This is a genomic window from Klebsiella sp. BIGb0407, from assembly GCF_024807845.1.
In the GTDB taxonomy this organism is placed as follows: Bacteria; Pseudomonadota; Gammaproteobacteria; order Enterobacterales; family Enterobacteriaceae; genus JGM124.
The window spans coordinates 57,672-173,014 of sequence record NZ_JANUEQ010000010.1 but is presented as its reverse complement, the minus strand read 5'-3'; the positions used below and the strand labels follow the sequence as shown (position 1 = coordinate 173,014).

Sequence of the window (115,343 nt, the reverse complement as noted above, 5' to 3'; positions counted from 1 at the left end):
TGTTATCCGTCTGGCTTCCAGAGTTAAGTACTGCAAGTGAACAGTTACGGAAGAGTTGATACAGGTCACTGCTGGCCGTGCATTGAAGCATATCGACTTCAAGCTGCGACAGCATATCCATTGAACCAAGTGGACTAACATGTGTTATCAAGTGAACTCCTTAAGTAACGAAAAGTGTTATCCTTAAACTCCACAATATCTCTGAGTCGCCTGTTATTACAACTCATTGATCCCGGCGACTATAATATGGAAGAGATATTTCGTATTTATTGCCGAACCAAACGACCAAAAGTAGGGTGGAAATGGGTATTGGTTCGCCATGGATTAATATCCAGGCCACCACGACGAGTATAGCGCGCGTAGACACTTAACGCCTGTGGCTGACAATAGCGCTGAATATCGTTAAAAATACGCTCTACACATTGCTCATGAAATTCATTGTGATGACGGAATGAAATCAGGTATCGCAGAAGTTTTTCGCGATCAATTCTTGGGCCTTTATAGTGAATCTGAACGGATCCCCAGTCAGGCTGATGAGTAATTAAGCAGTTGGATTTTAACAGATGGCTCACCAGAGTCTCTTCAACCACTTCTTCAGTACCGGCATTGAGCAGATGATCGGCATCGAACTCATAACTATTGATAACAATATCTTGTTCATCAATACATTCACCCTTGAGCGCGACCAGTTGCTGACTTTCAAGTTCATCAAGGCGAAATAACACCACACTGACATCACCCTGGGCGCAGGCGCTTAAATCTTTCTGAAGTGTTTCCTGAACCTTTTCCCAGTCGGCAAAAGGGGTCTGATTAAAGCTGTTGAGGTAAAGTTTAAAGCTTTTAGACTCGATTAAATTAACGCTACTGGCATCAACTTGAACATGGCCGACGGCGACTTGAGGTAACCCGTTATTATTTAACCAGGAGAGTTCGTAAAGTGTCCAGATGTCTCCACCGTGGAACGGCAGAATCTCACCATCAAGCCCTGGCATATTACGATTAAGGCTACGGGGAACACCCTGGAGCAGAGCCGGCTGATACTTATCCTGATAAGCTGTTGCTTTCCCGAGCGTCAGGCTGCTCAAAGCCTGATGATTTTCATCGAACATATTTCACCGTATTGATTGTACAATTGGCCTGTATTGTATCAAAGTCGGCATGAGTGAGGAATTAATGCACGAAATTAGCCTTTCCCTACAAGAATTTACCCAGCGATTTTGCGCTAAATGGCAACAGCAGACGGGTAGCTGGCCGCTCAGCGAAGAGTTATATGGTATTCCATCGCCCTGTATTACCCATACTGCTGCGGATTCAGTATGCTGGCAACCTCAGCCTTTTATACCCGAATCTGATTTAAGCGCGGTAGAGCGCGCGTTAGAGATAACCTTGCATCCGGATATTCATGCGTTTTATACCACGCAATTTGCCGGAGATATGCCTGCTACAATTGGTACAACAACACTCACTTTATTACAGGCGTGGAGTGAAGATGATTTCCAGCGAGTACAGTCCAATCTTATCGGCCATTTAGTGACGCAAAAGCGTTTAAAACTGTCACCGACGTTATTCCTGGCGACAACAGAAGATGAAATGGAAGCGATATCACTTTGTAACTTGACAGGTGAGGTGTTGCTTGAAAAGATTGGTACCAGCAAGCGTAACGTACTTGCTTCCTCACTGAAGACCTTTCTGAATAATCTTGAACCACTGGTTGTTTAATAAGCAGATCACAATTATGTAAGATATTTCCTACATGACCTGTGCGATATTTCTGAAAATAGATCCAGATCAATATTTATACAGTAAAAATAGTATTTATATAACACTCAGTTGCAGAGTTTCTCGAGGCATAGCTTGATACTGTGCCCGTTATTTTAGATTTGACATCTTGTCATTTTAATCTAAATAAACGATGCTACTGACACGACATGATGTCGCTGAAATATAGGAAATATAAGCATTATTTCCTCTATTGATGTAGGGATAGTTCGCCAGGATGGCGTATCGGAACTCTTCATTGATGAAGCATGGAATAGCTCAGGATGAGTTAAAGGACACCTCCAGGACGGAGAATGAGAGCTGCGACATGGAGTGCAGTGGGTCAAGGTGACCTAAGGACAATGCATCAGGAGATGCAGTAGCCAACAGGATGAAGGCAGCAGGACGCATATGCAATGGACTGTAGGTCAGTGGACCGAGGGACAAAGTTGTCATGGATGAGCAGGGAGCAAAAACGTAGCAGGATTGGCTACAAAACGAATCGGGGGCACTGTTTATACAGTGCCCCCTTTTTTTTGTTCAGCAGCGCTAAAGGGTATCCAGGGTCTGAAGTGAATGTATCCCAGAAACAGGGTTAAGTTAGACGATGTTGTTACTAATGGCATAAATCAAATCAACTAACACGAAGAAATAATTAGAAACATGTTATAGAGTAATCAGGCATCTCTATGAAGATATGCCATTATTTTAATTAATGATTTTGTTTCTGAGGGGCTTTTCATGTTTTCAAAGATTGCCGGTTTCAGCGTCGCTCCGGTTATTATTGCTGTCACAGTATTACTGACCAGTACTGCCGCGACAGCTGCCGATAATAGCGCATTTTTTGACGCTGCATTATGTAAACCTGCATATACCACTAAAGCCGCTTCTGCACTCTACGATGACGCAGAAAAAGTGGCCAAATATCAGCTGGTAGGCATTATGGCGGTTTATCCACTATCTGAAGCCGTGGTGAAAGAGGGTTTTAGTGCCACTGACTTTGTGCTGGCAGGAACCACCTACGGTGTCCTGATAGAAGGCCAAAAAGCGGAGGAGCTGGCGAAAACCTTTAACCTTGCAAAAGAAGCGCCGAACCCAATGATTGCAGCCACCAAAAGCTATATTCGCGTTTTAGACGATGCGGATCAGCCTTCACCTGAAATGGGTCGTGTGGCCATCACCGCACGTGAATCACAAGTTATTCCGGGCAAAACTCTGCTGAGCTGTGAATTTACCTCACTCGGCGATCTTGAGGCAATGAAATCGATGGCGAAGTAATCGCCTGTTATTTTCTTCGGGCCGAAAGGCCCTTTTTTATCTATTTAAGCCATAACTGCGTAACAGGAAAATAATACAGCGTAAAACCGCTCTTTGCTGTTTGATGATTTTTCCGATAAGCAGAAGAAATGTTATCCTGTCTTCTCTATTTTCATAGCAGCTTAAGGTTTTCATGGACAGCCAGACTCAAGTTCGCCAGCACCTTATCATTATTGAGCAGGTTTTGCGTGACCACGCCCTGTGGCAGGAAATAATGCCGTATCCTGCGGCGTTAGACAGCACACAGCCTTTTTGCATGGATACCCTCGATCCTGTTGAATGGCTGCAGTGGGTTTTGATCCCTCGTATGCATGCTTTACTTGATAGTGAGCAGGCACTACCAGGTGAATTTGCTATTGCTCCCTATTATGAAATGGCGCTGGATAGTTCAAGACGTGAACGTGAGCCCTTACTGGCGGCATTATTGTCTTTAGACGCTTTTTTTAATCCGGTTGGTTCTTGATGTTAGAGATTATTTATCAGGACGAGTGGCTGGTCGCGGTGAACAAACCCTCCGGATGGTTAGTCCATCGCAGCTGGCTGGACAGGCATGAAACGCGGATTTTGATGCAAGCCGTGCGCGATCAGCTGGGGCAGCATGTTTTTACCGTGCATCGCCTGGATAAACCCACCTCTGGTGTGTTGTTAATGGGGCTGTCCAGTGATGTGGGACGTCTGTTATCACAGCAATTTGAACAGCATCAAATCGTTAAGCGTTACCACGCCCTGGTGCGCGGCTGGCTGGAAGATGAAGCTATCCTCGATTATCCACTGACTGAAGAGCAAGATAAAATTGCCGACAAATTCAGTACCGAGGATAAACAACCGCAATCGGCAATCACCCATTACCGCGGTATGGCTTCTGTCGAAATGCCGGTTGCTGTGGGACGTTATCCTACAGCCCGCTACAGCTTGGTCGAACTTGAGCCTCAGACAGGTCGTAAACATCAACTCCGACGCCATATGTCGCATTTGCGCCATCCGATTATCGGCGATTCCAGACACGGGGATTTACGCCAGAACAGAGGGGCGGCAGAACACTTCGGTTGTCAGCGATTAATGCTGCATGCCAGCCAACTCTCTCTGACTCATCCGATAACCGGCGAAGCGTTAACGTTGCGTGCTAACCTTGATAGCATATGGATGAATATGTTGTCAGAATTCGGCTGGCGCGGGCTGTTATCTGAGATTGAAACGGAGAACGCTGAACAGAATGATTGTCACGATGGTTTCACACCCTAGTGCTTATTAATAAGGAATAATTCGATGGCTGAAGTAGGTATCTTTGTCGGTACGTTATATGGAAATGCGCTGTTTGTTGCAGAGGAGGCGGAAGCTATTCTGACCGGACACGGCCATAGTGTGAAAGTGTTTGAAGATCCAGAATTAGTCCAGTGGCAGTACTATCGGCATCATTATGCTCTGGTGATTACCTCGACGACCGGACAGGGCGATTTACCGGATAGTATTGTGCCGTTATTCCATGCGATTAAAGACGAAGTGGGTTATCAGCCCGAATTACGTTATGGATTAATTGCCCTTGGTGATAGCAGTTACGATGTTTTCTGTGGTGGCGGAAAACAGTTTGATGCCTTACTGCAAGAGCAGGGTGCGACGCGTATCGGTAGCCTGTTATTGATTGACGGTAGTGAAGATCCAGAACCTGAATCCGTATCTAATCCATGGGTTGAGCAGTGGGCTTTATTGCTGAAATAGTCACTGATTGCCCGGTATGCTTGAACAGATAATGCCTTTAATTCAGGCGTTATCTGTTCAATTCAGCGTTTCTTCACCAGTACGACGATAAGCGCCTGGAGAGGTGTTGAATTTTTTGCCAAAGGTACGGGTAAAAGATTGTTGTGAATCAAAACCATAACGTATTGAAATATCCAATATTCTATCGCTGGTGTTTTTAAGATCCTCTGCCGCAAGCTGGAGTTTACGCTCCCGAATATAAGCGCCAAGACTTTTCCCTGCCCAACCCGTGAACATCCTTTGTAAATACCATTTTGAGTATCCGGACTGCTTTGCGACGTCTTCAATTCGTAGAGGACGCTGCATATTATCGTCTACCCATTCAAGCAGCGATTCCATAAAACCTTGAGGTACGGACATACCACCTCCTTAGAAAAAGGTGTTGTTATGACTAATTGAGTGAGTGAACACTCATTATAGATATGAAGGCTCAACCGTCAATAAAATTTACGGTATAATACTTAGCAGTACATTCAGGTAAGCAGCGATAACCTGACAGGGTATTTTTGTTCAGACTGATTCTTTGTGAGGTAGCGTGGCTCGTCCAAAAAGTGAAGATAAAAGATTAGCGTTGCTCGATGCGACAACTCGTGCCGTAGCCGAATTCGGTCTGGGAGCTGCAACTTCGCTTATCGCCAGAAAAGCTGGCGTTGCCGAGGGAACGTTATTTCGTTATTTCGCGACTAAGGATGTGTTACTTAACGAGGTCTACCATTACCACAAGCATGCTCTGGGTATTGAGCTAATGAAGACCTACGATCAGGCTCAACCGGTGAAAGAGCGTGCCCGGAAAACATGGAATAGCTATATCGAGTGGGGACTGGTTAACATTGATGCTAGAAAAACCATGAGCCAACTGTCTGTTTCAGGGAAAATAACCAAGGAAACCTTACGGAAGACATTCGATGAATTCCCTGAACTGCGCCAGCTCTCTAACGAGAGTGTCACTAACGAATATCTCACTTGTGGTGAGTCACCTTTCGGTGATGCTATCTTTTTTTCTCTGGCAGAAACCACGATGGAGTTTGCAGGCAGAGAAAAAGAACGCAAGCAAGAATATATGGCTGCCGGATTTGATGTTATGTGGCGCGGGATGACTAAAGCCTGAGCAAGGCTAGTCAAGGTACGCTTGTGCAGCGTGCGTCACATTTTCCATCTCATCCAGGAGTTCCAGAATTTCCGGTTCCAGTATTTCAGGCGCAACCCCTTTTGCTAACTCTGTTTCGAGCAGCAAACAGAGTTTCTTCAAACGTGGCACCCCGCTATAGCTACAGCTACCGTGCAGCTTATGAATGATATCTTTTATTCGCTGTGGATCCTTGCTTAATGGCTGCTGCTCCAGCACATGACGTACCTCCGGTAAAAACGCCAGCAACATTGTCAGCATCTCTCGAGCCAGCTCAGGTTTGTTTGCCGCCTGGGTGAGCGCTAGTTCCCAGTCAAAGGTTTGATTAACCACAGGTTTACTTTCAAGAGCTGGCACTAGCGTGGCACTATTGAGAGTATTGAACTGATAATGCAGTAAAATATTATGTAATTTGTTCTCTTCAATCGGCTTAGCAAGATAGTCATTCATCCCCGCCATCAGTAATTTTTCTTTCTGCCCGGCCATTGCGTGTGCCGTGACTGCAATCACTGGTGTATTTTTATGGTGCGGCAGCTGACGGATAAGTTCACAGGCACGGATACCATCTATATCAGGCATCTGAATATCCATCAGTATCAAATCCAGTTCCATCTGACGCGCTTGTTCCAGCGCTTGTAGTGCATTACAGCACAGCACCACATGCTGTACTTTGTCTTCCAGGAGTGCGCTAAGCAGTTTCAGATTAGCGGGGTTATCATCAACCGCCATTACGGTCATAGGTAGTTTGCCATTCTGGACTAACGTGGGTAGCGCTGCGGCCGTATGGTTGTAGCTTTCCAGCAACAGCGGGAATAAACGTGTGGAAGTGACTGGTTTTAACAGACAGCCAGCGACACCCCTGCGTTTGAGCTCCTCAGCATGGATCTGTGCCTGACAAGGTAAGGCGAGGATAAGGCAATCACTCATGGTGACCGCCTGTGCCAGATTAATATAAGCCAGCGGCTGATTTTCACTTAAGGTTACCGGAGCCCCAATCAGCAAAATATCAAAATGTTCATTGGGCAGGCCTGAAATAGAAGGGGTATGTACCACCGATAATGGCGTACTCTGAAGCAGATTTAAGGTACTCTGCGCGGCATTCACATTGGCTTCGACATAAGCAATCCTGCGCCCCGCAAGTTTATTCATGACTTTGTTATTCACGACGGCATGCGGATTTAAGTCGAGGTTAATATAAAACCAGAACGTTGAACCGCTATCAGGCTTACTGTGGAAGGATATTTCGCCACCCATTTCATTAACTAATTTTTGAGTGATTACCAGCCCAAGCCCGGTGCCACCATGACGACGAGAAATACTGGCGTCAGCCTGGCGAAATGCCTGGAAGAGTCGAGATTGCTCCTGTTCAGGGATGCCAATGCCTGAATCGTGGATTTGCATCTCGATCTGAACTTTATTGTTACCTTCAGCCCGCCTCTGAACCAGAACATCAATATTACCCGTTTCAGTAAATTTAATCGCATTACCCACTAAGTTGGTAATAATTTGCTGTAAACGTAGTGAGTCGCCGATGACATTATCAGGGACATTATTTTGAATATTGAGTGTGAGTTCGAGCCCTTTTTCATGGGCTGAATGTGCCAGCAGGGTGATGACTTCATCCAGAATATTGCGCAGAGGGAACGGAATATTTTCCAGCAACAGCTTACCGGCTTCCAGCTTAGAGAAGTCCAGCACATCATTGATAATAGTCAGCAGGTTGTTGGCTGAACGCTCAATAGTGAATAAATAGTCTCTTTGGGTCGGATTAAGCTCAGTTTTCAGTGCCAGTCGGGTAAAACCAATCACGCCATTCAGTGGGGTTCGTAGCTCATGAGACATATTGGCCAAAAATTCAGATTTTATCCGCACTGCTTCCTGAGCCCGTTTTTTGGCTAAATCCAGCTCTACGTTCTGAATTTCCATCTGCTCAAGGGTTTCACGCAGATCTGAAGTCGCCTGATCAACGTTATGTTGCATCTCTTCATGATAAGCGGTGAGTGACATTGCCATAGAGTTAATGCCATTCTTGAGCATGTCCAGCTCACCCAGCATAAATCCTTCAACCCGGCTATCCAGCTGCCCGCGTCGTATCCGGTCAACGGTATTTACCATATTGCGAATCGGGCCTGTGACATCGCGCATCAGACGATAAGCAAACAGCATGGCAATCGAGATACAAGCCAGCATCATCATCGTTGAAGTGAAAATCTCGCGGTATTGCTGAAGTCTTACTGACTGTAAGTCCAGCTCCATAGCCACATAGCCTTGGATATACCCGGAGTGAGACTCCTCCTGACCCTTTTCTTCATTCTGAAAATAGATCTCAGACATAATAGGAGCGCGCAAGATCATCTTGTAGCCTTCGCGGCTTACTGTCAGATGCGCAGGAATACTTTCGTCATCAGGCATTTGAAGCGAGGAGGCGTCAGGCTGAAAATTTGAGGTGACGAATAACTTGTTCTGATTGTCGTAAATCGAAATACCACGCACGATATCTGAATGCCTGCGATGAATGACACTCACCAGTTTACGTAAAGGCTCCCGGTTATCGAAGTTCATTGTATATTCGCTAGCGACGGCCAAAGGCTCAATAATGCTGACACCGGCATTCTCTAATTGATTTTGCAAATCGTTGTAACGATGTACAACGAAAAACGTACTGAGCAGTAAACCAATAAGCAGCGTGGGGGCCAGTATCAGTATCATCATACGTGCGCGAAGGCTGTAGTTAGTCATGGCATTCCGGTATGGGACAATAATGCAACGTTAAGCATCATAATATTTCGATAATATTACAGTGCATTCTACTCTGTGAAACGCTGCAAACCTACGTGTAACATCAAAGTCGTCATGTTAAGTTGCGCGATCGATAGTCTAAAAAGCCACTCCGGGGGATTATTATCACTTACGCCCCATTTTAGTGCCCCAATTTACTTCACCGCCCAATCATAGTGCATTTTTATGGGGGTAATAGGATTTCATTGTCTGTTTTAGCGGGTATCGCCGAAAGTCAGAAGCGGTATTGTTGTGACCTGACGCTCCTCAACAGGTATATGTGGCCGTTAAAATTCAAAACTGGAACACTTTTCGCAAGTACGGGTCATACATTACAGGGTGACGCAGATTTACGGCTTTAAACAGTATGATTTTATCCAGCTGATGAGCGCATTGGTTAACAGATGATCCACTAAGCAGGTACAGCCGCCATCTGACACGCCATTCGCGCTATTTTGTTGAATAGGACAAGGACTATTCCTGTTAAAAAAGGTGTCACTAAGATCGCATGTGCAGAAGGTAATGCTGCACTGATGCTAAAAGCACAATATAATGTTCAGTACAATTTGCTGAAAAATTTCATATTTCCATCGCTATTCAGATGAAAATATAACCGGCAGTCTGGTTGCCAGCGGTTTGATAACATTTGGACTTTTGGTTTTATAAAATCGTAAATGCTATCGAGTACCTTATCCGTCTGTCACTGCGAAAAATACTGCCGGTATCCTACAATCAGATAACGATTGCAGATAAAAATGTTAGCCGGGTACTGAAGTATCACTGAGAGTGGATACCCGTGATACGCAAGGTTGCCCGGGTCTTTCCTTCGTGAAACGAGTCTGCGAGTCACTCGAATGATTGGGAAGATAGCCTTTTTTAAGCATGGTTAAGAGATTGCTCAGGTCTTAATTACCTGATTTCGGTTTCACAGGAGAGAAGAATGGTTGCGGTTAGAAGTGCACATCTCAATAAAGCTGGCGAATTTGCGCCTGAAAAATGGATAGCAAGCCTCGGGATTTCAAACCAGCAGTCGTGTGAGCGTCTGGCCGAAACATGGTCATATTGTGAGAGCCAGACAAAAGGGCATCCGGATGCCGAATTATTATTGTGGCGCGGCGTTGAGATGGTTGAAATTCTCTCCATGCTCAGTATGGATAATGAGACGTTACGCGCAGCTCTGCTATTTCCCCTGGTTGATTCTGGAGTCGTCAGTGAAGAGGTGATGCAAGAAAGCGTCGGGAAATCAGTCGTTATGCTGATTCATGGTGTGCGCGATATCGATGCTATCCGTCATCTTAAAGCTACCCATAATGACTCCGTCTCTTCTGAACAGGTCGACAATGTAAGACGTATGTTACTCGCGATGGTGGATGATTTCCGTTGCGTGGTGATTAAGCTTGCAGAACGTATTGCCCATCTGCGTGAAGTAAAGGACGCCCCGGAAGACGAACGTGTTCTGGTGGCCAAGGAATGTACTAATATCTATGCGCCGCTGGCAAACCGTCTGGGAATTGGTCAGCTAAAATGGGAAATGGAGGACTACTGCTTCCGCTATTTGCACCCGGATGAATATAAGCGCATAGCAAAACTGCTGCACGAGCGGCGGATTGACAGAGAACATTATATTGATGAGTTTGTGGCGATGCTGCGCTCATCAATGAAGGAAGAAGGCGTAAAAGCTGAGGTTTATGGCCGACCTAAGCATATCTATAGTATCTGGCGCAAGATGCAGAAAAAACATCTCGCATTTGACGAACTATTCGATGTGCGGGCCGTACGTGTCGTTGCTGAACGCTTGCAAGATTGCTATGCCGCTTTAGGTATTGTTCACACCCATTTCCGTCATCTACCCGATGAATTCGACGATTATGTCGCTAATCCTAAGCCAAATGGTTATCAGTCGATTCATACCGTTGTACTGGGCCCGAATGGCAAGACGATTGAAATTCAGATCCGTACCCGGCAGATGCACGAAGAGTCTGAACTGGGTGTCGCCGCTCACTGGAAATATAAAGAAGGGAACTCGCGTAGCGGCAGTACCGGGCATGAAGATCGTATCGCATGGTTACGTAAACTGATTGCCTGGCAGGAAGAGATGTCTGACTCGGGTGAAATGCTTGACGAAGTCCGTAGCCAGGTGTTTGACGACAGGGTGTATGTCTTTACTCCGAAAGGGGATGTGGTTGACTTACCAACAGGATCAACCCCTCTCGACTTCGCCTACCATATCCACAGCGATGTCGGACATCGTTGCATTGGTGCCAAAATTGGCGGACGTATTGTTCCCTTTACCTATCAGTTACAAATGGGCGATCAGATAGAGATCATTACCCAGAAACAGCCTAATCCAAGTCGTGACTGGCTAAACCCTAACCTCGGTTACGTGACCACCAGTCGCGGACGGGCAAAAATTCATAACTGGTTCCGTAAGCAAGACCGGGACAAGAATATTCTGGCCGGTCGGCAGATTCTGGATGATGAAATTGAACGCCTGGGCGTAAGCCTGAAAGAAGCCGAAAAAACCTTACTGCCACGTTATAACTTTAACGAAATGGAAGAGTTACTGGCAGCGATTGGTGGCGGCGATATTCGTCTTAACCAGATGAGTAACTATCTGCAGGCGAAGTTTAATAAACCCAGCGCGGAAGAGCAGGATGCGGCAGCGCTGCGGCAGTTGCAGCAGAAAAGTTATTCACCGCAGCAGTCACAGCGTAAAGATGATGGTCGCGTAGTGGTTGAAGGGGTCGGTAATCTGATGCACCATATTGCCCGCTGCTGCCAGCCGATCCCTGGTGATGAAATTATTGGTTTTATCACCCAAGGCCGGGGTATTTCTATCCACCAGGCTGACTGCGATCAGCTGGCAGAGCTGAAGTCTCATGCACCGGAACGTATTGTTGATGCGGTCTGGGGGGAAAGCTACTCAAGCGGTTACTCTCTGGTGGTGCGTGTGACTGCCAATGACAGAAGCGGTTTACTGCGTGATATCACGACTATTCTCGCTAATGAAAAGGTCAATGTTCTGGGCGTTGCCAGCCGTAGTGATACCAAACAGCAACTGGCGACCATTGATATGAATATTGAGATTTATAATCTCCAGGTTTTAGGCCGGGTGCTGGGGAAACTGAATCAAGTTCCCGATATTATTGATGCCCGACGACTGCATGGCTAAACCCGTCATACTTCAAGTTGTCTGGGTGTTGCAGGCGGCAGGCCCGTCGAATCACATAGTTTATCTATGCTCATCGACGGGCCTCCCTTTGCGCCTACAGGCAACCCGAATTATTTAGGGTAGTTATCATCAGTATTATTGTGGCCTGAAGTATTTTTTAAGGATTTATCATGAGTCAGTTAAACCGTCTGCTCGGTATTATGCAGCGCCTGCGAGATCCCGAGAACGGTTGTCCGTGGGATAAAGTACAAACCAATGAAACGCTGGCTCCCTATACTCTGGAAGAGACCTACGAAGTACTGGATGCTATTCAGCGTAATGATATCAACGGATTACGCGAAGAGCTGGGTGACTTACTGTTTCAGGTGGTGTTTTACGCGCAGATAGCCCGGGAACAAGAACAGTTTAGCTTTGAGGATGTCTGTCAGGCTATTAGCGACAAACTGGAGCGGCGGCATGCCCCTATTTTCACTAATACTGAGGCGAACACCAGCGAAAAGGTGTTATCCCAGTGGGAAAATATTAAACGCGAAGAGCGGGAGCAAAAAGCCCAGTATTCTGTGCTTGATGATATCCCTGAAGCTTTTCCGGCCCTGATGCGGGCGCAAAAAATTCAAAAACGTTGCTCCACCGTTGGTTTTGACTGGAAAACCCTTGGCCCGGTACTGGACAAGGTGCACGAAGAAATTGATGAAGTGATGTTCGAAGCGAAGCAAGTGGTCGTTGATGAAGAGAAACTGGAAGAAGAAGTAGGCGACTTGCTGTTTGCAACCGTTAATCTTGCGCGACATCTGGGAACCAAAGCGGAAATAGCGCTTCATAAAGCAAACCGAAAATTTGAGTCACGTTTCCGACAGGTTGAGGCTATCATCGCAGCCCAAGGGTTGAATATGGAAGAAACCAGCCTGGACGTGATGGAGGAGGCCTGGCAGCAAGTTAAACACCAGGAAAAGATGAAACTGGCGGGTGATAAATAGCGATATATCAGTGTGATGGTAGTGACAGGCGCGAAATAGAACCAATATCAATCATTTTTCGCTAAAAATACAAATGGTTACCGAACAACGGGCTTCTGTCAGCAAATGAAAATTTGTGGCGTCTGCCCTGTTCGGGTATACTGCTTTCCCGTCCTGGTACTCCATCGTCTTTAAACCTAACTTCTCAGGTTCAGCATGACAACGAACTATATTTTTGTGACCGGCGGGGTCGTTTCCTCTCTGGGTAAAGGCATTGCCGCAGCCTCTCTCGCAGCTATTCTTGAAGCCCGTGGCCTCAACGTATCCATCATGAAACTCGATCCGTACATCAACGTCGATCCGGGTACCATGAGCCCTATTCAACATGGGGAAGTGTTCGTTACCGAAGACGGCGCTGAAACCGACCTTGATTTGGGTCACTACGAACGTTTTATTCGCACCAAAACCAGCCGTCGTAATAACTTTACGACTGGTCGCATTTACTCCGAAGTGTTGCGCAAAGAGCGCCGTGGTGATTATCTGGGAGCAACCGTACAGGTTATTCCTCATATCACTAACGCGATTAAAGAGCGTATTCTGGAAGGCGGCGAAGGCTATGACGTGGTGCTGGTCGAAATCGGCGGTACTGTAGGTGATATTGAATCCCTGCCATTCCTTGAAGCGATTCGTCAGATGGCGGTAGAAGTTGGCCGTGAACATACTCTCTACATGCATTTAACCCTGGTGCCTTACCTGGCAGCAGCGGGCGAAGTGAAAACTAAACCGACTCAGCATTCTGTTAAAGAGCTGCTGTCGATTGGTATTCAGCCTGATGTCTTGATCTGCCGCTCCGATCGTACCGTACCGGCTAATGAACGTGCCAAGATTGCATTGTTCTGTAACGTCCCGGAGAAAGCGGTAATCTCTCTGAAAGATATCGATTCTATATATAAAATTCCAGGACTGTTGAAATCACAGGGCCTTGACGATTATATTTGTAAACGATTCAGCTTAACTTGTCCGGAAGCCGACCTGACCGAATGGGAACAGGTTATTTACCAGGAATCTAATCCGACCGGTGAAATCACCATCGGTATGGTAGGTAAATATATTGAGCTGCCAGACGCGTATAAATCAGTGATTGAAGCACTGAAACATGGCGGACTTAAAAATCGCCTGACAGTGAACATCAAGCTGATTGACTCGCAGGATGTAGAAACGCGTGGCGTTGAAATCTTAAAAGGGCTGGATGCTATTCTTATCCCGGGTGGCTTTGGTTACCGTGGTGTAGAAGGCAAAATTGCTACCGCACGCTATGCGCGTGAGAATAAAATCCCTTATCTCGGCATTTGCCTGGGGATGCAGGTAGCTCTGATTGAGTTCGCACGTAACGTTGCTGGCATGGAAAATGCCAACTCTACGGAATTTGTGCCAGACTGTAAGTACCCGGTGGTTGCATTGATCACCGAATGGCGCGATGAAGACGGCAACGTGGAAGTGCGTACTGAAAGCAGCGATTTAGGTGGAACCATGCGCCTGGGTGGCCAGCAGTGTCAGCTGGTTGACGGTAGCCTGGTTCGCCAGATGTACAATGAGCCAACGATTATTGAGCGTCATCGTCATCGCTATGAAGTCAACAACATGTTGTTGAAGCCGATTGAAACCGCAGGTCTTCGTGTAGCAGGTCGTTCTGGTGATGACCAACTGGTAGAGATAATCGAAATTCCCGATCATCCATGGTTTGTTGCCTGCCAGTTCCACCCAGAATTCACGTCGACCCCACGTGACGGGCACCCACTGTTTGCAGGCTTTGTGAAAGCTGCCGGTGAGTATCAGAAGCGCCAGGTTAAGTAGGCAGAGAGTAAGTACAGCAACGCGCGACATTATCGCGCGTTGTTTGTCTGGAGTTTTAGTTTAACATTGTGACTTGAGGAAAACTGATTATGTCCAAAATTGTGAAAGTTATCGGTCGTGAAATCATTGACTCCCGCGGTAACCCGACTGTTGAGGCTGAAGTTCACCTGGAAGGTGGTTTTGTAGGTTTGGCTGCTGCACCATCAGGTGCTTCTACCGGTTCCCGTGAAGCTCTGGAACTGCGCGATGGCGACAAGTCTCGTTTCCTGGGTAAAGGTGTTCTGAAAGCAGTTGGCGCAGTAAACGGCCCAATTGCTGAAGCGCTGATTGGCAAAGATGCTAAAGATCAGGCTAACATCGATAAAATCATGATTGATCTCGACGGTACTGAGAATAAATCTAATTTTGGTGCTAACGCGATTCTGGCTGTTTCTCTGGCTGCTGCTAAAGCTGCTGCTGCCTCTAAAGGCCTGCCACTTTATGCTCATATCGCTGAACTGAACGGTACTCCGGGCAAATACTCTATGCCTCTGCCAATGATGAACATCATCAACGGTGGTGAGCATGCCGACAACAACGTCGACATCCAGGAGTTCATGATTCAGCCTGTTGGCGCTAAAACTCTGAAAGAAGCCGTACGTATGGGTTCTGAAGTGTTCCACCACCTGGCAAAAGTGCTGAAGTCTAAAGGCATGAATACTGCTGTTGGTGATGAAGGCGGCTATGCTCCAAACTTGGGTTCAAATGCTGAAGCTCTGGCTGTAATCGCTGAAGCGGTTAAAGCAGCAGGCTACGAGCTGGGTAAAGACGTTACTCTGGCTATGGACTGTGCAGCATCTGAGTTCTACAAAGATGGTAAATATGTTCTGGCTGGCGAAGGTAACAAAGCCTTCACTTCAGAAGAGTTTACTCACTTCCTGGAAGAACTGACCAAACAGTACCCAATCGTTTCTATCGAAGACGGTCTGGACGAGTCTGACTGGGCTGGCTTTGCTTACCAGACCAAAGTACTGGGCGACAAAATCCAGCTGGTTGGTGACGACCTGTTCGTAACTAACACCAAAATCCTGAAAGAAGGTATTGATAAAGGCATTGCTAACTCAATCCTGATCAAATTCAACCAGATCGGTTCTCTGACCGAAACTCTGGCTGCGATTAAAATGGCGAAAGATGCAGGCTACACCGCTGTTATCTCTCACCGTTCAGGCGAAACTGAAGATGCAACCATCGCTGACCTGGCGGTAGGTACTGCAGCTGGCCAAATCAAAACTGGTTCTATGAGCCGTTCTGACCGTGTTGCTAAGTACAACCAGCTGATTCGTATCGAAGAAGCTCTGGGCGATGCAGCACCATTCAATGGTCTGAAAGAAGTTAAAGGCCAGTAATCTGCGCCGTTAATTTTTAGCCTGATAAACCCGCCTCGGCGGGTTTTTTTTCGTCATAATAAATACCTGCTTACATGCTCGGGTGCTTTACCCATGATCTCTGCCTCAGGTTCTGCGATAATCAATTTTTACGATAAATACGGAATGATTATGCAGTATCCGATAAACGAGATGTTCCAGACTCTCCAGGGAGAGGGTTTTTATACTGGCGTGCCTGCCATTTTTATTCGTCTGCAGGGGTGCCCGGTTGGCTGTGCCTGGTGTGATACCAAGCATACCTGGGATAAACTCGCTTCTCGTGAAATCTCTTTGTTTAGCGTGCTGGCCAAAACCAAAGAAAGCGATAAATGGTCCGGGGCGAGTGCTGAAGACTTGCTGGCTATCATTAGCCGACAAGGCTATACCGCACGCCACGTTGTGATTACCGGCGGCGAACCCTGTCTTTATGACTTAATCCCCCTGACGCAATTACTGGAAGCCAATGGTTTTAGCTGCCAGATAGAAACCAGCGGTACCCATCAAGTGCTTTGTACCCCGGATACCTGGGTGACGGTTTCACCGAAGGTGAATATGCGTGGAGGCTTCGATGTGCTGGGACAGGCTCTGGAACGTGCGAATGAGATAAAACATCCGGTAGGGCGTGTACGAGATATTGAAGCGCTGGACTCACTGCTTACAGCTCTGCCAGAAGCGCCCAATCGCATTATTGCCTTACAGCCAATCAGTCAGAAAGAAGACGCTACCCGACTGTGTATTGAAACCTGTATTGCCAGAAACTGGCGTCTCTCAATGCAAACCCATAAATACCTGAATATTGCCTGATATATCCGTCATACTTCAAGCTGCCTGGACGTTGCAGGCAATCAGCCCGCCGAGTCACATTGTGTGTCTATGCTCATCGACGGGCTTCCCTTTGCACTTACAGGCAACGCGAATTATTTAGGGTATAAATTCAGATATACGCTGGTAAAGGTCTGCTACTTTTGCCAGCGCTAATTTAATCCCGGGCAGAATTATCCCCGATAGACACAACCCGCAGTACAGGTTTCCTTCACCATCACCGCACTCAGCAAAGGCAGTATGGGTTTCATTTCTTGCCAAATCCATTGAGCGAGAACTTCACTGGTGGGGTTTTCCAGGCCTGGAATATCGTTCAGGTAGAAGTGATCCAGCCTGTCATAGGTGGGTCTGAATGCGGCTTTTAACTCAGAAAAATCCATAATCCAGCCAGTATGAGGATCAACTTCCCCGGTAATTTCCAGCCGCACCATAAATGAATGACCATGTAGTCGACCGCATTTATGACCTGCAGGAACATGGGGTAAATGGTGGGCAGCTTCGAAGGTAAAATCTTTAAACAAGGTGGTGGACATAAAACCTATCTCTAAAAACTAAAAACGAGCGGATGATAACGGAAAGGAGTTTTTTTCGCATTAACTAAACCTTTCCAGTTTATCTGTCGTTTTTAAAAGCCCATAAATAGTCAAAAAAAATCATAAATATCATGTGGTTAATTAACCTGTTTTACCACTATGCGTTATCTGAAAATACGGTTAGTCATTTTGGTTATTTGTTATTGCTATCCTGTCTTTAATTGTTGTTAACTCACTCGTTAATTTAGTGCCATTACCTTTAATAAGCTCTTTTTCGTCTCAGCTACCGGAATCCTAAAACGCATGACAACTCAGGCTCCACCGACCACGATGCTGCCCTTGAATCAGGAGCAGCTGGCTCATCTTCAGGCGGCAACAACCGACCTTTCTCACACCCAGCTCGCCTGGTTGTCCGGTTATTTCTGGGGGGTTGTTAATCAACCCGCTCAGGCCTCTGGCGTTTTAGGGACTCCGGCTGCGGCAGTAGCGGTAGCTGCGATTGCCGAGACTCCGACCATTACGTTGATCTCTGCTTCACAAACCGGTAATGCGCGTCGTGTTAGCGAGCAATTACGTGATGAACTGCTGGCAGCAGACCTTAAAGTGAACCTGGTGAATGCCGGGGACTATAAGTTCAAGCAAATTGCCCAGGAAAAACTGCTGATTATTATCACCTCGACTCAAGGTGAGGGTGAGACGCCTGAAGAGGCGGTTGCGCTGCATAAATTCCTGTTCTCGAAAAAAGCCCCTCGTCTGGAAGATAGCGCTTTTGCCGTCTTCAGCCTCGGTGACTCGTCGTATGAATTTTTCTGCAAGGCGGGTAAAGACTTCGATACTCGTCTGGCCGAGCTGGGCGCAGAACGTCTGTTAGACAGGGTTGATGCGGATGTTGAGTATCAGGCTGATGCGAAAACCTGGCGCGATAACCTGGTCACCCGGCTGAAAGCCCGTGTCCCTGCAGCCGCTCCGGCAACTGCAACGGCAGCATCTGGAAATCAGACTACCGCCCACAGCGATTTATACAGCAAAGAGTCACCGCTGACGGCAACGCTCTCGGTTAATCAAAAAATAACCGGACGTGCTTCAGATAAAGATGTCCGCCATTTTGAGATTGATCTCGGTGATTCTGGTCTGCGTTATCAGCCGGGAGACGCGCTGGGCGTCTGGTATAACAACTCCCCGGAGCTGGTGCAAGAACTGGTTGAGCTGCTGTGGCTGAAAGGTGATGAAAGTGTCCAGGTTGAGGGCAAAACGTTACCTTTGAGCCAGGCTCTGAGCGAACATTTTGAACTGACCGTTAATACCGCCAATATCGTTGAGCAATACGCCCAGTTGACACGCAATACCCCATTACTTGAGCTGGTGGGGGATAAAGCGAAACTTCAGCATTACGCGCAAACCACGCCGATTGTCGATATGGTCCGTTTTGCCCCGGCAGAACTGAGTGCTGAGCAACTTATCGGGCTGTTACGTCCTCTGACGCCTCGTCTGTATTCTATTGCTTCCTCACAGGCTGAGGCCGAGAGCGAAGTGCATATTACCGTCGGGGTGGTACGCTATGACATCGAAGGTCGTGCCCGTACCGGTGGCGCTTCTGGTTTCCTCGCTGACCACCTTGAAGAAGAGGGTGAAGTTCGTGTGTTTATTGAACATAACGATAACTTCCGTCTGCCAGCCAACCCAGAAACGCCGGTCATTATGATTGGTCCGGGAACGGGGATTGCACCTTTCCGTGCCTTCATGCAACAGCGTGACAACGAAGGCGCCAGCGGTAAAAACTGGCTGTTCTTTGGTAACCCGCACTTTACCGAAGATTTTCTCTACCAGGTTGAATGGCAGCGCTATGCCAAAGACGGTTTGCTGACCAATATTGACCTCGCCTGGTCTCGTGATCAAAAACATAAAATATACGTACAAGATAAACTGCGCGAAAAAGGTGCAGAACTGTGGCGCTGGATCCAAGAGGGAGCCCACATTTACGTCTGTGGAGATGCAAGTCGCATGGCTAAAGACGTTGAGCAAGTTTTACTGGAAGTGGTTGCCGAACACGGTGGAATGGATACCGAAACGGCGGATGAATTTTTAAGTGAGCTGCGCGTTGAGCGCCGTTATCAGCGAGATGTCTACTAATGAGTGAAAAACACCCCGGGCCTTTAGTGGTCGAAGGTAAGCTGGCCGATGCCGAACGACTGAAACTCGACAGCAATTATTTACGTGGCACCATCAAAGAAGACTTGAAAGAAGGTCTCACCGGTGGTTTTCACGGCGATAACTTCCTGCTGATCCGTTTTCACGGTATGTACCAGCAGGATGACCGCGATATTCGTGCTGAACGTGCAGAGCAAAAGCTTGAGCCTCGTCATACCATGATGCTGCGTTGCCGCTTACCGGGTGGCATTATTTCGCCTCAGCAGTGGGTAGCGATAGATAAATTTGCTGAAGACAAAACCCTGTACGGCAGTATTCGTATCACTAACCGTCAGACTTTCCAGTTTCACGGTATTGTAAAAAATAACGTTAAGCCTGCGCATGAAATGTTGCATGAAGTGGGTCTGGATGCCCTGGCGACGGCTAACGACGTTAACCGTAATGTTCTGTGTACCTCTAACCCGGTTGAGTCAGAGCTGCATCAGGAAGCCTATGAGTGGGCGAAAAAGCTGTCCGAACACTTGCTGCCGCGCACTCGTGCTTACGCGGAAATCTGGTGGGATCAGGAAAAGGTCGCGACCACAGATGAAGAGCCTATTCTTGGCCAGACCTATCTGCCGCGTAAATTTAAAACCACAGTGGTTATTCCGCCACAAAATGACGTCGATCTTCATGCTAACGACATGAACTTCATTGCGATTGCGGAAAACGGCAAACTGATAGGCTTTAACCTGCTGGTGGGTGGTGGCTTATCCATTGAACACGGCAATAAAAATACCTATGCCCGTACTGCAAGTGAATTTGGTTATATTCCACTGGAGCATACGCTGGCGGTAGCAGAGGCGGTGGTCACGACTCAGCGCGACTGGGGCAACCGTACCGATCGTAAAAATGCCAAAACTAAATACACTCTGGAACGTGTCGGAGTGGACGTCTTCAAAGCGGAAGTTGAGCGTCGTGCGGGAATTAAATTTGAACCGACCCGTGACTACAAATTCACGAGTCGTGGCGATCGCATTGGCTGGGTGAAAGGCATTGATGATAAATGGCATCTGACGCTGTTTATTGAAAACGGGCGTATCCTTGATTATCCGGATAAGCCGTTAAAAACCGGGTTACTGGAAATTGCACGTATTCACCAGGGCGATTTCCGCTTAACCGCCAACCAGAACCTGATTGTTGCCGGCGTACCGAAAAGCGAAAAAGCTAAAATTGAGAAACTGGCGAAAGCACATGGCTTAATGGACTCTGTTACGCCACAACGCGAAAACTCGATGGCTTGTGTTGCTTTCCCTACTTGCCCGCTGGCAATGGCGGAGGCAGAGCGCTTCTTGCCTCAGTTCGTTACCAAGGTAGAGCAGGTACTGGTAAAGCATAACGTTCCAAATGAGCATATCGTCACCCGTGTGACCGGTTGTCCGAATGGCTGTGGCCGTGCGATGCTCGCTGAGATTGGTCTGGTCGGTAAAGCTCCGGGTCGCTATAACTTACATATCGGCGGCAATCGCATCGGCACCCGGATACCGCGCATGTACCGGGAAAATATTACTGAACCAGAAATCCTCGCTTCCATTGATGAGTTAGTGGGGCGCTGGGCTACAGAACGGAAAGCTAAAGAAGGCTTTGGTGACTTTACTATCCGTACCGGCATTATCCGTCCGGTGCTGGATCCCGCCCGTGATCTCTGGGATTAATACTGACTGATGTATCAGTCTGAGCTGTCTGTTGCGCCATAACGGGTAACAGGCAGCCACATTCACTCTTTTCGCTAAAGTCGAGTTGCCTATGTCCTTACCAAGCTTAACTACCTTAAATGAACTGTCGTCAGTTGAACGCGCAATCGCGCTGGCACAGGTCAATAATGACCTGGAAAAACTGAACGCCGAGCAGCGTGTTGCCTGGGCACTGGAACATTTACCGGGTGAGTTTGTGTTGTCTTCAAGTTTTGGTATTCAGGCTGCGGTTTGTTTGCATCTGGTGACCCGGCAGCGGCCAGATATTCCGGTTATTCTCACTGATACCGGTTATCTGTTTCCTGAAACCTATCAGTTTATTGATGAGCTAACTGAAAAGCTGAATCTGAACCTTAAGGTTTACCGTGCGCCTGAAAGTGCCGCCTGGCAGGAAGCGCGTTACGGAAAACTCTGGGAACAGGGAGTGGAAGGCATCACCCGCTACAACGACATCAACAAAGTCGAACCTATGAATCGGGGATTACAGGAGCTTAATGCTCAAACCTGGTTTGCGGGTCTGCGCCGTGAGCAGTCGGGAAGCCGGGCTCATTTACCGGTGCTCGGTGTTCAGCGCGGTGTGTTTAAAATTCTGCCAATCATTGACTGGGATAACCGCACCGTATATCAGTATCTGACTGAGCATGGGCTGAAGTATCATCCTCTGTGGGATAAAGGCTACTTATCGGTGGGAGACACCCATACAACCCGTAAATGGGAGCCTGGCATGGCGGAGGAAGAAACCCGTTTCTTTGGCTTAAAACGCGAATGTGGGTTACATGAGTAACGCTTGAGTGAACCCGCCCTGGACTCATCGACAGGGCGGATGTTAATCGGACTATTTCTCTGCTTTAGCCAAAATTTTTACCAGCGGTAGCATAATCCTTACGCTATCGCGGGTACGCTGTTTGATTCTTCCGGGTAACCATTTATCCAGATACTGCATATTATCCCGTGCGGCCTGGTGGTGTACTGTGCCTTCAGGAAAAGCCTTGCTAAGGGCACGTTGCTGCGGCTGATATTGTTTTTTTGCCACCCGTCCGGCGCTCACCGAGAGTACAGGAATACCAGTACTATCAAATAACGCTATCTCCCGATAAAAATCACCCTCTTTTGCGGACATTATATCGGACTGGATGGCGGCCGGAATAGCAAACTGATTCGCCAGAGCGATAGCTTTGTCGCGGCCCAGTTTCCGCACTGCTGCCGGGGTTGACGCGCTACTGATAAACGTGAGCTTTTCCCCGACGATCAGACTGTCCAGATTAATCACCAGAAGCGTATTTTTTTGCTCCTCCTGACTCATCCTTTGCAGCACGCTACTGGCTCCGGCAGCGCCGAGCTGCTTACCACTGGTGGCGATAAAACGGATACTATAGCGGGTTGGCGTATCGCGCAGTCGTTGTGCCAGCTCCAGCATCACCCCCAGACCTGAGGCATTGTCATCCAGACCCTGTAACGATAAGCCGCCAAGATTATTATCTCTGTCTTTATCGCTTAGCGGGATCCAAGTATCCAGATGCGCCATGATAATAATTTGTTGTGGTTCTTTTCCCGGGTGAACGGCTATCACGCTATTACCCGTGATGTTTTGCTCACTTTGCTGGCCATCAGCCTGAGTATAAGGATAGCGTGCAGTAAACTGGCGGATATCGCTTTGGTATCCCCAGGATTTAAATTGCTGCATCAGATAATCAGCGGTCAGTAACTCAGCCGGGCTTCCTGCCATACGACCAGGAAAATGGCTCGCAATATATCGAGTTTGTTGTTCAGCAATCTCACCGATTTTCACAGAATGGGAAGCAGAAAAAACGCTAACAGAATAAAACCCCAGCATCAGGCAAAGCAGCAGGCGGCGTACAGCGGAGAACATGATAGATCCTTATTCATCTTCATTCTTTACTATCCGGCCCGGAGTCATGAGAAGTGATGCCAACCCTGTCGGAGAGCGATATTTTTTAACCCCTTCTAGTATGAAACTGTGGCAGTGGATAGCCAATGATAATTGTGTTTAAACCTGAATAAATTAGGTGGTTAAGCACAATTTGTTGTGAGCTTTGCCATTTCGTTATTACTTTTTGGAACGACTCATTCCAAATAGTAATTTCATAACCGATCAAGTCGCGATTTATAGTCCTGTTAGATTAAATCTCAAACGGCTGACAACGAGCAGCCGTAATGTTTTTCGCTTAAGGGAAGGTTATGGACCAAAATCGACTTACTCACTTGCGACAATTGGAAGCTGAGAGTATCCATATTATTCGTGAAGTTGCTGCCGAGTTTTCTAATCCGGTGATGATGTACTCCATTGGTAAAGATTCCTCAGTGATGTTGCACCTGGCACGCAAAGCCTTCTATCCAGGAACATTACCATTCCCTTTACTGCATGTGGACACGGGCTGGAAATTTCGTGAAATGTATGAATTTCGCGACCGTACGGTCAAAGAGTATGGCTGTGAGCTGATTGTTCATCGAAACCCGGAAGGCGTGGCGATGGGGATTAACCCCTTTGTACATGGTAGCGCCAAGCATACGGATATCATGAAAACCGAGGGGCTAAAACAGGCCCTGAATAAATATGGTTTTGATGCTGCATTTGGCGGTGCGCGCCGTGATGAAGAAAAGTCCCGTGCGAAAGAGCGTATGTACTCTTTCCGCGATCGTTTTCACCGCTGGGATCCTAAAAACCAGCGTCCTGAGTTGTGGCATAACTATAACGGTCAAATCAACAAAGGTGAAAGTATCCGCGTATTTCCGTTGTCCAACTGGACTGAACTTGATATCTGGCAGTACATCTACTTAGAAAATATCAATATCGTTCCACTTTACCTTGCTGCACCTCGTCCGATCATCGAACGTGACGGTATGCTGATGATGGTGGATGACGATCGTATCGAGTTGCAGCCAGGCGAAGAAATACAACAGCGTATGGTGCGTTTCCGTACCTTAGGTTGCTGGCCGTTGACCGGTGCAGTTGAGTCCAGTGCTCAGACACTGCCTTCGATAATCGAAGAAATGCTGGTCTCAACCACCAGTGAACGACAGGGACGCGTTATCGACCGCGACCAGGCAGGCTCTATGGAGCTGAAAAAACGTCAAGGTTATTTCTAAGGAACCGCCAGATGAACACGACTATTGCACAACAAATTGCTGACGAAGGCGGTGTAGAGTCTTATCTGCACGCTCAACAACATAAAAGCCTGCTGCGTTTTCTGACTTGCGGCAGTGTTGATGATGGTAAAAGTACCCTGATTGGGCGTCTGCTGCACGATACCCGGCAGATTTATGAAGATCAGCTCTCTTCCCTGCATACCGACAGTAAACGTCACGGGACGCAAGGTGAGAAACTGGATCTGGCTTTGCTGGTGGATGGCTTACAGGCTGAACGCGAGCAGGGTATTACTATTGACGTTGCCTACCGCTATTTTTCCACTGAAAAGCGTAAGTTTATTATCGCGGATACGCCAGGGCATGAGCAGTATACCCGTAATATGGCGACGGGAGCCTCGACCTGCGAACTGGCAATCTTACTGATTGATGCCAGAAGAGGTGTACTGGATCAGACCCGCCGTCACAGCTTTATTACCACTTTATTGGGTATTAAGCATCTGGTTGTCGCGGTGAATAAAATGGACTTAGTTGATTTTAAAGAGTCCAGATTTGAAGAGATTAAACAGGATTATCTGAACTTTGCTCAACAGCTGCCTTCAGACCTGGATATTCGCTTTGTGCCACTTTCGGCCCTCGAAGGGGATAATGTTGCCAGCCCAAGTACCACGATGCCTTGGTATAGCGGTCCAACGTTACTAAGCGTACTGGAAACAGTAGATATAGCGCGGGATGTTGACCAACAACCTATGCGCTTCCCGGTTCAGTATGTTAACCGCCCGAACCTCGATTTTCGCGGCTATGCGGGTACTCTGGCATCCGGAACAGTGTATGTCGGTCAGCGAGTGAAGGTTTTACCTTCAGGGGTGGAGTCATCTATTGCTGAGATTGTCACCTTTGATGGCAAACTTGAGAACGCAATCGCTGGCGAAGCGATTACTCTGGTACTGAAAGATGAAATAGATATCAGCCGTGGAGATTTACTGGTTGATGCCGGACAAAAACTTGAGCCGGTGCAAAGTGCTAAAGTTGATGTCGTATGGATGGCCGAGCAGCCGCTGAAACCCGGTCAGGGCTATGATATCAAGATAGCTGGGAAGAAAACCCGTGCCCATGTTGATGCTATAGAGTATCAGGTAGAAATTAACTCTCTGACCCATCTGGAGGCGGACAGTTTACCGCTCAACGGCATTGGCCTGGTCAGTCTGACCTTTGATGAGCCTTTGGTGCTGGATACTTATCAGCAGAACCCGGTGACCGGTGGACTTATCTTTATCGACCGTTTGAGCAACGTCACAGTCGGTGCAGGTATGGTTCGCGAACCTCTGAACAGCGTTAAGCAGACACCCGCAGAATTTAGCGCCTTTGAGCTAGAACTGAATGCTTTAGTGCGTCACCACTTCCCACACTGGGGTGCGCGCGATTTGCTGGGAGGAAAGTAATGGCAAGCCATGATGATAATGTCGTCTGGCACGCCCATGCCGTGACGCGAGAGCAGCGTGAAGCCCTGCACCAGCAACGTGGTGCCGTGCTGTGGTTTACCGGACTCTCGGGTTCGGGAAAATCGACCGTTGCAGGCGCGCTGGAAACGGCATTGCATGCGCGTGGTATCAGCACTTACTTACTGGATGGCGATAATATTCGCCACGGTTTGTGTCGCGACTTAGGCTTTAGTGAGAATGACCGTAAAGAGAATATCCGTCGGGTGGGTGAAGTCGCTAAGCTAATGGTGGATGCCGGACTCGTGGTATTAACCGCCTTTATTTCACCCTACCAGGCTGAACGCCAGCTCGTTCGTGAGTTAATTGGTGACTCAGATTTTTACGAAATATTTATCGATACGCCATTGGAAATTTGTGAATCACGGGATCCAAAAGGTCTTTATAAGAAGGCAAGAGCCGGAGAATTAACCAATTTTACTGGCATTGATTCTGCTTATGAAGCTCCTGAAAATCCTGAGTTGCATCTTGCGGGTGAACAATTAGTAACAAATTTAGTGACTCAAATATTAGATCTGTTACGTGGTAAGGATATTATCAATCTCTGAATCCTATCTGGGGGTATAATGCCCCCAGACATCAGAGTTACGAATACGCTATGCGCAACAGCTCGAATTATTATATTTCTCTGGCTGATTCAAGGCCTACGCCTGAAGAGAAAGCCTGGTCAGTACCCGGAGCCTTTATTGGCTTTTTGTCGTGGTTACTGGCTCTTGGTATTCCATTTTTGTTGTATGGCCTGAATACTCTGTTTTTCTTTCTTTACACTTGGCCATTCTTCCTCGCACTGATGCCATTATCGGTGGTCATCGGTGTTGCCATGTATTCTTTGTCCGGCGCTAAACTGGTGTTCAGTGCTCTGACAACCTTAGTGCTGGTTGGGTTGATGTTTGGTGTCTTGTTATTTTGGTTATTAAACTGACCAGTTCATAAAAACCTCGTCCTCGTCTACTATTATCAGCGAAATGCGCTGCAAACGCGCATCACTTCGCGTTCTGTGATAAATTTCACCGCAATATAGTGGGTACCCTTGTTCCCCTAGTGGAGTCAACAAAAGAGTTGTGGGATGATTGTGCCGTTTTTCAGGGGGCTGGATGGGTAAATTAACGCTACTGTTGCTGTGTCTGCTGGCTTGGTTCCAGTATTCACTGTGGTTTGGGAAAAACGGTATCAACGATTACACCCGGATCAGTGAAGATGTCACGGTGCAACAGGCGACTAATGCCAAGTTAAAATCGCGTAACGATCAGCTGTTTGCTGAAATTGACGATCTTAACGGCGGGCAGGAAGCGATTGAAGAACGTGCTCGCAACGAATTAAGCATGATTAAACCCGGTGAAAATTTCTACCGTCTGGTTCCGGATGCCTCTAAGCGCGCCTTGAATAATGCAGGTGCCGGGCAAAATAATCGATAATTCTCTACAAGTGAAAGGCATGCGCAACTCCTCTCAGGATATTATTGCCGTGGTTCCGGCTGCAGGTATTGGCAGCCGTATGCAAGCGGAATGTCCTAAGCAGTATCTAAAAATTGGTAGCCAGACGATTCTTGAGCACTCTGTTGCGGGTTTGCTGGCGCATCCACGTATTGGCCAGGTCATCATCGCTATCAGCCCGGACGATCAATTCTTTTCATCGTTACCTCTTGCTGTTAATCCACGCGTTACTGTCGTAACCGGGGGCCAGACGCGCGCTGATTCGGTGCTGGCTGGTTTACAAGTGACGGGTGACGAGAAATGGGTACTGGTACATGATGCCGCACGTCCCTGCTTACATCAGGATGACCTGGAGCGTTTACTGGCTATTACTGCTACCAGTAAAGTTGGCGGTATTCTGGCAGCGCCTGTACGTGACACCATGAAACGTGGCGAGCCTGGTGCCTTGCTTATCGCTCATACCGTGGAACGAGAAGCCCTGTGGCACGCTCTGACCCCGCAGCTGTTCCCACTGGAGCTGTTGCGCAGCTGCCTGCTACGTGCGCTGAATGAAGGTGCCACTATCACTGATGAAGCTTCAGCGCTGGAATATTGCAGCTTTCATCCTCAATTAATCAGTGCCCGTGCCGACAATATTAAAGTAACTCGTCCTGAAGACCTGGCGCTGGCGGAATTTTATCTTACGCGGTTAACCCAAACGGAGAATCTGTAATGCGTATCGGACATGGTTTTGACGTTCATGCTTTTGGCGGCGAAGGTCCCATTGTGATTGGTGGGGTTCGTATCCCGTTTGAAAAAGGGCTGATTGCCCATTCAGATGGCGATGTTGCTTTGCATGCGCTTACCGACGCCTTGCTTGGGGCTGCTGCTTTAGGTGATATCGGTAAATTATTCCCTGATACCGATGCGGCTTACAAAGGAGCGGATAGCCGTGAGTTACTGCGCGAAGCCTGGCGCCGTATTCAGGCGCGTGGTTATACCCTGGGTAACGTTGATATCACCATTATTGCTCAGGCACCTAAAATGGCACCGCATATCCCACAGATGCGCGTCTTTATTGCCGAAGACCTGGGTTGTCATATGGACGATGTGAACGTGAAGGCAACGACCAGTGAAAAACTGGGCTTTACCGGCCGAGGCGAAGGCATTGCTTGTGCTGCCGTGGCGTTATTACAGAAGGCTCCCCAGTAATGGATATGCAAAATCTGACCTGGTTGCACGGCAAGCCATCCGGTAGCGGAGTGATTAAAGCCAGTCCGGAAGATTTCCTGGTGACCGAAGATTTAGGTTTTGGTCCCGATGGTGATGGCGAACATTTGCTGCTGAGAATACGTAAAAAAGGCTGCAATACGCGTTTTGTGGCTGATGCTCTGGCTAAGTTTCTTAAAGTGCATGCCCGTGAGGTGAGTTTCGCGGGTCAGAAAGACCGGCATGCGGTCACTGAGCAATGGTTCTGCGTCCGCTTACCTGGCAAAGAGATGCCAGATATGAGCACCTTTAAGCTTGAGGACTGTGAGGTTCTGGAATATGCCCGCCATCGTCGTAAATTACGGCTCGGGGCATTAAAGGGGAACGCTTTTAGTCTGGTTTTGCGCAATATCAGTGATAGCTATGATGCTGAAATACGTTTGCAAGCAATCGCGAAAGTGGGCGTGCCGAACTATTTTGGTTCTCAGCGTTTCGGTATCAATGGCAATAACTTACAGCAAGCATTGCGCTGGGCACAAAGCGATGCGCCTCTGCGTGACAGAACGAAACGTAGTTTTTGGTTATCTGCGACGAGAAGTGCTCTGTTTAACCATATTGTCAGCACCAGACTGGCAGAAAAAGAGGTTAATCAGATTATTGAAGGGGATGCGTTGCAGCTCGCTGGCCGCGGTAGCTGGTTTGTGGCGACGGCTGAAGAACAAAATGTGTTACAAGCGCGTGTTGATAACGGTGAGTTATTAATCACGGCCTCGTTACCCGGTGATGGTGAATGGGGTACTCAGGGCACAGCTCTGGCTTTTGAACAAGCTTGTGTAGCCGAAGAAGAGGTTCTGTTAGGCCTGCTAAAGCGTGAGCGCGTTGAAGCTGCACGTCGTGCCATTCTGGTTAAACCCCAGGAACTTCAGTGGCACTGGCAGGATGATACTACCGTTGAACTGAAATTCTGGTTACCTGCGGGGAGCTTTGCCACGAGTGTCGTACGCGAACTAATTAACACCGGCGGTGAAGAGATTAATATTTCTGAGTAATGACTATCCTGCCTGCCGAAAGATTAACGGTATCAGACCTTTGATGACAAATATGCGGATAAGCGCCTTTTCTCAGGGCATTATCCGCAAGCGTGATGCACTGGCTCTGGTTTTCCTCAAGATGTACATCTCATGTCCTGATCCTTCCTGCGCTGGCGGTGGTGCATCCGATGCTGTTGGTTTAGAATGTGTAACCATTAAACCGGACAATAATTAGAGCTCTCATACGGTTTTTAATTAAAAGAATAATGGGATGTTGTCTCGATGAGAATTTTGCTGAGTAACGATGATGGTGTGTATGCGCCAGGTATTCAGATTTTAGCTAGCGCATTACGTGAATTTGCTGAAGTACAGGTTGTTGCTCCAGACCGAAACCGGAGCGGGGCGTCGAACTCACTCACGCTCGAATCGCCGTTACGGGCGACGACACTGTCTAATGGTGATATATCGGTTCAGATGGGAACGCCAACAGACTGTGTCTATCTCGGGGTTAATGCTCTGATGCGCCCCGGGCCAGATATTGTTGTCTCCGGGATTAACGCAGGCCCTAATCTCGGCGATGATGTTATCTATTCCGGGACCGTTGCCGCTGCTATGGAAGGGCGCCATCTCGGATTCCCGGCTCTGGCGGTATCGCTAAACGGACATCAGCACTATGAAACTGCTGCGGCGGTAACTTGCTTCCTGTTACGCGCTCTGGTTCGTGAACCGCTGCGTACTGGTCGCATTTTGAATATCAATGTTCCGGACCTACCGCTCGATCAAATCAAAGGCATTCGCGTTACTCGCTGTGGTAGCCGTCATCCGGCAGATCAAGTTATTGCTCAGCAGGATCCTCGCGGACATACGGTTTACTGGATTGGCCCTCCCGGAAATCAACTTGATGCTGCGCCTGATACCGATTTTGCCGCGATAGATGACGGCTATGTTTCGGTGACACCGCTGCATGTCGACTTGACCGCACATCGTGCGCATGAGGTGGTCACTTCCTGGCTGGCCAAAGCCGGAGTAGAAACCCAATGGTAAGTCGTCGCGTACAAACACTCCTTGATAATCTACGTGCCCAGGGCATTAAAAGTGAGCAGGTGCTTAGCGCGTTGGCCCAGGTTCCGCGTGAGAAGTTTGTGGATGAAGCCTTTGAGCATAAAGTCTGGGAAAACACCGCGTTACCTATTGGTTCTGGACAGACTATCTCGCAACCCTATATGGTGGCACGGATGACCGAGTTACTGGCGCTGACACCACAGTCAAGAGTACTGGAGATTGGCACCGGTTCAGGTTATCAAACCGCTATTCTGGCAAATTTAGTCGAGCATGTTTGTTCTGTTGAGCGAATAAAAAGTCTACAATGGCAGGCACGACGTCGTTTAAAACAGCTTGATTTACATAATATTTCTACCCGGCATGGTGATGGCTGGCAAGGCTGGCAGGCGAAAGCCCCTTTTGATGCCATTATCGTCACCGCCGCACCATCAGAGATTCCGGTTGCCTTACTCGGGCAGCTTGCTGATGGCGGTATCATGGTGTTACCGGTTGGAGATGAGCAACAGGTATTAAAACGTATCCGTCGTCACGGAGAAGAATTTTTAGCTGACACCATCGAAGCGGTGCGTTTTGTACCCTTAATTCGTGGTGAACTGTCATAAATTTGGCATCAGCAGTTGAAACCTGTCAGGTTTAATCAAGAAAAACTGGCATGTTTTTCCTCTGCTTTTGTATAGTGCTTTTATACATATATACCCGGCATCCTTCACGTTGATTGCTGGTGTAGAGCTTAGAAGTCGTGTTTTAGTTCGCAGGTTCCATCAGGCAACTGAAACTGGTCGGGTATATGTCATTGTTTTTATTTCGGGGGATACATGAGCGCGGGAAGCCCAACTTTTTCTTTACGCCGGGTGGCGATGTTAACACTTGGAAGCCTGTGGCTAGTGGGTTGTACGAGTAATAACACGCAAGCGCCGATCAGTTCCGTTGGCGATAATAATCATCGCGCAGGTTCCTCTGGCGGGAGTTTGCTGGTCACCAAACCACCCACAATGTCCTCATCAGTGCCACAGCCTCAGATACAGAACGTACAGCAGCCTGTGATACAAAGCCAGCCAGTACAAAGCGCGGCATCAGTTCCTGTGCAAACGCAGAATGGCCGTATCGTTTATAACCGTCAGTATGGCAACATCCCGAAAGGAAGTTATACAGGTGGAAATAGCTATACCGTCAAGCGTGGCGATACCCTTTTTTATATCGCCTGGATTACTGGGAACGATTTCCGTGATCTGGCACAACGCAACAACGTCTCAGCGCCTTATAATCTTGAAGTAGGACAAACATTACAGGTTGTTAATGCATCAGGTGTTCCTATTACCGGTGGTAATGCGATTACTGCCGCGGATACACGTGATCAAGGGGCGATTAAACCTACTGCGCAAAATAGCAGCGCGGTGGTTGCGTCCGGACCAACTATTACGTATTCTGAGAATTCAGGTGAAAATAAAGTTAACACCTTGTCGCCAAGTAATGGATCTATGCTCCGTCCGGTTACTGCACCGGTTACTGCGCCAGTGGTTAACAACTCCGAACCGACCGTCAGCAGTACTTCCAATAGTGCCGCAATTTCTTCGTGGCGCTGGCCTACTGACGGTAAAACTATCGAAACTTTTGCTGCTACCGAAGGCGGTAACAAAGGGATTGATATTGCAGGTAGTAAAGGACAGGCCATTGTCGCGACCGCCCCAGGGCGCGTGGTATATGCCGGTAATGCGCTACGCGGTTACGGTAATCTAATTATCATAAAACACAATGATGATTACCTGAGTGCCTACGCCCATAATGATAAAATGCTGGTCCGGGAACAAGAGGACATCAAGGCGGGGCAGAAAATAGCTACCATGGGTAGCACCGGTACCAGTTCGACACGTTTACATTTTGAAATTCGTTACAAGGGAAAATCCGTAAACCCGCTGCGTTATTTGCCGCAGCGATGAATCGCAAAACATCCATTTTTGTTTTTGCTTAGGGATCACGGGTAGGAGCCACCTTATGAGTCAGAGTACGCTGAAAGTTCACGAGTTAAACGAAGACGCGGAATATGATGAAAATAGCATTGAGGTTTTTGATGAAAAAGCCCTTGTAGACGAGGACTCCAGTGACGGCGATATTTCGGATGACGAACTATTGTCGCAAGGGGCAACCCAGCGTGTGCTGGATGCCACTCAGCTTTATCTTGGGGAAATCGGTTACTCGCCGTTATTAACAGCAGAAGAAGAAGTTTACTTTGCTCGTCGTTCTTTGCGTGGTGATGTTGCGTCACGCCGGAGAATGATCGAAAGTAATCTGCGTTTGGTGGTAAAGATCTCTCGTCGTTACAGCAATCGTGGTCTGGCACTGCTGGATCTGATTGAAGAAGGGAATCTTGGTTTGATTCGCGCTGTTGAAAAATTTGATCCGGAAAGAGGATTCCGTTTTTCAACTTATGCGACCTGGTGGATTCGTCAGACGATTGAACGGGCAATTATGAATCAAACCCGCACAATACGTTTGCCGATTCATATAGTTAAAGAACTGAATGTCTATTTACGTACTGCACGTGAACTTTCTCACAAGCTTGATCATGAAGCGAGTGCGGAAGAGATAGCACTGCAGCTTGACAGACCAGTTGATGACGTAAGTCGAATGCTTCGCCTTAATGAACGTATCACTTCGATTGACACTCCACTGGGTGGGGATTCTGAGAAGGGTTTGCTGGATATTCTGGCAGATGAAAGAGATAACGGACCAGAAGAGGCAACACAAAGCGATGATATGAAAGAAAGCATCGTGAAGTGGTTGTTTGAGCTGAATGCCAAACAGCGTGAAGTATTGGCGCGTCGTTTCGGTTTGTTAGGTTATGAAGCAGCAACGCTTGAAGATGTGGGTCGTGAAATTGACTTAACGCGTGAACGTGTTCGCCAGATCCAAGTTGAAGGCTTACGTCGTTTACGTGAAATATTGCAATCACAGGGATTGAGTATCGAGGCATTATTCAGGGAATAAAAGATTAAAGCGAAAAAGGCGGTGATTCCAAATCACCGCCTTTTTCTTTTTCTGAAATCTAATCCCGCTTATTTTGTCAGGCTTTTCAAACGGTAAATCCACTCAAGTGCCTGACGTGGTGACAAACTATCCGGATCCAGCGTTTCCAGAGCATCCAGTGCCGGTGAGGTTTCTTCGGCAACGCTCAGCAGAGACATCTGGGTACCATCCACCTGACTGGCTGCCGCGCCGCCTGAAATACTCTCCAGTTCACGCAGTTTCTGCCGCGCGCGTTTAATCACCTCTTTTGGTACACCCGCCAGAGCCGCTACCGCCAGACCATAGCTTTTACTGGCTGCACCATCCTGCACGCTGTGCATAAAGGCAATGGTTTCCCCGTGCTCCACCGCATCCAGATGGACATTCACTACGCCTTCCATTTTTTCTGGCAGGGTGGTTAGCTCAAAGTAGTGCGTGGCGAATAAGGTCAGAGCCTTAATACGATTAGCAAGATTCTCCACACAGGCCCAGGCCAGGGATAAACCATCATAGGTCGAGGTTCCTCGTCCTATTTCATCCATCAGAACCAGGCTATGTTCGGTAGCGTTATGTAAAATATTTGCTGTTTCCGTCATCTCAACCATAAAGGTTGAACGACCAGACGCCAGGTCATCCGCAGCGCCGACACGGGTGAAGATTCTGTCAACCGGGCCAATTTCTGCTTGCTCAGCAGGTACAAAGCTTCCTATATAGCTTAGCAGCACAATCAGCGCCGTTTGTCGCATATAGGTACTTTTACCGCCCATATTAGGGCCGGTAATAATCAACATTCTGCGCTGAGGCGACAAGTTGAGTGGGTTGGCAATAAAGGGTTCGCTGAGGACCTGCTCAACCACAGGGTGACGGGCTTCGGACAGTTTAATACCCGGTTTATCGGTAAATACCGGGCAGCTGTAATTCAGCGCATCGGCACGTTCTGCCAGGTTAACCAGCACATCCAGCTCGGCCAGTGCAGCGGCACTTTTTTGCAGGGCTTCCAGATGGGGGAGCAGCAAGTCAAACAGTTGCTCATATAACTGCTTTTCCAGCGCCAGCGCTTTGCCTTTGGACGTCAGAACTTTATCTTCGTACTCTTTCAGCTCAGGAATAATATAGCGTTCAGCATTTTTCAGCGTCTGGCGACGAACATAATTAATCGGTACCTGATGACTCTGCCCGCGGCTGACCTGAATATAGTAACCATGAATCGCATTAAAGCCGACTTTTAAGGTGTCCAGCCCCAGCCTCTCGCGCTCACGAATTTCCAGACGATCAAGGTAGTCGGTGGCACCATCGGCCAGGGCCCGCCACTCATCCAGCTCTTCATGATAGCCCGGAGCGATAACCCCGCCATCGCGGATCAGTACCGGCGGAGCCTCAATAATGGCATGTTCCAGTAGTTCGCGCAGCTCGGCAAACTCGCCCATCTGCTGGCGTAATGCCTGTACTGATGCGGGTTTAATCTCTTCCAGCACGGTATTTAACAGCGGCAACTGCTGGAAAGCGTATCGCATACGCGCCAGGTCGCGTGGCCGGGCGGTACGCAATGCCAGACGGGCCAGGATACGCTCTAAATCCCCAACCTGACGCAGCGTCGGCTGAATTTCACTGCTGTAATCCTGCAAGGCGCTAATCGCCTGCTGACGCTGGGTCAGCACGCTGATATTACGCACCGGAGAATGAAGCCAGCGCTTTAACATCCGGCTGCCCATTGGCGTTACGGTGCGGTCGAGTATTGAGGCCAGGGTGTTATCCGTTCCCCCGGACAGATTCTGCGTAATTTCGAGGTTACGACGCGTCGCGGCATCCATAATAATGCTGTCTTGCTGACGCTCCATCATCACCGAACGAATATGGGGCAGGGAAGTACGTTGAGTATCTTTGACGTACTGCAGTAAACAGCCCGCAGCACAGAGCGCATGGTGGGCGTTTTCCACACCAAACCCAGTCAGGTCGCGCGTACCGAATTGCAGGATCAGCTGCTGACGCGCGGTCTCTATTTCAAACTCCCACAGCGGACGACGGCGTAACCCGCGACGTCCTTCAATCAGACTCATCTCTGCAAAGTTTTCGGCATAGAGCAATTCAGCGGGATTAGTGCGCTGCAATTCCGCTGCCATGGTCTCTCTGTCTTGCGGCTCGGTCAGCAAAAAACGGCCGGAGCTGATATCCAGCGTCGCATAACCAAACCCACTCTGAGTATGCCAGACGGCGGCTAACAGGTTATCCTGGCGCTCTTGCAGCAAAGCTTCATCGCTGATGGTACCCGGAGTCACAATACGCAGCACTTTACGCTCAACCGGCCCTTTACTGGTAGCCGGATCGCCCACCTGCTCGCAGATAGCGACTGACTCACCCTGCTGTACCAGTTTTGCCAGATAGTTATCCGCGGCATGATGCGGGATCCCCGCCATCGGAATAGGCTCACCCGCAGAAGCACCGCGCTTGGTCAGCGAAATATCGAGCAGCTGAGATGCTCGCTTTGCATCATCATAAAACAGCTCATAGAAGTCACCCATCCGGTAGAACAGCAGAATATCCGGGTGCTCGGCTTTCAGACGCAAGTACTGCTGCATCATGGGGGTGTGTGAATCCAGATTATCTATTTTACTCATTAGCTTATAATATCCATTTAATTGATTTTTAATGAGTTAGTGATGTTTTTTATTCTCATTACGTATCACGTTGTCTCATTGGAACTCATGAAATCCTACATTTAAATGTAGGTTAAAGTGTAGCTTGTATACGTACGCCCTGGTAAAATATAACTACAAACAGCGAAACCTACATTTCGTTTCATCAATACGCAGCAAGCATGATAACGGAGTATTTATGGCAGGAAAACAAGAGGCCAAGCCACTATCGTTTAAAGCGATAGAAATGATGAAGCCAGGCGACAAAGATAAGGCAGATGTCGGCGAAAATCGTGGCCTACGCATCTCATGCGGTGCTACCGGGGTTAAGTCTTTTTTCTACCGCTACACGAGTCCTCTGACAGGTAAACTTGCTCAGGTTAAAATCGGCAACTTTCCACAGATATCTCTATCGGTCGCACGTACTAAACTCAACGAGTTAAAGCTTCTCCGTCAGGATGGTCGGTGTCCTGCTTCTGAACTCAAGCAAGATAAACTCCAGCGTGCGATTGAAGCTGAACAGGCTAAGATCCCTGAATTGACCATACAGGGATTAGTTGAACTGTATCTTACTGAACGTATTGAGGATCGTAAAACGAAGGACGGAAAAATTACTCCTGGTGCCAGAAAACTGAAAGGGCAAGCGGAAGTTCGTCGCACTCTCTATAGTGATGCTGTTAAAAGCTTAGGGACACGAAATGCTGCTGAGATTACACGTCGGGATGTCATCAATTTAATTAATGGTATTGTAGCTCGAGGTTCAAAAGTACAGGCTGGTAATGTTCTGAGGGAGCTGTCACTTGCATATGAGTTTGCTATTGGCCTTGGACGTTTTGATGATAGTTTTGCTAATCCGGCATTGTTAGCAAAATCCAGTTTACGGCAAACCAGAATCAAGCTTACAAACGGTCGTGGAACAAGGGTATTAAGCAATGATGAGCTTGCTAAATTCCTTAAATGGCTTCCGGGCTCAGCTTATACGCCAACGATCAAAAACGTGTTACGTCTGACTCTCTGGACCGGGTGTCGTACCGGTGAAGTCTGCAATATGGCATGGAAGGATGTTGATCTTGAAAAAGGCACTATTCATCTGCGAGAAACCAAAACAGGGATAGGGCGCTACGTACAGTTATCTGATCAGGCAATCGACTTTCTCAAAGTACTACGACTTAACTCCGACAAATATCTGTTTCCTTCGCAAGCTACTAAGAAGCCTATACAGCAGAAGTATCTAACTGAAAACTCATGGCGTTTACGTCAAAGTGGTCAAATGCTTGATATACCTCGTTGGACTCCGCACGATCTGCGCCGTACAGTGAGAACAGAGTTATCTCGTTTACAGTGTCCAAATGAGGTGGCTGAGACCATATTAGGACATACACGTGGTGGTATTGAAGGAATTTATAATCGGTACACGTATGACACCGAGTGCAGGGAATGGTTACAGAAGTGGGCAGATCATATGGAAACCTTGGTTTGATACATCAAAACGTGATTTCTTCATTTATTGCAAAATAGTTGGTTGTTTATATAGAACGCACTGATTTGTATGCGGTGACAAGCTATATAAAAGTGTTGTTGTTAATATCGCGGATAAGTAACCGCATGATATCTCCGATTGAGCGACGAATGTATAGTTACACAGGGAGGTAAAGATACAAAAAGATACTACCCTAAATCATTTTTCTTGATCGTAAGCGCCGTTTTTAATAGTTCTTTTCTTTTATCTGCAGGTAGTGATTTGTAGATCTCAAGCAATAGGTTGAGGTCTGTACTTTCAATTGATTGCGTGTTTTGTTTGATCATTTCTTTTTCATCCGAATTCAAAATAATCTTAAATGCATCAATGTGATAGAGGTCTCCGCGTTTGTTAGGATTCTTCTTGCGAAGCTGGGGGTTGAGTGTGGTTACAGATTCTAAACGCACTCTAACTCCTTTGGCTGTCGTTGGGATATCCATATCTGCATAATCAGGATAGCAAGCTGCATTCTCGGCTTTTTCTTTGCCAATTCTTGCTAGCTCACCACTTGTAAACCATTTACTTTGTTCGTTATTAGCTTCTAATGGTAACTTTTTATTAGTCATAATAATTTTTAAATTTCATAAATATCATATATATACAATAACCACACCAGGAAAATCATAAGATAGTAAAGATACTTATTGATAATTCCCTTTCATTGGTTTCTAATATGAATGGAATTAAACAGTGGAGTTATTACTGTGTCTAACAGTGCAGCATCTCAAAAAAGACCTCGAAAAGGAAGCTCATCGGATTGGCATCGTGCTGATATTGTGGCCGCCTTGCATAAAAAAGGGGTTACGTTAGCTCAGTTATCTCGCGAGCATGGGCTTTCCTCCAGGACATTAAACAATGCGTTAGAAAGGGCATATCCTAGAGCTGAGCAGATTATTGCGGCGGTTATCGGTACTGTGCCTGAGAAAATATGGCCAAGTCGTTATGTCAATAAACTGTCATCGGGCAGTACTAATGATGAATGAGATCAGCCTGAATACTTGTGATTGTATTCCTGTGGTTTTTTAAGTCATATCAGCTAGAAATATTGCAAGGCAATATCATGAAAGAAATTTAATTCATTTAATTGAAGGGGCTATCATGTCTATAAAAAATAAATTGCAGAAAATTCGAGAAGAAAATGAGGCAAAAGGATTAAATGATCCGGCTTTATTTAAGGAGCGTTTACTCAATGGGAGCTTTGGATTAACGAAGATTTTTTGGCTATTTTGGTTTACTCCTATCTTGTTACTTAATATCTGGGAAGCGTTGAGTGGTAGTACTGGCACGATATTACGGCTCGATATTATTACCTTGGTGTGGAGCACACTTTGTTTATTCTTTGTGAATAAGACGCAGGGAAATAAAGTCTGGAAAGTTGTTGCTTTGATTGTCATTGCATTGGATATAGTACTTTCCATATTAGCTTTATCAACTCTTTTCTAAGGATGGTGTGGTATGTTAGGGAAATTAGGATTATTGGCAGGTATTGGTGCCATGTTAGGGATATTAGTAGGGTGTGATACAAAGACTCCAAATTGTAGCGGTGAGGAAACACAGGCGCTTGTCCATCAAATTGTACAAAAGGAGTTAGTTAAAGCCTACCCCAACGTGCCACAGGATAAGTTAAATTCATTGCAAATTAGTTTAAATGCGATACGAACCCAGTCTCATAATGCCGAAAGAGATAGCTACTCCTGTGCAGCTAATTTGACGTTTTCGAGATTTGGGCAGAATAATTCAACGCCTATCACTTATACCATTGAGAAAGTGGATAATGGGCAGCATTTTTATGTTCAGGTATATGGTCTTTAATTAAAATATGCACCGGGGCTGGATAAAAATTTCTTGCCCCTTCATTTTTATCCTCTCTGCGCTTTTATCTCTTCTTAATAATGAATTAATTATTAGCCTAACATATTGATTATAAAATATATGATTTCTTTTGTGTGTGTTCTTAGTGTATAATGGTGACAGTGGCATGTATTATCCATTTTAGCCATGCATCATGTAATGACACGATATTTCCGTTCATATGTTTAAAAAGGAATATTAATGACTATTATTCAGTCAGGACTTCGCTTGCCCATTAGTCCAGTATTAGAAACATTTCTGTTATCCGAAATTAAACAATCTCACCCTGCCAAATCATCAGCGAATGCCATTGTTTTTAACTTCCATGATCCTGATTATTCCCATGAAAGAGGGGGCTATCATCCTGTCGAGATACGTCTCTTTCAGTTAGATAATACATGGCATTATGACTACATCACTGATTTTTCATATATGGGAGTTATTTATCCTGAGCTTGAGAAAGAATTCGATATATGCTGGCCTCAAGGTTATATTTATCATATTGCTTTGGGAGATATTGATGAGCGAGAAGGCACTGAATTCTTCACTTTATGGCAGAAAAACTTTATTGAATATTACAAAATGGGTTGTTACTCGGTGAAAACCGAATGGCAGCAAGATTAATACTAATTTAGTGAATGATTAGTCTTATATAGTAAAAATCGAATAAGCACGGAAATTTCCTCCACCAGCGCTGGTGTGTTTATTCATTATCACAAAGAAAGCAACCTTAAAGTGACGATGATATGACGCAACCTGCTCTCTCTCCTGCCAAGCAAGGCCACCTTGATGGTTTATGTGGCATCTATAGTATTGTTAACGCCCTCAGTTGGCTCTATGGTAAGGGTTTACGTCGCCGTAGACTTTTCCGCTATTTGCTCGAACAATATAATCAGCATTGGTCTGTATTGGATTGCATGACAGACGGCATTAGCCAAATTGAGATGGATTATTTGCTCAGTATCGTAACGGGGTATAATGCTAAAACAAAAGCATTGAGTACTACCATGCCCTTCCGCTATCAGAGAAGACTAAATAGCCAGAAAATCTTACAAGCCTGCCAGCAGTTTTTAGATGATTCAGGTGGTAAATGTGCGATTATTCTGTGTGATCAGTATCACTGGTCAGTTATTACCCATATTACTGATACACAGGTATGCTATTTTGATAGTTGCGAACAACAGGTAATTGAACGCGATAAATTTATGCTTAAGGCTCATGCGCGGCGTACTCAGTTGATACCCTCCGCAATATATTTGTTGAAGATATGTGAAAATAGCTAATATATTAATTTATAATCTTATTAAACATAAAGGTCTAGGTTTTTCTATAAAATAAACCATAATGCTGAGATCCAGCATCCTTATTATGGCAATAGATGAAGATAAGTGCTATATAGGATGCTAGTTGAACAGGTTAATCATTTTTTAGTGTTGTTTTTAGCTATTATATTCAAAACGTTAGTGGTGTTCAATATATTTTCTACATCATCCTCTGTCCATTCATCATTTTTCTTTGATTTATTGCTAATTAATATTGGTTTTATTTTTTTATTTTCAATTAATGTGGATTTAATGTCCTCTTTATTATTACTATCCTTATTTTTATACGCATAACGCCAGGTGGTTTTAAATGCTTTGATCAATGATTTAATGTCTTTGTTCTGTGGTGTGACAATTTGAGTTATATAGTAATAATTAATAATATCAGCAATAGATTCATTGAAGTTTCGGGCTAGATGTTTTTGCTTTGTAAGCATATCGAGATGGCCAAAATGTACACATATTTCTCTTAGCCGCATGTTTACCTCATCATCTATATTAAAGATCATTTGAGGTCCAAAATCCTGTTCTAAATTTTTACGACTCTTTTCTTTTCGTTCTGATGCAGGTGATTTATTTGTTTTTTTATTACTCATGATGATAACTCCATAATATTGTTCGTTGACTGTAACTATTAGATTTTTCGATTTGTTTACAGTATGAAAATGAGCTTTCAGAATATCTCGGTAAAGAATCGAACACAATGAGTCGGATTCTTTTTGGGCTTGAAATCCTAATGAGTCTGGAGAGATAAGCCGGACTTTTTTGATTTAAAAGTTCCAGTGAGTCTGACGCAATGAGTCTGACTCATTGAGTCAGACTCATTAGGAGGTGTTGGTTAGAACCCACGGCGGAGGCTTTTGATGCCACGGCGGGTACTTTTGATGCATCTGTCCACTATTTTTGCACTTTTATTACCCTCCGAAAAAGGCAGTAACTTCGATCTTGTAAATGAAAAATCCGACTCATAATGAAGAGGATTTCGCTCATGAAATCACAACAAATTTTGCGCATTAAAGAGGTTATTGCGCGTACAGGTCTATCAAGAGCAACAATCTACCGTCAAATGGCATGTGGGCGGTTTCCTCAATGCTTTTCTTTAACCGGAGAGGGCGGGCGAGCCGTTGGTTGGCTTGAGGAATCAGTCAATGGTTGGATTCAATCATGCTCGGGAGGGCTTTGATCATGCCTCTCTATAAGCCTGCTACAACCCCCTATGATCAGATATCAGATACTACGGGGATAAAGAATGAAGGTAGTGATAGCTTAAGGTTGGATAATTTGGGTTTATCAATTCCGATTAATGATCAATCTGGTAATCATCCAATGACACACCGATTTGATAAATTAAGTGTGGTAGGTAATGTTGAAAATATTCATTTAGAAGATCTTTACGATATGTTAAGAAGATTAAAAAGTGATGATTTTTATTGTATTAGGCATGGTAAAACCACGTGTCAGCATATTAAGGAATTATACTGTTACCAAGTTGTAATAAATTCCCGGATTAATAAAAAGCAAGTTTTGGTTATTTATTACAAACCTACGAAAAAAGACTTCAAAGCAGCTAATGGATATGAAGGTCGAGGGGCTATAAGATTAGAAATTAGTCCTCAACATTTCTTAGCTGAAGATATAACAAAGTTAATTGTATATTTAGGGAAGAAGAATCGTTTAGGAAAGCATATTTATCAGTTTATGAAGAAGGCATGGATAACCCGTATTGATTATGCTTTAGATATCTATTCTATGCGGCTTTCTGATTGTCATATTGGCTTTAAGGCTTCACGCGATGGTAAGCATTATCCGAATAATGGAGAGTTACAGGGACTACGACTCGGTAGTCCCGAGTCAGAGTATCACATGGCTTGTTATGAAAAATTAGATGTTGGTGATGATCTTGAATCCTTGAAAGCATTGGATGATGAAAAATTAGAAATGATAATCTCTAATTGGTGTGATAATAAAGATTATCGGCAATTTTTACGGCTTGAAGTGCGTTATAAACCGAAAGGAAAGAAGCTTCTGTTACGTGAGCTTCATAATTTGCATAACTTGCTGGAAAGGATACAGTTCTATAGAAAGCCATTAATGATAAAAGGGCTCGATTTAAATTACGAGGAACTACTATCACGTTTAACGTTACCAGAATTACGTATATATATTCAGGATACCAACCCTTATAATGCTAAAAGTCTATTGAAACAGCTTGATAATAGCCTGAAAAACAATCGTGTAGACGTTTTTAATAAGGATGAAATATGGTGTGGCTTGCATTTATTGATCGGTAAGTTAGGCATTTTAGGAAAACCACAGTACTGGGGGGCAGAAAACCGGAAGAAATGGTTGTTGAAACAAAGAATACATACCAGAGGGAGTGTAATACCCAGGAGAATGATTATTTAATCGCACATGAGAGGCACTCCTGAACTCTGGAGTGCCATTCATTTATAAGCCTAGGTAGTGGATGAACTTTCAGGAGGTAATAAATATTACCGTATTTTTTGTAATCAATAATAGGCTACTAGGATATAGATAGGTATATCTCTCTACCAATATATATAAGCATGGTAAGCATCTTATGCTTATGAATCTGGATGTGTACCATCTGATGCTGGCAATCAGCATCATAATGTTATGATCATATATAGCTATAGTATTGGAGAGGAAAAACTCACCTGACCCTGAAACTACTTGATAGGTATGTCTATATATCTTCTGGCATGCACCTAGGCATCATTCTGTGATTTAAGTATTCTCTGAGATTACTATGTTTTTTTGGGGCTAGCTGAGCTAGGTAGTCTCAGTTTTTTGTACGGAAGTAATTAAGTTTACTCAATAAATTGGATAAACTTATATGAAACCTTACTGCACTAAAGATAACATCCTTGTTACTGAGGAAACGCTGGGATTGTTTAAAAAAACAGTATTTTCTATCCCTTTTGATAAAACAGCTTGCGGATATAAGAAACAAGGTTATTACCGGAGTATTGCACTATTTCTTCAACATCTAATTTGTTCGGCAACAGTGAGCCGAAATAGCAAAAATAAAGCGCGATTTAAAGGTAATAAAAAATGGACATATTCAGTGCCTTTTCCTTATGAACTTGGGGTGAAAGTCTGTCCTGAGGCGTTCAAAGCCTCAAGAGATTTAGGATATGAACGTGCGCTTGAAAAATTAGTTGAAGCAAAGATTATTAAAATAGTCGAAAAGTCTAGGATGAAAAAATTATGCAGGGAATTTGCACTGTCCAAAATATTTTTAAAGAGCCTATTTCCTGAGGAACGGAATAATTACCTTAAACGTGATGATAGACATACATATTTGACCAATATCTTTGGCAAACGGAACACAGAAGGTACATTAGAACAATTTTTTAACCAACGCAAAGGTGTACTTGGCATCCCCAAACATGAAATAACAAAACGAGATATTCCTTCAGATGAGCTGCGTAGTACAGTAAAGACTGTTTATAGCCAGCTTGAACCTTTGAATATTAATATCGATAAGTTGATCAATTTTTGCCAAAAGAACCCAACAGTAAAGAATGCAGGATACTACACTCGTTTTATTTCTCATTTATGTGAGGTTGGTGTTGAGGTTATATCATCTCAACCATTAATAGTAGCATACAGACAAGCCTACAAGATTGCTAATATTGGTAGCCGTTCATTTGAAATAGGGACAGGATTTCAGTATTTACCTAGTAAGATGAAGTGGGCATGTCTTGAGCAAGGATTTAACTATGATATTAAAGGTTGTCAGTTAGAGATACTTAAGCAGGAGCTTAAGTATTATGGGATTAATACAAAAATATTATCCGTACTTGAGACTGATTTCATTAAGCGTAAACTCGGAATAGATGATGAGTTAGTGAAAACAGTCCGTTTTAGTACCATTTTCAATGCGGGTTCTGTGAGTTGTTCTCCCCATAGTTCGTTATATAAAAAGCTGAATAAATTTTATCATGATAAGGATGTCATGTTGTTTCTTAAACGTTGGAAAAAGGCAACTAAAGCATTAAAAAGGGGGCTTGAAGAGCTTGCTGAATGTTATCTCCGTAATGGTACTAAAAATCGTCACGGACTATGTGTCAGGAATGCTGTAGGGCAAACATTCAATTGTACATACAAAAAATCCAACGATGGACAGAGCAAAAAATGGCGTAGTGATGTGATGAGACGTAAGTTATTGGCTCATATGATTCAAGGATTGGAGAGTAGGGCAGTATATGACTATGTTAGCTCACACAAAGGAGTTTGTGCGCTTGAGCACGATGGTTTTGTGAGTTTGCATAAACTCGCAGATGATGATTGGAAACACCCTTATTTGGAGATTGTATTGAAGCATAGCTGTTAATTTTAAAAGTTGTATGAAGGCATATACCATTAAATCGTATGTGATTTAGCTAGTCGACGGTCTAACGTCGTTCTTGGCGTTAACTCAGGTGTGTCAGCTCAGACTTATGCTGACAGGTTCTGTTGAAAGAACACAACTATGCCTGACAGTCTGGTCTGAGCTGGCGCGGGAGGTCATAACTTTCTGTTTATGAAGATTAAACGAAAAATCTAAAGTGTTAATTAATGGGGAGCAGGTCACAAGTCTTAATCGAATCCCACATATGAGATATCTGAAGTGGTCTTTTTTGGCCGATGATACGACCTTTGTCCTACGGTGACATGTTCATACTCTAATCTCCTTCAATGTGGGAGATTTGAGTATGTTTGTCCTTTATGAGCGAAGAGAAGGCATTCACAGCATGATGAAGTCATTACTTAAAACGTGGTGTATTAAACAACAGGAAGCAGGTCAGTAGGCTATGATGCTAAGCACATGGTGGAGGTAAAGGTATTGATGGGAATTGTTCTTGGCACCGCTACCCAAGAATTCGTCTACTTTACCCCGATAATGAACTTGAATTCTCCGCGCAAAGAAGGAGGGATTCAGGCTGGCAGTGCTGCTCAGTGTGGTAGGTGCATGGATGTACGGTACATCGCGTTTTATTTGGCAAAAGCCAACGTAAACAACCTCGCTCAGGTATATGGCTGGTACGCCATGCGGATCTGAGCATCATCCGCACGGCCTGCGTGTTGCTTTTCGTGCCGGGGCACTCAGAGTGTTTTTGACCGATGAGGGTTACTTCTATCAAAATCCTGACGAATTATTAGTTTCTTCAACGTTCGAACATATGGGATTGCTTTTCGAAACTTATTGAGGGTCTGCGGCATTTTTACTCTCGCCATCGCATTCCGGAATGGAGCAAGCGAAGCGGAAACGTGCGGGTAACACAGTTGCCGGAGACGTGTTACGCTGTCTGAAAGCTAATCATTTATCTGCTGCATTATCCAATGGTGATTGTCTTCTCGTGGCTGATGGATAGATGGCTGCCAGCCAACTGGTCGATTGTGTATGTGCTGATTGATTTCGTGATTGGCATGGCGGCGGGTGCGCTCTATTACATGATCATCAAGCGTTCAAGCATTGCTTCGATGCTGTTCGGCCTAAAGCCGAAAGCGAAGAAAATCGCCATGCCGCTGGAAGCGCGGATGTAAATTTGAAACAAGCGAGATAATTGCGCAAAATTAACGCGCATTGCACACGATATCGCAACAAATCCTCAACGGTACAACTTCGAACTCCCGCTCAACTGGTTGATCTTCTTCTTCGACCCAACCTAACCCATTGCCACCAACTCAATATGTTCGCTCGACGTGCTGGCGATGCGTTCACCATTTTCCGCGTATGCTTTGCATGACTGTGCCAAGCGCTAAAAGGCATGGCGAAAATCTCGCTGTCCGCGCTGCTCACCTGCTGCAACTCGCGCAGATAATTGCCTTCCGCCAATAACACCGGCAGCGGTGCAACAATCACGCCGAGATAATTGACGCCATCCGATCGCCATTGATCTGCTCCGACTAAATTCCCTATCAACGTTCCAAAACTTATGCCGATAACACTTGCAGCATTCATTACTAATTCGGCGGGCAACTGATGATCGATCACGATAGTGCAGCGAAGGGCGCAAATTCGAACAAGAAGTCATGGCGCTAGATAATGTGATTTCCTGCTACAGCATCGGTGGCTATGCGGATTTCTTATTACAAGTAGTTGCCGCAGATATAGGTGCGTATTCGGATTTCGCGATGTCGGTGATTCGCCGATTACCTAGGATTAAAGAAATGCAGAGTATGTTGGTGTTGAAGGAGATAAAGTAAGTTGCGGTTTAGCCTTTATTATGAATAATTGGTTATTATAATTCTCTCATGAAGGAATATATTGTGTTGAGCAACAAAAATAAACTTATTATCCAAGTTGTAATATTCATATTTCTGATGTTTTTCCTGTACATGAAACTAAGCGAAGGAGATTTTTCAAATGCAACAGTTGCAGTGCTCATTGCGGCAATGGTTTATCTTTGGTCATACCCTAATCATTTGAATTATCTTGTTTATTTTTCTTCTCGCGCTAGCTTTAACAGAAAGATTATTACTTCTTTTAAAGCTTACAACAAGGAGAAAGACTTTCAAGATTTGCTTGTTCAATTAAATATTGCAGTTAAAAAATATTTCAATAAAGTGGGTTTAACTAGAGATTTCATCGAGATATCGTCACCTATTGAGTGTGCTGCATTACTTTTAGCTATGCAGGGTGAGAAAAATCCATTCACAATACAACCAAATCTAACCGTCTCTGATTTTAGAAATATATCATGTAAAGCAGCAAAATATAATTTGTATAGATCTGCTCTATTGTCTAGCTCATTAAATAACTTGAATTATAACGTTAAGGATAACTTATCAACGATTGATGATACAACTTATCAAGTTGCAGATGATCTTAAAAAATACTCTGACGATAATTTTAATAAAGCGCTACAGACTACTGAAAACGATGAAATGATTGTTTTTAGTACAACATCCCAAGTGTCCTCTGACATAATTAATTTACTGAGGCATAATAATACAAATATTAAAAAGATTTCATTTTTTATATGTAGCCCCTTTGTTAAAACGGATTCAGCAATTTCGAATATGTTCACGGAATACAGAAATCCTTTCTTTGCCACGCCTGTAGGTCAATTTATTATCAACTCTGATGGAGAGGTCGATGAAAAATTAGATGTCATTAGGCGTGTTATGAAAATAATTAGTTCGATTAGTAGTCTCGTTGAATTATCTAGGACTGGAGGAGTTGAAGTAAATGTTAATGTTTTCAGGGATTTTTATCCTGGCGTAAAAATAAAGATCCTTAAAAACAAAAAATTCATGCAAATTCAGCCCGGGAATTTAACCTATGCAAATAATCTATATAGGTTTGGTGTTGAGGTTGAATCCTCGTCATTGTTTGATGATGTAATGCAATCAATCAATTCTTACACATCATTAAATGAAAAAGTGCAAAGACTCAGTTTGAATGAAAATGAACTTGTTGATTTTAAAAATAAAGCCCTATCTGAGTTAAGTCTTTGGTTGTTGGAACAAAAGGTTTTACCTGAAGAATTACTAGCCAATAAGAATAGATTAACGACTAGCATTGATGACGCTCAGGCATCTGAATGGATAGATTCAATTGTTGAATCTATTTGTTATTCTAGATATTGTTCTAAGATTCCCTTAAACAAAACAGTAAAAGATAGCATTGAATCTTTTTCAGCTCACTATGATAGTAGCAATACCGCAGGAATATATATAGGTTCTAATGAATACAAGAATCAGTATCATATTACAGTAGCTGCAATGTTCATTAATGAAGATAAGATTCTACTAATAAAGAAGTCTGATTCAGCGTATAATCATAGATTTAGTATTGTAGCTGGGCATCTTGAAAATGGTGAAAACCCTGATGATGCTATTGTAAGGGAGGTTAAGGAAGAGTTAGGTATAGATTTTTGCAATTATGAATATCTAAAAAAAGAATGTGGTGTAGAAGATCGGTGTAGACATGGTTTGGCGCTACATGACTGGTATATTTATTTATCAAACGAGTTTATTGATATTGAAGTTTTGAAATTTGACAGAACAGAAATTGAATCTCTGGAATGGATTTCCTTAAGTGAAATTGAGAGCGTGAAAGATAATTTGACTGAAGGTGCATATTTGATATTTAAACGATTGGGATATATCCATGAATAAAATCATCATAAGGCTACCAGGTGGTGGGCGGATAAAAGATAAGCATCAAGCTCAAGATGTGTCTTGGTGGAGTTATAGAAATTTCCATATAGAGCCTGATTTTTATTTAGGTATTTCTAATGTTTTAAAATCCAATCCGGAATGCACATTTTATATAGTTTCAGGTGGTGTTGGTGCATTTATGTATACCAATTTATCTAAAGTTCTCAATAAGAATGGCAAGATTACGTCTGCTATCGGTTGTGATATTGTAAGTACTCTACATAAAATTATCATCAACAATTTAGTTGAAAATGATGTGAACGTTTGTCCATCAGAGGTCGATTTGGAAAACTTAATGGATTTTAATAAAGATGAGCATGCATGCTATTTTATTAGACCAAATCCTAACATTCTCTCCACTGATAGCCTTGCCGCCAGCATAGCGCCAATAGTCGATGCCGATCTCATTCTCTTCATAAAGGAAGGTGTACCCACATATCATGTGGGGTTTGACAGTCCTACAAAAATAACTGAATGGAGCATTGAAAATATTAGGCAGAAGTCTGAAGGTGTTTCAGGGAACTATTTATTGGACTCTGAAGCTTTAGATATTTTAGAAAGGGATATGTTGAAATCAATAATTATTCCTCCAGAACTATTATCTGATTTTTCATACAATAAACAGCATTATGGGTTTGGAAGTAAAGATAATTACACGGAGCTTAAATATGATCTATTCTAATATTGATATTATTAAAAAGATAAATTCTGGTTCTATATTTATTGCTAACCATTCTGATGAATGCATGAGGCCATCTAGTTATCTGCTTAGAATTGATAAAAAAGTTTTCCGGATGAAAAAAACTGAGTCATTTATAGATACTAAACACACAGATACTTCAGTGTTTTTTGATGAGATTGACTTGGACGATACTGGATTGATAATTCATCCTGGGGAGTTTATATTAGCATCATCAGTCGAAATGATTTCATTGGATCATACAATTTGTGCCGAACTTTACCAACTATCTTGCTATGCTCGTATAGGTCTTGGCGTTAATTTTAGCTCATGTCATGTTGCGGCATCTTTTGGTGAAAATGAACCATCATCAATTACTTTTGAAATAATTAATAACTCTTGCAACTCAATAAAAATATATCCGGGTGTCAAATTTTGTCATTTAAGATTTCATGATCATGTCACACCAGCTACTAAGACTTATAATGGAATATATTCAGGGAAGAAGGAAGCGATGCCTGCTAATTTTGCTTTGAAGCCTGCTAGATAGTTTTTGGAGTCATAAGTAGGGCTGTTTAGACTATTCAATAACCAGCCTTACTTATTTTTAGTTCCAATAATTATATTATTGCCCCTAGCTAAATCTCATCTTCCGCCTCATAATTCCTTAACTCAAACCCTTGATTTGTACTAAGCTCAGTATATTAAAAGGGAGGATGCTGCTGATGGTGAAGCTCATGAATCTGAGTCGTTCTAAGTAAGGGATCAGCTGGCATCCTGAAGAGGATGCCAAGTTCTGAAAAGCGCCTCACTGCAGCCGATGCATACTCTAGCACTAGGCATACTTATCCGTTTAGCTGTTAGTTTGAGTGAAAATCTTTACAATTACAGTATTCCGTACTTCTGTTCTCGAGTCTCAAAGGCATGTTGTCCGCCTTCAAGTACGTCACAGATAGCTTTGCGCATGCTGTTATCTAATCCGTGTTCGCCATGCTCCAGCGCCCCGCTGCGGTAACTGATCACTTCATCCTCATTACTGGCCACTATGACCTGTTCGGCATCACAGTTCACTACTAGGTTGGCATTATGGGTCACGATGATGACCTGCCGATACAGTTTGATTTTGCGAAAAAGTGGAACGAGCTGACGCATAATAAAGTCATTATCAAGGTCGTCTTCGGGCTGGTCGAAAACGAAAGGTGAGCCGAACGCATCAGTTGCCAGCTTCAGGCAGACATAGAACGTCCCTCGTTGCCCGGCAGACAGTTTTTCCACCGTTTTGCCTTTGTATTCAAATTCGGCTCTCACACTTAGATAGCTGTTGATGTATTCGGGGCTGTAGAGGAAACGCTGCAGCGCGTAGGGGCCTTGGTTATTGAAATATTCTGATTTCCAGAGAAAGGTTTCAAGCGAGATTTTCTTGCCGGACTCTTCAGGAAGTTCAATGATGGCATCGCCGCGGATAAGTGCTATAAAATCATCAATATTCCTTACGCCAAGGATTTGTACGAGTTTTTCTACGCCGGACTGTTCGCCCGCGGTACGGAATCGCCCGCGGTTAAGTCGCTCAAGTATTCCCTTATAAAATAGAACATTGTCAAAGTAAGGCTGTCCGTAAATACGAATGTCGGTCAGAATTTCCTTTATTAGCGCCTGTTGTTCAGGCTTGATATGCGATTTCTCAGACAATGTAGCAAAACAAGTATCGATCTTCGTTTTCTGTTCTAGAAGCTGGTGGACGTAAGTCTCTGATAGGTTCCCTCGTTGTCGGACGTCATTAGCGTACTGTGCAATGCGCTGCTGAATTTCACCATCCCTGAGTTGCGCCTGCTGAATTTCACGCTGGTAGCCGTGAATTTTCTCGAGCACGCCCGTGATATCCTGCTCAATACCCTGTTCCCGGAATTCAGTGGTTATCTGCAGGTTATCCTTGCCTGTCTGCGTCAGTTGCATCTGTAGTGCCCCTATATAGGTAATGACCTGCGTCTTCAGCTCTGACAGATCCAGTGGTGGTACAGGAGCTACACCTATGGGAACCGCGTTCATCTCGGTTAGCCGAATGTTCAGCGAGGTTTCTGCTGCTTCAGCTTCCTGTAGTAAAGTCTTCCCAGCATTGATGGCCTGCGTCAGCTCGGTCGTGCGCAGACTATTAGCCTTAAATCGTTCAATCAGCGCTTTGTTCTTTTCACTGGTAAGCGTGTTGATTTTGCCTTGGGAGACCCTGATCACCTCGGCTTGATACTCGCGCGTATTTATACGGTACTGACGATCATCAAGTGCAATATAGTGTTCACGAAACGACCGGAATGCATTGAGGTTCTCATCCAATCTCTTATACAGCTCGCCTGTCACCTCACTTTCTGTCAACCTCAGCATTTTCTTTATTTCATCGCTAAGTAGATCGGGCTGTTGGCAAAGGGTTTTGATTTCCCCTTGCGAGACGTGCAGATAATCGTAGCTCTCGGTGCGGGTATCAAAAAGTACCTTTTCACCGTTTGCCTTGTCCAGCTCAATGACCAGTCGTTCAATGTTGACTGCGCGCTCTTCGCTACCGTGTGTGGCTGCACCGACAAAGCGGGAGCGTAGTGCGTCTAGCAGCAAGCTCTTGCCTGTTCCCCTACCTCCGATGATTGCTACCATGTCTGGATTAAGTGGAATACTCAGCTTTTTGAATCGTATAGCTTGCCCGTCAAAAATTGTGCCTTCAACGTCAATATTGCTGAAATGTACTTTGGGGATCCTTCGTGTCGGCCAGTCTGCGTCCAACTGCAGGCGGCCTTCAGGCTCCAGCAGTGCCTGACGGAGCCCCTCAAATGTTGGCTTCGCCTTAACCCAAGTAAAAGCTCGACCGATTTGGTCTTCCCGATGTGCATCCGAGCAGTGAAAAACAGGTTTAGCTGTGGCTCCAGAATAGCGTGTCGTTGTCAGGAAGTATTCCCTGTCGCGGGGACCGCCAAAAATCATATGTCCTTGACGATCAATTTCTGTGGCAATTGCTGCGGAACGTCCAGTTGCTCCGGGACGATAACCACCGTAACCATTAGGACAGACTGCCACGATGTAATCGACAAAAGGCCTTAGTGATGAAGAAAGGTGTCCGAGCAACTCATTGAGATTAACCACGATTGTTTCGACATTATGCCCACTGCCATGCACGCTGCTTTCACAGGCGTATACTTTTTTCCCGCTGTCATCGGTTAGTTTCAGAGGAAGTCTGGACAATATCTCATTTATTTTTGAGGTGCCGAGCCTCTCAGAGAAGAGTACATGCACGTTAATAAACGCTTCGTCTTTATTTTGTTGATCGAGTCGAAACTCCACATTGCCCAACACAGTGATATTAAGACCTTGTCGGGCAATTTCCTCTCGGATAATTTCTAACTCATTTTCTTGGAAATAAAAATAGTTGGTCAGACCAATCAAAGAAAGCTGTTGTTCTGCCAGCATTCTGACGTAGCTTTCAGTATCACACTTTCCTTTATATACATTGGCAAGCCAAGTCATGGGACTGTGGATATGCAGATCCCACTTATTCCATTCAGATCCTATCATACGTTGCAGATCCCTTTATTTGGGATTAATCTTATTGGCATAATAATGAGAGTATTTCGAGCTTACCACTCTTTTGAGTATTAATTTTGTAAAACAGGGAGCCACAAAGTACTGAATTCGTCTTGCAGGTAATTACTTTTCTTTATTAAATTGCTAAGATCCCTTGTTTTAAATGTAGTGTCTTATGTCAGTCATCGAGGCGAGCTGTCCATACTGTTCATCATCTTCAGATCTTCTCAGTCAGTACATTGGCGTTATCTTTGGCTCCTGTGAAACAGAACCTTCACGTTTCGTTTCACTCAGAAATCCTATCGGGTAATTGCTAGGGCATCATTGATATGGCAATGAATGGTCTGCTGTAACGCGCAACAGCTTGCATTATGGTGAATAGTCTAAATACTGTCTTGTGTCACTTAAAAAACTAAACTCATCCTGAGTTGTCTGCCGGATATCCCCCTATTGATACCATTGCTTGTGCGGAAATAGATGAGCAGTGCTTTACACGCGGACTTAAGCCCGATAACGCGTATGACCGGATGCGTAAGAAAGTTGTTGCTCATGTCTTCGGAAAGAGAACCATAGAAATGCTGGAGCGTCTTCTGGCGCTACTTTTTGCGTTCGACATAATGTTCTGGATGACGGGTGACCTGCTGTTTTATGAAGCCCATGAGCAAGGAAAATCTACATTATCAGCAAGTAATATATGTAACGTACTGAACGACATAATCAGAACTTGAGGCAATACCTAGCAATGCGGATAAGAAGGTCACTGTCGTTCTCAAGATAACCGGAATTACATGACAAGGTCATTATCTGAACAATCACCACCAATAAAGCGGATGCATCACCCAATATGAAGAGATCCGTTAGTGGTAGATTAAATATCTATTTTTAATTCTAGATGATATTTTAGGTGTGTTTGTTATCATATTTTACTCTAAGTGTTAACGCTAAATGACACTATGTTTTAGTCTGTGGAAGTAGTCATGTTATATGAGTCTTAGCTATACCATCATTAAAGATGATTTCTGCTTATTGTTATGTTAAAAAATGGTTTTCATACCATCTTCTATTGTTCTAAATAAAGTGAATATTGTTTCTTTTAAACTATAGCCAGCATCTATTAATAGTGAGTTTTTGGTTTTTGTAAATGAAACTCCATCTAAAAAAAATAATAGTGATCCATCAGTCTCGTTAATGTGGCCATTAACTTTGTCTAATTTAATGAAATCAATAAAGGAAGTATTCATAATAGGAGATTGCTCAGGGTAATCTTTGTTTTTTTGAGCCGATTTATTATCAAGTTCTTTTTTTAGAGATTCAAAATCATGCGTAAGTATATTTTTTAACAAGCTATCCTTTAAGAAAAATGAGTCTTCATTTTTTATTTCAAAATGAGAGAAAATTCTCTTTTCCTCGCCGAAGTTAAGAATGCTTGGGATTATAATAGGTACTGTATTATGCTTGAGGTAATTGTTAATGGTAAGATATATATTGTACTTTGCTCCTGCCATAGAGTAATTATAATTAGAAAAGAAAGGGTTTAAATAAGTGTAATATTTAAACACGACATCACCGACTAAATTCTCATATTCATCACTTCTCTCTGACTGCGTAGTTTTGAAAGAAGCTCCCCACTTAGAAATCTCAGAGCATATGGCGTACTTGAAATAATATGCCCAATAATTATGAATTATTACTTCACTACTTTTTTTACCTGAAAGCTTCAGGATTTCCGAATTAATTTCATTTATTATCAAAGTAGTAGTGTTAAACTGAGATTTATTTGCTCTATTATAGGAATTAATGATTTGATTATCATCAAAAGATTTATACTGTATTTTTACAATGTTTTCATTTTGACATCCTAGCTTCATCGAAACCCATATGAAATAATAATCTATAAGCGTAGCCATTCCCTGTAGTAACGCATCCGAAAAAATCTGAGTCTCTTTAGGTAAGGTATATTTATTTCCTGGGAAATTCAGATGCATAAAATAAAACTCTTTGAGTTTAAATTCTCTTAAATATAAATAATATTTAATTTTTTTTTGTGTGTAGAGGATGTTTTGCTCTATTTTATTTATATGAGACACAGGTAGATTCCTTATGAATGAAAACCATATTATTTGAAAGTTTCACCGCTATCTTACTTTAAAATGCTCTTGAGTAAATGTTTTTTTTCTTAAATGACATGAAAATCAGATATAAATTATATAGGTAATCTCTATGGTGATATTTTTATGAAGGATAAAAAGGTTTAGTATGCCCCTTGAGATATAAATATAATTAATGATGTTTTTCTTAGTCGTAATTATTGACTTATTCTTGTAAAGAGTCTAATTCTTTTCTAAAGAATTTCATGTGGAAATTTTTTGTCCACTTCTCATTGTTTCAATATAGTGCTTTCATAATTTTGTACACCATTTTAGACGGGTATGATTTTTGTACAATGCAGTAAATTAATTAAATGTAGGTTAAACTATTGTTTTTCTGACTGTTGTTATAAATATCTTTATTTATCAATGCGCACACCCCAATGCATCATGGGGGTGTGCGCATCTAAATTTTTGTTGTCAGTCATCGACATGATTTAATTAATCCATTGAATTTAAAGTTTATTGTGATTTTAGTTATTATTCTTATTGAGTATCACTTAGCCGCTAACGCGGTTCTTCTTTGACAGATAAACGGGTAACCACACCTTGGTTATCCAAAGCGACCAAAAGAAGCCCTTTATACTAGCCCAGCGACCAATAAGCTGTCACAGATAAAAATGGTAAGCTTTCTGAAAACATCACTGGAAATGGTGAGGATTTTGTTGAGTAAATCAGATTCAGGGCAGACGTCTCTGTAAAAACCTCTGAACCTGACGGCCTGGGAATGGCGTTTTCTGATTTAAAGCCTGCATTGAGACATGAATACTCAGATTGACATGCGCAAAATATGTACTCGGGAATGTATTAATTATGCTCAGTATTGAGCTCTCAGGAATTTTAATTTTTAGCTGAATATTATTATCATTATCTTCTCTGCAGGTTATTTATAAACCCATGGTGTTTTACAACATAGCTATATTAAATTTAATTTAGGTAAACCCAAATGTTAATTAATTGTATTTTTGATGATAATCAACATGCTTAACTCGTAATAATAAAATCGCACGTATAATTTGATAAACATCAATAAATTCTCATTTAGATTATTATTATTATTTTCAGATTTCATTGTTAAAAATACCCACCAATATAACCACTTGTATAATAAGGTTATTTATTTTTTATGTGACATATATCCAGGTTTTTCAAGTGGTTGACCTTATTAACAATTGCCGTTAGAGTCGCTTTTGACAGCATTTCATTACAATTTTTGTTTTGAATAGGAATATGGTGAGAATGATTTAATTCAATGCCATAACTGCCCCCGCAACTGTAGGCGGATGCAGAATATCCTTGAGCGGTTAATTAACCGCTGGTCACTGTAAAGCGCGTCTTTATGGGAAGGCTGATATTCTGATTACCGTGAGTCAGGAGACCTGTTGTCAACGTTGTATACCATTGAGTGGACGGGATGGTCCATGGAATGATTATTTGACATAGACAGCAGTGTATTTATGAATAAGATCTCAGATTAAGTAAGCTTATTTGCTTTCCAGGATCCCTTTGTTCTTGAATCGCGCGATTTATTGTCATCTATCTTCATGTCTCCTCCCGATATAGAACGAAATGAGCCATGGCCAGGCCTTCAGGTTCTGGCATAAACGGGACGATGATAATGCACGCGAATTCTACCTCTTTCACCTCTAAAAAAATACTTCTGGCTATTGTCAGTGGTACTGCTCTGCTGCTTACCTCTGGTTTTTCAAGTGCGGCAAAAACCGAATACCCTCTGACGATTAAAAACTGTGGTCGCGATATTACTTTCAATCATGCACCCGCGCGGGTGGCAACTGTTGGTCAGAACAGCACGGAAATCCTTTATTCACTCGGTCTTGCCGATAGCGTAGTGGGGACTTCGCTCTGGTTTGGCCCGGTACTGGAGGCTTATAAACCGGCTAACGAGAAAATCGCTGTTATTGCGCAAAATATTCCCAGCTTTGAAGGCATTGTTGCGACAAAACCGGATTTAATCGCCAGCCAGTTTGAGTGGCAAATCGGTTCTGCGGGTACGGTTGCCTCTTATGAGCAGTTTGATGAACTCAATATCCCTGTTTACACCGCGCCTGCTGACTGCGCAAAAGATAACGAAGACGGCGGCGATGGTGTCCGTAAGGGCATGTTTGATATTGCCATGGTGTATCAGGAAGTCGCCGATCTGGCGAAAATCTTTGATGTTCAGGACAAAGGTGAGGCGTTAATTGCCAGCCTTAAAGCGCGTGAAGCCGCGGCGAAAAGCAGCATTGCGGGTATGGATAACAATGTCTCCGCCGTGTTTTGGTTTTCCAGCGCGGACTTACAGCTTGACCCTTATGTTGCCGGAAAGCTGGGACCAGCAGCATGGATTGCCCAGACTCTGGGGGTGAAAAATGTCATTGATTCTGCTGAAGAGTGGCCAACGGTCGGCTGGGAAACTATCGCTAAAGCGAATCCTTCGGTGATTGTGCTCGGTGATATGAGCCGTCGCCGTTTCCCGGCGGATGACTGGAAGATAAAGATGGAATATCTCAAGTCTGATCCTGTCACCAAACTGCTTCCAGCCGTTAAAGAAAACCACCTGCCGGTCATTGATGTCCAGGCCATGAATGCCGGGATAAGAACCATTGATGGGGTGGAAAAACTAGCTAATGCCCTGGTTGAATATGGCTTAGCGCACCCGCAGGCCGCTCATTAATCCAGGTTTTGCGCGATATCTTGTTCGGGTATCGCGCATTTCAGGTAATCAGAAATGCAGCTAATCAAGCGTGGTTCTCGCAGAATGTATCCTGTAGTCAGTCGGCTGATGGTGAGAGTGGGTGGGCATGCCCTTTGGGTTAGCGTACTGATGTGCGGTGTACTGCTGGCAGGGATCTCCATTGGTGAAACTGTTATCCCCTGGAGACATGTACTCAGTACTCTGGCAAACCATTTTTTGGGTACAGCCTATCCCGTCGATGCCCTGGATGCCGGGATCGTCTGGAATTATCGTCTCACCCGGGCGCTGGTCTCGGCCAGCTGCGGCGCTTGCCTGGCGGTTTCCGGAGTAGTGCTTCAGTCACTGCTGCGTAATGCGCTGGCAGAACCCTACCTTCTGGGTATTTCTGCCGGGGCCTCCACCGGTGCGGTACTGATTGCTCTCACCGGGCTTGGCGCCGGGATAGTCAGTATGTCATTGGGCGCTTTTATTGGTGCGCTAACGGCCTTTCTGTTTGTCGCTCTACTGGCAATGGCCGCGGGTGGCCGCCAGGGAGGGGGGATCACAACGCAAATTATTCTGGCCGGGATTGCAAGCTCCCAGCTCTTCAATGCGATTACCTCGCTGGTTATCACCCATTCAGCCAACGCCGAGCAGGCACGCGGTATTATGTTCTGGCTACTAGGCAACTTGAGTGGAGTTCGCTGGCCCGATGTGATTTTAGCTATCCCTACCGCCCTGGTCGGGATCCTGTTGTGTTTTTGCTATGCCCGTCATCTCGACGCATTTTCTTTTGGCGCAGAGTCTGCGGCATCGCTCGGTATTCCGGTAAAGCGCACCCGAATAGTCCTTATTGCCGCGGTGACCGGTATGACAGCAATTATGGTTTCAATTGTGGGGGCGATAGGCTTTGTCGGCCTGGTGATTCCTCATGCGGCTCGCCTGCTGGTGGGTAATCAACACCATCGATTACTGCCCGTTAGCGCACTCACCGGTGCCATTTTTCTCATTATCGCCGACGTTATTTCCCGCACATTACTACCCGGTCAGGTACTGCCGATAGGTGTGATTACCGCGCTGGTTGGCGCTCCCGCCTTTGCAATTATTCTAATTAGAGGTAACAGGACCCAATGATAGTGAATCTGGCACCGCCACCCGTTCGCTCCAGGCAAGCCGTGATTGAAGCGCGTAATCTGCACTGGAAGGTAAAGAGTAAGACTATCGTTAATGATATTTCGCTTAACGTCACTCCAGGTGAGTTCGTCGGAATCATTGGTCCCAACGGTTCGGGTAAAACGTCACTTATTTCATTGCTTGCCGGTTTACTGAAACCTTCCTCCGGACAGGTAACTCTGCAGCAAAAGGCGCTCCAGCAATACTCGCGTCGTCATCTGGCACAGCAGGTAGCGCTGGTTGAACAACAGGCTGAAACCAGTGAGCGACTTACCGCACTACAAGCGGTTTCTCTGGGGCGAACCCCCTGGCTGAGCCTGCTTTCTCCCTGGTCTGCCAAAGACGACGATATTGTGCAAACCATGCTGGAGAAGGTCGATCTCCATGAGTTGCAGCATCGTAGCTGGCATACCTTTTCCGGGGGTGAAAAGCAGCGCCTGCATATTGCCCGGGCGCTGGCCCAACAGCCGCAGTTGTTATTAATGGATGAACCCACCAACCACCTCGATATTCAACATCAGATAGGTCTGCTCAGTCTGGTGAAGCGCGAAAAACTCACCGTGATTGCTGCTTTACACGACCTCAATCATGCCGCGATGTTCTGCGATCGCATTATCGTCATGAAGTCCGGACGCATGGCGATGGAGGGAGCCCCTTGCTCCGTTTTTACCCGTGAAAATCTCCAGTCCTGGTTTGGCGTTAACGCGGTTGTTGAACGTGAAGCGGGCAATAAAAACTGTTTTATTCGTTATCAAAGACCTGATGAATTATAAGGACTAACCGATGAAATACCTGAAACAGAGCCTGAAAGTTCTGTGCTTGCTTGCTATCGCCTCTTCAGCTTTTGCACAAACGCACGAAGTATTAATGAAGAACCGAGGCACGGCCGGACCCATGATCTATGAGCCGGATTATCTGGAGATCGAGCCCGGCGATACGGTGAAGTTTATTCGTAAGCATAAGAGCCACAATGCGGCCTCCATTGCCGAATTATCGCCCGCTAATTACCCGGGGTTTATGGGGAAAATAGACGAAGAGATTGAGGTGAAGTATGACGATGCCGGATTTTACGGCATCAAATGTACGCCACACTATGCCCAGGGCATGGTGATGTTAATTAAGGTTGGTGATGCCACTTTGCCGGACAGCTACCGGGCATTTAAAGCCCCGGGAATTGCGGATAAGCGCTTCCAGGAAATTTACTCGCGTATCGACAAAAAGTAATTCGCGAGACTCAGGAGGAAATACGCGGTGGCAGATAATAAGCATGCAGATGACGACATTCAGGAACAGCGCCGGGAATGCCTGTGCAAACTGACCAAATTCGTTGGTGCGGCGGGTATCGTTGCGGCCGCCTGGCCACTGGTTTCCGCCTTAGGCCCGGATGAGAAACTACAGGGAGAGAATGAACCCATTGATGTTTCTCTCGCGGGTATTGCCGCCGGGCAAACGGCCAGGCGCGTATGGCAGGGCAAGGTCATCCTGATTCGCCATCGCACACCAGAGGAAATTATTGCCGCCCGAAATGCCGACGGGAACCGGTTTATCCACCCTCAGTCAGATAGCGAGAGGGTCAATGCCGATTATCCTCAATGGCTGGTGGTTGAGGGTTACTGCCCGCATGCCGGATGTGTACCTAACGCCCGGGCAGAAGGACAGGGCTGGGTTTGTCCCTGCCACGGATCGGAGTTTGATAGCTCCGGGCGCGTCACGCGAGGCCCGGCAACGGCTAACCTGGCAATCCCTGACTACGTTTTTCACGCGGGTGGTCAGGCTGTACGTATCGGAACCAAGGACGCATGAAATGAGCACTGAGCCTGTTTATTCGCTGCGCTGGCGTATTCCCTTTCCACGTTCGGCTGCCGGACTCTGGGTATTCGCTATCGGTAGCATTCTGCTGGTTATGCTTGCTGTGCAGATCCTGACGGGTGTTGTTCTGGCGATGTTTTATGTGCCGACGGCTGAACTGGCATTTGATTCCATCATTCATATTATGCGCGCGGTTCGCCATGGGGAACTGCTGCGCAATATGCATTCTATTGGCGCATCACTCTTTTTCTTTGCCTGCTATCTGCATATTTTCCGCGGTATGTACTACAACGTTTACCGCAAGCCCTGGACAACAATGTGGATCATTAGCGTTACGCTGTACATCCTGCTGATGATCACCGCATTTCTTGGTTACAGCCTGATTTGGGGGCAAAAAAGCTACTGGGCGGCAACGGTCATTACACGTTTTGTCCAGACTATTCCGCTCGTGGGAGACACCCTTTACGCCTATTTAGTCGGGGGGCATACGCCAGGAACACCGATGTTAGGCCGTTTTTTCGTGATCCACTTTCTTCTTCCCTTTGTGATCCTCGTGGTGACGGTTTTTCATATTCGCACCGTACAGTCGGCTTTTGCCCGGGCAATGAAAAAGCAGTTTAGCGAGAAAGAGTCGAGAAGCTTATTATTTGATTTTAAAATCACCGATCTCGATGCCATCAAAATCACCCTTTTTTTGATGCTCTTTGCCTGGTTTTTATTCTTTGCGCCACACTATCTCAGCAGTGCCGATAACTTTATTCCCGCCGATCCCACGCTGACACCTGCGGTTGTGGCACCGGAATGGTATTTCCTTCCCTTTTTCTCCATCCTGCGCTGTTTCCCGAACGAGTTTATTGGACTCGCTGCGATGTGCGGCTCGGTACTCATTTTCTATTTTCTGCCCTGGCTTGATACGTCTCGGGCGCGTTTTCGTCAGTGCAGCAAACTGGTGAAGTGCGGATTCTGGCTATGGATCCTCAATGCCTGCTTTTTAGGCTGGTTAGGCTCAAAAGCCCTGGTAGGCCCCGATCTTACCGAGGGTTTTCGTAATGAAGAGGGCTGGGTCCGCGCGGCATCCCAGCTTTCAACACTGATCTGGTTTGCCTGGTTTTTGCTCGTCTTGCCCTGCCGTCGCTTTCTGGAAAAGCAGGAGTAATGATGAAACAACTATTGAAATTCAGCATGCTGTGTTTTGCGCTTTTGGGGATGAATGCCGCCTGCGCGCAGGAGGCCACCCCCGAACGGCAGGAGTGGAGTTTCAGCGGTATTAATGGTCAGTATGATAAAGAACAGCTTCGGCGCGGTTTACAGGTTTACGAGGAGAAGTGCCGCGCCTGTCACGGTATGAAGCACCTTAATTTTCGTTCACTGACCAGGCCTGGCGGCCCGGAGCTCACGCCTGAAGCGGCAAAAAGTATCGCCAGCGGCTATCAGTTTCCTGAGATTCAGGATGACGGTCAGACGGGGGAGCGGGACGGTACGCTAAATGACAGTTTTCTATCGCCTTATCTTAATTCACAGGAAGCACGCTACCTTAATAATGGCGTTGAACCTGTCGACCTGAGCTATATCGTCCGGGCCCGTTCATACGATCGCGGCTTCCCACAATTCCTGTTCGATGCCTTTCTGCCCTATACCGACCAGGGAGCGGATTACGTTTATGCGTTATTAACCGGCTATCTGCCTGATGACCCTGAACTCAAGGCTAATCGCTACTTTGCAGGCGGCATTATAAATATGCCGAAGCCGCTGACTGACGGTGAGATCCAATGGAAGCCTTTATCACAAAAAGCTGAAACTGAGGAGCAGTATGCCAGGGATGTTACCGCCTTCCTGGCATGGGCCGCCGACCCTAACCTCTCAGAGCGAAGAGAGCAGGGAATTTACGTGATGGGCTACCTGGCCATCATGCTGGGGCTACTGTGGATATTACGACGGATGAAGAGGCGCCCACCGAAATGAGCGTAAGTGGGGGAAGTATGCTTGAAGCCATAAAGCTCTGCTGTGAGAGAGATGAGCGCGTCTTGTTTAAAGATTTAACCTTCCGGGTTAATGCAGGGGAATGGATTCAAATCACCGGGGGGAATGGGGCCGGAAAAACATCTCTGTTACGCTTACTTACCGGGCTCTCTCGCCCTGATGTCGGCGAGGTATGCTGGCAGGGTAAACCCCTGCATCAAATACGCGATAACTACCATAAAAACCTGGTATGGATTGGCCATCAGTCTGGCATCAAAACCCGGCTCACCGCGCTTGAGAACCTGCGCTTTTTTCATCAGGCTGACGATTTTCAGCACTATTTTCAGGCGCTGGATAAGATGGGGCTTGTCGGATATGAAGATACCGCCGTCAGCCAGCTTTCCGCCGGGCAGCAGCGCCGCGTTGCCCTGGCGCGTCTCTGGCTTACCCGTGCAAGGCTCTGGATCCTCGATGAACCCTTTACTGGCCTGGATACCCGTGCTGTAGAGAGTCTTACGCAGCGCATGTCACAGCATACCGGGCTGGGAGGGAGCGTTATCATGACCACTCATCAGTCCGTGAATATACCCGCCGATAAAATTCGCCAAATAGCGCTTAGCGGTGAGAGGGCCGAATGATGATATGGCGAATCTTAGGTTTTGAGCTGCGGGTTGCGTTTCGTCATGGAATGGATGTGGCCAATCCCCTGTGCTTTTTCCTGATAGTGATTACGTTGTTCCCGTTGAGTATCGGCCCGGATCCACAGCTTATGGCGCGCCTGGCACCCGGCATTATCTGGGTTACTGCATTGCTATCTTTGCTACTGGCGATGGAACGCCTGTTTCGTGATGACCTACAGGACGGCACGCTCGAACAATTGCTGTTATTGCCGCTGCCGTTACCGGTGGTAGTCCTGGTGAAGATGATAGCCCACTGGATGGTGACCGGACTGCCGTTACTTTTCTTCTCTCCGCTGGTCGCCATGCTGCTGGGGATGGACTTTTACGGCTGGCAAATCATGGCGCTTACGCTATTACTGGGCACCCCAACGTTGTGCTTTATCAGTAGCCCCGGCGTCGGGCTGACGGTCGGGCTAAAACGTAGCGGAGTCCTGTTAAGCGTGCTGGTTCTCCCACTCACTATCCCGGTACTTATTTTCGCGACGGCCGCTATGGATGCGGCTTCTATGCGCCTTCCCGTTGAAGAGTACATTGCAATTCTGGGCGCGCTGCTGACCGGCAGCGCGACATTAAGTCCATTTGCAACGGCCGCCGCCTTACGTATCAGTTTGCAGTAGGGGGTTGTTATGCGTTTATCTGAGTCTGGTGACTGAATGATGTGGAAAAGACGGTATCAACTGGCGGAACCTCTTAAGCTCTATCAGCTCTGTTGTCGGCTGATTCCGTGGATGGGTGCTTCCAGCGCGCTGCTTCTGGCTGCTGGCTGGAGCTGGGGATTGGGTTTTGCGCCTACGGACTCTCAGCAGGGGGACAGTTATCGCATCATTTATTTACACGTACCGGCAGCAATAGGCTCGATGGGAATTTATGGCGCAATGGCCGTCGCCGCATTTATTGGCCTGGTCTGGCGGGTGAAAATGGCCAATCTGGCTCTGGCGGCTATGGCACCGATTGGTGCGGTATTTACCTTTATTGCGCTAGTGACCGGGTCCGTATGGGGTAAACCGATGTGGGGAACCTGGTGGGTCTGGGATGCCCGATTAACCTCTGAACTGGTGTTGTTATTTCTCTATCTGGGTGCCATTGCGCTGTGGCACGCTTTTGACGACCGGGCACTGGCCGGACGGGCTGCGGGTATTCTGGTACTGATTGGCGTGATTAATCTGCCGATTATTCACTACTCGGTGGAGTGGTGGCATACCCTGCATCAGGGTTCCACCAATATGCATGAAAGTATTCATCCTATGATGCGTATGCCGCTGCGTTTATCGATTTCAGGCTATTTACTGCTCTTCATTACGCTGACTCTGATGCGTATGCGTAACCTGATTTTACTCATGGAAAAACGCCGTCCTTGGGTCGATGAGTTGATGGTAAAAAGAGGGCATCAATGACCAGCGCATTTACAACATGGAGCGATTTTTTCGCCATGGGGCGTTACGGCTTTTACGTCTGGCTTGCGGTAGCGATGACCCTTATTCCCATTGTGATTCTGGTGATAGATAGCGCTATGCGGCATCGCATAATTTTGCGGAATATAGCCCGCAGGCGAAACCGGAATAGAGGCAGAGCAGAAGAATGAATTCCCGGTATAAAAATCGCTTATGGGGCGGCTTTGCGGTGCTGGTGGGCATCACTCTGACCCTGCTGCTGACGCTCTATGCGCTGCGTTCAGGGATCGATCTTTTCTATACGCCGGGGGAAGTGATTTACGGTAAAGGTGAAACGCATCGGCCACCGGAAGTGGGCCAGCGGCTGCGTATCGGTGGCATGGTGATGCCGGATAGTGTAAGTCGCGACTCACAGTCTCTGAAGGTGAATTTTAGTCTCTATGATGCAGAAGGCGTAGTGACTGTGACCTACCAGGGGATCCTGCCGGATCTGTTTCGTGAAGGGCAGGCGGCTGTGGTGCAAGGTGAGCTTGGCGGGGAAAATCATATTCAGGCGACGGAAGTGCTCGCCAGACATGATGAAAACTATACGCCGCCGGAAGTGGAAAAAGCGATGCAGAAAAATCACCCTCGGCCGGAAAGCCACCTTCAGGATAAGTCGTCATGATGCCGGAAATGGGCAATGGCTTGCTTTGCCTGGCGCTCGGCGTCGCGTTATTGCTTAGCGTCTATCCGCTCTGGGGGGGCGCACGCGGCGATACGCGGATGATGCATTCGGCACAGTTTTTCTCCTGGCTATTATTTGTGCTGGTGGGCGGGGCATTTCTGATACTTATCCATGCGTTCGTGACCAATGATTTTTCTGTGAGTTACGTTGCCAGCCATTCCAGTACGCAACTGCCTGTCTGGTATCGCGTGGCGGCTACCTGGGGCGGGCATGAGGGCTCTTTGCTGTTATGGATACTCTTGATGAGCGGGTGGACCTTTGCCGTCGCCTTGTTTAGCCGATCTGTGCCGCTGGATATCGTTGCCCGCGCGCTGGCGATCTTAGGGATGATCGCGGCCGGATTTCTGCTGTTTATCCTGTTTTCCTCTAATCCTTTTGCACGTACGCTGCCTGATTTTCCTGTTGAGGGGGGCGATCTTAACCCGCTGTTGCAAGCCTCAGGGCTGATTTTTCATCCGCCGCTGTTATATATGGGGTATGTGGGATTCTCGGTGGTATTTGCATTTGCAATGGCCGAACTCTTGAGTGGGTGTCCGGAGCACTCTTTTGCGCGATTCACACGCCCCTGGACACTGGCTGCATGGGTTTTCCTGACGCTTGGAATTGTGCTGGGTTCCGTGTGGGCCTATTCAGAACTGGGCTGGGGAGGCTGGTGGTTTTGGGATCCGGTGGAAAATGCCTCATTTATGCCGTGGCTTACCGGAACTGCGCTGGTGCATTCGCTGGCGGTAACCGACCAGCGTGCCAGTTTTAAAGTATGGACGCTGCTGCTCGCTATTTGCACATTTTCTCTTTGTCTGCTGGGAACCTTCCTTGTGCGTTCGGGGATATTGGTTTCGGTTCATGCTTTTGCGGCGGATCCGTCGCGCGGGATATTTATTCTCGCCTTTATGGTGGTAACTGTCGGGGGCTCTCTGCTTCTGTTCGCAACGCGGGGAGATAAAATTCGCTCAAGGGTCAATAATGCACTCTGGTCGCGCGAGTCGCTGCTGGCGGGTAATAACCTGTTGCTTATCACTGCCATGCTGGCAGTACTGCTGGGAACCTTACTACCACTGGTCCATAAGTCACTGGGGCTGGGCAGTATTTCGATTGGCGAACCGTTTTTTAATACCATGTTTATCTGGCTGATGGTGCCATTTTCACTGTTACTGGGCGTTGCGCCGTTGGTGCGCTGGGGACGCGATCGTCCACGTAAGCTATGGAAATTACTTCTTATTGTACTAGTCGGTACATTGACTCTGCCGTTTTTGTTGCTGTGGTTATTTGAAGAGAAAGTTGTTGCGAAGGCGGCTGTCGGGCTGGCTATGGCGTGCTGGATCTTTATGCTGACAGTAGCGGATATTGTTCAGCGGCTATCGCGTGGAACGGCAATAACCTTTAGCGACTGGGGTAGGGTGACCGCTCACGCCGGGCTTGCGATAACGATTGTCGGTATTGCCTTCAGCCAGAACTACAGCATCGGGCGCGACGTTCGTATGACGGTGGGGGAGAGTATCGATATTCATTCATATCATTTTACCTTCCAGGAGATTAAACCTGTCACCGGCCCTAACTATCGTGGCACCCTGGCCACTATCGGCGTAACGCGGGAGGGTCTGGAGGAAGCAACGCTTCATGCGGAAAAACGCTTCTACGATCGCACCGGAACGATTCTCTCCGAAACGGCGATTGACGGAAGCCTGACTCGTGATTTGTACGCTGTGCTCGGTGAAGCGCTGGATAACGAGGCCTGGGCTGTACGCCTGTCTTATAAACCCTTTATCCGCTGGATTTGGGCAGGTGGCTTATTTATGGCGCTGGGAGGGCTATTTTGCATGCTTGACCCGCGTTATCGGAAGCGTCGTTATCAGAGTACGCAGGGGCAGCATGAAGCCTAATCTGTTGCTGATTCCATTTATCATTTTTATCACTATAGCGGCGTTGCTGTTATGGCAACTGGTGCGTGGCGCTGAATATGATGAGCCAAATAACCTTGAGTCGGTACTGATTGATAAGCAGGTTCCTCCTCTTATACTCGAGTCTCTGGAAAACCCGGACGAGTATTACCCGGCGGATATACTGATACAGGGGCAGCCGATATTGCTCAATATCTGGGCCACCTGGTGCCCAACCTGCCGGGCTGAACATCAGTTTATTAACCAACTTTCCGCGCAGAAAATCCGCGTGGTAGGTTTGAATTACAAAGACCAGCGCCAGAAAGCGCTAACCTGGCTCAAAGAGCTGGGTAACCCTTATTCATTGAATTTGTTTGACGGTAACGGAATGCTCGGTCTGGATCTGGGGGTATATGGTGCACCGGAAACTTTTCTGATCGACGGAAAAGGGATTATTCGCTATCGCCATGTCGGTGCGCTCAATCATCAGGTCTGGGAGAATGACATCAGGCCTCTGTGGCAAAAATATAGTCAGGACGTGAAAAAATGAGGGCCTTAACAGGTCTGCTGATGTTGATTATCTGCGGTTCAGCATGGGCGAGCATTGATGTGATGCCGTTTAATGATGAAGCGCAGGAGCAGCGGTTTCATCAACTTACGGAACAACTGCGCTGTCCGAAATGCCAGAACAACAGCATTTCGGACTCCAGCTCAATGATTGCGACCGATCTGCGCCAGAAGGTTTTTCACCTGTTACAGGAAGGGAAAAGTAATCAGGAAATCGTCGATTATATGGTGGTGCGCTATGGCCATTTCGTTACCTACGACCCGCCGTTAAACCCGCTTACCTTCCTGTTATGGGGGCTACCGGTTGCCATTGTTATTCTGGGATGCCGGGTTATTTATACACGCGCGCAGCGGCGTGTGCGGTTAAAACAGGAATTATTTCCGGATAAAACGCCCTCAGAGAGAAAACAGAGTGGATTAATTCTTTATCTTCCGGGGATTTGCCTTGCGCTGGGGATAGGTATTCTCTGCTATGACCAGACCGGCAGCTATCAGCAGGTAAAAACCCTGCAACAGGCGAGTTCACGAATGCCTGAGTTGCTGAAACGCGCCCTGTCAGTGCAGGGAGAACCGCTTAATCAAGAAGAGAGGGCGTATCTGATACTGGGTTTGCGTACCCGTCTGAAAAGCGCTCCTGATAATGTAGAAGGCTGGATAATGCTGGGCCGACTCGGGATGATGGAAGGGGATGTCGCAATGGCGGCCGACGCCTATGCTAATGCTCTGCGTCTTGAGCCTCTGAATCGCGATGCCAGGCAGAGTTATTTTCAGTGAGAAATAAAAACAGATTCCCGGTGAAAGACTCTTCGCCGGGAATAGATATCAGCTAAGGGTTATGGATTACTGTCCGGGTAATTTAAATGCTGAAACCAGCCGGGCAAGATTATCTGCCTCATCTTTTAGCGCATGGGTCCGGGATACGGCATCATCGATTAATGCGGCATTCTGCTGAACGGTGGTGTCCATTTCAGATACTGCTATTGTGACTTCGGCAAGCCCTTTACTTTGTTCATTGCCCGCTATCCGGATATTACCCATAAACTGTCTGACATTAAGCACATTTTCAACCAAGTCCGCCAGCGTTTCTCCAACATGATGAACCTGCTCATCCCCCATTTTGATATTTCTGACTGAACCCTCAATCAATGCCTTAATTTCATGCGCTGCTTCCGCGCTACGTTGTGCCAATGTCCGAACCTCTGATGCAACAACGGCAAATCCGCGGCCAGCTTCTCCGGCACGTGCGGCTTCCACGGCGGCGTTCAGTGCCAGAATATTGGTTTGAAAGGCAATACTGTTAATTGCCGAAACAATTTCCACCATTTTCCCGGCGGAAGTGTTTACTTCGTTCATGGTTGAAACAACATTCTGCATCATTTTACTGCATTTATTTGCGGCTAGCGCCGTGCTCTCTGCCAGCTCATCCGCCTGATTGGTATTTTCAGCGTTTTGCTTAACCGTCACATTTAATTCTTCCATCGCCGATGCGCTTTGCTCCAGCGCGGCTGCCTGCTGTGTGACCCTTGCCGATAATTCATTATTATTATCGGCAAGACTGGCAGTATTTCCCGCTACCACAGCACTACTGTTACGAACGCTAAGCAACATAGACGAGATTTTGTCTGCAAACAGATTAAATGCCTGAGATATCGCTGAAATTTCATCATTGCTTTGAACATCCATTCTTCGGGTAAGATCGCCTTCACCCTGGGCAATATCATCCAGTGCCTTACGCGTATCATCGAGCCGCTTAATTAATCTTCTGACGATAAACCATGCACCCAATAATATTATCGCCATCACCGGTAATAATATTTCAAGAACGTCCTGCATCATCACTTTTGCCAGCCCTGATATTCTGCTTTCCGGGGTGACAAGGCCAATAATCCAGCCAGTCTCGGCCATTGGAAATAACATTGCTTGTGATGGCGCATTTAACTGACCGTCATTAACTATTCTGATGCTATTGATAGCCGAGCGATCGGTATTCGCGGATTTAAATTCATTCAGGACAGGTTTCAGCCAGTCAACTTTATCTGCCAGTTCGCTGATTGTTTTAGCTTTTATCTCATCGCTTCCGGGGAAATAGACCAGTTGCCCCGATTTGTCGATGACAAAGGCATAACCCCCTGTTGCCCCGCCATACTGCTGCATAATAGCGGCGATATTATCCAAATGAATATCCGTCGTTGCGACCCCGGAAAATTTACCTGCGGTTTCGTAAGGAACGCTACAGGTAACCATATTGATTCCGGTGACGGCATCCACATATACATCAGACCACTGGCAGGTCTCGGTAGATTTATTCCGGGCATTGGTGTACCAGCTTTCATTATGATAATTTGTTTTATCGTCTACATTATACTCATTTGAAAATATAAGGTTTTCTTGTCTATCTCTGCTCCAATAAAAACTTTTCTTTTCAATTCCTGGCTCAAACATTCCCGGCTCAGGCCAAATACCAAAACCCGTAATAAGATTGTTGCCCTTAATGAGTTTTGGCGGAATATTACGGTATAACGCATCGTCTTTTGGTAGCGACTCCGCTAAATGAGCCAGACTCACGGTTTGCCCGTCAGTATGAGCCAGAATTGAACTTATTCTCGTGACAAGTCCTCGCCCCGTTTCTTCAATTAATGCAGTGTTAACTTCAATGACCCGCGGCTGTCCCCGCCACATCATTGTTATAATGATAATTAGTGTAGTGATGATAAGTAACAGAACGCCACCAATACTGAGACGCGTAGAGATGCGAGATGGATATAATGACACAGGAAACCCCCGAAGAATTAACAGCAGTTCCTATACTTCGGCAATTTGGGAAATACTTTTATAGTTGATTATCACGTGATTTAATTTATTACTATAATAACCATCTGATTTTTATCGTATTGTGGTTTTTAATTTCCTTTCTGGGTTTTGTTTGGGATAATAAGTTTAAATAGATTAAATTTTTAGAGTAAAATATTGTAAATCAATAGGTGATGGTAAGTTACTACCTGGGGTTAAATTATACAAAATAACAGGTGGTGATTATTTATTTTTTCAGGTTAATTTCCATGTAACCTTTTTCTTGTAGGGATGTCTTATTTTTCACGATCTGCTAAATTCGATTTTTTTAACGCCTCTGCTTTTTCATAAATAAATTATCCTATCTGACTATTTTCATTGGTTTATTTTTAAATAACCTAAAGTTAAAGCATCGATATTTCCCGATAATGTTCTCCAAGTGTTAAAAATTAACAATTCTGTCAATTGGTGATCTGATTCAATATTTTATCGTGATTGCCGATTTTTGTTATTCCCTTTTAAAGAGAGTGGCTAGCATGGAGTCATTCTAATAAGGGGGGGCGATGGAAAAGGAACGTATTATCCAGGAATTTGTTCCCGGTAAGCAGGTAACGCTGGCGCATTTAATTGCGCACCCGAGTCATGACCTGGCCAAAAAAATAGGGGTGCCTGGTGCTGAAGCCATCGGCATTATGACGCTGACTCCGGGTGAAACCGCAATGATTGCCGGCGATATTGCCACGAAAGCTGCCAGTGTAGAAATAGGCTTTCTTGACCGTTTTACCGGCGCTTTGGTTATTTACGGTTCTGTCGGTGCGGTGGAAGAGGCACTTATCCAGACGGTTCGCGGGCTAAGCCAGCTACTCAGCTATGCCATTTGTGATATCACCCGCAGTTAGCCGGGTGTTGTCAGGGGATTTTTTGAATGAAAAAAATTGTGTTTGTGGGTGATGTCGGGGCAGGTAAAACCACGTTATTCAATGCGTTACAGGGCGATTTTGAACTGGCGCGCAAAACACAGGCCATTGAATTCAACGATGAGGGCAGCATTGATACCCCGGGTGAATATTTCAGCCATCCCCGCCTGTATCACGCGCTGATTAATACGCTATCAGATTGTGATGTGCTGGTTTATGTCCATGCCGCAAATAACCCGGAATGTCGGATCCCGACTGGATTACTCGATATTTACCCCCGGTTACGTCGCTTTGCGGTGATTAGCAAAGCTGATGCGCCGGATGCAGAGGTATCAACAGTACGTGAGCTGCTCTCCGGCAGAGGATTTGAAGAACCGATGTTAGCCATCAACAGCCTTAATCCTGATGACGTCCTGAAAGTAAAACAGTTTTTGGCCACAGTAGACAGCCAATAAGAGGAATATCTGATGAAGAAACTAATCACGGCCAATGACATCCGGGAAGCGCACTCAGCAGGAAAAACCCGTCTGGATGTGGTGCTGAAAGAGAGCATTATTACTCCGGAAGCGCATGTTGTGGCTGAACAATTGGGTTTTGCAATCTGTGAAGTTGATGCCGTTCAGTGCAGTACTCCGGCTGTAGCTCCCAATGTCGCAGCACCCAATGTTGCAGCGCCGCAGGTTACAAAAACGGAAGCAGAGCCGACTATTTCAGCGACAGAGCGTCAGAAAATCCGCGAATGTATTATCGCCCAGTTGCCTGAGGGCAGTATCACCGAAATCCTGATTGCACAGCTGGTTGATAAAGTTGTGCAGGAGCGTATCGCTCAAATTAAGACGAAAGTGGCGGCATTTACGCCAGCTCAAGATAATACCGATACCCCGAATACCCAGAGCTATCGCAGCGTGACCGGCAAGGGTGGCATCAAGGTAGTGGACAGCAGCTCTGTGAAATTCGGCCGTTTTGACGGGGCGGGTTCCCACCATGTCGGTATTGCCGATCTCATTACCGGTTCAGACAACAGCAGCATGGCTGCCGGGTTTATGCAGTGGGAAAACGCATTCTTTCCATGGACGCTGAACTACGACGAAGTGGATCTGGTGCTGGACGGTGAGCTGCATGTACGCCATCTGGGTGAAACTATGGTCGCGAAAGCGGGTGATGTCATGTTTATTCCGAAAGGCTCGGCGATTGAGTTCGGTACGCCTTCAACTGTCCGCTTCCTGTACGTTGCCTGGCCGGCTAACTGGCAGGATTGCTGAGAGGTATCGCCATGACCTATATCACTGAAGACTGGCTGCGGGGCAATTTTACGCTGAGCGAAGGCAGTGAAATTCACCTGCCAGCGGATAGCCGCATGACGCCCTCTGCGCGTGAGCTGATCGAAAGCCGCCATTTACAGGTGAAATTTCAGGATAAACAAGGCCGACTGTTTGTGGAAAACCCGGAAACTTCCGTTAAAACCGAAACAGCGCTCCCTGACCTGAAAGCGGTACACGGTTTAACGAGTAAGGATCAAGCGGATATCGCGGCCTGTGAATTATGTCATCAGGCGGTGGCGAAAAAGCCGGATACGCTGACGCACCTTAACGGCCACACGATGGTGGCTAAAAATGATCCTCGCCTGGCGTTTCGCGCCGCGCTGGATGCCACGATCGCCGAAGCTGTCTGGTTGCAGACTGAATTTGCGCAGACGGCGCTGAAAGGCTGGCTTGCTGATATCCGTTCTGTGCTTGGCAATATCATGCGTGCCGATGCGCTTAACGAACCTCTGGGCGAGCAAAGTATTGCCGGTCTGAACGCCGATGAGCTGCACAAACTTTCTCATAACCCACTGAAATATCTTGGCCATGACCATATCGTTCCTGATGTCAGCCATGGCCGTGAAGCCGCGCAGCTGAATCTGCTCCGGACTAAAGTCCGTGAAACAGAAGTGAGTGCTGCTCGTATCTATATCGATTGTTATTTTCAGGTCATTCGCCCTGACATTATGCAGGCGCTCAACCGCCTCTCCAGTGCGGTCTATGTCCTGATGGTAATGGTAGTGCGTGAAGGGGGGGTATTGACCACCCAGGCACTGAAACAGGTTCTGACGCAAGGGGCGACAAATGCTCATTGAAAGATGCCGCCAGCAGGCACAGCTTAACCCGCCGCGAGTCGTTCTGCCGGATGCCCTGGATGAACGCGTTATCCATGCCGCGCGTTACCTGAAACAGAACGGTCTGGCAGAGCCGATATTGCTGGCTAACCCGTTTGCACTCCGTGATTTTTCACTGCGCACCGGTGCGATTATGGATGGCCTGACCACCATTGACCCGGACAGCGCGGATGAATGGCGGGCAGAGTTTGCCAGCGCTATCACTGCCCGTCTTGGTGAAAAAGCCCCGGAAGATGCCGATACAGCGATGCGTCAGCCGCTGTGGTTTGGTGCTGCGATGGTTGCCGCCGGAAAAGCTGATTTATGCGTGGCGGGTAACCTTTCGTCGACGGCTTCTGTCTTGCGTGCCGGGCTGAAAGTGGTCGGCCTGAAGCCGGGTGTTAAAACATTATCCTCCATCTTCATTATGTTACCGCCGGGGGCTGAAGGCCGTGTGCTGGGCTTCGCGGATTGCAGTGTTGTGCCTCAGCCCACTTCGGCTCAGCTCGCGGATATTGCGATCAGCAGCGCCGAAACTTTCACCACTATTACCGGTGAAACCGCACGGGTGGCAATGTTGTCTTTTTCCACGAAAGGCAGCGCTAAACATCCTAATGTCGCGATGGTGCAGCAGGCGGTGGAAATTATCCACGCCCGCGCCCCGCTGTTAAATATGGATGGTGAATTGCAGTTTGATGCGGCATTTGTGCCCGCGGTTGCCGCACAGAAAGCCCCAAACAGTGAGTTAAAGGGCGGGGCAAACATCATGGTCTTCCCGTCACTGGAAGCGGGCAATATCGGTTACAAAATCGCCCAGCGTCTTGGCGGTTATCGGGCTCTCGGCCCGCTAATCCAGGGGTTGAACGCACCAATACATGATTTGTCCCGCGGCTGTAATGCCCGGGACATTATCGAACTCGTTCTGGTAGCACAAACACAGTTAGCTCAGGCCGGACAATTCGTTCGTCGCACTGAGGCTGAAAGCGTTATTTAAACCGGTCCCTGATGGGATCTCAATTGAGAGGAAAATATCATGGAAGCATTAGGACTGATCGAAACCAGGGGTCTGGTTGCATTAATCGAAGCATCGGATGCGATGGTCAAAGCGGCTCGCGTTAAATTAGTCGGTGTTAAACAAATCGGCGGTGGTCTGGTCACTGCCATGGTGCGTGGTGATGTTGCAGCCTGTAAAGCCGCAACTGATGCCGGTGCCGCCGCCGCTCAGCGTATTGGTGAACTGGTCTCCGTACACGTTATTCCTCGTCCACATGGCGATCTGGAAGACGTGTTTCCTATCAAAATGTCCAGCGATCAATCACTCGATTAATCGTTATTAGCGTGGCGTGTTTCTGACGCCACGCCATTTTAATCTCCCCGGTTTTTTTGCTGTCACATCGACGGCAGGGGATTGTTTTACCTGAAATCCGTAGCCGGTTGTATTCAGGGTACTCAGATAAAAGAGGTGAACATGAAACTTGCTGTCGTTATCGGACAAATCGTGTGCACCGTGCGTCATCCCGGACTGGCATCCGACAAATTACTGCTGGTGGAGATGATTAACCGCCAGGGGCAGCCTAACGGTGAGGTGGCCGTTGCAACCGACAGTATCGGTGCAGGTAATGGCGAATGGGTGCTGATCGTCAGCGGAAGTTCGGCACGGCATGCTCAGAATAAAGAAGCGGCACCGGTCGATCTTAGTGTTATCGGCATTGTGGATGAGGCCGTTATGGGAAGTCAGGTGATTTTTCATAAATAAATCTCTGCAATGAGTCACAGAAAGAGGCGTGGGTGAATATGGATCAGAAAGAAATTGAGAATGTGGTTAAGGCAGTTCTGGCCAGCATGAATGCGGGTACAAAACCTGCTGTTGCAGCAGCACAACCACAACAGGCGGCAGCCCCACAGAGTAATGGCTTCGGGGTTTTTGAATCCCTGGATGACGCTGTTCTTGCCGCTAAAGAAGCACAGAAATCGTTAAAAACTGTCGAAATGCGCAACCTTTGTATCAGCGCAATTCGCCGGGCAGCAACAGAGCATGCCCGTGAACTGGCCGTTATGGCCGTTGAAGAAACGGGTATGGGGCGCGTTGAAGACAAACTCGCGAAGAACTTAGCTCAGGCAAACGGTACCCCGGGCGTTGAGTGTCTGCGTCCTGAAGTGTTAACCGGCGACCACGGTTTAACCCTCATCGAAAATGCGGCTTGGGGTGTTATTGCCTCAGTCACTCCTTCTACTAACCCAGCGGCAACGGCGATTAATAACGCCATCAGCATGATTGCCGGGGGTAACAGCGTTATTTTCGCACCGCATCCGGCCGCGAAAAAAGTATCACAGCGCACTATTTCTGTTTTAAACGAAGCGATTGTTGCCGCAGGTGGCCCGAATAACCTGCTGGTTACCGTGGTTAAACCCGATATCGAAACCGCACAGCGTTTATTTAAATATCCGGGGATCGGTCTGCTGGTCGTGACTGGAGGAGATGCGGTAGTGGAATCTGCCCGCAAACATACCAATAAACGTCTGATTGCTGCCGGTGCCGGTAATCCGCCCGTTGTCGTTGATGAAACGGCGAATATTGAACGTGCGGCGAAAGCAATCGTTCACGGGGCATCATTCGATAACAACATTATCTGTGCAGATGAAAAAGTACTGATCGCGGTGGATTGCATTGCAGACCAGCTGATAGCCGAAATGCAACGTAACCACGCGGTATTACTGACCCGCGAACAGACCGATAAGCTGATTCCGGTACTGCTAAAAAATATCGATGAGAATGGTCACGGGACCGTCAGTCGTGACTGGGTCGGTCGCGATGCGGCAAAAATTGCGGCAGCTATCGGCCTGACGGTTCCGGCAGATACCCGCCTGCTTATCACCGAAACTGACTGTAAACATCCGTTTGCTGTCACTGAACTGATGATGCCTGTTCTACCTGTTATCCGGGTAAAAGACGTCGAGCGGGCGATTGATCTGGCGGTGAAACTGGAAGGCGGTTGCCACCATACCGCAGCCATGCACTCCACTAACATCAGCAATATGAACCGCATGGCAAATCTCATCGACACCAGCATTTTCGTCAAGAATGGACCTTGCATTGCCGGCCTCGGGTTGGGCGGCGAAGGCTGGACAACCATGACAATTACCACACCAACCGGCGAGGGTGTGACCTGTGCCCGGACTTTTGTCCGTCTGCGTCGCTGCACCATGGTGGATTCGTTCCGCATTGTGTAAGTCGCAGGGGTGAAGCCTGCGGGCTTCACCGCTTTTTATTCCCGGTTAGTGTGAGGTTCTCACGTTAGCCCTGACGTTAGATTTTAAACCGGAGGATCCGATGGTTCAACGCAATCAGGAGTGGCTGGTATCGCGCTTACAGCGGACAGCGGAAATCTGTAATCAGCCCCTGGCGGAGGGTTACCAGGGTGAACCGCTGTGGCTTGGCATCGATCTCGGCACTTGTGATGTGGTCTCCATGGCGGTGAACGCCGAAGGCCAGCCGGTTGCGGTGTGCCTGGACTGGGCGGATGTGGTACGCGATGGCGTGGTCTGGGATTTCTTCGGTGCGGTAAAAATTGTTAATAAACATCTTGATACGCTGCAAAAACAGCTGGGTTTCCGTTTTCAGGTCGCCACAACCTCCTTCCCGCCCGGAACGGACCCACGTATCTCGGTGAATGTCCTTGAGTCCGCAGGCCTTGAGGTCGCAAGAGTACTGGATGAACCCTCTGCGGTTGCCGACATGATGGGGCTGGATAAAGCCGCGGTGGTGGATATCGGCGGCGGTACTACCGGTATTGCCATTGTTCAACAGGGGAAAGTGACCCGCTCAGGTGATGAAGCGACGGGGGGGCACCATATTTCCCTGACTCTGGCGGGCAATCAGCGCATTGCGCTGGAAGAGGCAGAACAGATGAAACGCCAGCAAGGTGAAAATATCTGGCCGGTTATTCGTCCGGTATACGAAAAAATGGCGGATATCGTCGAAGACCATATTCGTGGTGAAGAAGTGACTGAGCTGTGGCTGGCGGGGGGCTCCTGTATGCAACCCGGCGTACAGCCGCTATTTAAGGCGCGTTTCCCGCACCTTGACGTCGTACTACCACAGCAATCTATTTTTATGACGCCGCTGGCCATTGCCATCTGCGGTGTCTCTCTGGGAGAAAGCCGTCATGCCGGATAATCTTTTACCCGCGGCTGAGGTGCAGTCCGCAATCTATCAGGCGCTTGATTTGGTCAATGCTCGTCAGGTGCGTGAGTTTTCAGTTCCCCCGACTACCTTAATCGGCCCCGGAGCTGTCGGCCGTAGCGGGGACGTGCTTGCTCAGCGCGGTATTAAGCATGTCTTTATTATGGTGGACGGCATGCTATTGCAGGCCGGTCTGACCGATATGCTGGAGCGGAATCTCACCCGCAGCGGTATTGAATATGAGATTTGGCCATGTCCTCCGGGCGAACCGCTGGACAAAGATGTATTCAATACTGTCGATAATCTGCTGAAAATACAGTGCGATGGCATTATCGCCCTCGGTGGCGGTTCGGTGCTGGATGCAGCGAAGGCGGTGGCGGTGCTTGCCGCAAACCCAGGATTGTCTCTGGCAAATCTGATGCCGGATACGCCGCTGAATCCACGTCTGCCCTTTATCGCTATTCCAACTACCGCCGGTACCGGCTCCGAAGCCACCAATGTCTCTGTGATTATTGCGGCGGAAAACCATATCAAACTGGTACTGGCCCACAGCCAGTTACTGCCTGATTTTGCCATTATTGATGCCTGCCTGACGCTCGGCGTACCGCCGCATGTGACGGCGATGACCGGGATTGATGCATTAACGCATGCTATCGAAGCCTATGTGGCAAGTAATGTCACACCGCTGACTCAGGCCCTGGCATTACGGGCGATCACCATGATAGGCCATGCCCTGCCAATTGCGGTCGGGCAGGGGCATGACATCAAAGCACGGGAAGACATGATGCTGGCCTCCTATATGGCCGGGATGGCGTTCTCCAATGCGGGTCTGGGACTTTGCCATGCCATGGCGCATCAGATTGGCGCGGCGTACAACATTCCGCACGGCAAGGCGAATGCCGTCATGCTGCCACAGGTCATGCGTTTTAACCGCCTGGTTTGCAAGCAGGCGTATAGCGAAATTGGTCACGCTCTGACTCAGCGTCAGATGACCGATATGGAGGCCATTGAGGCTGTAGAACAATTGATCGGTGACGTGGAACTCGCGCAGACGCTGTCAGCATTAGGCGGAAAACGTGAGGATTTTAATGGTTTTGCCAAAGTTGCTTTGCAGGATATCTGCATCAAAACCAATCCGCGTACGGTCACAGCGGCTCAGATAACGGCAATTTACGAGTCTGCCTGAGTCAATCATAAAAGACAGCCTGCTCGACAGGCGCGAGGGGAGTAGGGTATGGGCATTAATGAAATCATCATGTACATCATGATGAGTTTTATGCTGATAGCAGCCGTGGATCGTATCTTCAGCCAGTTCGGTGGCTCTGAGGCCATTCTCGGTAAAATCGGGCTGGGTAAAATCGGTAAAGGTATTGCCGGTTCTGGCGAGCAGTTTGAAGAAGGCTTTATGGCGATGGGGGCTCTGGGCCTGGCAATGGTCGGTATGACTGCGCTGGCACCGGTTATCGCTATCGTACTGGGGCCATTGATTATTCCCGTATACGAAATGCTGGGGGCTAACCCGTCGGTGTTTGCGGGGAGTATTCTGGCTATTGATATGGGCGGCTTCTTCCTTGCAAAAGAGCTTTCCGGCGGTGATGTTGCGGCCTGGCTCTACTCAGGTGTACTGCTCGCCTCGATGATGGGGGCAACGATGGTGTTCACTATTCCCGTTGCGCTGGGCATTATCGAGAAGAAAGATCGCCGCTTCCTGGCTCTCGGTGTACTGGCAGGCATTGTAACCATTCCGGTGGGCTGTATCGCGGGTGGTCTGGTGGCGAAATTTTCCGGGATAGAGATCGATGGTCAGATTGTCGATTTCAGCATGAGCATGCTGCTACTCAATATGATCCCGGTGATTATTGTCGCCGCGCTGGTTTGCCTCGGTCTGATATTCATTCCTGAAAAGATGATCAACGGTTTTCAGATCTTCGCCAAGATTCTCGTGGCAATTATCACTATAGGTCTGGCTGCGGCGGTGGCGAAGTTCACCGTAGGCTGGAATCTTATCCCGGGGATGGATCCGATTTTTATGGCGGAAGGTGATGTCCCGGGCAAAGTGATGCGCGCCATCGAAGTTATCGGTTCAATCTCTGCCGTGCTTTTAGGGGCGTACCCGATGGTACTGCTGCTAACCCGCTGGTTTGAAAAATCCTTTATGAAGATCGGCAGCCTGTTGAAAATCAACAATATGGCTGCGGGCGGCATGATAGCTACCCTGGCGAACAACATCCCGATGTTCGGCATGATGAAAAAAATGGATACCCGCGGAAAAATCATCAACTGCGCCTTCTCCGTCTCTGCGGCCTTTGCCCTTGGGGATCACCTGGGCTTTGTCGCTGCGAACATGGCTCCGATGATCTTCCCCATGATTGCCGGGAAAATTATCGGCGGTATCACGGCTATTTTTGTCGCCATCATGATGATGCCGAAAAATATTGAGCAGGAAGATGCCGCTGCGGCCGCTGAAGCTGCTGCTGAAATCACTGCCGAGGACAAACAGGCATGAAAACCCTTGAACTCTTAAGTGTCGGTATCGACGTGGGTACCACCACTACTCAGGTGATCTTCTCCCGTCTCTCTCTGGTAAACCGCGCGGCGGTGTCACAGGTGCCGCGCTATGAGTTTGTGGAACGCAAAATTATCTGGCAGAGCCCGGTTCTGTTTACGCCGGTGGATAAAGATGGGCACCTGCGTGAAGAGGAACTGCTGGCGCTGGTGCTGGATCAGTATGCCGCGGCCGGTATTGAACCGGCAACGATTGACTCCGGGGCCATCATTATTACCGGTGAGACTGCCAAAACCCGCAATGCCCGTCCGGCGTTAATCGCCTTATCGCAAAAACTCGGGGATTTCGTGGTAGCCACCGCCGGGCCGCATCTTGAATCGGTGATTGCCGGTTTAGGATCCGGCGCACAGACACTCTCTGAGCAAAAGATGGCGCGGGTACTGAACATTGATATTGGCGGCGGCACATCAAACTACGTGCTGTTTGAAGCCGGGCATGTCATCAGTTCCGCCTGTCTGAACGTAGGTGGGCGTCTGTTTGAAACTGACAGCAGCGGGCGAGTCACCTTTGTTCATGCTCCGGGTCGTCTGATTGCCCGTGACTGCTTTGGCGAGCACACCGATCCTCTGTCTCTGACTCCGGCACAGCTGGACACCATTGCCGGGCGTATGAGTGAGCTGTTGTATGAAGTACTCAGCGGTAACCTCACCCCGCTCGGACGTGAATTGCTGATGACGGAAGGCTTGCCAGCGGTAAGCAGTTATTACGCGGTCACACTCTCCGGTGGTGTAGGTGAGTGTTACAGCAATCCGCAAAGCGGTGATGACTTCCGTTTCGGCGATATCGGCCCTCTGCTGGCAAAGGCCATTCACCGTAATGCTGATTTCAATGCCCTACCAATGCAGACGCCGGCCCAGACCGTCCGCGCAACGGTTATCGGGGCGGGGGCTCATACGCTATCCCTTTCGGGTAGCACCATCTGGCTGGATAGTATCAGACTGCCGATTCGTAATATTCCGGTGGTACATCCGGCGCTGGGCCGTACCGATGATGAAGACTTAGTCAATATCTGGGGGCGGGCTCTGATGCAGATGGATCTTAATCCGCAACAGGATCTCTATGCTCTGGCACTGCCTGAGTCGCTGCCGACGAGCTATGCCTCAGTACAAATCTGCATTGATGCTCTGGAACGCTTTTCCAAACTTTACCCAAATACCCTGCCACTGCTGGTGATTGCCGGACAGGATTTCGGTAAAGCGCTGGGCATGCTGCTGCGTCCGCTGATGAACGGCCGGGAACTGGCCGTTATCGACGAAGTTATTACACACACGGGCGATTATATCGATATCGGAATGCCGCTATTCAGCGGTTCTGTCGTCCCTGTGACAGTCAAATCACTCGCATTTCCTTCCTGAGGGAACGTAATATGAAATTAAAAACCACGCTATTTGGACAGACTTATCAGTTTCGGGACGTCAAAGACGTTCTCGCGAAAGCTAATGAACTCCGGTCCGGGGATATCCTGGCGGGCGTTGCGGCAAATAATTCGCAGGAACGTGTGGCAGCAAAACAAGTGCTGTCTGAACTGACTATCGCGGATGTCCGCAACAACCCTGTTATAGCCTACGAAGATGACTGCGTCACCCGTCTGATTCAGGATGATATCAATGAGACGGAATATAACCGGGTCAAGAACTGGACTATCGGTGAGCTACGTGAGCATGTTCTGAGCGATACCACCTCTCTGGATAATATCAACCTGCTACGCAAAGGCCTGACGTCTGAAGTTATCGCTGGCGTGGCAAAAATCTGCTCCAACGCGGACCTTATCGTTGGCGCCAAAAAAATCCCTGTGGTTAAACGTGCAAATAACACCATGGGATTACCCGGCCATTTTAGCGGTCGTTTACAGCCGAATGATACCCGCGACGACGTACAGAGTATCGTGGCGCAAATCTACGAAGGTCTTTCCTACGGCTGCGGTGACGCCGTTATCGGCGTAAACCCGGTTACGGATGATGTGGATAACCTCAGCCGGGTACTGGATTCCATTTACGGCATCATTGATAAATACGAAATTCCAACTCAGGGCTGCGTGCTGGCACACGTTACCACCCAGATGGAAGCGATTAAACGCGGTGCGCCTGGCGGCCTGATTTTCCAGAGTATCTGCGGCAGTGAAAAAGGCCTGCGTGAGTTTGGGGTTGAACTTTCAATGCTCGATGAAGCCCGTCATGTAGGGGCGCAGTATAACCGTATCGCCGGTCCTAACTGTCTCTACTTTGAAACAGGGCAGGGTTCTGCACTTTCAGCGAGTGCGCACAACGGCGCCGATCAGGTCACGATGGAAGCCCGTAACTACGGTCTGGCACGCCACTATGATCCGTTCATGGTCAACACCGTGGTCGGCTTTATCGGACCTGAATATCTCTATAACGATCGTCAGATTATCCGCGCCGGTCTTGAAGATCACTTCATGGGCAAACTCAGCGGTATCTCCATGGGCTGTGACTGCTGTTACACCAACCATGCGGATGCCGATCAAAACCTCAACGAAAACCTGATGATCCTGCTGGCCTCTGCGGGCTGTAACTTCATCATCGGTATGCCGCTGGGGGATGACATCATGCTCAACTACCAGACTACCGCATTCCATGACATCGCGACTGTCCGTCAGTTACTCGGCCTGCGCCCTGCGCCGGAATTCGAAGTCTGGCTGGAAAAAATGGGGCTGATGGAAAATGGCCGTCTTACCAATCGTGCCGGCGATCCGTCACTGTTCTTCTGATTTTCGGGGTAAATCACCATGGATCAAAAACAAATTAATGACATCGTACGCAGCGTGATGGCTCAGATGGGGCATGCGGACGAAAATGTACAGGCAGTTACCGCTGTCACTCAGGCGGTGTTGAATCAGGGGAATACGGCAGTTGAGTCCATTGACTGGGATCTTGGTTCGCCGGAAGCAAAACAGTGGATTGGCGTTCAGAACCCGAACCGTGAGGAAGTGTTAACCGAACTGCGGAACAGCACGGGCTCCCGTGTTTGCTCGGGTCGTGCCGGTGTACGTCCACGTACCCAAAGCCTGCTGCGTTTCCTGGCTGACCACTCCCGTTCCAAGGATACCGTGCTGAAAGAGGTTCCGGCAGAGTGGGTGAAAAAACAGAACCTGCTGGAATTACAATCTGAAATCACGGACAAAAATCAGTATCTGACCCGTCCGGATATGGGCCGTATCCTCAATAAAGAGTCTGTCGAAATACTGAAAACCCAATGCGTACAGGCGCCGGATGTACAGGTCATTATTTCGGATGGTCTCTCCACTGATGCTATCACCGCGAATTATGACGAAATCTTGCCGCCGCTGATGAAAGGTCTGGAGCAGTCTGGCCTGAAAGTGGGCACCCCCTTCTTTGTCCGTTACGGTCGCGTGAAAATTGAGGATCAGGCGGGCGAAATTCTCGGCGCGAAAGCCGTCATCCTGTTAGTCGGCGAACGTCCGGGACTGGGACAGTCTGAAAGTCTCTCCTGCTACGCGGTGTACTCACCGACCGTCGCAGGCACTGTCGAAGCGGATCGTACCTGTATTTCCAACATTCACCGTGCAGGAACCCCGCCGGTTGAAGCCGCCGCGGTTATTGTCGATTTAGCCAAACGTATGCTGGAGCAGAAAGCATCCGGTATCAATATGAGTCGTTAGGAGAGTTGAATATGCCTGCTTTAGATCTTATCCGGCCGAGTGTGACAGCCATGCGTCTTATCGCTAATGCACACCAGGATTTTTGCCAGGAACTGAAATTACCCAAACATATCCGTAGCCTCGGTCTGATTACCGTCGACTCCGATGATGTGGCCTATATTGCGGCTGACGAAGCTACTAAACAAGCGCTGGTGGAAGTGGTGTTCGGGCGCTCCTTGTATGCCGGGGCTGCAAACTCACCTTCACCGACCTCCGGTGAAGTGATGATTATGCTCGGCGGTCCGAACCCGGCTGAAGTTCGCGCGGGTCTGGATTCCATGATGGCCAGTATTGAATCCGGCGCAGCATTTCGCTGGGCAAATGATAAAGAAGATACCGCATTTCTGGCGCATTTAGTTTCCCGAACCGGTTCTTACCTTTCTGACGGCAACAAAATCAAACTGGGCGACCCTATTGCTTATCTGGTGGCGCCGCCGCTGGAAGCGACCTTCGGGATTGATGCGGCACTGAAAGCGGCTGATGTGCAGCTGGCGACCTATGTACCACCGCCATCAGAAACCAACTATTCAGCGGCTTTTCTGACAGGCAGCCAGGCGGCGTGTAAAGCCGCATGTGATGCATTTACCGAAGCGGTTCTGGATATTGCACGTAACCCGATTCAGCGCGCCTGAGTGGGGTAGTCAGTCGTCAGTTCAGTCATTAATACAGGAGAAAGGTCATGATCAATTCACTGGGATTACTGGAAGTATACGGTCTGGTGCCCGGCATTGATGCGGCAGATGCGATGCTGAAGTCGGCCGACGTCCGCATCCTTAACTATGAACTGGTGGAACCGGCACTGGTGACGCTTGTTATTGAAGGCGATCTGGCTGCATGTCGTGCGGCGCTGGATGCAGGCATTGCTGCTGCATCCCGCACCGGTAAAGTGATAAGCCATAAAGTTATTGGTCGCCCTGATGGGGATACTGAGTGGCTTATCACCGGTTTTAGTGGGGTACCTGTAAAGGTAAAACCCTCACCGGCACCCGTTTCCACCCCTGAGCCCGTTTCTGTTCCTGAGCCCGTTTCTGTTCCTGAACCCGTTTCTGCTCCTGAACCCATTGTCGTCGCGGAGCCCGTCCCAGTTGTGGACCCCGCTCCTGTTACGGCGGAGGTTTCTGTAGCCGCGCTGGATACAGAGACGCTGGTTGCCTATGTCGCTAGCGCCAGACATCGTCATGGCGTGACAGCGGGAGAAGCATCAATGCATTTCAGTCGCTCTATAGAAGAGTGCCGTGATGCCTTAGAAGCGCTCTTTGAGCAGGGCAAACTGCGTAAACGCGGGAGTCGCTATCGGTTAGTAGAGGAGGAAAGCCTCGATGAGTAATCTGATGCCAGGCCTGCATGAATGCGGGCCTGAGATCATTCGTCAGCGGGTGCAGGACGCTGGCGTTGTCGGTGCCGGTGGCGCGGGTTTTCCGACCCACGTTAAGCTGGCAGCACAGGCTGAGATTTACCTCGTCAATGCGGCTGAATGTGAGCCGCTTTTGCAGGTTGATCAGCAACTGGTGGTTCGTGAGGCGGATGCTCTGATCCGTGGCTTGCTGTATGCGATGCGGGCGACCGGGGCAAAAGAGGGCATTATTGCCATTAAAGGAAAGCATCAGGCCGCGATTGAGTTTCTGAATACCCGGTTACCGGAAGCCCTTCGTCTGCATGTCTTACCGGATGTCTATCCCGCCGGAGATGAGGTTATCACTATCTGGCTGGCAACGGGTCGGCGTGTGCCACCCGCTGCGCTGCCGCTCTCCGTCGGAGTCGTAGTCAGTAATGTGCAGACCCTGATTAATGTGGCCTATGCTGTTGAACAGGAACAGGCTGTTACACAGCGGGTCTTAACCGTAAATGGTGCCGTAAACCATCCTTTGACGGTTTCCGTTCCCGTAGGAACTTCGCTGCGTGAAGTTCTGGCGATTGCAGGCGGTTCAACTATCAGTAATCCGGCCTATATTAACGGCGGGCCGATGATGGGCAAATTACAGCAATCTCTGGATGATACCGTCACTAAGACGACCGGCGGCTTGTTAGTCCTGCCGGATGACCATCTTTTAATCAGGCGTCGAACCCGTTCGGTACGCACCCTGATAAACCAGGCGCGTACGGTATGTGAACAGTGCGGCCTGTGTACTGAGCTGTGCCCTCGCCACATGATAGGCCATGAACTGCCGCCGCATTTGATTGTGCGGTCAGTAGGTTATGAACAGATCTCCTCGCCATCAGCGGTGGTTGCTGCCCTGACGTGTTCCGAATGCGCGATTTGTGAAGCCTGGTCCTGCCCGGTGGAAATTTCGCCTATGCGCATTAATCAAATGATGAAAGTGAAGCTACGCGAAGCGGGTATCCGCTATGAAGGTGAGCTACGGCCGGAAGATCCGATGGCACGGGATCGGATGATCCCGGTAAAACGCCTTATCCGTCGCCTGGAGCTGACTGCGTTTATGCATAAAGCGCCTATGGCGAATGAAGTCTATACGCCACAGCAGGTTGTTATCCCGTTACGTCAGCATATCGGTGCCCCTGCGGTTCCGGTTGTCCGTGAAGGGGATAAAGTCACGGTAGGTATGCTCATTGCGGCCATTCCTGAAAAAGCACTGGGTGCTCCGGTTCACGCCAGTATCAGCGGTGTGGTTCGTCATATTGACAGCAAAGCTGTCACGATAGAAAGGGGATAACGATGCACAGCGCAATTGCGATGGTAGAACTTTCCAGTATTGCCAAAGGGATGGAAGTCACAGACTTCATGTTGAAAAGTGCAGAAGTGACCCTGCTGATGGGCAAAACAGTCTGTCCGGGTAAATATGTGGTCATGGTCGGCGGTGATATCGCGGCGGCTAAACAAGCGCTGCAATGTGGTGTTGAAAAAGGGGGCTCGCAGGTTGTGGATGAGTTTTTGCTCAGCAACATCCACCCGGATGTCCTGCCAGCTATCGGCGGCGTAACAGATGTGCATTCACGAGAAGCGGTTGGCGTGGTGGAAACTTTTAGCGTGGCAACCTGCATTGAGGCGGCTGATTTTGCTGTTAAAGCCGCAGGTGTCACGTTAATCCGCCTGCATATGGCGTACGGTATTGGAGGAAAATGTTACTTTGCTATGAGCGGCGATGTTGCAGATGTAGAAACCGCCAAAAAAGCGGCATCGCAAGTTGCTTCAGATAAAGGTGCGTTGGTTTACAGTATGGTGGTACCGAACCCTCATCCTGATTTCTGGCAGCAATTGGTCGCTGGTTAAGATTATGCCCGCCGTTCATTTTTGGGACAGAATAATAATGAAAAAAATCACACCCGACTTACATCATCTTAATGATGATGTACCTTGCGACCGTGATCTTAGCCCTATCGTGTTCGAGCAGAATTATACTCAGCGTTATACCCATGATGCGTATGACCAGGCCTGCGCCATTACGGCCTGGCAGCAGCTTTATGATCAGCTGTCGCCCGGGCGATTTGAAGGGGAGCTGACAGAAACGTTGTTTGATGGGCTTCAGGTGTTCCATGAATACACAAATCTCTCCCTGCGCCAGTCCTGCATGGTCTGGCCTAATGCCTTCTGGTTCGGTATTCCTGGAGAGCAGCAGAATAGCGGTTATATTGGTAATCATATACTGGGCCAGCAGAGAATTGCCGTGCGCCCGGGCGGACAAGAGTTTGAGCTGAGTACGCCGGATGATTATCACATTCAGGGGCTGGTTATCTCTCACGATATACTGAAAAAGCATGCGGTAGTGCTGCAAAACCCGGAACGACTGATGAAAATGCTCAGTGAAAATCAGACCCTGAGTATTGATGCATATAAAAAAGAAGCCATCTGGCAGTATATCCGCCACGCGCTCTGTCATTCTCAAATTGAGCAGGAACGTCACCAAACCGTCAGCCGTGTATTGAGCCATAATCTGTTGGTTGCTTTTCTCGGAGTACTGGAAGATGCCAGCACCGTGGCTGATGAGCACTGCACTAATCGCGTGAATTACCTGAAACTGGTTTCTAAGGCACGTGACTATCTGTTTGAGAATGCCAGTGAAGCGGTAACCGTCCTGGAATTGTGCAATGAGCTGTATGTCAGCCGTCGTACATTACAGAATGCCTTCCAGCAGGTTCTCGGCATCGGCCCGAATGCTTATCTGAAAACAATCCGCCTCAATGCAGTACGCCGTGAGCTGGTGAGCCCGTATTCCAAACAAACCACGGTAAAAGATGCGGCAATGCAGTGGGGGTTCTGGCACCTGGGGCAGTTTGCCTGCGATTATCAGCGTCTGTTTAATGAAAAACCTTCGGAGACACTGAGTCGTCGCCTGATATAATTTTTATCCTGTTTGTTGCTAGTGCTCTGAAGGTGTGGCCCGTAATCGTAGCAACACCTTCAGCTAAAGTTTATCCCCCTGAAAGTATTCCCCATTTACCGGGACGATGGCGGCAGAATAAAACCGCTGTCGGCCAGTTTTCCCATATGGCAGTACATGCTACAGGCCGCATTTATCACTGACATGGCGAGTGCCGCGCCGCTGCCTTCACCGAGTCGAAGATCCAGATAGAGAAAAGGCTGGAGGTCGAGTTGTTCAAGCGCAATACCTGCGCCTTTTTCCGCTGAAAAATGCGAGGGGATCAGATAGTCCCGGACAGCGGGAGCCAGACGGCAGGCGGCGATGGCGCAGGCATAAGACAGGAAACCGTCCAGTACGACCGGAATACCACAGGCCGCGGCACCGAGAATAACCCCGGTCATGCCGGTCAAGTCATAGCCGCCGACTTTGGCGAGCACATCGACGGCATCGTTAGCGTCAGGCTGATTAACGGCGATAGCCTGGCGGACAATCGCCTCTTTATGAGCGAGACGATCCAGAGGCAGGTTAGCACCAATACCGACAGTATCATGGGGATCAAGTCCGCACAGTACGCTTATCATCGTCGAGGCGGGAGTGGTATTGGCGATACCCAGCTCGCCGGTGCCAATAACGCGTATTCCGGCTGCCACCCGCTGTTTGACCAGTTCAGCGCTGGCGAGCAGCAGATGCTCTGCATCAGCATAGGACATTGCCGGGCCTCTGGCGATATTGCCGCAGCCACGCGCCAGTTTCAGGGAAATCATGTTGTCGATAGGGTCGCAGTCAATGCCGATATCCACAGGTAATACGCTAGTCTGATTACTGCGGGCAATGGCGCAGACACCGCTTAGCTGCTTCTGGATATTACGCGCCTGAATAGCCGTGACTTCCTGTGGGCTGGCAGCGACACCTTCTGCAAACACACCGTGATCGGCACACATGACAATAATCTCTTTCGGCAGATTACCCAGGTCTTCAATCCCCGGCATTCCCGCCAGTTGTATGGCGAGATCTTCCAGACGTCCGAGACTGCGCAGTGGTTTAACCAGGCCGTTAATCTGCCGTTCTGCCGCCTGCATAGCCGCTCTGTCCAGCGGCGGGATTGCGCCGATCAACTCTTTTAGTGTTGTCATCGTTTTTATACTCATCAGATATTTTTAGGATCAGGAAACTGTCGTGAGGGGTGAGCGTCCGTTAAATACCGCGAGCGTCATAAACCCGTCGCGACACTCAACCACCGTGTAACTGTCTTGTTCACAGGGGAACTGCCACATCGCTTCTGCGTTGAGCCCAAACCAGCGGGTGATTATCAGTCCCAGCACCCCTTTATGGGCGACAATCAGGCGGGTTGCCGCGGTTTCTGTCGCTTGCCTGCGCAGTTCATCCGCTACCGCCTGTACCCTGTCTCTGAACTGCACAAAGGACTCGCCGTCGGTGGGGGCGGAATGCTGCCAGTCACTCATCCAGGTTTCCCAGTCCGCCGGGAAACGGGCGGCAATTTCACTGTAGCTCTGCATTTCCCAGGCACCGAAGTGCATCTCATTGAGGCGAGGATCGCAGTGATAGTGGTGATTTCCTGAGGGGCGAATATATTCTGCGGTCTCTTTTGTCCGCTTTAACGCACTGATAAATATGTGGTCTATTCGAATATCACCCAGATAAGAGGCGACGGTTGCTGCCTGCTGGCGTCCGGTCCCGGTCAGAGGTAAATCGGTGCTGCCGTAGAACAGGCGTGCTTTGTTACCGGCTGTTTCTCCGTGGCGGACCAGAATAAAACGACTCAGGTTCATCGGTTTTACATCCAGAGTAGCGCGAGCAGGAAAACGATCTCCCCGCATTCTTCAGCGGCACCCAGCGTGTCTCCGGTCTGGCCGCCGAGGTGATGGTGAAAATAGCGTCCCAGTCCGTAAATAAGAAAGGCCGTGATAATCAGCGCGCCGAGCGCTTTCATGCCGCCCAGCATTGTCACGATAATGGCGCCGATGACCAGGGTGGTAATAAACTGACGCAGCGTAATCTGGCCGATATAGATATTGCCCAAACCTTCCCCTTCACGGGCGTAGCGCTGCTTATAGATAATCATCAGCATGCAGGTACGTCCGGCTATCGGGGCACAAATCAGCAGCCCGGCGGTCGCCGCGAGTGAAAGATGAGGGGTGGCGAGCAGTTCATAGCCTGCGGCGGTTTTCGCCATCAGGCCAAAAATCAGCGCCAGAGCGCCATGGGTGCCAATGCGGCTGTCACGCATGATCTCCAGCATTCGCTCGCGTTTACGCGCGGAAAAAATACCGTCGCAGGTATCAGCCAGCCCGTCGAGATGGAACCCCCCGGTAATAAGCATCAGCGCAAGGACATAGCCGAGGGCCGCGACGGGCAGGCTGTTGGTCGTTAAGGATATTAACAGGGCGGGCAGGGCAGCAATGATCCCGACAATCAGCCCGACCACCGGGAAAAAGACGATACCGCGGCTATAGTTCTGAAATTCAGCGCCTTCACTCCAGCGCTGCGGCACCGGAACACGGGTAAGAAACTGAAGCGTGGCCCACAGATATTTAGGATTCATTTGATCTGAACTCCGATACCGGAGACCACCAGCCAGACTTGCTCCGCCTGGCGAGCCAGTTTTTGATTAATACGCCCGGCAATATCGACAAAATGGCGTGCCAGCTTATTTTCCGGAGTGATGCTCATTCCCAGCTCGTTGGTGACGATATAAATAGGGCTTTCGCACGCTTTGCAGGCGGCAATAATCTGATCTATTTCGTGGTTGATGCCTTTTTCCAGTAGCGCATAATCCAGCGTCTCTGGATCCGCGCCCCCTGAGGCATCATAGAGCAGGCTGGCGATCAGCGTGGTGATGCACTCCAGCATCACACCTTCACCCTCTTTGCGTTCAGAGCGGATAGCGTCGGCGAGATTTTTAAAACCTTCCCAGGTACGCCAGTGCTGCGGTCGGTCTGCTTTATGACGTGCGACCCGAGCCGCCATCTCGTCGTCACTCACCACTGAGGTGGCGATATAGAGCACGTTGTCACAGCAATTATCCAGCTGATTTTCGGCAAAACTGCTCTTGCCGCTGCGCGCGCCACCGGTCACTAAAATCATGCGGTTTTCTCCCCGTATGTACGCATCAGACGGTAGATTTCATCCATATTGAGATGTTCCCGCATCTGTTGTGCCAGCTGATTAAACTGCTGCTCTTTGTGCAGCGCATAATCAAAGGTACTCTCGGCTAACGGCTCCAGATCTCTCTTTTTCCGTAACTGATTAAGCAGTGGGCGGGTGAAGTTATTGCCGTCAAAAATACCGTGTAAATAGGTCCCCATAACGCTGCCATCCGGGCTCACCGCGCCGTCGGTATGGTTGCAGGGTTCCCGGTTTTTCTCATGCATTCTGGCAAAGGGGATCGCATTTTCACCCGCACTGGAAACGCCCATATGAATCTCATAACCACAGACAGGTTCACTCTGACAGGCAGACCAGATCCCGGGCAGGCTGTCGGACAGGGTACCGGCAGTTTGTGTGGTATTTTTTTCTGAGGAGAAGCGGGTAGTGATATCGAGTAGCCCCAGTCCGGGTAAATCGGATAGCCCGGATTCCACATCGTCATAAATATGCTGGCCGAGGATCTGATACCCACCGCAGATGCCAACTATCGGTATTCCCTGTGCATGGTAGCCGAGTATTGCTTTATCGATCTTTTTCTGGCGCAACCATTGCAGATCGCCAAGAGTATTTTTGCTGCCAGGAATAATCAGCAGATCCGGATTTCCTATCTGCATAGGATCTGACTCATAACGCAGCCGGACATCGGGCTGGGCAGCAAGGGGATTGAAATCGGTGAAGTTAGCGATATGCGGCAGCTGAACGACCACAATATCCAGCACCTTTTCGGACTGGTCATCGTACTTGCCGACCTGTAATGCCACGCCATCTTCATCTTCCAGGCTGAGATCCAGCCATGGCATAACGCCAAGTACCGGGACATTTGTCAGCTCTTCAATCTGTTTGACACCCGGCATTAGCAGGGCAACGTCACCGCGAAATTTATTGATAATAACGCCGATAACCCGGTCTCGTTCCTGTTCTGCCAGCAGGGCAAGCGTGCCGTAAATTGAGGCGAAGACCCCGCCACGATCGATATCCGCCACCAGAATAACCGGGGCGTCAATCATCTCCGCCATACCCATATTGACGATATCCCCGTCACGCAGATTGATCTCTGCCGGGCTTCCCGCGCCCTCCAGCACAACAATGTCATGCTCTGCCGCCAGGCTATTGTATATCTCGTGGATCATCGCTTTCAGCTGGGGTTTATAGCGGTGATATTCCGCCGCATCCATACTGTTTGTCACTTTTCCCATCAGAATCACCTGGGAGCGACGGTCAGAGGTTGGCTTAAGCAAAATCGGATTCATGCGTACATCGGGTTCGATACCGGCTGCTTGGGCCTGAAATATCTGCGCGCGGCCCATCTCTTTACCGTCGCGGGTTATCCCTGAATTAAGTGCCATATTTTGTGATTTGAACGGCGCGCAGTGGTAGCCGTCCTGAGAGAAAATCCGACAGAATCCGGCGGCTAATACACTTTTTCCAACGTCGGAAGCCGTACCCTGAATCATCAGTGAAAATGCCATACCTTTACCTTGTGTTATCTGGCTGAAACAGACTTTGCTGTTGCAGTTGTGCAAACAGTGCCTGCTCTGTTTTACAGAGCGGGAGCCCGGTTTCACAGTGGAGTTTGACCAGCCATGGCTGTTCCAGCCCGGCCGCAATAATCATCTCTTTTTGCAGAAAAACGGACTCTGAGGTACCGTGGCCACGCACTTCTCCGTGTGACATCACGTAAATACCATCACAGACCTGGTAAATCAGATCGATATCATGACTGGAAATGACAATATGTGTCCCGGCTGCGGCAATGCGCGCCAGCAACTCAATCATCTGCTGACGCCCGGCGGGATCTAACCCTGCGGTGGGTTCATCAAGCAGCAGATAATCTGACTGCATCACCAGCGCCCCGGCAATCGCCACGCGTTTTTTCTGCCCGAAGCTCAGGTGTTGTATCGGTTTGTCGCGAAACGCCAGAGCGTCTACCAGATGCAAGGCATCATCGGTCCGGCGTTTGATCTCCTCTTCATCGATTCCGAGATTACGCAGAGCGAAGGCGATATCACTGTCCACATCGGTATAAAAAATCTGCATATCGGGATCCTGGAATACCGTGACCACATGCTGACGTAGTTCCAGAAGCGATTTCTTATCGTATTTTAGCGGCTTACCCTGCCACTGTACCTGTCCTTGCTGGGGCTTCAGAATACCGGACAAATTCATAAACAGCGTTGATTTTCCGCAGCCGTTGGCTCCGATAATCCCGGTTATCTGGTGTTCGCTAAAATCCATGGTCAGGCTTTTCAGAATATTTTCATCCTGATAGCGAAAAGTAAGGTCAGTAACGGCGAGCCCAGGAGTGTGAGTCACAGATGGAAATCTCCCTGGTAGAGCTTCACATTCAGCGCAACCGACATTTGCTGATAGCGCATCATAACGCGGGAAAATAGCATCGTGACCAGCATCGCCAGAGAGCGGTATCCGGTATGGAGGTTACGGTAGCCAAAACGCAGGGATTGGGCGTGGTAAATGGCCGCGGCCTCTTCCAGAAAAATAAAAATAAAGCGCCAGGTCAGCAGGATCTGCTCGATCAGCACCACAGGCAGATGGGCGCGTTTCATCAGTTTGATCAGCTGTTCAAACGGCATATTGAGTACAAACCAGAAGGTGGCGGCGAGAGAGGCCATACTGCGCCAGAAGGTCTGGTTCGCCGTGGCCAGGCCAATCGGGTCGAGGCCAATCCAGTAGTGGCCTACCTGAATACTCCACAGCAGAGAGTCCGGTGTACGGGCAAAGGAAATAATTATCGCCACCAGGCCTACAGAAAGAAAACTGAACGGGATCAGCAGCCATTTCAGGTAGCGGAACGGCGATATCCGTAGCAACCAGCAGGTAAACCCGGAAATAAACAGCAGTAAAGCGACCTGGCCCGCGGGTGGCAGGCCCATCGCCAGAACGATCATCACCACCCAGAAAGCAAACTTCATCCCCGGGGAGCGCTGGCGCCAGCGGCTCTGATAACTCAGTGCATCAAGATTCTGCATTTTTCCGGCCAATGCGGTAGTAACCCAGCACGTAGAAAATCACCGCTGTGCCCAGACAGCCTTGCAAGGTAAACAGCAGGCTTTCAATTTCGCCGCTGGCGGGCTCATACAGAGACTCAAACCAGGGTTGATAATCTGGCGCGATAGCAAGGATCTGCTGCTCTGCCTGATTATCGGAACCACCATATTCCCCACCGTGATTGATAAAGAACGGGAGGATAAAAATTACGGCAGTCAGAAACAGTAAAATCAGCGTCTTTTTCATGCCCGTACCTCATCATGTATCAAATCACGTTTAACCAGCTGATCGTAGACCAGCACGGTCAGCAGACCTTCTGCAATGGCAATCGGTAGCTGTGTCACGCAGAAAATACCCATAAATTTCAGAATGGCTGCGCCCATTCCCATCTGGGGATCCGGGAAGGCAACGCCAAGCTGTACCGAGGTGACAAAGTAGGTCGTTAAGTCCGCGACCACTGCCACAAGGAAGACACAGATATCTTTACGCCACCCCAGTCTGGTGGTGAAACGCCAGACCAGATAACCGACGATAGGCCCGATAACGGCCATCGACATTCCGTTAGCGCCAAGGGTAGTCAGGCCGCCGTGCGCCAGCAGTAACGCCTGGAATAGCAGTACAATGGAGCCGAGCACGGCGACCACCGATGGCCCGAATAAGATAACGGCCAGCGCCACCCCGGTGGGATGAGAGCAACTGCCGGTGACTGAAGGGATTTTCAGGGCCGAAAGCACAAAGATAAAGGCCCCGCAGAGTGCCAGCAGTACTTTTTGGTTGGCATCTTCCTGAACAATGGCTTTCAGACGGACAATCCCTGCGGCAAGAAACGGCAGGAAAATCAGCCACCAGGCGAGCGCCCACATCGGGGGTAAAAAGCCTTCCATAATATGCATGGCAAAAGCTTCCTGAGGGGCAATCGTCAGTAGAATGGCGACACCGGCACCGGTTAGCGAAAACCGTGAGAGTTTCTGTTGCATGATGACCTCACCGAATCATTTACGGGTTTTATTAATTAATATCGTTGAGAAATAGGGCAGTGTCTGTTCGTCGTCTATCTCATCCAGACGTCTCCAGCACTGTTCATTTTCCAGTGTGGCATCGGACATCAGGATGGCATGTTCAAAGAGAGAGTGGCGGCGGAGCAGATCGCGTACCTGTTGTAAACGACCATAGACTTTCATTAATACGATACATTCATGATTTATAATTGCCTGCTCCAGGGCTTCTGGTGATGCGGTACACGGCATCACAACAAGGCTCTGGTTTTCCATTGCCAGCGGTAAAGACGCCCGGGATGCGATAGCCGCAAACGAGGTCACGCCCGGAATGATTTCCAGCCATGGCTGGTTACCGATACGCTCCAGCAAGGAGACCCAGGTGCTGAACAGCATGGTGTCGCCAAGGGTGATAAAACCGACTTTTTTACCCTCAGCCACATCTTCCTGAATCCGTTTCGCCACATCATCCCAGACGGCTTCTTTCGCTTCCCGCGGGGCTTTCATCAGAAAGTGATAGGTTTTTACCGCAGTTTTAGCGGTGAGGTATGGCTCGACAATGGTATGTGCCAGGCTCGGGGCATCTTTTTTACCCGCGGGTGCATACAGAATATCCAGTTCACCGAGAACTCTGGCGCCACGTACGGTGATAAGGTCACTGGCACCAGGCCCGGTGCCAATGGCATAGAGTTTGCCTTGCGGGTTTTTTGTTTGCTGGTTCATCGGTAGAAATTACTCCCTGCTGTCCATTACCTGTGTCAGATGCTCGACAAACATCTGGCGGATCATATTGTTCTCACCTAACCCTTGTAACCACGGCGTTGCCGCAATTCCGGCTTGCTCCAGCTGCGTTTTCCAGGATTCTTCTTCATCGGAGGCCATATCATTAATCGCGTGGTCACCGGCAACCAGCATCAGCGGCATCAGGTGTACTTTACGGATGTTCTCTTCTTTCAGGCCCTTAATCACCAGGCTGATTTCCGGATAGCTTTCCACTGCGCCAACGCGTCCGGGAAAACCGATATGAATCATCATATGATCGAGGCAGGCGTAAGCGGAGAAAGCGTGATGCGTCGCACCGTGCCCCATAAAGACCACGCGCTCATCCTCTTCGAGTGAGGGTAACTGTAAGTGCAGGGCATCAATCAGCTGGGCGTAATCTTCAAAACTGCTCAGGAGTGGTTTACCCACGCGCAGAGAGCGGAAGAGTGGGCGGTATTTTTCGACCTGGCTAATAATTTTTTCATATTCGTCCCCATTAATCACATGCAGGGACTGAATCGCCACATCCTCATAACCCTGTTCATGCAGATGGCGTAGTATCTCTTCAGGATTATGAATATGTAGATTATCGCGCTGCTTTAGCTTTCGGATAATCATGCTTGAGGTGAAGGCGCGGAAAAAATCACGATCGGGGAACGCGGCGGCGAGCTGTTTTTCACAGCTTTCGATATTTTTTTCACGGGTTCCCGGATAACTGGTGCCGAAACTAATCACTAATAACGCTTTTTTCATTTCATCATCTCAGTCAATCAACAGTCAGAAAAACGGGATGCCAGATACTGCTCGACCCCGCAAAGATCCTGCAATTCTGTTACCTCACCCGATACCCGGATCTGCGGGCGTACCAGGACAATGCAGGGGATACCCAGCGCCAGGCAGGGCTGCACTTTCTCACTGAACCCTCCCTGAGTGCCGGACTCTTTAGTGATAACCACATCAGCGCCGCAGTAGCGGTAAAAGGCCTGGTTAAATTCAGCCGAAAATGGCCCTTTGAGAGCAAAGATCTGATCAACCGTCATCCCATAGGATTCACATTGTTCCAGCACTTCCCGGGTTGGCAGAACGCGTGCCAGTACCGTCTTCCCTGGCAGACGAGCAAGATAGTCTGCCAGCTGTTTGCTGCCGGTGGTCAGCAGGACTCGTTGCCCCAGACGCATCGCCAGTTCACAGGCGCTATCGATAGAATCCATTTTGTAAATCAGCGGGTTATCAACCGTATCAATGTCACTTGGACGGTTATAACGCATCAAAGGGATACCCAGCTTGTGCTGCACTTGCAGAATATTGTCGCTGAGTAGCGCCGCGTAAGGATGTGAAAGATCGACCAACTGGCGGATCCCGCGGCGGCGGCAGAAATCAGCCATCGCCTCTGCATCCATCCTGCCTTCAAGGATCTCTCCTTTTAATCCTGCGGCCTGCTGCACCCCGGCTGAGGTTGCGACCGAGAGCAGATAGCCTATTCCCCGGGTATCCAGTCGCTCACAGAGCTGGCGGGCATCACTGGTCCCACCGAAAATAAGCAGTCCGCAGTCACTCACAGTTTGTATCCTCGTGGCGTTATCATCAGGCCATCACTGATATAGGTAGACTGGTTACCGACGATGACCAGGCTTGTCATATCCACGCGATCGAAAGCCATTTCAGAGAAGGTCGTTATCCATTTTTCCTCTTTCTTACGGGCTGCGGCTTTGACGACGCCGACGGGCGTTGTGGCGGCTTTATAGGGAGCCATTAACTCAAATGCGCGGGCAAGATGGCCTTCACGGCCACGACTGCGTGGGTTATAAAAACAGATAACAAAGTCAGCGTCCGCCGCCGCTTTGATGCGTTTTTCGATAACATCCCAGGGGGTGAGCAGGTCACTGAGGCTGATATGGCAGAAATCGTGCATCAGCGGTGCGCCCAGCAGCGAGGCGGCGGCAATACTCGCCGTTATGCCCGGAACCACGCGTACCTGAATATCACGTTTTTCTTTGGTGACTATCTCAAGAATAAGCCCGGCCATACCGTAGATACCGGCATCGCCGCTACACACCATGGCGACATTTTTTCCTTGCTGCGCCAGATCGATAGCCAGATTACAGCGCTCAATCTCTTTGCACATGCCGGTTTTAATCACCTCTTTATCACCTACCAGCGGCTTCACCAGGTGGGTATAGGTTTTATATCCCACAACGATATCCGCCTCTTTCAGAGCGGTGATGGCTTCTTCGGTCATCATGGCTTCACTGCCAGGGCCAATACCTATAACGGTCAACATACTCTTTTTGCTCCTAACGTAATGGTGATCCCCTGGGTTTTACAGGTTTGTCCTATCAGACAGCCCTTGCTCATCAGCCAGGCGACGGGTCGGGATACACTCCCGATACCGATGGTTTTTTTGACAAATTCGGAGGCAGGGAACTGTACCGCTATCGGCGCAAGTTCCTCGGTGCTAAACAGGGTAAACGGCACCTGATAGTGAGCAGCAACTGCCAGCAGCGCAGGTTCCTGTGCTTTCAGGGTAATACTGCCGATAGCACAGACGGCTTGTGGTAGCAGATTGTTTTCTGTCAACTGCTCAGCGAATAACCGCAGAGCGGTATCGGCGTCTGCGTCTTTGCGACACCCCATACCGGCAACTATCCTGCGCGGGATCAGTTTGTACACTGGCACCGGGAGCAGCACTTCTTCACAGTGGTAACTGACGCAAACCAGAGCATCGAGAGCGGGAAGAGACTGCAGATCCGTAACCGGGATAAGCCCGGACAAAGCATAGTTATCTTGCTCTGCCGCCATATCCGGATGCCACCAGATACCGATACGTTCTCCGCTAACCAGCATCTGGTTCAGGGTTTTAACCGTGGAGCGGAAATTATTGAAAGTGGCATCCATATCCCGGGCAAGCAGGTCAAAACTGGTGAGTTGGTTAACATCCGTTGCGGTGGTTATCACCGCCTGACCGCCCATTCTGTCCGCCAGCCAGACCGCCAGTTCATTGGCGCCGCCAAGATGGCCGGAAAGCAGGCTGATGACAAATTCCCCTTTCTCATCCAGTACAATGACGGCCGGGTCACTCATTTTGTCTTGAATCACCGGGGCGAGCACACGCACGGTTATCCCGGTTGCGCCAATCACAATCAGGGCATCATGACTGGCAAATGCTTGCTGTAATGTGGCGGCAAAACCGTTATGAAACGGCTCAAAACCCTCTGATACGAGTTTTGAGCTGGTGTAGCAATGCACCTGAAGAAGCGGGCGGATCTTCTCCGCCAGCGCTTTGCCGCCGGGCGTTAAGCAAAAGAGCGCAATGCGCTTAGCGGGAAGCTTTGCGATACTCATGGCTGAAGCCTGCATCATAGAGTTTTGAATAGTGATATTCGTCGCCGAGAAACGGCCCTACCAGAATCAGGGCGGTTTTACGGATTTTTGCTTCGCGCACGGCTTGGGCTATTTCTGCCAGAGTGCTACGCAGCACCTGACAATCCGGCCAGGTGGCCTTGTACACCACGGCAACCGGGGTTGTTTCCGGGTAACCACCTTCAGTCAGCTGTTCCACCACCCCTTTGATATCCTGAACCGAGAGGAATATCGCCATCGAGGTCTGGTGGGCGGCAAAGCTACGCAGGCTCTCTTTTGGCGGCATCGGCGTGCGGCCTTCGATGCGGGTGATAATCAGACTCTGGGAGACTTCCGGTACCGTGTACTCCACGCCCAGTTCGGCTGCTGCTCCAAGGAATGAGCTAACGCCAGGGATAGCGCTAAAACCGATATTGTGTTCCGCCAGCACTTCACCCTGTTCACGGATAGAGCCGTAAAGTGAGAGGTCACCGGTTTGCAGACGCACCACCAGTTTGTGACTTTTCACACCCTCGACCATTACGGTAATGATGTCCTCAAGCGTCATCGAGGCGCTGTCGTAGCAGGTGACGCCTGCTTTGCAGTAGTCCAGCAGGTCCGTATTGATAAGAGAACCGGCATAAATGACGATGTCAGCCTGCTGTAAAATACGATAGCCTTTCAGGGTGATAAGAGAGATATCCCCGGGCCCGGCTCCGACAAACCATACTTTCTGAGGGTCAAATTGTTCAGCCACAGCAGGCCTCCTTACGGCACGAAATAAGATAGGTAGGGTTATTGGGTTTAAAGTAGTAACTGTGCCCGAGTGCGGTCATATTTCCGGCCTGGAGTTCACAGCAGTCCAGTTCGGATACCGCGCACTGTTTCAGGTGAGCAATGGCTTGTGTCAGGTTATCTTGCAAGATAAAGGTCATCACCAGGCTGCCGTCACCGCGCAGATGGTCGAGGGCCCAGTCGATAATGTCCGTAAGGTTTCCGCCCGTGCCGCCGACAAAGATGGCGTCGGCTTTTTCTGTCAGTTCCACCGGCGCATAGGCGTCAATTACCCGGATCTGCGGGCAATTGAAATGGCGACAGTTCTCTTTAATCAGCGCCAGCGCTTCCGGTTTTTTCTCGATAGCAATAATTTCAAGTTCCGGATGATTGAGGGCGGCCTCAATCGCGATACTGCCGGTACCCGCACCCACATCAATCAGAAGCCGCGCCTTGGATAAGTCGAGCCGTGACAGGGCGAGTGCTCGTACCGGTTCTTTGGTCATCGGGATCTTTTGTCCACGCAGAAAAAGGTCGTCTTTCATCAGGAAATCACACTGTTTTGTTTATCAATTAACACCACATTCATGTCGTAATCTCCGCTGACTTCTTCGGCATTGAGGAGGGTTATGCGCTCATTACGACCGGAGAGATTTTCGCCGATGACCATCATGCGGTTCTGACCGCGCTGGCAGATTTCGGCCGCTATCTCTTTCGGGCCGATTTTGCTGTCTGTCACCATGGCGATACGCTCATGAGCGAGAAGCCAGTCGAAATCAGGTTTGCGGTTATGGCTGCTGGTGAGATAAATATCATTCATATCTATCCCTATCTGGGCACAGAGATACTGTACGGAGCTGATACCCGGCACGATTTGCACTTGTTCAGGCGCGAAGGTTTCGCAGATACGTTTGCCGATGCCAAAAAACATCGGGTCACCGGACGCCAGAACGACAATATGACTTTCAAGGTGTTCTGCTATCCAGCTCATCAACCCGTCGATATCGGCATCAATAATTCGGGTTTTTGTTGTTGGCCCGGCAAATTCATCCAGGTGACGCTTAGCGCCGATTACTATCTCTGCGCCGGAGATAACATCGACTGCCCGCTGGGTCAGGTATGCTTCTGAACCCGGTCCTACACCTGCGACATAAATCATCGGAATCCCTCCGTGATGGCACTGACCGGGCGGTTGCTCCCCAGTACCTGATTATCAAACGAGAATAAAATGGCGTCACAGTGCGGTGGCGTATCAGAGAAACGCAGCATCTGATTAACCCGGTCACAGATTTTTTCTGCAATCCGGGGGTAGACCGCCTGCCAGCCCTGGGCATTGATAAGTTCGATAGCGGCTTCGGTCGTCGTGCAGTTATCGACTTCCTGTAGCAGAGAAAGGGGAGCACCAATCAGAGCGAGATTGGAGATCAGGGTTTCCATTCGCGCATCGGCGATATGGCTGTGGGTATGGAAAACACCCGCGGCAATTTTTACCAGCTTGCCGAAATGTCCGAGGATCACGACCTGCTCAAATTTCAGTCGCGTCGCTTCCTGCAACATATAGCCGACAAAATTACTCATGGTGACCACACAGGCGCCGTCCAGCCCGAGCTGTTCGCTGGCGAAACGTTCCCCGTGGTTACCCGGCACCAGGAAGATGCGAGTCATTCCCTGGGCGCGTTTCATTTCCAGCTCGATAGAGAGGGAGCGTTTCCAGCTTTCCTCCGACATGGGCGTGACAATGCCGCTGGTGCCGATAATAGAAATACCGCCGAGGATGCCGAGGCGGCCGTTGTAGGTTTTTTTTGCTCGCTCTTCCCCTTCCGGGGCAAAAATAGTGATATCCGCGCCCCGGTTCGGGCCTATCGCTTCCCGGACCGCCGCTTCGATGGTTTGCAGCGGCGTTTTGTTGATGGCAGCATGGCCAATCGGCAGACCGACGCCGACCTTGGTTACCCGGCCAACGCCTTCCCCACCATCAATATTGATGATTCCGCTGTTGTTTACGCTAATACGGGCGAAAATGAGCATGCCATGGGTGGCGTCAATATCATCCCCGCCATCTTTGCGAATGGCGGCGGTGGCTGATTGCCCGTAAATTAGCGGCTCTTCTACGTTCAGATTCAGCGTCACACCCGATGGCGTGACAATCGAAACCTGCTGGATAACCTCCTGGCGTAACACCATCAAAGCCGCAACTTTGGCCGCCGCGGTGGCGCAGGATCCGGTGGTATATCCTTTACGCAGCGCCTTGCCTTTGTGCCAGACGACATCGCTACCGTTATCGTTCGGGCTTAGGGTGTTTTCCTGTGCCATGATTAGGCCTCCGGCATCCGGTAAACGATGGCGTTGATAATCGCAGCGGCGACGTTACTGCCCCCTTTGCGTCCGAGCGCCGCGATACAGGGCAGCTCACTTCTTGCAAGGGCATCTTTGGACTCTGCCGCACCGACAAAACCGACCGGAACGCCGATAACCGCAACCGGTTTTTCACTGTGTTCTAACAGGCGGAAGAGGGCCGTCGGGGCATTGCCGAAGACAAAAATCTTCTCTCCGGGTTCCTGCATCGCGATGTCCACGGCCGCCATGGATCGCGTTATTTGTTGTGCTTTGGCGGCTTCAACCACCCGCGGGTCGCTGATATAGCAGCGGCACTCTGAGCCATATTTCGCCAGGCGGGTTTTGTTAATTCCGGAGAGTGCCATGGTGGTATCGGTATAGAGGGTGCAGCCACGCAGAATGCCATCGCGCAGGCTTTCAATGACATGGTCAGAAAAATGCAGAATATCCAGCCAGTCAAAATCAGCCGTCGTGTGGATAGCGCGTTTGATAATGGCCGCATGATCCTCACTGGCGAAACGATATTCCGGCCTTGTCTCACGGATAATGTCATCGATAATCAGAAAGCTATTTTTTTCGATTTCCTGCGGTTGTTGTAGATAACTCATCATTTTCCCTTACTCTATCCCTGCATCAGCAGATAAATGGCAGCAAATAGCACCAGGGCTGCTAAAGAGGTCACCCACATCAGCCGTATGGTGCTGAGAATGTCCTCAGCCTGGATGTCACGGGTATCGTCACCGAGCCATGGTTTATCCACTAACTGTCCGAAATAGGTATTCGGCCCGCCCAGACGTACGCCGAGCGCCCCGGCAACCGTCGATTCAGACCAGCCACTGTTGGGGCTGCGGTGGTTAGCGTGGTCACGTAACCCAATATGGAAAGCCGCCCGATAACGGTATTTCAGAACCCAGGCGGCGAAGGTGAATAGCAGCCAGCTGAGACGGGCCGGAATATAGTTGGCAACATCATCCGCCCGGGCCGAGAACATGCCGATATCGCCGTACTTGTCATTTTTATAGCCGACCATAGAGTCCAGGGTATTCACGGCTTTATAGGCCATCGCCAGCGGGGCACCGCCGAGTAATAAAAAGAACAGGGGAGCAATGACGCCATCGACGGTATTTTCTGCGACAGTTTCCGTTACCGCGCGGGTGATTTGTGGCGGGGTCAGTTCCCGGGTATCACGCCCGACTATCCAGGATAATTTTTCCCGACTCTCTATCAGGTCACCCGCTTTCAGCGCGTGATACACCCGCATCGCCGCATCCTGTAAACAGCGGGTAGCAAGCGTGGTATAGGTCATCCAGATAACAAGAATCCAGCCGAGAGGGGTTGCAAGATAAAAAGCCAGCGCCAGCAGGGCGTAACTGATAAGCCAGGTCCCCCCGACCACCACTATCCACAGCACCATTCCGCCCAGACGTAGCGCGGTTCTGCTCTGACAGTGGCGACGAATAACGGTTTCGGTTTTACGAATAGCATGGCCAATCCAGCGAATGGGATGTGGCCAGTGCTCCGGGTCACCGAGGCGCCAGTCAAGCAGGAATGCGATAAACCAGCTGAGTAGCGTCATAACACACTCCGGGCCAGCGCAAACCAGTTATCCAGTAACCCGGGGCGCTGGGCAAAATGCACATGCAAATAACTGGCAAAGGTATTACCGAGCTGATAGCCACCGCTCCAGCGTTTCAGGATTTTACCGTCGCGTTGTTTCGTAAACTCAAAAGCGGGTGCCAGGTGAGTGGAAAAGTCAGAATAGTGGAACTCATGCCCACGCAGAGATTCACCCGCTTTGACCAGCGTCGTATCGGTCAGAGCGGTACCTTCGCAGTAACCAAAACGCTTCAGGCGGTTACCCATAGTGCTGTGGCCGGCAATAATACCGGTCATCGGAAATGTATTGCCGTTACTATCAGTCAGGGTTTCACCGAGATACATCAGCCCACCGCACTCGGCATAAACAGGGATACCACGTTGATGCGCCGCCAGCAGTGCTTCCCGCATGGAGACATTGGCCGCCAGCTTTTCTGCATACACTTCCGGGTAACCGCCGCCGATATAAATCATGTGGCAGGGATCGGGCAGTGCACTGTCATTTAGCGGACTGAAGGTGACAATTTTTGCGCCACTCTCGCACAGTAAATCGAGGTTATCGGGGTAATAGAAGTTAAATGCGGCATCATCCGCCACCGCGACGGTCAGGCCATATCCTGCATTGTGCGTGGCTAATGCCAGCGGGGTATTATCTGGTGGTGCCTGCCAGTTTGTCAGGGCAAGCAGCTTATCCACCTCGATGGTTTTTTCAATCTGGTCGGCCAGGCGCTGCCAGCGTTCTGCCTGTAGCCCTTGTTCCTGCGGTGGGACAAGCCCCAGATGGCGGGAGGGGAGTTGAATATCGTCCATGACCGGCAAATATCCGAGTACCGGAATATGGCAGTAGTGTTCAATCGCCTGTTTCAGTAACTGGAAATGGCTCTCACTGTTAACGCGGTTAACCAGCACGCCGGCGATATTCAGTGTCGGATCAAAGTGCTGGAACCCCATTACTGTCGCGGCAATAGAGGTGGAAACCGCTTTACCGTCGACCAGCATAATCACCGGGCAGTTGAGCTGCTTTGCCATCGCGGCGGTACTACAGTAGTGAGGATCGGTGCCGAAACCGTCATACAACCCCATCACCCCTTCAATCACGGCGATATCTTTGTCCTGCATATAGCGGCAGAACTGTGAGTGGATAACAGGCTCTGGCAGCATAAAGGCGTCCAGATTACGGGAAGGAACAGCCGTGACAGCGGTATGCCAGCTGCTGTCGAGGTAATCCGGGCCGACTTTACAGGGCTGAACCCGCAGTCCGCGTGCACTCAGTGCCCGCATGATCCCAAGGGAAAGGGTTGTTTTACCACAACCACTGCTGGTCCCTGCTATCATGAAAACCTGTTTTTGTGCCTTATTCATACGCTACCTTGGACAGAATATTTTTGCCAAAAAATTCCTGCAGACAGGAAAGAAAAGAATCAAAAGTTAACCAGCTGCTGGTCTTTTAATCATTATAAATAATAATGAGCATGACTGGTCGTGGCGTTAAAATATAATTATCATTTATTTAACATTGCCGATTTTTGATATACTGTGTTTTTTTAGGCTATATAAAATCGACTTCAATAAACCACAAAACCCGGTCTTTATATATCAGCTTATTGCAGTTTGTGAGTTTCTTCACATAAACACTTTGTGTGTGATCAAAATAAATAATTATATTTCGATAAATATGAATGAGTGTTAATTGAATGGTTTTATTTATTACTGCTTGTTAATAGCGCTTTAAATAATAATTACCATTATGTTGTTATTATTGGTGTTGTTTAGTGGTTTAAATGTGAAAGTATATTGTTTTCAATGTGTTGAATTTTCATTGCTTTGGCCTCGTATATCATATTTTTTATTTGATGAGTCTGTTTTTAATATCTTATTTTGATATTTTAATCTGCCTTAACTCAATAATTCAAAATATTGAACTGAACGGTTTTTATTGCATATTTATTGTGAATAGATCAAAGAATAAAGGTTCCGACTAATTAACACTGCCGCTTATCTACAACACATCATTAATAAATGTATTTTTTATCGCCACCTGATGTCGCATATCACTAATAAAGTGAAGTGCTTTTTTCATGTGCTTTAATCTGATTGATAAGGCAATAAAATGAGCAAAGGTAAAGTATGGCTGGTCGGAGCGGGTCCCGGAGATGCATCATTAATTACGGTGAAGGGGCTTCACTGTATACGCTATGCCCAGGTACTGGTACATGACCGTCTTGTTAATCCCGAACTGATAGCCTGTGCGCCAGCAGAATGCACAATCATTAATGTCGGAAAAACGCCAAATCACCATCCGGTCGCACAGGAAGAGATTAATGCCATCCTGGTGAAATATGCCGCGGCAGGTAACAATGTGGTGCGTCTGAAAGGTGGTGATCCTTATGTTTTCGGCCGTGGCGGAGAAGAAGCTGAATTTCTGGCGCAGCATGGCCTGGATTTTGAGGTTGTTCCGGGGATCAGCTCTTCAATCGGCGGGCTGGCCTACGCGGGGATCCCGGTTACCCACCGCGATTACGCCTCAAGCTTCCATGTCGTTACCGGCCATATGTGCCAGGGTAACGAGCCCCAGAACTGGAGTGCGCTCGCCGCGCTTCAGGGGACACTGGTTATTTTGATGGGCATGACCCGGCTGGCCGAAATCAGCCAGCTTTTGATAAGTTACGGTAAATCACCTGATACGCCAGCAGCAGTGGTGATGTATGCCAGCCAGCAGCGTCAGCAGGTGGCGGTGGCGACGCTTGCGACATTACAGGAAGAGGCGACCAGGCGTAAATTGCATGCTCCGGCTTTGATTGTGGTCGGGGATGTCGTGAACTTGCATCAGGTCCTGGCCTTTGCAGCGACGCAGATTGATATCACTCAGGAGACGCTATTAGATACCGCATCCTGGTCAACTCCTTAAAATAATGAACGTCCGGTTGCACAGTCCGGATGATTAAAAAGGTATTTCAATGGCTGAGGCATATTGTCCGGCGTCCTGTGGAGAGCTGCTGCAGGGCTGGATCCTTGGAGGCGAAAAACTGGTTTCCTGTCCTATCAACTGGTACAGCTTTGTCTCTGTTGAAGAGGGAGCGCCATTGAAGCTGGAACGGCCTCGTATGCGGCAGATGTTAGAGAGGGTGCTTGAGCATCTGGATATTGCGCCAGATGCTACCCGTATTTTACGGATTGAATACCAGTCGACCATCCCGGTAGGTAAAGGGCTTGCCAGCAGCACGGCGGATATTGCCGCCGTCGCCCAGGCTACCGCGCGCTTTTACGGTCATGAATTATCACCAGACACGTTGTCGAAGCTGTGCGTGACGGTGGAGCCGACAGATAGCACGCTTTTTCCCTCTCTGACGCTGTTTGACCATCAGACGGCACAGACACAGATAGCACTCGACTGGTCGCCAGAGCTGCAGCTGCTAATACTGGAAAGTCCGGATGTGATACTGACGGAAGATTTTCATAAACGCGATCGTCGTGGCGCACTGCTGGCACGGGAATCCGTGCTTGCTGAGGCCTGGCGGCTGCTTAACGCTGCCTGTGAACAGCGGGATCCAGGGCTTCTGGGCGAAGCCGCCACGCTAAGTACCCTCGCCAGCCAGGATTTGCTACCCAAACCCGGCTTTCGTGAACTCTCTGCTCTGGTGGAGAAGGGCGCTATTTATGGCCTGAATGTTGCGCACAGCGGTAGCGTGGTCGGGCTTATCTATGATGAGCGATTGCACGATAAAGCGTTTATTTATCACTGGCTCCAAAAGTATCGGCTAGGGCAATTTTATCCTCAGGTACATGAGGTCTGTATGACCAGAGGGGGGGTTCGCTAACCAGCCGGAACTTACGCCGATTTTCCCGCCTTTACTGAAGAGGGCACCCTGCTATCAGCAAAAGGAAATTTTGACTAAGTGGCGATTTTTGTAAGATTTCTGTGTGGCATACAGGGAATATAAATCATCGTTTCTTCAGGGATGAATAACATGACAAGAGCGCTGGCCTGCCTGGGTGACAAAACCCGCTACGGGGAAATTATTACAGCCACAGCGAGCTGGTTTGAAGAGCATAAACCCATTGCCCGCACTGGTGACAAGGCATCTTGCAGTCAATGCAAAGGGTACTTTGAGATCCTCGCTTCAGCACAGGACTGGCTGGAAGAAGGGAAAGCCTATGCTGCAACCGGTGACAGGGTGCTATGCCGTTGCCCCGATCATTATATCTATGGGTCTGCTACGCAATTTATCCGTACAGGATTGGGCTCCCTTACCTCCCGCAATACCCGTCAGTCATCTGTGCCCGCACAACAGGGGGAAGATGCCAGTCCCCGGAACAGTATTCGGTTCCAGTGTATCGGTGATGATGGCCAGCTGCTGATTCATTGTCGCTATACCCTGATATTTCCGGACGACCGTTCTGAAGCTGGGATCACTGATGGCCAAGGGATGACTGCGTGGCATTTAGCTGAATCAGCTGAAGATATTAACCTGCATATGTTAACGGATTAATTATGGCTATTTATCATCTCAGCACTCGTATTAATTCGAATGTTCCGGTGAGTGCCTTGCGCTATGATTTGATTATTTATAGAATGGATTCTAATCGAATTAAATATACTCTGGTGGATGTTAAACAGCAGTCATTTCAGGAAAACTATGAAACACAGAGTCATATGACCGAAAATATTAATGAGTCACTCACGACCATTTATATTATGGAGGTAATGCTTTACCGGAAAACAATGTTACATATGCGCCCTGTTACTCCAGTACCTTTCACTAAAATGTACACTCTGGAAGAGTTTGCGTCGGGTAAAGCCTGGTCTGCAATTAAACGAGAAAACCCCTGCTATTTTGAATCAACAGGAACAATGAAACCTGTGAGCCAGGGAGGCGAAACCAAACAAATCAGAATTACTATCCCGGAGCGGGCATTTATTGCAAAGAAATATCCTGTTGGAACACCACTGGATCCGTTTGAGAAAAAAAGAATCGAAGTTGATATCGAAGACCGCTTTTATCATCGTTCTTACCCTACTCAAAATAATGCCAGTGTATGCGGCTCTGCGGCATTTTTTTACTGTCTGCAAATAGACCGTCCTGATATATATGCCCAGGCTGCAAGGGAGCTGTGGCGCTACGGTAAAACAAAAATTGGTGGGCTTAAGATAGAACCGAGTGAGGGATGTCGTCATCCATATGGTGAATTCCATGGTTCTGATATAAAAACCATTTCGGGTCTTGACTGGATGACTCTGGCAGGGCTGAGGGATTCAGAAAATATGCTATTCAGTTTTGATGGCCTTGATTCTCCCGTTGCAGGGGTAACAATGTGGCAGACACTGGCTGGGTGGTTTGAAAAAGCCGGTTATGAAAAAATATTCAGTAATGTAGGGCCTTTTCAGGCAGGTATTCAAGGGATAAATGATTTAAATGAGTATATCTACAAAGGTTATAAAGTTGTCACCCTTATTAATGATAGTTTATTGAATGGGAGTTCATCGGAAAAAATGACAGTGCCCACACACTGGATTGTATGGGGTGGTCCTGTAACGCAAGATGTTAATGGAGCTGTACATCTGAAATTATTTTCATGGGGAAAAGCGGAAAACCAAATAAAATATTTTTCGGATATGTCATTTTTTATTAAACGATTTTTCGGAGGTATGGTTTTTAAACCATTAAGATAAATGAAAATCATACGGATACTTATTATTTTTGGGGTGTTTTTTATTTCAGCATGTAGCTTGCTCAGTCCGAAGGCAGAGTATATTCCAGAAAGTAGCAAATTAAAGTCAGCTTCACTAGGGATTCCTTATATGACTAAAATAGATATTATTGGGGGAGCAGTCATGGGAGGGTGGTATGATCAACAACCCGATTATAAGGCTGGCACTGTTACACCATCTGATGCAGGTATTTCCCTACGAAATTGCTTATTACCTGAGGACAGTACAGACAAGACAATGCTTTCTAAAAAACCGCGCTATAATGGAAATTGCGTTGAGGTTTATGGAACGCCTACCAGACCAGGGGTGATAAAAATAAAGATAGCAGGAGGGATGTATGGGCATATGTTTGCCCCTTGCAGTTATTTCAGTAAAGATTATACATTGACCGTTATTGAACCATAAGCCTGATATTCCCTTGTAAGGGGTTTCAAGAGGGCTGTTTAATGAAAATAGAATTTATATATTCACAATGTTCAATATGATATTCAGGGATGATTGGGAATGGAGCTCCTATGTTTAAATCTTGTACCCTGGTACTGGCGGCATTAATAGCATTTTGTACCCTGGCACACGCGAACATGCGTGCGCCGATGCGCATTGAGTATGCTCCTTCTTTTTCTTTGAACGCTCCGAAAGCCAGCCAGCTTATTGTAGAGAAAGAAAAGCTGAATATCGATTGCGGCTACCAGTATTGTGAAGTGCAGGCAGTTTACTTTATCCGTTCAGAGATATCGGAAGAACTGGCATTTGAGTTTATTCTGCCAAAAAATACGCCTGTTGAGGCGAGAGTGACGGGAACCCTGCGGCCGACCAGGGTGACACAGGATGAATCACAAACCTGGACATTGCCTGAATGGCGCTCACGGCATCTGCCGCTTTATCAGGCGGCATTTAGCGGGAACATCAGGGCTGGCATGAATATTATTAATATTAAATATCGCCAGCCGTTAACCATTCTGGAAAGAAGCTATGGTTATTTTACTGACGGTCGCTTCATTGAACAATTTACCTATCAACTGGGGCCGCTAAAAGAGTGGACGCTTGCTGATGATTTTTCACTGCAAGTGAGGCTATCCTCGTTACGTAAACGTCCGGAACGTGATGGTGGCTGGAGTCTTATAAGATCTCGATCCGTCACTTGCTTTACGGCCGATCGGATTCGGGAAAATGACAGCGATCATCTGAATCTGATGCTGACCTTCGGGAAAAACTTTCCGGATACGCTGGTGTGCCAGGCAGGAGACCGCGATCTACTGGATAGCACATACTAGCCGCCAGACCGAAATTTCGCTTCCGTTCTCTTGATCTGTTTTTTTGAACTGGATCACTCACCCCCTGTAATCCTCCCTGGAAAACCCTCCGCGGGATGAGTTCATAGCCCCGGAATACGCGCAAACTGAGTAAAATACCCTTCACAGGACTCCGGAATGAAACTCACTGTGCTTGCGTCATTACTCTTGCCCGGAATGGCTTTTGCCAGCTGGACCAGCGCTGATTTCCCTGCCTTTACTGAACAAGGTACTGGCCGATTTAGCAGTCAAAATGAGGTAACAAAGGGCACGCATCCGCTACGCATTCATTCAGATCAGCAGTGCTGGCAGCCCGCAGATACGATAAAACTTAACCAGGTTCTCTCTATGGAACCCTGTCGCGATGCCGAGCCACAATGGCGAGTATTCCGCGATGGTCGCTATATTCTGGAGATTGATACCCGTTCGGGAACACCGACTCTGATGGTCTCTCTGGAAGATAAACCGGCTGCAGCGGCTGCCCTACAGCTGAAACAGTGTCCGAAATGGGATGGCAAACCGCTGACAATTGACGTCAGCCAGTCTTTTGCCGAAGGCGACAAAATCCGCGATTTTTACAGCGGTAATATTGCCAGCGTAAGCGGTGGAAAAATTACTCTACAACCAGCGCCTGACAGTAATGGTCTGCTGTTACTTGAACACGCTGAAACTGAAAATAGTGCGCCGTTTAACTGGCATAATGCCACGGTCTATTTTGTTCTGACAGACCGTTATGTTAATGGAAACCCGGACAACGACCATAGCTATGGCCGCCAGAAAGACGGTATGCAGGAAATCGGTACCTTCCATGGCGGTGATTTGCAGGGCTTAACCAGCAAGCTGGATTATCTGCAACAGCTTGGCGTTAATGCCCTGTGGATTAGTTCCCCGCTGGAACAAATTCATGGCTGGATTGGCGGTGGCACTCAAGGCGATTTTCCGCATTACGGTTATCACGGCTATTACACCCAGGACTGGACCAGGCTTGATGCAAATATGGGGACCACGGACGACTTACGTCGTCTGGTCGATGAGGCGCATAAACGTGGTATCCGTATTCTGTTTGATGTGGTGATGAACCATACCGGCTATGCAACCTTGGCGGATATGCAGGAGTTTCAGTTTGGTGCGCTGTACATTCAGGGTGAAGAGCTGAAAAAAACGCTCGGCGAACGCTGGACAGACTGGAGGCCTGGCAAGGGGCAGAGCTGGCACGGCTTTAACGACTATATTAACTTCAATGATAAAGCCGGATGGGAAAAGTGGTGGGGTAAAAAATGGATCCGCACCGATATTGGTGACTACAACAGCCCGGGTTTTGACGATTTAACCATGTCCCTGGCTTTTTTGCCGGATCTGAAAACGGAATCCACCGAGCCGTCCGGTCTGCCCAATTTCTATCAATATAAGCCGGATACCCAGGCAAAAGAGATTCCCGGTTATACCCCGCGTGATTATCTGACTCACTGGCTCAGCCAGTGGGTTCGCGAGTACGGTATTGATGGTTTTCGCGTTGATACAGCCAAACATGTCGAACAAGCCGCCTGGCAGCAGTTAAAAACCCAGGCAACAGAAGCATTGGAGCAGTGGAAAAAAGCAAATCCGGATAAAGCGCTGGATAACGCACCTTTCTGGATGACGGGGGAGGCCTGGGGTCACGGCGTGATGCAGAGCACTTACTATCAACACGGCTTTGATGCGATGCTGAATTTTGATTACCAGGATCAGGCGGCAAAAGCGGCAGATTGCCTGTCCGATATGGATCTGACCTGGCAACAAATGGCGGAAAAATTGCAGGATTTTAACGTCCTGAGTTATCTATCCTCACATGACACCAGTTTATTCCGGGAGGCTGATAGTACGGCGGCAGAGCTATTGCTGCTGGCGCCAGGCGCGGTGCAAATATTTTACGGGGATGAATCTTCCCGGCCATTCGGCCCGACGGGATCCGATCCCTTACAGGGAACGCGTTCGGATATGAACTGGCAGGATGTCAGCGGTAAAGCAGCGAGCCGCGTTGCCCACTGGCAGAAACTGGGTCAGTTTCGCGCCCGACATCCGGCAATAGGTATGGGTAAACAAACTCAGCTATCGCTGTCAGAAGGCTATGGTTTTATCCGCGAAACGGATAATGACACAGTGATGGTGGTATGGGCTGGCCAGTAGTCATTGTCTGATAACAAGCTCCCTGGTGATTCGGGGAGCATAAACCACTCGGTGATAATCAAGCCTCTTTTTTTAATTATAAAAGTGAGCATGAATTATCATTTTATATCCGTCACTCAACTTAGTTTTCTGTCTATTTTTGTACCTTCCTCACTGTTATGAAAAACACTTCTCTTTTCCGTAAGAGAATATCGTTTAAATCAAAAAGTAATCAATTTATGCCTCCTATAGTGAATTTTTTGTGAGCCAGAACGACGGTTTTTTTAAAACTCTAAAAGGGGCTAGTTATGGATTTTATTATCCAGCTTATTGTGGTGTTGATCTGTCTGTTTTACGGTGCAAGGAAAGGAGGTATAGCATTAGGATTATTAGGAGGGGTAGGCTTAATTATACTGGTTTTTGTTTTTCATCTCGCCCCGGGTAAACCACCGGTCGATGTTATGCTGGTTATTATTGCCGTTGTTGCGGCCTCTGCGACATTACAGGCTTCCGGCGGGCTGGATGTTATGCTCCAGATAGCAGAACGACTGCTGAGGCGTAACCCGAAATATGTTTCAATTGTTGCACCCTTTGTTACCTGCCTGCTAACAATTCTGTGCGGTACCGGGCATGTTGTCTATACCATATTGCCTATTATTTATGATGTTGCGATTAAAAATAATATCCGTCCTGAAAGGCCGATGGCAGCCAGTACTATTGGTTCCCAGATGGGAATTATCGCCAGTCCGGTCTCTGTCGCGGTAGTATCGTTAGTGGCCATGCTTGGCGATGTGACATTAAACGGAAAGCATCTTGGGTTTGTTGATTTACTGGCAATTACCATTCCGTCGACGCTTATCGGAATATTATGTATAGGAATATTCAGCTGGTATCGCGGCAAAGATTTAGATAAAGACCCGGACTTTCAGGATTTTATTTCAAAACCTGAAAACAAAGAATATGTATACGGTGATACCGTCACTCTGCTGGATAAGAAATTACCTCGTAGCAACTGGGTAGCCATGTGGATATTTTTAGCCTCCATTGTTGTAGTGGCATTACTGGGCGCATTTCCTGAATTACGGCCGGTGTTAGACGGAAAAGCGTTATCAATGGTATTGGTGATTCAGATATTTATGCTATTTGCCGGTGCGCTAATTATTATATTTACCAATACTAAGCCAACTGATATTTCAAAAAACGAAGTA

At 47.9% G+C, this 115,343-nt stretch carries 114 protein-coding genes, 3 pseudogenes and 1 riboswitch (2 of these 118 cut by a window edge); of the genes and pseudogenes, 83 read left to right on the top strand and 34 right to left on the bottom strand.

Annotated elements, in window-relative coordinates:
- Together ppnN and queF are read right to left on the bottom strand one after the other, a co-directional pair.
- On the bottom strand, window positions 1-151 hold the 5' portion of the coding sequence (gene ppnN / locus M2387_RS23200; protein WP_259052940.1) for a nucleotide 5'-monophosphate nucleosidase PpnN. It extends 1,214 nt beyond the left edge of the window; only the first 151 of its 1,365 coding nucleotides appear in the window; its start codon is at window positions 149-151; its stop codon lies beyond the left edge, outside the window.
- A gap of 115 nt (window positions 152-266) precedes the next feature.
- Complete coding sequence (gene queF, locus M2387_RS23195) at window positions 267-1,109, bottom strand: NADPH-dependent 7-cyano-7-deazaguanine reductase QueF (RefSeq protein ID WP_259052939.1); 843 nt, start codon at window positions 1,107-1,109, stop codon at window positions 267-269.
- Window positions 1,110-1,173: 64 nt separating this feature from the next.
- Between queF and syd the strand changes: the two genes are divergently transcribed.
- The 5 genes from syd to M2387_RS23170 all read left to right on the top strand — a co-directional run bounded on the left by syd (window position 1,174) and on the right by M2387_RS23170 (window position 4,791).
- Window positions 1,174-1,719: a SecY-interacting protein gene (gene syd, locus M2387_RS23190; RefSeq protein ID WP_259052938.1), complete on the top strand. Its 546-nt coding sequence runs from the start codon at window positions 1,174-1,176 to the stop codon at window positions 1,717-1,719.
- Between the two features lie 780 nt (window positions 1,720-2,499).
- Window positions 2,500-3,036 (top strand): hypothetical protein, encoded by a 537-nt coding sequence (locus M2387_RS23185; protein WP_259052937.1) that lies wholly within the window; start codon window positions 2,500-2,502, stop codon window positions 3,034-3,036.
- Between the two features lie 172 nt (window positions 3,037-3,208).
- Complete coding sequence (locus M2387_RS23180; RefSeq protein ID WP_259052936.1) at window positions 3,209-3,538, top strand: YqcC family protein; 330 nt, start codon at window positions 3,209-3,211, stop codon at window positions 3,536-3,538.
- The gene (gene truC, locus M2387_RS23175; protein WP_259052935.1) at window positions 3,538-4,317 is read left to right on the top strand and encodes a tRNA pseudouridine(65) synthase TruC; all 780 of its coding nucleotides are present in this window, start codon (window positions 3,538-3,540) and stop codon (window positions 4,315-4,317) included. Before M2387_RS23180 ends, truC begins: the two co-directional genes overlap by 1 nt.
- 24 nt (window positions 4,318-4,341) lie before the next feature.
- The gene (locus tag M2387_RS23170) at window positions 4,342-4,791 is read left to right on the top strand and encodes a flavodoxin (RefSeq protein WP_259052933.1); all 450 of its coding nucleotides are present in this window, start codon (window positions 4,342-4,344) and stop codon (window positions 4,789-4,791) included.
- A 57-nt stretch (window positions 4,792-4,848) separates the two neighbouring features.
- On the opposite strand, the gene M2387_RS23165 is transcribed toward M2387_RS23170, so the two are convergent.
- Window positions 4,849-5,190: a helix-turn-helix domain-containing protein gene (locus M2387_RS23165; protein WP_259052932.1), complete on the bottom strand. Its 342-nt coding sequence runs from the start codon at window positions 5,188-5,190 to the stop codon at window positions 4,849-4,851.
- 175 nt (window positions 5,191-5,365) lie between these two features.
- Between M2387_RS23165 and M2387_RS23160 the strand changes: the two genes are divergently transcribed.
- Window positions 5,366-5,938, top strand: a complete 573-nt coding sequence (locus tag M2387_RS23160) for a TetR/AcrR family transcriptional regulator (RefSeq protein WP_259052931.1) — start codon at window positions 5,366-5,368, stop codon at window positions 5,936-5,938.
- 6 nt (window positions 5,939-5,944) lie between these two features.
- On the opposite strand, the gene barA is transcribed toward M2387_RS23160, so the two are convergent.
- Entirely contained in the window at window positions 5,945-8,695 is a 2,751-nt protein-coding gene (barA, locus tag M2387_RS23155; RefSeq protein WP_259052930.1) for a two-component sensor histidine kinase BarA, read from the bottom strand.
- A 979-nt stretch (window positions 8,696-9,674) separates the two neighbouring features.
- On the opposite strand from barA, the gene relA reads away from it, so the two are divergent.
- The 5 genes from relA to queE all read left to right on the top strand — a co-directional run bounded on the left by relA (window position 9,675) and on the right by queE (window position 16,923).
- Complete coding sequence (relA, locus tag M2387_RS23150) at window positions 9,675-11,906, top strand: GTP diphosphokinase (RefSeq protein ID WP_259052929.1); 2,232 nt, start codon at window positions 9,675-9,677, stop codon at window positions 11,904-11,906.
- 170 nt (window positions 11,907-12,076) lie between these two features.
- A complete protein-coding gene (mazG, locus tag M2387_RS23145) occupies window positions 12,077-12,883 on the top strand; it encodes a nucleoside triphosphate pyrophosphohydrolase (RefSeq protein ID WP_259052928.1) in 807 nt (268 codons plus the stop codon).
- Between the two features lie 195 nt (window positions 12,884-13,078).
- Window positions 13,079-14,716: a glutamine hydrolyzing CTP synthase gene (pyrG, locus tag M2387_RS23140; protein WP_259052927.1), complete on the top strand. Its 1,638-nt coding sequence runs from the start codon at window positions 13,079-13,081 to the stop codon at window positions 14,714-14,716.
- Between the two features lie 89 nt (window positions 14,717-14,805).
- Complete coding sequence (eno, locus tag M2387_RS23135) at window positions 14,806-16,101, top strand: phosphopyruvate hydratase (protein WP_259052926.1); 1,296 nt, start codon at window positions 14,806-14,808, stop codon at window positions 16,099-16,101.
- A 150-nt stretch (window positions 16,102-16,251) separates the two neighbouring features.
- Window positions 16,252-16,923: a 7-carboxy-7-deazaguanine synthase QueE gene (gene queE / locus M2387_RS23130; RefSeq protein ID WP_259052959.1), complete on the top strand. Its 672-nt coding sequence runs from the start codon at window positions 16,252-16,254 to the stop codon at window positions 16,921-16,923.
- Between the two features lie 191 nt (window positions 16,924-17,114).
- Here the strand turns inward: queE and queD are convergent, their stop codons facing one another.
- Entirely contained in the window at window positions 17,115-17,474 is a 360-nt protein-coding gene (gene queD / locus M2387_RS23125) for a 6-carboxytetrahydropterin synthase QueD (protein ID WP_259052925.1), read from the bottom strand.
- Window positions 17,475-17,777: 303 nt separating this feature from the next.
- On the opposite strand from queD, the gene cysJ reads away from it, so the two are divergent.
- The 3 genes from cysJ to cysH all read left to right on the top strand — a co-directional run bounded on the left by cysJ (window position 17,778) and on the right by cysH (window position 22,139).
- Window positions 17,778-19,604, top strand: a complete 1,827-nt coding sequence (cysJ, locus tag M2387_RS23120) for an NADPH-dependent assimilatory sulfite reductase flavoprotein subunit (RefSeq protein WP_259052923.1) — start codon at window positions 17,778-17,780, stop codon at window positions 19,602-19,604.
- Complete coding sequence (cysI, locus tag M2387_RS23115; protein ID WP_259052921.1) at window positions 19,604-21,316, top strand: assimilatory sulfite reductase (NADPH) hemoprotein subunit; 1,713 nt, start codon at window positions 19,604-19,606, stop codon at window positions 21,314-21,316. The genes cysJ and cysI overlap by 1 nt, the downstream gene beginning before the upstream one ends.
- A gap of 91 nt (window positions 21,317-21,407) precedes the next feature.
- Complete coding sequence (gene cysH / locus M2387_RS23110; RefSeq protein ID WP_259052920.1) at window positions 21,408-22,139, top strand: phosphoadenosine phosphosulfate reductase; 732 nt, start codon at window positions 21,408-21,410, stop codon at window positions 22,137-22,139.
- 51 nt (window positions 22,140-22,190) lie between these two features.
- Here cysH and M2387_RS23105 read toward each other — a convergent pair whose 3' ends face one another.
- Window positions 22,191-23,225 (bottom strand): aminopeptidase, encoded by a 1,035-nt coding sequence (locus M2387_RS23105; RefSeq protein WP_259052919.1) that lies wholly within the window; start codon window positions 23,223-23,225, stop codon window positions 22,191-22,193.
- A 329-nt stretch (window positions 23,226-23,554) separates the two neighbouring features.
- Between M2387_RS23105 and cysD the strand changes: the two genes are divergently transcribed.
- The 12 genes from cysD to rpoS all read left to right on the top strand — a co-directional run bounded on the left by cysD (window position 23,555) and on the right by rpoS (window position 33,658).
- On the top strand, window positions 23,555-24,463 hold the full coding sequence (gene cysD / locus M2387_RS23100) for a sulfate adenylyltransferase subunit CysD (protein ID WP_259052918.1): 909 nt from the start codon (window positions 23,555-23,557) through the stop codon (window positions 24,461-24,463).
- Between the two features lie 11 nt (window positions 24,464-24,474).
- Complete coding sequence (gene cysN, locus M2387_RS23095; protein ID WP_259052917.1) at window positions 24,475-25,902, top strand: sulfate adenylyltransferase subunit CysN; 1,428 nt, start codon at window positions 24,475-24,477, stop codon at window positions 25,900-25,902.
- Window positions 25,902-26,507: an adenylyl-sulfate kinase gene (gene cysC / locus M2387_RS23090; protein WP_259052916.1), complete on the top strand. Its 606-nt coding sequence runs from the start codon at window positions 25,902-25,904 to the stop codon at window positions 26,505-26,507. Before cysN ends, cysC begins: the two co-directional genes overlap by 1 nt.
- Before the next feature lie 50 nt (window positions 26,508-26,557).
- Complete coding sequence (locus M2387_RS23085; RefSeq protein WP_259052915.1) at window positions 26,558-26,881, top strand: DUF3561 family protein; 324 nt, start codon at window positions 26,558-26,560, stop codon at window positions 26,879-26,881.
- A gap of 172 nt (window positions 26,882-27,053) precedes the next feature.
- A complete protein-coding gene (gene ftsB, locus M2387_RS23080; protein ID WP_259052913.1) occupies window positions 27,054-27,374 on the top strand; it encodes a cell division protein FtsB in 321 nt (106 codons plus the stop codon).
- 19 nt (window positions 27,375-27,393) lie between these two features.
- Window positions 27,394-28,104, top strand: a complete 711-nt coding sequence (ispD, locus tag M2387_RS23075; RefSeq protein WP_259052912.1) for a 2-C-methyl-D-erythritol 4-phosphate cytidylyltransferase — start codon at window positions 27,394-27,396, stop codon at window positions 28,102-28,104.
- Complete coding sequence (gene ispF / locus M2387_RS23070; protein WP_259052911.1) at window positions 28,104-28,583, top strand: 2-C-methyl-D-erythritol 2,4-cyclodiphosphate synthase; 480 nt, start codon at window positions 28,104-28,106, stop codon at window positions 28,581-28,583. Before ispD ends, ispF begins: the two co-directional genes overlap by 1 nt.
- Window positions 28,583-29,629, top strand: coding sequence for a tRNA pseudouridine(13) synthase TruD (gene truD / locus M2387_RS23065; RefSeq protein ID WP_259052910.1), 1,047 nt, complete (start codon window positions 28,583-28,585; stop codon window positions 29,627-29,629). The genes ispF and truD overlap by 1 nt, the downstream gene beginning before the upstream one ends.
- A gap of 264 nt (window positions 29,630-29,893) precedes the next feature.
- Complete coding sequence (gene surE / locus M2387_RS23060; protein WP_259052909.1) at window positions 29,894-30,655, top strand: 5'/3'-nucleotidase SurE; 762 nt, start codon at window positions 29,894-29,896, stop codon at window positions 30,653-30,655.
- A complete protein-coding gene (locus M2387_RS23055) occupies window positions 30,649-31,275 on the top strand; it encodes a protein-L-isoaspartate(D-aspartate) O-methyltransferase (protein ID WP_259052908.1) in 627 nt (208 codons plus the stop codon). The genes surE and M2387_RS23055 overlap by 7 nt, the downstream gene beginning before the upstream one ends.
- Window positions 31,276-31,488: 213 nt before the next feature.
- Window positions 31,489-32,610, top strand: a complete 1,122-nt coding sequence (nlpD, locus tag M2387_RS23050; RefSeq protein ID WP_259052907.1) for a murein hydrolase activator NlpD — start codon at window positions 31,489-31,491, stop codon at window positions 32,608-32,610.
- Window positions 32,611-32,665: 55 nt separating this feature from the next.
- Complete coding sequence (gene rpoS, locus M2387_RS23045) at window positions 32,666-33,658, top strand: RNA polymerase sigma factor RpoS (RefSeq protein ID WP_259052906.1); 993 nt, start codon at window positions 32,666-32,668, stop codon at window positions 33,656-33,658.
- A 68-nt stretch (window positions 33,659-33,726) separates the two neighbouring features.
- Here the strand turns inward: rpoS and mutS are convergent, their stop codons facing one another.
- Window positions 33,727-36,291 carry a DNA mismatch repair protein MutS gene (mutS, locus tag M2387_RS23040; RefSeq protein WP_259052904.1) on the bottom strand — a complete coding sequence of 855 codons (2,565 nt, stop codon included), beginning with the start codon at window positions 36,289-36,291 and terminating at the stop codon, window positions 33,727-33,729.
- A gap of 217 nt (window positions 36,292-36,508) precedes the next feature.
- Between mutS and M2387_RS23035 the strand changes: the two genes are divergently transcribed.
- Window positions 36,509-37,789, top strand: coding sequence for a tyrosine-type recombinase/integrase (locus M2387_RS23035; RefSeq protein ID WP_259052903.1), 1,281 nt, complete (start codon window positions 36,509-36,511; stop codon window positions 37,787-37,789).
- 188 nt (window positions 37,790-37,977) lie between these two features.
- Here the strand turns inward: M2387_RS23035 and M2387_RS23030 are convergent, their stop codons facing one another.
- Window positions 37,978-38,394: a hypothetical protein gene (locus M2387_RS23030; RefSeq protein ID WP_259052902.1), complete on the bottom strand. Its 417-nt coding sequence runs from the start codon at window positions 38,392-38,394 to the stop codon at window positions 37,978-37,980.
- Between the two features lie 138 nt (window positions 38,395-38,532).
- Between M2387_RS23030 and M2387_RS23025 the strand changes: the two genes are divergently transcribed.
- From M2387_RS23025 to M2387_RS23005, 5 genes are all read left to right on the top strand, one after another.
- Window positions 38,533-38,811 carry a helix-turn-helix domain-containing protein gene (locus M2387_RS23025; protein WP_259052901.1) on the top strand — a complete coding sequence of 93 codons (279 nt, stop codon included), beginning with the start codon at window positions 38,533-38,535 and terminating at the stop codon, window positions 38,809-38,811.
- A 115-nt stretch (window positions 38,812-38,926) separates the two neighbouring features.
- Complete coding sequence (locus tag M2387_RS23020) at window positions 38,927-39,271, top strand: hypothetical protein (RefSeq protein ID WP_259052900.1); 345 nt, start codon at window positions 38,927-38,929, stop codon at window positions 39,269-39,271.
- Window positions 39,272-39,283: 12 nt separating this feature from the next.
- Window positions 39,284-39,640, top strand: a complete 357-nt coding sequence (locus M2387_RS23015) for a hypothetical protein (RefSeq protein ID WP_259052899.1) — start codon at window positions 39,284-39,286, stop codon at window positions 39,638-39,640.
- A gap of 240 nt (window positions 39,641-39,880) precedes the next feature.
- Window positions 39,881-40,303: a DUF2787 domain-containing protein gene (locus tag M2387_RS23010; RefSeq protein ID WP_259052898.1), complete on the top strand. Its 423-nt coding sequence runs from the start codon at window positions 39,881-39,883 to the stop codon at window positions 40,301-40,303.
- 122 nt (window positions 40,304-40,425) lie between these two features.
- Entirely contained in the window at window positions 40,426-40,962 is a 537-nt protein-coding gene (locus tag M2387_RS23005; protein WP_259052897.1) for a hypothetical protein, read from the top strand.
- Window positions 40,963-41,099: 137 nt separating this feature from the next.
- Here the strand turns inward: M2387_RS23005 and M2387_RS23000 are convergent, their stop codons facing one another.
- A complete protein-coding gene (locus M2387_RS23000; RefSeq protein ID WP_259052896.1) occupies window positions 41,100-41,597 on the bottom strand; it encodes a hypothetical protein in 498 nt (165 codons plus the stop codon).
- Window positions 41,598-41,989: 392 nt separating this feature from the next.
- Here M2387_RS23000 and M2387_RS22995 point away from each other — a divergent pair, with 392 nt between their 5' ends.
- The 4 genes from M2387_RS22995 to M2387_RS22980 all read left to right on the top strand — a co-directional run bounded on the left by M2387_RS22995 (window position 41,990) and on the right by M2387_RS22980 (window position 46,554).
- Window positions 41,990-42,184 carry a helix-turn-helix transcriptional regulator gene (locus M2387_RS22995; RefSeq protein WP_259052895.1) on the top strand — a complete coding sequence of 65 codons (195 nt, stop codon included), beginning with the start codon at window positions 41,990-41,992 and terminating at the stop codon, window positions 42,182-42,184.
- A 2-nt stretch (window positions 42,185-42,186) separates the two neighbouring features.
- Window positions 42,187-43,407, top strand: coding sequence for a hypothetical protein (locus M2387_RS22990; protein WP_259052894.1), 1,221 nt, complete (start codon window positions 42,187-42,189; stop codon window positions 43,405-43,407).
- Between the two features lie 451 nt (window positions 43,408-43,858).
- Window positions 43,859-45,361 carry a hypothetical protein gene (locus tag M2387_RS22985; protein ID WP_259052893.1) on the top strand — a complete coding sequence of 501 codons (1,503 nt, stop codon included), beginning with the start codon at window positions 43,859-43,861 and terminating at the stop codon, window positions 45,359-45,361.
- 989 nt (window positions 45,362-46,350) lie between these two features.
- Window positions 46,351-46,554, top strand: coding sequence for a hypothetical protein (locus M2387_RS22980; protein WP_259052892.1), 204 nt, complete (start codon window positions 46,351-46,353; stop codon window positions 46,552-46,554).
- 122 nt (window positions 46,555-46,676) lie between these two features.
- On the opposite strand, the pseudogene M2387_RS22975 reads toward M2387_RS22980, so the two are convergent.
- A pseudogene (locus M2387_RS22975) lies at window positions 46,677-47,029 on the bottom strand (DUF2000 domain-containing protein).
- On the opposite strand from M2387_RS22975, the pseudogene M2387_RS22970 reads away from it, so the two are divergent.
- The 4 genes and pseudogenes from M2387_RS22970 to M2387_RS22955 form a co-directional block, all read left to right on the top strand.
- Window positions 47,014-47,217 (top strand): annotated as a pseudogene (locus M2387_RS22970) (Lrp/AsnC ligand binding domain-containing protein); the annotation flags it as partial. The pseudogenes M2387_RS22975 and M2387_RS22970 sit on opposite strands and share 16 nt — an antisense overlap.
- 63 nt (window positions 47,218-47,280) lie before the next feature.
- The gene (locus M2387_RS22965) at window positions 47,281-49,134 is read left to right on the top strand and encodes an NUDIX hydrolase (RefSeq protein WP_259052891.1); all 1,854 of its coding nucleotides are present in this window, start codon (window positions 47,281-47,283) and stop codon (window positions 49,132-49,134) included.
- Window positions 49,127-49,858 (top strand): hypothetical protein, encoded by a 732-nt coding sequence (locus M2387_RS22960; protein ID WP_259052890.1) that lies wholly within the window; start codon window positions 49,127-49,129, stop codon window positions 49,856-49,858. The genes M2387_RS22965 and M2387_RS22960 overlap by 8 nt, the downstream gene beginning before the upstream one ends.
- Window positions 49,845-50,405 carry a dCTP deaminase gene (locus M2387_RS22955; RefSeq protein WP_259052889.1) on the top strand — a complete coding sequence of 187 codons (561 nt, stop codon included), beginning with the start codon at window positions 49,845-49,847 and terminating at the stop codon, window positions 50,403-50,405. The genes M2387_RS22960 and M2387_RS22955 overlap by 14 nt, the downstream gene beginning before the upstream one ends.
- Before the next feature lie 335 nt (window positions 50,406-50,740).
- On the opposite strand, the gene M2387_RS22950 is transcribed toward M2387_RS22955, so the two are convergent.
- Window positions 50,741-53,407 carry a TrlF family AAA-like ATPase gene (locus M2387_RS22950; RefSeq protein ID WP_259052888.1) on the bottom strand — a complete coding sequence of 889 codons (2,667 nt, stop codon included), beginning with the start codon at window positions 53,405-53,407 and terminating at the stop codon, window positions 50,741-50,743.
- A gap of 437 nt (window positions 53,408-53,844) precedes the next feature.
- Between M2387_RS22950 and M2387_RS25970 the strand changes: the two genes are divergently transcribed.
- Complete coding sequence (locus tag M2387_RS25970; RefSeq protein ID WP_409040289.1) at window positions 53,845-54,144, top strand: IS1 family transposase; 300 nt, start codon at window positions 53,845-53,847, stop codon at window positions 54,142-54,144.
- 306 nt (window positions 54,145-54,450) lie between these two features.
- Here the strand turns inward: M2387_RS25970 and M2387_RS22945 are convergent, their stop codons facing one another.
- Window positions 54,451-55,503 (bottom strand): hypothetical protein, encoded by a 1,053-nt coding sequence (locus tag M2387_RS22945; RefSeq protein WP_259052887.1) that lies wholly within the window; start codon window positions 55,501-55,503, stop codon window positions 54,451-54,453.
- A gap of 1,237 nt (window positions 55,504-56,740) precedes the next feature.
- Window positions 56,741-56,964: riboswitch (cobalamin riboswitch) on the top strand.
- A 217-nt stretch (window positions 56,965-57,181) separates the two neighbouring features.
- Here M2387_RS22945 and M2387_RS22940 point away from each other — a divergent pair.
- The 15 genes and pseudogenes from M2387_RS22940 to M2387_RS22870 form a co-directional block, all read left to right on the top strand.
- Window positions 57,182-58,237, top strand: a complete 1,056-nt coding sequence (locus M2387_RS22940; protein ID WP_259052886.1) for an ABC transporter substrate-binding protein — start codon at window positions 57,182-57,184, stop codon at window positions 58,235-58,237.
- A 54-nt stretch (window positions 58,238-58,291) separates the two neighbouring features.
- Complete coding sequence (locus M2387_RS22935; protein WP_259052885.1) at window positions 58,292-59,371, top strand: FecCD family ABC transporter permease; 1,080 nt, start codon at window positions 58,292-58,294, stop codon at window positions 59,369-59,371.
- Window positions 59,368-60,183, top strand: a complete 816-nt coding sequence (locus M2387_RS22930; protein ID WP_259052883.1) for an ABC transporter ATP-binding protein — start codon at window positions 59,368-59,370, stop codon at window positions 60,181-60,183. Before M2387_RS22935 ends, M2387_RS22930 begins: the two co-directional genes overlap by 4 nt.
- Before the next feature lie 10 nt (window positions 60,184-60,193).
- The gene (locus M2387_RS22925) at window positions 60,194-60,634 is read left to right on the top strand and encodes a pseudoazurin (RefSeq protein ID WP_259052880.1); all 441 of its coding nucleotides are present in this window, start codon (window positions 60,194-60,196) and stop codon (window positions 60,632-60,634) included.
- 27 nt (window positions 60,635-60,661) lie between these two features.
- Window positions 60,662-61,213, top strand: coding sequence for a ubiquinol-cytochrome c reductase iron-sulfur subunit (gene petA, locus M2387_RS22920; protein WP_259052879.1), 552 nt, complete (start codon window positions 60,662-60,664; stop codon window positions 61,211-61,213).
- A 1-nt stretch (window position 61,214) separates the two neighbouring features.
- Window positions 61,215-62,375 carry a cytochrome b gene (locus M2387_RS22915; RefSeq protein WP_259052878.1) on the top strand — a complete coding sequence of 387 codons (1,161 nt, stop codon included), beginning with the start codon at window positions 61,215-61,217 and terminating at the stop codon, window positions 62,373-62,375.
- Between the two features lie 2 nt (window positions 62,376-62,377).
- Window positions 62,378-63,181, top strand: a complete 804-nt coding sequence (locus tag M2387_RS22910; protein WP_310572796.1) for a cytochrome c1 — start codon at window positions 62,378-62,380, stop codon at window positions 63,179-63,181.
- Between the two features lie 17 nt (window positions 63,182-63,198).
- Window positions 63,199-63,816 carry a cytochrome c biogenesis heme-transporting ATPase CcmA gene (gene ccmA / locus M2387_RS22905; RefSeq protein WP_259052958.1) on the top strand — a complete coding sequence of 206 codons (618 nt, stop codon included), beginning with the start codon at window positions 63,199-63,201 and terminating at the stop codon, window positions 63,814-63,816.
- Window positions 63,813-64,475, top strand: a complete 663-nt coding sequence (gene ccmB / locus M2387_RS22900; RefSeq protein WP_259052876.1) for a heme exporter protein CcmB — start codon at window positions 63,813-63,815, stop codon at window positions 64,473-64,475. The genes ccmA and ccmB overlap by 4 nt, the downstream gene beginning before the upstream one ends.
- A 39-nt stretch (window positions 64,476-64,514) precedes the next feature.
- Window positions 64,515-65,252, top strand: a complete 738-nt coding sequence (locus M2387_RS22895) for a heme ABC transporter permease (RefSeq protein ID WP_259052957.1) — start codon at window positions 64,515-64,517, stop codon at window positions 65,250-65,252.
- Entirely contained in the window at window positions 65,249-65,440 is a 192-nt protein-coding gene (gene ccmD / locus M2387_RS22890; protein ID WP_259052875.1) for a heme exporter protein CcmD, read from the top strand. The genes M2387_RS22895 and ccmD overlap by 4 nt, the downstream gene beginning before the upstream one ends.
- Entirely contained in the window at window positions 65,437-65,916 is a 480-nt protein-coding gene (gene ccmE / locus M2387_RS22885; protein WP_259052874.1) for a cytochrome c maturation protein CcmE, read from the top strand. The genes ccmD and ccmE overlap by 4 nt, the downstream gene beginning before the upstream one ends.
- Entirely contained in the window at window positions 65,913-67,856 is a 1,944-nt protein-coding gene (locus tag M2387_RS22880; RefSeq protein WP_259052873.1) for a heme lyase CcmF/NrfE family subunit, read from the top strand. The genes ccmE and M2387_RS22880 overlap by 4 nt, the downstream gene beginning before the upstream one ends.
- Window positions 67,846-68,403, top strand: coding sequence for a DsbE family thiol:disulfide interchange protein (locus M2387_RS22875; RefSeq protein WP_259052872.1), 558 nt, complete (start codon window positions 67,846-67,848; stop codon window positions 68,401-68,403). The genes M2387_RS22880 and M2387_RS22875 overlap by 11 nt, the downstream gene beginning before the upstream one ends.
- A pseudogene (locus M2387_RS22870) lies at window positions 68,400-69,185 on the top strand (cytochrome c-type biogenesis protein CcmH); the annotation flags it as partial. The gene M2387_RS22875 and the pseudogene M2387_RS22870, both read left to right, overlap by 4 nt.
- A gap of 75 nt (window positions 69,186-69,260) precedes the next feature.
- Here the strand turns inward: M2387_RS22870 and M2387_RS22865 are convergent.
- Window positions 69,261-71,192 (bottom strand): methyl-accepting chemotaxis protein, encoded by a 1,932-nt coding sequence (locus M2387_RS22865; RefSeq protein ID WP_259052871.1) that lies wholly within the window; start codon window positions 71,190-71,192, stop codon window positions 69,261-69,263.
- A 581-nt stretch (window positions 71,193-71,773) separates the two neighbouring features.
- Here M2387_RS22865 and eutS point away from each other — a divergent pair.
- The 19 genes from eutS (at window position 71,774) to eutR (ending at window position 88,990) form a co-directional block, all read left to right on the top strand.
- The gene (gene eutS, locus M2387_RS22860) at window positions 71,774-72,109 is read left to right on the top strand and encodes an ethanolamine utilization microcompartment protein EutS (protein ID WP_259052870.1); all 336 of its coding nucleotides are present in this window, start codon (window positions 71,774-71,776) and stop codon (window positions 72,107-72,109) included.
- 26 nt (window positions 72,110-72,135) lie between these two features.
- Window positions 72,136-72,582, top strand: a complete 447-nt coding sequence (gene eutP / locus M2387_RS22855; protein ID WP_259052867.1) for a EutP/PduV family microcompartment system protein — start codon at window positions 72,136-72,138, stop codon at window positions 72,580-72,582.
- Window positions 72,583-72,594: 12 nt separating this feature from the next.
- Window positions 72,595-73,389, top strand: coding sequence for an ethanolamine utilization acetate kinase EutQ (eutQ, locus tag M2387_RS22850; RefSeq protein ID WP_259052865.1), 795 nt, complete (start codon window positions 72,595-72,597; stop codon window positions 73,387-73,389).
- A gap of 11 nt (window positions 73,390-73,400) precedes the next feature.
- Window positions 73,401-74,246: an ethanolamine utilization cob(I)yrinic acid a,c-diamide adenosyltransferase EutT gene (eutT, locus tag M2387_RS22845; RefSeq protein WP_259052864.1), complete on the top strand. Its 846-nt coding sequence runs from the start codon at window positions 73,401-73,403 to the stop codon at window positions 74,244-74,246.
- The gene (gene pta / locus M2387_RS22840) at window positions 74,236-75,258 is read left to right on the top strand and encodes a phosphate acetyltransferase (protein ID WP_259052862.1); all 1,023 of its coding nucleotides are present in this window, start codon (window positions 74,236-74,238) and stop codon (window positions 75,256-75,258) included. Before eutT ends, pta begins: the two co-directional genes overlap by 11 nt.
- A gap of 39 nt (window positions 75,259-75,297) precedes the next feature.
- Complete coding sequence (eutM, locus tag M2387_RS22835) at window positions 75,298-75,591, top strand: ethanolamine utilization microcompartment protein EutM (protein WP_259052861.1); 294 nt, start codon at window positions 75,298-75,300, stop codon at window positions 75,589-75,591.
- A gap of 141 nt (window positions 75,592-75,732) precedes the next feature.
- Window positions 75,733-76,020, top strand: a complete 288-nt coding sequence (gene eutN / locus M2387_RS22830; protein WP_259052860.1) for an ethanolamine utilization microcompartment protein EutN — start codon at window positions 75,733-75,735, stop codon at window positions 76,018-76,020.
- A 38-nt stretch (window positions 76,021-76,058) separates the two neighbouring features.
- Window positions 76,059-77,495, top strand: a complete 1,437-nt coding sequence (locus tag M2387_RS22825; RefSeq protein WP_259052859.1) for an aldehyde dehydrogenase family protein — start codon at window positions 76,059-76,061, stop codon at window positions 77,493-77,495.
- Between the two features lie 100 nt (window positions 77,496-77,595).
- Window positions 77,596-78,441 (top strand): ethanolamine utilization protein EutJ, encoded by an 846-nt coding sequence (gene eutJ, locus M2387_RS22820; protein ID WP_259052858.1) that lies wholly within the window; start codon window positions 77,596-77,598, stop codon window positions 78,439-78,441.
- On the top strand, window positions 78,431-79,633 hold the full coding sequence (locus M2387_RS22815; RefSeq protein WP_259052857.1) for an iron-containing alcohol dehydrogenase: 1,203 nt from the start codon (window positions 78,431-78,433) through the stop codon (window positions 79,631-79,633). Before eutJ ends, M2387_RS22815 begins: the two co-directional genes overlap by 11 nt.
- A 48-nt stretch (window positions 79,634-79,681) precedes the next feature.
- On the top strand, window positions 79,682-80,953 hold the full coding sequence (gene eutH / locus M2387_RS22810) for an ethanolamine utilization protein EutH (protein WP_259052856.1): 1,272 nt from the start codon (window positions 79,682-79,684) through the stop codon (window positions 80,951-80,953).
- Window positions 80,950-82,368 (top strand): ethanolamine ammonia-lyase reactivating factor EutA, encoded by a 1,419-nt coding sequence (gene eutA / locus M2387_RS22805; protein ID WP_259052855.1) that lies wholly within the window; start codon window positions 80,950-80,952, stop codon window positions 82,366-82,368. Before eutH ends, eutA begins: the two co-directional genes overlap by 4 nt.
- 11 nt (window positions 82,369-82,379) lie before the next feature.
- Window positions 82,380-83,741 (top strand): ethanolamine ammonia-lyase subunit EutB, encoded by a 1,362-nt coding sequence (locus M2387_RS22800; protein ID WP_259052854.1) that lies wholly within the window; start codon window positions 82,380-82,382, stop codon window positions 83,739-83,741.
- 18 nt (window positions 83,742-83,759) lie between these two features.
- On the top strand, window positions 83,760-84,653 hold the full coding sequence (eutC, locus tag M2387_RS22795) for an ethanolamine ammonia-lyase subunit EutC (protein ID WP_259052853.1): 894 nt from the start codon (window positions 83,760-83,762) through the stop codon (window positions 84,651-84,653).
- Window positions 84,654-84,664: 11 nt separating this feature from the next.
- Window positions 84,665-85,324, top strand: coding sequence for an ethanolamine utilization microcompartment protein EutL (gene eutL / locus M2387_RS22790; RefSeq protein WP_259052852.1), 660 nt, complete (start codon window positions 84,665-84,667; stop codon window positions 85,322-85,324).
- 47 nt (window positions 85,325-85,371) lie between these two features.
- Window positions 85,372-86,019: a BMC domain-containing protein gene (locus M2387_RS22785; RefSeq protein ID WP_259052851.1), complete on the top strand. Its 648-nt coding sequence runs from the start codon at window positions 85,372-85,374 to the stop codon at window positions 86,017-86,019.
- The gene (locus M2387_RS22780; RefSeq protein WP_259052850.1) at window positions 86,012-87,364 is read left to right on the top strand and encodes a 4Fe-4S dicluster domain-containing protein; all 1,353 of its coding nucleotides are present in this window, start codon (window positions 86,012-86,014) and stop codon (window positions 87,362-87,364) included. The genes M2387_RS22785 and M2387_RS22780 overlap by 8 nt, the downstream gene beginning before the upstream one ends.
- 2 nt (window positions 87,365-87,366) lie before the next feature.
- The gene (locus M2387_RS22775; protein WP_259052849.1) at window positions 87,367-87,921 is read left to right on the top strand and encodes a BMC domain-containing protein; all 555 of its coding nucleotides are present in this window, start codon (window positions 87,367-87,369) and stop codon (window positions 87,919-87,921) included.
- A gap of 37 nt (window positions 87,922-87,958) precedes the next feature.
- Window positions 87,959-88,990 carry an HTH-type transcriptional regulator EutR gene (gene eutR, locus M2387_RS22770; protein WP_259052848.1) on the top strand — a complete coding sequence of 344 codons (1,032 nt, stop codon included), beginning with the start codon at window positions 87,959-87,961 and terminating at the stop codon, window positions 88,988-88,990.
- Between the two features lie 95 nt (window positions 88,991-89,085).
- Here eutR and cobT read toward each other — a convergent pair whose 3' ends face one another.
- Genes cobT through M2387_RS22665 form a run of 21 tightly spaced genes read right to left on the bottom strand, consistent with a single transcriptional unit; the run spans window position 89,086 to window position 106,350 of the window.
- Window positions 89,086-90,144, bottom strand: a complete 1,059-nt coding sequence (gene cobT, locus M2387_RS22765) for a nicotinate-nucleotide--dimethylbenzimidazole phosphoribosyltransferase (RefSeq protein WP_259052847.1) — start codon at window positions 90,142-90,144, stop codon at window positions 89,086-89,088.
- 30 nt (window positions 90,145-90,174) lie between these two features.
- Window positions 90,175-90,801: an alpha-ribazole phosphatase gene (cobC, locus tag M2387_RS22760; protein WP_259052846.1), complete on the bottom strand. Its 627-nt coding sequence runs from the start codon at window positions 90,799-90,801 to the stop codon at window positions 90,175-90,177.
- A 5-nt stretch (window positions 90,802-90,806) separates the two neighbouring features.
- The gene (gene cobS / locus M2387_RS22755) at window positions 90,807-91,574 is read right to left on the bottom strand and encodes an adenosylcobinamide-GDP ribazoletransferase (RefSeq protein WP_259052845.1); all 768 of its coding nucleotides are present in this window, start codon (window positions 91,572-91,574) and stop codon (window positions 90,807-90,809) included.
- Window positions 91,571-92,116 (bottom strand): bifunctional adenosylcobinamide kinase/adenosylcobinamide-phosphate guanylyltransferase, encoded by a 546-nt coding sequence (gene cobU / locus M2387_RS22750; RefSeq protein WP_259052844.1) that lies wholly within the window; start codon window positions 92,114-92,116, stop codon window positions 91,571-91,573. Before cobU ends, cobS begins: the two co-directional genes overlap by 4 nt.
- Window positions 92,113-93,648: a cobyric acid synthase gene (locus M2387_RS22745; RefSeq protein WP_259052843.1), complete on the bottom strand. Its 1,536-nt coding sequence runs from the start codon at window positions 93,646-93,648 to the stop codon at window positions 92,113-92,115. The genes cobU and M2387_RS22745 overlap by 4 nt, the downstream gene beginning before the upstream one ends.
- Before the next feature lie 4 nt (window positions 93,649-93,652).
- Window positions 93,653-94,492, bottom strand: coding sequence for an ATP-binding cassette domain-containing protein (locus M2387_RS22740; RefSeq protein WP_259052842.1), 840 nt, complete (start codon window positions 94,490-94,492; stop codon window positions 93,653-93,655).
- Complete coding sequence (locus M2387_RS22735) at window positions 94,489-95,166, bottom strand: energy-coupling factor ABC transporter transmembrane protein (protein WP_259052840.1); 678 nt, start codon at window positions 95,164-95,166, stop codon at window positions 94,489-94,491. The genes M2387_RS22740 and M2387_RS22735 overlap by 4 nt, the downstream gene beginning before the upstream one ends.
- On the bottom strand, window positions 95,153-95,431 hold the full coding sequence (locus M2387_RS22730) for an energy-coupling factor ABC transporter substrate-binding protein (RefSeq protein WP_259052839.1): 279 nt from the start codon (window positions 95,429-95,431) through the stop codon (window positions 95,153-95,155). The genes M2387_RS22735 and M2387_RS22730 overlap by 14 nt, the downstream gene beginning before the upstream one ends.
- Entirely contained in the window at window positions 95,428-96,162 is a 735-nt protein-coding gene (locus M2387_RS22725) for an energy-coupling factor ABC transporter permease (RefSeq protein ID WP_259052838.1), read from the bottom strand. Before M2387_RS22725 ends, M2387_RS22730 begins: the two co-directional genes overlap by 4 nt.
- Before the next feature lie 15 nt (window positions 96,163-96,177).
- Entirely contained in the window at window positions 96,178-96,903 is a 726-nt protein-coding gene (locus M2387_RS22720; protein ID WP_259052836.1) for a cobalt-factor II C(20)-methyltransferase, read from the bottom strand.
- Between the two features lie 9 nt (window positions 96,904-96,912).
- Window positions 96,913-97,695: a sirohydrochlorin cobaltochelatase gene (cbiK, locus tag M2387_RS22715; protein ID WP_259052835.1), complete on the bottom strand. Its 783-nt coding sequence runs from the start codon at window positions 97,693-97,695 to the stop codon at window positions 96,913-96,915.
- A gap of 17 nt (window positions 97,696-97,712) precedes the next feature.
- The gene (locus tag M2387_RS22710; RefSeq protein WP_259052834.1) at window positions 97,713-98,501 is read right to left on the bottom strand and encodes a cobalt-precorrin-6A reductase; all 789 of its coding nucleotides are present in this window, start codon (window positions 98,499-98,501) and stop codon (window positions 97,713-97,715) included.
- Window positions 98,498-99,223 (bottom strand): precorrin-3B C(17)-methyltransferase, encoded by a 726-nt coding sequence (locus M2387_RS22705; RefSeq protein WP_259052833.1) that lies wholly within the window; start codon window positions 99,221-99,223, stop codon window positions 98,498-98,500. The genes M2387_RS22710 and M2387_RS22705 overlap by 4 nt, the downstream gene beginning before the upstream one ends.
- Complete coding sequence (locus tag M2387_RS22700) at window positions 99,217-100,284, bottom strand: cobalt-precorrin 5A hydrolase (RefSeq protein WP_259052832.1); 1,068 nt, start codon at window positions 100,282-100,284, stop codon at window positions 99,217-99,219. The genes M2387_RS22705 and M2387_RS22700 overlap by 7 nt, the downstream gene beginning before the upstream one ends.
- On the bottom strand, window positions 100,259-101,038 hold the full coding sequence (locus M2387_RS22695; RefSeq protein WP_259052831.1) for a cobalt-precorrin-4 methyltransferase: 780 nt from the start codon (window positions 101,036-101,038) through the stop codon (window positions 100,259-100,261). Before M2387_RS22695 ends, M2387_RS22700 begins: the two co-directional genes overlap by 26 nt.
- Window positions 101,031-101,600, bottom strand: a complete 570-nt coding sequence (locus tag M2387_RS22690; RefSeq protein ID WP_259052830.1) for a decarboxylating cobalt-precorrin-6B (C(15))-methyltransferase — start codon at window positions 101,598-101,600, stop codon at window positions 101,031-101,033. Before M2387_RS22690 ends, M2387_RS22695 begins: the two co-directional genes overlap by 8 nt.
- Complete coding sequence (locus M2387_RS22685; RefSeq protein ID WP_259052829.1) at window positions 101,600-102,214, bottom strand: cobalt-precorrin-7 (C(5))-methyltransferase; 615 nt, start codon at window positions 102,212-102,214, stop codon at window positions 101,600-101,602. The genes M2387_RS22690 and M2387_RS22685 overlap by 1 nt, the downstream gene beginning before the upstream one ends.
- The gene (gene cbiD / locus M2387_RS22680) at window positions 102,211-103,368 is read right to left on the bottom strand and encodes a cobalt-precorrin-5B (C(1))-methyltransferase CbiD (protein WP_259052828.1); all 1,158 of its coding nucleotides are present in this window, start codon (window positions 103,366-103,368) and stop codon (window positions 102,211-102,213) included. The genes M2387_RS22685 and cbiD overlap by 4 nt, the downstream gene beginning before the upstream one ends.
- Window positions 103,369-103,370: 2 nt before the next feature.
- Window positions 103,371-104,000 carry a cobalt-precorrin-8 methylmutase gene (locus tag M2387_RS22675; protein WP_259052956.1) on the bottom strand — a complete coding sequence of 210 codons (630 nt, stop codon included), beginning with the start codon at window positions 103,998-104,000 and terminating at the stop codon, window positions 103,371-103,373.
- Between the two features lie 14 nt (window positions 104,001-104,014).
- Window positions 104,015-104,968: an adenosylcobinamide-phosphate synthase CbiB gene (gene cbiB / locus M2387_RS22670; RefSeq protein WP_259052827.1), complete on the bottom strand. Its 954-nt coding sequence runs from the start codon at window positions 104,966-104,968 to the stop codon at window positions 104,015-104,017.
- Window positions 104,965-106,350, bottom strand: coding sequence for a cobyrinate a,c-diamide synthase (locus M2387_RS22665; RefSeq protein ID WP_259052826.1), 1,386 nt, complete (start codon window positions 106,348-106,350; stop codon window positions 104,965-104,967). Before M2387_RS22665 ends, cbiB begins: the two co-directional genes overlap by 4 nt.
- Window positions 106,351-107,098: 748 nt before the next feature.
- Here M2387_RS22665 and cobA point away from each other — a divergent pair.
- The 8 genes from cobA to M2387_RS22625 all read left to right on the top strand — a co-directional run.
- Window positions 107,099-107,896, top strand: coding sequence for a uroporphyrinogen-III C-methyltransferase (gene cobA, locus M2387_RS22660; RefSeq protein WP_259052825.1), 798 nt, complete (start codon window positions 107,099-107,101; stop codon window positions 107,894-107,896).
- Window positions 107,897-107,945: 49 nt separating this feature from the next.
- A complete protein-coding gene (locus M2387_RS22655) occupies window positions 107,946-108,806 on the top strand; it encodes a GHMP family kinase ATP-binding protein (protein ID WP_259052824.1) in 861 nt (286 codons plus the stop codon).
- A 150-nt stretch (window positions 108,807-108,956) separates the two neighbouring features.
- Window positions 108,957-109,478, top strand: a complete 522-nt coding sequence (locus M2387_RS22650; protein ID WP_259052823.1) for a PAAR domain-containing protein — start codon at window positions 108,957-108,959, stop codon at window positions 109,476-109,478.
- A 2-nt stretch (window positions 109,479-109,480) separates the two neighbouring features.
- Window positions 109,481-110,659, top strand: coding sequence for a hypothetical protein (locus tag M2387_RS22645; RefSeq protein WP_259052822.1), 1,179 nt, complete (start codon window positions 109,481-109,483; stop codon window positions 110,657-110,659).
- Window positions 110,660-110,788: 129 nt separating this feature from the next.
- Window positions 110,789-111,103: a hypothetical protein gene (locus tag M2387_RS22640; protein WP_259052821.1), complete on the top strand. Its 315-nt coding sequence runs from the start codon at window positions 110,789-110,791 to the stop codon at window positions 111,101-111,103.
- 110 nt (window positions 111,104-111,213) lie between these two features.
- Window positions 111,214-111,972 (top strand): hypothetical protein, encoded by a 759-nt coding sequence (locus tag M2387_RS22635; RefSeq protein ID WP_259052819.1) that lies wholly within the window; start codon window positions 111,214-111,216, stop codon window positions 111,970-111,972.
- 156 nt (window positions 111,973-112,128) lie between these two features.
- Entirely contained in the window at window positions 112,129-114,156 is a 2,028-nt protein-coding gene (locus M2387_RS22630) for an alpha-amylase (protein WP_259052818.1), read from the top strand.
- 287 nt (window positions 114,157-114,443) lie between these two features.
- Window positions 114,444-115,343: the 5' portion of an anaerobic C4-dicarboxylate transporter gene (locus tag M2387_RS22625; protein WP_259052817.1), read on the top strand. Its footprint extends 441 nt past the window's final position; 900 of the gene's 1,341 nt are visible here — the first part of the coding sequence; it begins with the start codon at window positions 114,444-114,446; its stop codon lies off the right edge, out of view.

What these genes read in the sequence shown, in the direction of transcription:
- M2387_RS22665 (WP_259052826.1), bottom strand. Translation starts at nt 106,350, where the DNA reads ATGAATAAGGCACAAAAACAGGTTTTCATGATAGCAGGGACCAGCAGT.
- M2387_RS22725 (WP_259052838.1), bottom strand. Translation starts at nt 96,162, where the DNA reads ATGCAACAGAAACTCTCACGGTTTTCGCTAACCGGTGCCGGTGTCGCC.
- M2387_RS22960 (WP_259052890.1), top strand. Translation starts at nt 49,127, where the DNA reads ATGAATAAAATCATCATAAGGCTACCAGGTGGTGGGCGGATAAAAGAT.
- M2387_RS23000 (WP_259052896.1), bottom strand. Translation starts at nt 41,597, where the DNA reads ATGAGTAATAAAAAAACAAATAAATCACCTGCATCAGAACGAAAAGAA.
- syd (WP_259052938.1), top strand. Translation starts at nt 1,174, where the DNA reads ATGCACGAAATTAGCCTTTCCCTACAAGAATTTACCCAGCGATTTTGC.
- pta (WP_259052862.1), top strand. Translation starts at nt 74,236, where the DNA reads ATGCTCATTGAAAGATGCCGCCAGCAGGCACAGCTTAACCCGCCGCGA.
- M2387_RS22875 (WP_259052872.1), top strand. Translation starts at nt 67,846, where the DNA reads ATGAAGCCTAATCTGTTGCTGATTCCATTTATCATTTTTATCACTATA.
- relA (WP_259052929.1), top strand. Translation starts at nt 9,675, where the DNA reads ATGGTTGCGGTTAGAAGTGCACATCTCAATAAAGCTGGCGAATTTGCG.
- M2387_RS22925 (WP_259052880.1), top strand. Translation starts at nt 60,194, where the DNA reads ATGAAATACCTGAAACAGAGCCTGAAAGTTCTGTGCTTGCTTGCTATC.
- eutS (WP_259052870.1), top strand. Translation starts at nt 71,774, where the DNA reads ATGGAAAAGGAACGTATTATCCAGGAATTTGTTCCCGGTAAGCAGGTA.
- cbiB (WP_259052827.1), bottom strand. Translation starts at nt 104,968, where the DNA reads ATGACGCTACTCAGCTGGTTTATCGCATTCCTGCTTGACTGGCGCCTC.
- rpoS (WP_259052906.1), top strand. Translation starts at nt 32,666, where the DNA reads ATGAGTCAGAGTACGCTGAAAGTTCACGAGTTAAACGAAGACGCGGAA.
- M2387_RS23005 (WP_259052897.1), top strand. Translation starts at nt 40,426, where the DNA reads ATGACGCAACCTGCTCTCTCTCCTGCCAAGCAAGGCCACCTTGATGGT.
- M2387_RS22880 (WP_259052873.1), top strand. Translation starts at nt 65,913, where the DNA reads ATGATGCCGGAAATGGGCAATGGCTTGCTTTGCCTGGCGCTCGGCGTC.
- queF (WP_259052939.1), bottom strand. Translation starts at nt 1,109, where the DNA reads ATGTTCGATGAAAATCATCAGGCTTTGAGCAGCCTGACGCTCGGGAAA.
- queD (WP_259052925.1), bottom strand. Translation starts at nt 17,474, where the DNA reads ATGTCCACCACCTTGTTTAAAGATTTTACCTTCGAAGCTGCCCACCAT.
- M2387_RS23055 (WP_259052908.1), top strand. Translation starts at nt 30,649, where the DNA reads ATGGTAAGTCGTCGCGTACAAACACTCCTTGATAATCTACGTGCCCAG.
- M2387_RS23035 (WP_259052903.1), top strand. Translation starts at nt 36,509, where the DNA reads ATGGCAGGAAAACAAGAGGCCAAGCCACTATCGTTTAAAGCGATAGAA.
- M2387_RS23030 (WP_259052902.1), bottom strand. Translation starts at nt 38,394, where the DNA reads ATGACTAATAAAAAGTTACCATTAGAAGCTAATAACGAACAAAGTAAA.
- cysN (WP_259052917.1), top strand. Translation starts at nt 24,475, where the DNA reads ATGAACACGACTATTGCACAACAAATTGCTGACGAAGGCGGTGTAGAG.
- cobA (WP_259052825.1), top strand. Translation starts at nt 107,099, where the DNA reads ATGAGCAAAGGTAAAGTATGGCTGGTCGGAGCGGGTCCCGGAGATGCA.
- cysI (WP_259052921.1), top strand. Translation starts at nt 19,604, where the DNA reads ATGAGTGAAAAACACCCCGGGCCTTTAGTGGTCGAAGGTAAGCTGGCC.
- eutH (WP_259052856.1), top strand. Translation starts at nt 79,682, where the DNA reads ATGGGCATTAATGAAATCATCATGTACATCATGATGAGTTTTATGCTG.
- M2387_RS22785 (WP_259052851.1), top strand. Translation starts at nt 85,372, where the DNA reads ATGATCAATTCACTGGGATTACTGGAAGTATACGGTCTGGTGCCCGGC.
- M2387_RS22745 (WP_259052843.1), bottom strand. Translation starts at nt 93,648, where the DNA reads ATGGCATTTTCACTGATGATTCAGGGTACGGCTTCCGACGTTGGAAAA.
- pyrG (WP_259052927.1), top strand. Translation starts at nt 13,079, where the DNA reads ATGACAACGAACTATATTTTTGTGACCGGCGGGGTCGTTTCCTCTCTG.
- eutQ (WP_259052865.1), top strand. Translation starts at nt 72,595, where the DNA reads ATGAAGAAACTAATCACGGCCAATGACATCCGGGAAGCGCACTCAGCA.
- M2387_RS22985 (WP_259052893.1), top strand. Translation starts at nt 43,859, where the DNA reads ATGAAACCTTACTGCACTAAAGATAACATCCTTGTTACTGAGGAAACG.
- eutP (WP_259052867.1), top strand. Translation starts at nt 72,136, where the DNA reads ATGAAAAAAATTGTGTTTGTGGGTGATGTCGGGGCAGGTAAAACCACG.
- queE (WP_259052959.1), top strand. Translation starts at nt 16,252, where the DNA reads ATGCAGTATCCGATAAACGAGATGTTCCAGACTCTCCAGGGAGAGGGT.
- M2387_RS22650 (WP_259052823.1), top strand. Translation starts at nt 108,957, where the DNA reads ATGACAAGAGCGCTGGCCTGCCTGGGTGACAAAACCCGCTACGGGGAA.
- M2387_RS23085 (WP_259052915.1), top strand. Translation starts at nt 26,558, where the DNA reads ATGCGCAACAGCTCGAATTATTATATTTCTCTGGCTGATTCAAGGCCT.
- M2387_RS22940 (WP_259052886.1), top strand. Translation starts at nt 57,182, where the DNA reads ATGCACGCGAATTCTACCTCTTTCACCTCTAAAAAAATACTTCTGGCT.
- M2387_RS22735 (WP_259052840.1), bottom strand. Translation starts at nt 95,166, where the DNA reads ATGCAGAATCTTGATGCACTGAGTTATCAGAGCCGCTGGCGCCAGCGC.
- truC (WP_259052935.1), top strand. Translation starts at nt 3,538, where the DNA reads ATGTTAGAGATTATTTATCAGGACGAGTGGCTGGTCGCGGTGAACAAA.
- cbiD (WP_259052828.1), bottom strand. Translation starts at nt 103,368, where the DNA reads ATGGCACAGGAAAACACCCTAAGCCCGAACGATAACGGTAGCGATGTC.
- eutJ (WP_259052858.1), top strand. Translation starts at nt 77,596, where the DNA reads ATGGTTCAACGCAATCAGGAGTGGCTGGTATCGCGCTTACAGCGGACA.
- mutS (WP_259052904.1), bottom strand. Translation starts at nt 36,291, where the DNA reads ATGAGTAAAATAGATAATCTGGATTCACACACCCCCATGATGCAGCAG.
- M2387_RS22950 (WP_259052888.1), bottom strand. Translation starts at nt 53,407, where the DNA reads ATGATAGGATCTGAATGGAATAAGTGGGATCTGCATATCCACAGTCCC.
- eutN (WP_259052860.1), top strand. Translation starts at nt 75,733, where the DNA reads ATGAAACTTGCTGTCGTTATCGGACAAATCGTGTGCACCGTGCGTCAT.
- ftsB (WP_259052913.1), top strand. Translation starts at nt 27,054, where the DNA reads ATGGGTAAATTAACGCTACTGTTGCTGTGTCTGCTGGCTTGGTTCCAG.
- M2387_RS22895 (WP_259052957.1), top strand. Translation starts at nt 64,515, where the DNA reads ATGTGGAAAAGACGGTATCAACTGGCGGAACCTCTTAAGCTCTATCAG.
- M2387_RS22825 (WP_259052859.1), top strand. Translation starts at nt 76,059, where the DNA reads ATGGATCAGAAAGAAATTGAGAATGTGGTTAAGGCAGTTCTGGCCAGC.
- truD (WP_259052910.1), top strand. Translation starts at nt 28,583, where the DNA reads ATGGATATGCAAAATCTGACCTGGTTGCACGGCAAGCCATCCGGTAGC.
- ccmB (WP_259052876.1), top strand. Translation starts at nt 63,813, where the DNA reads ATGATGATATGGCGAATCTTAGGTTTTGAGCTGCGGGTTGCGTTTCGT.
- ccmE (WP_259052874.1), top strand. Translation starts at nt 65,437, where the DNA reads ATGAATTCCCGGTATAAAAATCGCTTATGGGGCGGCTTTGCGGTGCTG.
- M2387_RS22720 (WP_259052836.1), bottom strand. Translation starts at nt 96,903, where the DNA reads ATGAACCAGCAAACAAAAAACCCGCAAGGCAAACTCTATGCCATTGGC.
- M2387_RS22675 (WP_259052956.1), bottom strand. Translation starts at nt 104,000, where the DNA reads ATGAGTTATCTACAACAACCGCAGGAAATCGAAAAAAATAGCTTTCTG.
- barA (WP_259052930.1), bottom strand. Translation starts at nt 8,695, where the DNA reads ATGACTAACTACAGCCTTCGCGCACGTATGATGATACTGATACTGGCC.
- surE (WP_259052909.1), top strand. Translation starts at nt 29,894, where the DNA reads ATGAGAATTTTGCTGAGTAACGATGATGGTGTGTATGCGCCAGGTATT.
- cobC (WP_259052846.1), bottom strand. Translation starts at nt 90,801, where the DNA reads ATGAACCTGAGTCGTTTTATTCTGGTCCGCCACGGAGAAACAGCCGGT.
- ccmD (WP_259052875.1), top strand. Translation starts at nt 65,249, where the DNA reads ATGACCAGCGCATTTACAACATGGAGCGATTTTTTCGCCATGGGGCGT.
- nlpD (WP_259052907.1), top strand. Translation starts at nt 31,489, where the DNA reads ATGAGCGCGGGAAGCCCAACTTTTTCTTTACGCCGGGTGGCGATGTTA.
- M2387_RS22990 (WP_259052894.1), top strand. Translation starts at nt 42,187, where the DNA reads ATGCCTCTCTATAAGCCTGCTACAACCCCCTATGATCAGATATCAGAT.
- M2387_RS23185 (WP_259052937.1), top strand. Translation starts at nt 2,500, where the DNA reads ATGTTTTCAAAGATTGCCGGTTTCAGCGTCGCTCCGGTTATTATTGCT.
- M2387_RS23020 (WP_259052900.1), top strand. Translation starts at nt 38,927, where the DNA reads ATGTCTATAAAAAATAAATTGCAGAAAATTCGAGAAGAAAATGAGGCA.
- eutA (WP_259052855.1), top strand. Translation starts at nt 80,950, where the DNA reads ATGAAAACCCTTGAACTCTTAAGTGTCGGTATCGACGTGGGTACCACC.
- M2387_RS22935 (WP_259052885.1), top strand. Translation starts at nt 58,292, where the DNA reads ATGCAGCTAATCAAGCGTGGTTCTCGCAGAATGTATCCTGTAGTCAGT.
- mazG (WP_259052928.1), top strand. Translation starts at nt 12,077, where the DNA reads ATGAGTCAGTTAAACCGTCTGCTCGGTATTATGCAGCGCCTGCGAGAT.
- M2387_RS22775 (WP_259052849.1), top strand. Translation starts at nt 87,367, where the DNA reads ATGCACAGCGCAATTGCGATGGTAGAACTTTCCAGTATTGCCAAAGGG.
- M2387_RS23015 (WP_259052899.1), top strand. Translation starts at nt 39,284, where the DNA reads ATGTTAGGGAAATTAGGATTATTGGCAGGTATTGGTGCCATGTTAGGG.
- ccmA (WP_259052958.1), top strand. Translation starts at nt 63,199, where the DNA reads ATGCTTGAAGCCATAAAGCTCTGCTGTGAGAGAGATGAGCGCGTCTTG.
- M2387_RS22640 (WP_259052821.1), top strand. Translation starts at nt 110,789, where the DNA reads ATGACTAAAATAGATATTATTGGGGGAGCAGTCATGGGAGGGTGGTAT.
- M2387_RS22730 (WP_259052839.1), bottom strand. Translation starts at nt 95,431, where the DNA reads ATGAAAAAGACGCTGATTTTACTGTTTCTGACTGCCGTAATTTTTATC.
- M2387_RS22685 (WP_259052829.1), bottom strand. Translation starts at nt 102,214, where the DNA reads ATGATTTATGTCGCAGGTGTAGGACCGGGTTCAGAAGCATACCTGACC.
- M2387_RS22705 (WP_259052833.1), bottom strand. Translation starts at nt 99,223, where the DNA reads ATGTTGACCGTTATAGGTATTGGCCCTGGCAGTGAAGCCATGATGACC.
- M2387_RS22955 (WP_259052889.1), top strand. Translation starts at nt 49,845, where the DNA reads ATGATCTATTCTAATATTGATATTATTAAAAAGATAAATTCTGGTTCT.
- M2387_RS22910 (WP_310572796.1), top strand. Translation starts at nt 62,378, where the DNA reads ATGAAACAACTATTGAAATTCAGCATGCTGTGTTTTGCGCTTTTGGGG.
- M2387_RS22995 (WP_259052895.1), top strand. Translation starts at nt 41,990, where the DNA reads ATGAAATCACAACAAATTTTGCGCATTAAAGAGGTTATTGCGCGTACA.
- M2387_RS22690 (WP_259052830.1), bottom strand. Translation starts at nt 101,600, where the DNA reads ATGAAAGACGACCTTTTTCTGCGTGGACAAAAGATCCCGATGACCAAA.
- M2387_RS22655 (WP_259052824.1), top strand. Translation starts at nt 107,946, where the DNA reads ATGGCTGAGGCATATTGTCCGGCGTCCTGTGGAGAGCTGCTGCAGGGC.
- M2387_RS23105 (WP_259052919.1), bottom strand. Translation starts at nt 23,225, where the DNA reads ATGTTCTCCGCTGTACGCCGCCTGCTGCTTTGCCTGATGCTGGGGTTT.
- eutC (WP_259052853.1), top strand. Translation starts at nt 83,760, where the DNA reads ATGGATCAAAAACAAATTAATGACATCGTACGCAGCGTGATGGCTCAG.
- M2387_RS23165 (WP_259052932.1), bottom strand. Translation starts at nt 5,190, where the DNA reads ATGTCCGTACCTCAAGGTTTTATGGAATCGCTGCTTGAATGGGTAGAC.
- M2387_RS22635 (WP_259052819.1), top strand. Translation starts at nt 111,214, where the DNA reads ATGTTTAAATCTTGTACCCTGGTACTGGCGGCATTAATAGCATTTTGT.
- cysJ (WP_259052923.1), top strand. Translation starts at nt 17,778, where the DNA reads ATGACAACTCAGGCTCCACCGACCACGATGCTGCCCTTGAATCAGGAG.
- M2387_RS23010 (WP_259052898.1), top strand. Translation starts at nt 39,881, where the DNA reads ATGACTATTATTCAGTCAGGACTTCGCTTGCCCATTAGTCCAGTATTA.
- ispF (WP_259052911.1), top strand. Translation starts at nt 28,104, where the DNA reads ATGCGTATCGGACATGGTTTTGACGTTCATGCTTTTGGCGGCGAAGGT.
- M2387_RS22630 (WP_259052818.1), top strand. Translation starts at nt 112,129, where the DNA reads ATGAAACTCACTGTGCTTGCGTCATTACTCTTGCCCGGAATGGCTTTT.
- M2387_RS22915 (WP_259052878.1), top strand. Translation starts at nt 61,215, where the DNA reads ATGAGCACTGAGCCTGTTTATTCGCTGCGCTGGCGTATTCCCTTTCCA.
- M2387_RS22930 (WP_259052883.1), top strand. Translation starts at nt 59,368, where the DNA reads ATGATAGTGAATCTGGCACCGCCACCCGTTCGCTCCAGGCAAGCCGTG.
- M2387_RS22645 (WP_259052822.1), top strand. Translation starts at nt 109,481, where the DNA reads ATGGCTATTTATCATCTCAGCACTCGTATTAATTCGAATGTTCCGGTG.
- cobS (WP_259052845.1), bottom strand. Translation starts at nt 91,574, where the DNA reads ATGAATCCTAAATATCTGTGGGCCACGCTTCAGTTTCTTACCCGTGTT.
- M2387_RS22980 (WP_259052892.1), top strand. Translation starts at nt 46,351, where the DNA reads ATGGTGATTGTCTTCTCGTGGCTGATGGATAGATGGCTGCCAGCCAAC.
- M2387_RS22815 (WP_259052857.1), top strand. Translation starts at nt 78,431, where the DNA reads ATGCCGGATAATCTTTTACCCGCGGCTGAGGTGCAGTCCGCAATCTAT.
- eutR (WP_259052848.1), top strand. Translation starts at nt 87,959, where the DNA reads ATGAAAAAAATCACACCCGACTTACATCATCTTAATGATGATGTACCT.
- eutM (WP_259052861.1), top strand. Translation starts at nt 75,298, where the DNA reads ATGGAAGCATTAGGACTGATCGAAACCAGGGGTCTGGTTGCATTAATC.
- M2387_RS22780 (WP_259052850.1), top strand. Translation starts at nt 86,012, where the DNA reads ATGAGTAATCTGATGCCAGGCCTGCATGAATGCGGGCCTGAGATCATT.
- cysC (WP_259052916.1), top strand. Translation starts at nt 25,902, where the DNA reads ATGGCAAGCCATGATGATAATGTCGTCTGGCACGCCCATGCCGTGACG.
- eutT (WP_259052864.1), top strand. Translation starts at nt 73,401, where the DNA reads ATGACCTATATCACTGAAGACTGGCTGCGGGGCAATTTTACGCTGAGC.
- ispD (WP_259052912.1), top strand. Translation starts at nt 27,394, where the DNA reads ATGCGCAACTCCTCTCAGGATATTATTGCCGTGGTTCCGGCTGCAGGT.
- M2387_RS23170 (WP_259052933.1), top strand. Translation starts at nt 4,342, where the DNA reads ATGGCTGAAGTAGGTATCTTTGTCGGTACGTTATATGGAAATGCGCTG.
- eutL (WP_259052852.1), top strand. Translation starts at nt 84,665, where the DNA reads ATGCCTGCTTTAGATCTTATCCGGCCGAGTGTGACAGCCATGCGTCTT.
- M2387_RS22800 (WP_259052854.1), top strand. Translation starts at nt 82,380, where the DNA reads ATGAAATTAAAAACCACGCTATTTGGACAGACTTATCAGTTTCGGGAC.
- cbiK (WP_259052835.1), bottom strand. Translation starts at nt 97,695, where the DNA reads ATGAAAAAAGCGTTATTAGTGATTAGTTTCGGCACCAGTTATCCGGGA.
- cobT (WP_259052847.1), bottom strand. Translation starts at nt 90,144, where the DNA reads ATGACAACACTAAAAGAGTTGATCGGCGCAATCCCGCCGCTGGACAGA.
- M2387_RS23180 (WP_259052936.1), top strand. Translation starts at nt 3,209, where the DNA reads ATGGACAGCCAGACTCAAGTTCGCCAGCACCTTATCATTATTGAGCAG.
- M2387_RS22700 (WP_259052832.1), bottom strand. Translation starts at nt 100,284, where the DNA reads ATGAGTATCGCAAAGCTTCCCGCTAAGCGCATTGCGCTCTTTTGCTTA.
- cysD (WP_259052918.1), top strand. Translation starts at nt 23,555, where the DNA reads ATGGACCAAAATCGACTTACTCACTTGCGACAATTGGAAGCTGAGAGT.
- eno (WP_259052926.1), top strand. Translation starts at nt 14,806, where the DNA reads ATGTCCAAAATTGTGAAAGTTATCGGTCGTGAAATCATTGACTCCCGC.
- cobU (WP_259052844.1), bottom strand. Translation starts at nt 92,116, where the DNA reads ATGATTTTAGTGACCGGTGGCGCGCGCAGCGGCAAGAGCAGTTTTGCC.
- cysH (WP_259052920.1), top strand. Translation starts at nt 21,408, where the DNA reads ATGTCCTTACCAAGCTTAACTACCTTAAATGAACTGTCGTCAGTTGAA.